Raw genomic sequence first — 115343 nt, 5'->3', positions numbered from 1 at the left:
CTACGTCCCACAGGTTGGTCGCCGGGACCGACATCTGGAAGTGGTAGACCTTCGTGCTGTTGATCTCGGTCTCTTCGAGGAACTTGGCGTCGAAGGTCTTGCGCACGTTGATATCGAAGTACGGGTAGGTCTTCTTCTCGGTGCCGATCGGGAAGCGGTACTGCAGGCCGGTGTGCTGCACCGGGTCGGCGATGCTCTGTAGGTCCTTGTTCACCGTGACGGCAATGGAGCCGTTGGGCTCCTTGGCCACCGGCTCGCCGGACTTGCGGTCGATGGTGACCCGGTCGATGGTCGCGGTCAGCAGGCCGGTGTCGCCCTGCTTATCGATGCGCCGCAGCGTCTGACCGGCCTGGACGGTCATCTCGGTGGCGTCGGAGGGGTCCTCGACGGTGAGGAACCGCTGCGAGACCAGCGGCACATTGGTGTCGACCTTGGCCGAGCCCTCGGGGGCGGTGAGCGACTTGGAGTCCAGGACCAGGCTGTCCTCGCCCGGCTGGTTCGTCGCGATTGTGGTGATCTCGAGATCGAGGGGAGTCTTCGCCAGTCTGCTGACGGTGTAGGTCGGGATCATCACCGCGGCGACGATCAACAACGCACCCAGACCCACGAGTAGGCAGGCCACCGTCTTTCTGGTTCCGGCACTCAGTGCCATGCAAACTCTCCTCGTCATAGAACACGGGTCTGTGCGGCGAGTACTGCGGGCGCGCCGCGGCACTCGTGAGCCCCGACACTAACAGTCCGTTGTCGTACTATGCGGTGCCGAGGCCGGAATCGACCCAGAAATCGCCCGAGTCTAACGCGAAATCTGAAACGTTGGGTTACCAGCTGGTAGGTGCGATTGCTTGCAGGTCGCGCGAACGGACCTGCAGACTGGAGGTCGATGACCGCCACCCTGCCCACGCCGACTGCCGCGCCCACTCGCACGCGCGGTTTCGTGCCTGCCCTGGAAGGTATGCGTGGCATGGCTGCGCTGGGTGTGCTGCTCACCCACGTCGCATTCCAGACCGGCGCCGCGAATGCGCCGGTGCTGGGCCGGATCTGGGAACGGTTCGATATGGCGGTCGCGGTGTTCTTCGCGCTATCGGGTTTCCTGCTGTGGCGTCCGCATGCCGCGAAGGCGCGCGGGCTGGGGACCGCGCCCTCGGTCGGCTACTACCTGCGGCATCGAGCGGCGCGCATTCTGCCCGCGTATTGGGTTGTGGTGGCCGCGGTACTGATCTTGGTGCCGAGTGCGGCCGACACTGCTGGCCTGCGCGTATGGGTTTCGAATCTGGCCTTGACGCAGGTATTCGTGCCGCTGACGCTGACCGATGGACTCACTCAGATGTGGAGTCTGTCCGTCGAGGTGGCCTTCTATCTGGTGTTGCCCGTGCTGGCCTTCGCGGTGGTGCGGCTGCGTGGCGATGCCGCCCGCTGGCGCATACCCGCGATCCTCGCGCTCGCGGCGATCAGCCTGAGTTGGAATTTCATTCCGGTACCGACGCCCGACGCCATTCACGCCGATAATTGGCTGCCCGGATATCTGCCGTGGTTCGCAGTGGGCATGCTGCTGGCCGAGCTGATCGACAATAGGGATCAGCTATCACCACGGCTGCGGTTGCTCGCCAATCAACCGCTCATGTGGACCATCGCACTCATCGCCTTCCTGCTCTCCGCCACCGACCTGGGCGGCCCCGCAGGACTGACCCGCGCCGAGCCGTGGCAGTACGCGGCCAAGATGGGTTTCGGTGCGATCATCGGATTCGCACTGCTCGCCCCACTGGTACTGCGCCCGCCCGGCGCCCGCCCACATCGCTGGCTGGAATCCCCGCCCGCCGCAACCATCGGCCGCTGGTCCTACGGCATCTTCCTCTGGCACCTCGCAGTTCTGTCGGTAGTCTTCCCGGTCTTCGGAATCCTCCCCTTCAGCGGCGACTTCACCGAGGTCCTGATCCTGACCATCGCCCTGACCCTCCCGATCGCCGCCGCCAGCTACGCCCTAATAGAAGAACCAGCCCGCCGCTTCACCCGCACCCGCGACCGCCCAAAAGAAGCAGCCGCAAACTCATCCACAACCGACACCACCGCCGCATAGCTGGTTAGCGCTGGTTAGCGAGCCCCCAGCACCCGCCCTCGATCCGAGACCGGCCCGGTCACCCACCCCCGGCCGAGGAAGTCGCTGGCCAAAGACCTGGACTCCGAGACAGCCAGCTGACCGGACTCCCCCCAAGCGAATTGAGTCTGCTGCGGGACCGGGAGGTCGCACCACCTCGCTCGCCAGGTCCAGCCACCGCGTGGGAGTTGGGGGCTCGAGATCGGGCGGCCGGGGGCCTAGAGGCTGCGGGGGTGGGTCAGCTCTCGAGTTGGCGGCGGATGTCGAGCAGGTGGTGGCGGAGTTCGTGCAGGGTGTGTAGGGCGAGCCAGTGGAGGGGGCGTTCCTGGCGGTCCGGGAAGTTGTAGATGACTGTGCGGTTCCAGTCCGGGGGTGTCAGGCGATCGAGGACGTTGGCGAAGAGTAGGGCCGCGTCGTCGAGTTGGCGGGCGACATCGGATGGTCGCTGGTCGTTGTAGCCGTCGTGTTCGACGCGTTCGTCGCGCCCCATCGGCTCGAGCGCTGGTGCGTCGGCGCGGCGGGCGAGCAGCACGCGTTCCCGTTGTGCGAGTAGAACATCCCGCACATGGCATGCGTACTCCAATGGTGACCACACCTCTGGTGCTGGTCGCCGCCGAAGTCGCTCTTCATCCTGACCGAGCAGTGTCGCGTACTCCGCCGCGTGCACCCTGGCCAGCGCCGACACCTCGGGAACCAACGCGGCCTCGTAGTCGAATCCGCACTCCACGCACGCCGTCACACATCCGACGCTAGCAGTGCCGGAGAGTATTCCGGCGTCCGCTAACGGTCCTTGCGCCGCGCCGGGATCGACGCCGACGGCGATCACGGCCAGCAGCTCGGGCAGTTGGACCCACAGCGAGTTGCTCATGTATCTGCGGGCAGTTGCCACGGTCCGGTGACAGTGCTGCGGAAGCGGTGCCGAGGCCAGCAACGACAGCATGGGCTTTCGACGTATCAAGGGTCTTTGCGGCGTGGCGGGAGTGCGGCGACGCCAACAGCGATTACGGCCAGTAGGGCGGGTAGTTGGACCCACAGGGAGCCGCCCATGTATCCGCCTGCGGCGCGCCATGGGCCGGTGGAGAGGGCTGCCGCGGCGGTGGCGGTGCCGAGGCCAGCAATGGTGGCGAGGACTTTCGACGTTATCCGTGTGGAGAATCGAGTCGCGGCGAGCACGATTGCGGTGAGTGCGGTGCCGACCGGTCCGGCGATAACCGTTGCGACAGCGCCGATTCCGATCGCACCGAGGATGCGATTGCCCCATGTGGTCGGGGGCGGCCCGCTGTCCGCAGTCTGGTCGGCTGTGTCCGCACTGGAGTCAGCTGCGTTTGGGGTGGGGTCGGCGAAGTTCGCGTGAGGGGCCGCTGCGTTCGCGTTGGGTTGGGCTGCGTTCGTACCGGAGTCGGCGAGGTTCGCGTTGGGATCGGTGACGTTCGCACCGGAGTCGGCGAAGTTCGCGTTGGGATCGGCGACGTTCGCACCGGAGTCGGCAACGTTCGTGTCAGGGGCGGGTGTGTTCACACTTGGGTTGGTTGCGCTCACATCGGAGTCGGCTGCGTTCGGATGGGGGTTGGCTCGATCCGCATCGGAGTCGCCAACGTCCGGGTCGGGTTCGGCAATGTTCGTGTGGGGGGCCGCTGTGTTCGCGTTCGGTTGAGGTGCCTCCGCACCGGAGTCGCCCACATTCGCACTAGCGTCGGCCGCGCTCGCGTTGGGATTCGCACTAGCCTCGGCCGCGCTCGCGTTGGGGTTGGCTGTGTCCCCATTGGGGTCGGCTGTGTTTGTACTGGCGTTGGCTGCGTTCGCGTTGGTGTCGACAACGCGCGAGTCGGCACGGCTGGTTGTGCCAGTTGGATTTCGAGTGGCGTCTGCACTCGTGCGGGAACTCGGGGCCGAGCCGATCGCCGTCGGGGTCCGGCGGCGTCGAGGGATGGCGAGCAGTATCAGCGGGATCAGAAGCAGCAGGCCGCCGAAGATGCTGAGGCGGTACCAGCGGTCGATGGGGAAGGAGACGGTGATGGGGCCGGATGGGGTCGATTCCGCATCCGGTAGCAGCCAGCCCTGCTGCCAGCCGTTGACCACGATCGGTTCGAGTGCACTGCCGTCGGCGGCGGTTGCCCGCCATCCGACATTGGTGCTGAGTGGCAGGACGAGCAGCTGTTTCGCGTGATCGGATCGCCCGATACCGGCGGGGGTGGAATCGGTGCGGTTCAGGCGAAGTCGGTCGACGAAGAAGAGTGCGGTCGGCGCTACCGTGACATCGGCTCGTCCGGCGGGCACCGCGATCTCGTCGGAGTCGGAGGCGAGATCGGGAGGTAGTTCCGAATTCGCGCACGCCCGCGCGGGAACCGGTGCACCGGAACGCAATTCATCAGCGGTCGCCGTGACGGTGGTATGGACGAACCGTCCGCCGAGAGCGATCGTCGGCCCCTGTGCGCAGGGGATGGTGATCAATCGATCCGGCCCTGCGGGGGCGGGATACTCCGGTCCGAGCACCGACACCTCGGCGAGCCCGGGCGGCTGTGTGACGGCGAAACCCAGCGCGGTGCGATCGAGTACCGGCCGCCAACTCTGGATGCTCAGTTCGATGCGATCGGTCACCGTGGGCTGCAATGAGATTCGAGTCCGCTTGCCCGGCTCGAGTTCGCGAACCTGCGGGCCATTACCCAGGTTGACCGCCACCGCGAGCGGTGCGGCGGGCAGTTCGCCGAGTGACGGTGTCAGTTCCAGGCCCGTCACCACAGCGGGCTCGGGCAGTTCCAGCTCGAGCGTCGGTTTGCCGCCTGCCAGGTTGCGCACCGAATTCTCCGGCGCCGTCCAACTCGTCCGCGGATCCCCATCGGTCGCCGCGAAGGCCGAACCGCGCAGGTCGCCGACATCGGCCTTGCCGCGTGCCACGGGACGCGCGCGGTCGGTGAGCAGCGCCTCCAGTTCGGGACCCTGTCGGGTTCGCACCGTCAACTCCGGCGTGACGGTCATCGGCTCCGGCACCGACAGTGTGCGTTCGAACGCACCGGGCTCCTCCGGCGCCAGAGCGAGTCCCTTACTGCACCGCACCCGGTCCGGTGCATCGAAACAAGCACTGCGACCAGGGAATTCCTGTCCGAGATCCCAGCCATGGACCTGCGCGCCCGCTGGGGTAGGCGGCAGCACGGTCCGATGCCGGATATCGACCCGGACCGGTGCGGTGCGGACGGTGTAATCGTCCAGGGTCAGTTCGCTGATGCCGAATTGCCCACCTCGCGTGCCGTCTTCGGTACGGATGGCGGTGATGCTGAGCCAGTCGGTCTGCCCTGCGGGCAGGGAAATCGACACCGGCGCACCGGGTTCGGGAATCCGGGCCGAGACACTGCCGTGTGCGGTGCGCACCTCGACCCATTTCACCGGGTCGCCGATGGCCGCCGCGCTGGTGCTCAATTGCAGCAGCCCGGTGCTGATCGGATGGTCGAGATCGAGCCGAAGCCATTGCCCCAGTGCGTGTTCGGCGCCATTGCTGATCCACGCGGTCGACGGATCACCATCGACGACCGCGGCGGTCGAGCTGCCCGGCGCGGATCCGCCCAACTGGGTGGCGTCGGCGGCCGAACTCGATGCGGTGATCGTCGCGCCGGACCATTCTCCGCGCACCAACTCCGCACCGGGGACGGGATAGTCGGGCACCAGATTATGGGTGCGGCGCGCATCCTCCGGTGCGCGCAGCGCCGAATTGTGGTTGTCCACCTTGCCGAAATCGGCCTCCCGCGCCATCGGCGTATCCGTGACGGTCAACGGCCCGGTCGGCATTCCGGCGGCGGCCGCATCGGAGGCGAGCAGCTTCGGCGCGGTATCGCCATCACGATGCAGCCGTTCGAGCACCTCGGGCCCGCCCTGAACCGTTCCAACCGAGGCCAGCGGCACCGTGTAGGCACCGGGGAACGACCTCGGCGCGCCGGTCCCGCTGTGTATTTCGACGGGCGTACCCGGTGACCGTGCCTCGACCCGGTATATCTCGACCGCTGGATAGGCGGGCCGCAGATCACCATCGGCGACCAGATCATCGGATATGACGGCCGTCTCGATCGGGTTGCCGAATTCGGCGACCTTGTGCAATCCGGGCGAACCGTCGATCGCCTGATGCGCCAGCATCGGCCGGGTCGACCGTGCGGTCTCCGGATCGAGATCATTGCGCAACACCAGGATTCCGATGCCCTGCTCGGTCAAGGTCGCCGCGAGACCGCTCGACGGCCTGCCGTCGGCGATCAACCGCTGCACCGAATCCATCGCGCGGATGGTGCCCGGCGGATTCAGCGGCACCGCGTCGCGGATCGCCCACGGTGTACTGGCCAGCGCCTGCAGCGGCTCATCACGAGTCAGCCCCCACACCTGGCTGCCGAAGGGCGCGCCGGGCACCACCAGGGCCCGGGTGTCGGAGGCATGGTCGGACAGCCACTGCGCGGTCTGCTTCCAATACCCGGGCACCTCGTCGTACGCACCGCGCGGCGCGAGTTTCTCGGTCCAGGCCAATGAGGTGGACAGTGCGAGCGCGGTGAGGATCAATGCGGCGACCGCGACCGACCTATCCCGTTCGGGATGGGCGAAGGCGCTGCGCCACACCGGCCTCGGAACCGACGCGGGCAATGGCACCTTGGTCAGCAGCTGGGCCAGGCCGAGCACCAGGGGAATTCGGATCAGCGGCTCCAGCTTGTGCACATTGCGCAGCGGCGCGCCGCCGGCATCCAGGAATACCCGCACCGAATCCGCGAACGGCCCACTCAGCTCACCGACATATCCGGCGCAGATCCCGACCAATCCGACCAGCAGGATCAGCGCGAGCCGCCCTCGATACGGCATGGACCGCATCGCCAATCCGGCCATACCCGCCGCCGCGAGCAGCCCGGTGGCCAGCACCGCCGCGGGTTGGGTCACCAGCACCGCGCCCGCGATGCGCTCCGGTGAGACGAACGGCGTCCAGCTGTCGGTGCCGCGCAGCACCTCGCCCAGGGACGCCCACTGCGTCGTCACCCCCGAGGATTCGATGTAGTCCAGGAACGGTGGGCTGACCTTGCCGAGCACCAGCAACGGCACCGCCCACCAGAAGGTGGCCAGCACCAGCAGCGGAATCCAGGCCCGGGTGAATCGCCACCAGCGCCGGTTCGGCCGATACGACGCCCACCACAGCAGTGCGGGCAGAAATGCCGCGACCGTCGCCACCGCATTCACCGCGCCCATGAGTGCCAGCGCCAGCGCACTGCCCGCGGGCGAGGCCGCACCGCCGCGCCTGTGCGTGCGATAGGCGGTGCCCAAGGCGGCGGGCGCGAGCAACACCCATGGCGCGAGCACCATCGGCAGCGTCTCCGAGGAGATCGACCCGAGCGTGGTCAGCACCCTCGGTGAGAGCGCGAACGCGGTCGCGGCCACCACCCGGGACCCGCGACTGCCGATGCCGAGCGCTTCACAGAGCCGGACAATGCCCCAGAATCCGGCGAGCAGCAGCAATGCCCACCAGATCCGCTGGGTCACCCAGGCGGGCAGGCCGAGCACATGCCCGGCCGAGAAGAACGCGCCGTGCGGAAAGAAGTATCCGTAGGCCTGGTTCTGCACCTGCCCCATGGGAGCCTGACTGCTCCACAGATGGGCGGCGCGTTCGAGGAAACCGAGCGGATTCTGCGCGAGATCGTATTTGGTGTCGGCGACCGTCAGGCCGGGCGCCTGCAGAAAAGTGAGCAGGAACGCCGCGACCACGGTCCCGACGAACCAGCGCCTGCCGAGCGGGGAACCGTCGAGCCGGCGCGCCGTACTACCGCCTCCGCGACGGTCGTCCGAACCGCTGTGGATCAGCGGCTGCCGTACTCAACGTTGTTGAGTAGCGAGGAGCTGGAGTCGGAGCGCTCGATATTCGGCCGCGTGTTCTGCTGCACTGCCATCGTGATGACGAACACCGCGACCGCGCCCAGAACGGCGCCAGCGACCGCACTCGCAACACCAGGGACAGCAAACTTCATCGCGGCACTCCAATACATCGATGCAGGCACATTCTGGGCCAACCTAGCAGGACCGCGCCCGATCACCTACGTTCAGCCCACTGATAGCCGAATCGAATGACCTCAGTCGCTCGGAATCGCGCAGTGCAGACTGCCCAGCAGGGTGCGCAGCTTCGCGGTGGTCTCGTCCAATTCGGCATGCGGATCCGAGGCGGCCACGATCCCGCCGCCCGCGAAGGCGCGAATCGAGCGACCGTCGGCGGATAGTTCCGCGCTTCGGATCGCGACCACCCATTGCCCGTCGCCGTGCGCGTCGCACCAGCCGACCGCGCCACCATAGAAGCCGCGCTCCTCTTCTATATGGGCGATCGTGTCGAGCGCGAGATCGGTCGGTGTGCCGCAGACCGCGGGGGTGGGGTGCAGCCGGATGGCCAGGTCGAGTGCGGTGGTCGCGGGATCGCGCAGGCGGCCGGTGATCGGGCTGGCGAGATGCCAGACCTCGTGGGTATTGATCAGCTGCGGGTCGTCCGGGATGGTCAGTTCCGCGCAGACGGGCGCGAGCACCTCTCGGATCCATTCGATGACGAAGGCATGCTCATCGCGATTCTTGGTGCTGGACAACAACTCTCGCGCCTGCGCGGCATCGGCCTCCGGATCGGCCAGGCGCGGCAGCGTGCCGGCGAGCGGATGTAGCGTGACGGTCGCGCCGTGCCGCGCGACCAACACCTCCGGGGTGGCACCGACCAGTGTCGCACCGGGCCGACCCGCGGCGGTCAGATCGACCGCGAACACATTCGCGTGTGGATGCCTGGTCAGCAGATGCCCCGCGACCAGCTCCGGGTCCAGCGCGCTATCGGCTTCGGCCAGTACCGATCTGGCGGCGACGACCTTGCGCAGCGGCTGCACCGGATCCTGCAATTGCTCGACCAGTTTCGTCACCCGTGCGACATGTTCGGCCGGACTGGGTATTTCGGTGATGACCCGAACGGCGGGCAGTTCGGGCAGCGCCGCGGGCCGCCACGGCCCGACGGTGCGTTGTGCCTGCTCGGGCACGCTCAGCGCGGCCGGATTCCGCGGATCGAACGGCAATGCCCCGACGATCAGCTCCGCGGACCCGTCCCGTAGCGCCGCCGCTGCCTGCGCCACTTCGTCGAAGGCGACCCGGGTCCCCGAGGCGCGGACCACCCCACCGGGCTGGGCGAGCAAGAATCCGTTCATGATCCCTCGACCCTAACCCCGCAAACCCCGCGCGAAGCTACCCGAGCGACCCAAATCTCAGCGGCGCGGCTCCCTACCGGGCGGCACCATGAGTACCGGACGGTGACAATGCTTGAGCACGGCGTCGGCGACGCTGCTGTGCATCAGGGCGCGAATGCCGGTGGCGCCGCGGGTGCCTGCCACGATGATGTCGACGTCCAGGTCGTCGGCGGCTTCGACAATGGTGTTCCAGATCGTGGAAGTGCATTCGGCGGTACGCGCCTCGGCATTGAGCCCGGCGAGTTTGGCGAGGCGGACGCCCTCGGTATTGATATAGCGCGCGTCGACGTAGGCGATGTCCTCGATCTCCTCATCGGGGACCCACTCCGGCTGCATCACACCCGAGAGTCCGGACAGCCGAGCGGCCTGGCGCACCATCGGTTCCCACGCGGTGAGCACCACGGCTCTATTCGCCGACAGGAACCGGCCTGCGTATTCGATGGCCCGCTTGGCATTCTCGGAGCCGTCATAGGCAATGAGCATTAGATCGCACGGCACGATGACCTCCTGATGGGAGTCACATGGCTACGCCACAACATTACTCCGGACAAGCGTGCCCCGAGGTGTTGGCGCGCGCGGATAATCTGCGCGTATGTCCAATGCGAACGAACTGGTCTTCTTCGGCAGGCATGAGATCGATCCGCGGACGCTGCTGTATTACGAATGGCGGCAACGGCTCGAATCGGGCTATCCGGTGGCCGAGTTCGAGTCGGATGTGCGTGCGCTCGCCACCGCCGATCATGCCGACCCTACGGCGTGCTGGACGCTATTCGACCGGCTCGAAAACACCGAGCGCGATCCCGGCTGGGGCTATGACGAGTCGGATCTGCCCGAACCGACTGCGCCGCAATCATTCGAGTCGATGGACTCGGACTTATCCGATGCCGAGTTGTTCGAGCGGATTCACGGCGGTTGGCTCGGGCGATGCGTGGGCTGCACGCTCGGTAAACCGCTGGAGAATGGATTCGTCTGGACGCCCGCGCGAATACGCGAGTATCTCGAACGCGCCCGCGCCTATCCGCTGACCGACTATGTGCCCGCATTATTGCCGCCGTTGACGAAGTATCCGCTGAATCCGAGCTGGCCGGTATCGGTGCAGGGGTGTATCGACGGCGCCCCGCGCGATGACGATATCGATTACACCGTGCTCGGACTGCACCTATTGGAAACGTCTGGAAAGAATTTCACCCGATCCGATGTCGCGGACGCGTGGCTCGAGCATCTGCCGTTCCTGCAGACCTATACCGCGGAGCGGGTCGCCTATCGCAATCTGATCGACGGCTTGGCCCCGCCGCGAGTGGCTCGGTACCGAAATCCTTATCGCGAATGGATCGGTGCGATGATTCGCGCCGATATCTTCGGCTACATCAATCCGGGTGATCCGGTTCGCGCTGCCGCACTCGCCGCGCGCGACGCCGGACTCTCCCATACCGGCAACGGTGTCTACGCGGCGATGTGGGCGGCCGCGCTGGTCGCCGCCGCCTTCACCGCCGACGGCATAGCGTCCGCGCTTTCCCTTGCCCAACAGTGCATTCCGGAAGGTTCGAGGTTGTCCGTCGCGGTCGCGCAGGTCATCGCGGACCGGGAAAGCGGCATGTGCTGGGAGCAGGCCGTGGCGGCCATCCACCGCCGCCACGACCACTACAACTGGGTGCACGCCATTCCGAACGCCTGCCTCGTCGCCGCCGGATTGCTCTGGGGCGCAGGCGATTTCACTCGCACCATCGGACTCACCGTACAAGGCGGTTGCGATACCGACTCCAACGGCGCCACCGCGGGCTCGGTCGCCGGAATTCTCGTCGGGACCGCGATCCCGGCCCACTGGACCGACCCGTTCCACGACCGGCTGCACAGTGCGGTCTTCGGCTACGACGGCAGCCGCATATCCGACCTGGCCCGCAGGACTCGGCGACTCGCCGCTAGCACTACCTGAGTCGGACCGATCCGGACGCGCCGATTACCGTGGACACATGCGAAAGACGCCTCTCGTCATGCTCGCAATTCTCGCCGCCGTCGCGACCGGCTGCTCCGGCGGCGACTCCAGCTCCGCGCCGTCGCCATCGGCGCCCCCCGGCGCCACGACCGGCGCTATGACCGGTGCCACCACACCCGCCACCAGCCCGGCCAAGCGCAGCTGCGATGCCGACTACCTCGCGAAACTCACATTGCGTGAGAAGTTGGGGCAGCTGCTGACGGTCGGTGTCACCGGCGCCGACGATGCCACCAATGTGGTGCGCACCTCGCAGGTCGGCGGCATTTTCGTGGGCGGCTGGACCGATAAGTCACTGCTGGGCAGTGGGCTGATCGAACAGGTCAAGGCGGCGGCGAAGGTGCCGCTGATGGTGACGATCGATGAGGAGGGCGGCCGCGTCTCCCGGGCCAAGGACCTGATCGGTCCGGCGCCATCGGCTCGGGCGACCGTCCAGAGCATGACCGCCGAGCAGTTCCACGACGCCACCGTGATCCGCGGCCGGGCGCTGAAGGACCTGGGCGTGACGGTGGACTTCGCACCCGATGTCGATGTGAGCAGCCAGCCCGACGATTCGGTGATCGGTGACCGTTCGTTCTCCGACGACCCCGCGGTGGTCACCGAATACGCCAACGCCTACATCCGCGCCATGAAAGAAGTCGGCGTCGGCACGGTCATGAAGCACTTCCCGGGGCACGGTTCCGGATCGGGCGATTCGCATACCGGCGCCGTGCGCACCCCGGCGCTGGCCGAGCTGCAGAATGTCGACCTGGTTCCGTTCCGCAATCTCATCGATTCCGGCGCTGCCGTCATGGTCGGCCACCTCGACGTACCCGGCCTGACCACCCCCGATGTGCCCGCCAGCATCAGCCCGCAGGCCATGTCGCTGCTGCGCGAGGGCACCGGCTATGGCGCCGCGCCGTTCCAGGGCCCGATCTTCACCGATGACCTCGGCGGTATGGCGGCCATCACCAGCCGGATGAGCATCGAGGACGCGGTCGAGGCTGCCCTGGTCGCCGGTGCGGACAATGCGCTCTGGATCACCACCGATGCGGTGCCTCAGGTGCTGGACCGGTTGGAGCAGGCGGTGTCGAGTGGTCGGCTGAGCGCGGCTCGGGTCGATGAGTCGGTGCTGCGGATGGCGCGCTACAAGGGTGCGTTGCAGGCCTGCTGAGCTGATCTTTAGCGCCCCTCCAAGCATGTCGCTGCTGATCCTTTCGAGTGACCTGCGAGCAGGTCGCTGGTGATCCTTTCGAGTGACCTGCGAGCAGGTCGCTGGTGATCCTTTCGAGTGACCTGCAAGCATGTCGCCGCTGACCTTTTCGAGTGACCTGCAAGCATGTCGCTGCTGCCCTTTCCAGTGACCAGCAACCAGCCGCTGCTGCCCTTCTCCAGCGACCGGCAAGCAGTCGCTGCGGCCGTCGTCGTATGTTGTACAGCTGTGTTGTCGGAGGGTGCCCGTAGTATCGCTCTGCTGGACGGTTGAACAGCTGCCTCAGCAAATCCAAGGACATCGCGGTCCGAAGGAAGGAGCTCAGCGTCGCCCAGCGTGGTGAAGTTGCAAACGCGCAATCCGACCCGCCGAACTTACCTTGGAGTAATATAAAAGCTTCACCATGGTAGGAGAGTGAATGGCGGGCGGGACGAAGCGACTTCCTCGCGCGGTTCGTGAGCAGCAGATGCTCGACGCCGCGGTCGAGGTGTTCTCGCGTAAGGGGTTCCACGACACGTCGATGGACGCGATCGCCGCCGAGGCGAAAATCTCCAAGCCGATGTTGTACCTCTACTACGGCTCCAAGGATGAATTGTTCCGTGCCTGCATCCAGCGGGAGGGACTGCGCTTCATCGAATCGGTGGCACCGGCGGGCAACCCCCAGCTGTCCCCGCACGAGCAGGTCCGCACGGCCCTCGAGGGTTTCCTCGGCTTCGTCGACCGCAACCGCCACTCCTGGCAGGTCCTCTACCGCCAGGCAATCGGTCAGCAAGCCTTCGCCTCGGAAATCGAGAACGCCCGCGAACGAGTCATCGAACTAACCGCCAAACTCCTCGAATCCAGCGCAAAGCACGCCGAACCCGGCACCAACTTCGACGTAGTCGCGGTAGCCGTGATCGGCGCAGGCGAAGCAATCGCCGACCGAGTGGCCAGCGGCCGCATCGAGGTATCCGAGGCCGTAGACCTCCTCGACGACCTGGCCTGGCGTGGTCTCGCAGGCCGCAAGAAGGCCGAGTAGCAGGGCGCCGGAGACCCCACCTCGCCAGGTCACCGACATGTCAACGCAGGCAACACCTTCCGATCTCCCCCTGAGGGCGGTTTCAGTAGGATCCCTGTGTGCGGAGCCAAGACGAAGCGGCCTTGTACCGACGACGTGCTTCAGAGGAACCTCACGATGTCGTGCGTGGCAATCTGATCAAGACACTCACAGACCGGTGGCCTGACGATCCGGAAACCCGCTCGCTGCTGCATGATCTCGTTCACGTTGACGGTTCGGCCCATAATCGCACAGGTGTGGTGAGGCTTCTGGCAAGCCGCTGGCCGGACGAGCGGACCTGTGAGACGCTGCGACAGGTTACGATCACCGACCCGGAGCGTTCCGTTGCACAGTCTGCCGGGTTGTGCCTCGACAAAATTCGGCCGGGCGAGGCAATGTCCTGGATGCTCGAGTACCTGAGGTCGCCTGTTCCGGAAGTACGGGCCCGAGCCCTGATGGCACTGCGCTCCGTCTGGGAGGACCACCCCGACACACGCACAGCACTGCACGCGGCGATTACCGCCGATGACTGCCCCGGTGTGCGGGCGGTGGCGCTGCGGGAACTCGGCGACCGGGCGATGAAAGACCCGGTCTCCCGTGCCCTGGTTCACGACTGCCTGGCCAGGGACAGTTCCCCCGAGGTACGGTGCGCGGCACTGGACATCCTGGACCCCAGCGACGATCCGGACGCGGTCGACCTCGTGCGCCGTTTCGTCATCGACCCTGATCCTGGTGTCCGTGTGGCCGCAATCGAAGTCCTACAAAAGTGGCGCCCTCGCGACAGGGCCGCGACTACGCGGGCACTGTATGAGCGGATCACCATCGATGAGGATCCGGAAGTGTGTGCGGCGGCATTTCGGGCATTGCTCAGAAACCGCGCCGGGTCCCCGGTGTGGCCCAACCACACTGCAGCGATCACGTGGCTGCGGGAGTACATCGCCGCCGATCCCTTCGCTGAGAGTCGCCGATACGCGCTGTTTCTGGCAGATGACGTTGCTGACGATCCCGACATCCGTGCACTCATGGGAAGAATCGCCGAGCACCATCCTGACGACGAGATGCGTAGTTCCTTGATCACCAGACTGACCTTGGGAGAACACAGCGACGCCGGCACGCAGGAGGTGATACGGCGACTGGCGGCAACCGACTCGTCCTGGCATGTGCGGGCCTGCGCCGTCCAGGGCCTCGGTAAGTTCAGCGATGATCTGGACGACATCGAACCGCTGCCCGATGCCAGCTTGCTGCGCGACATCGAGCTGCTGTGCGAGCGTGCTGTCGCGGACCCGGAAGGAAACGTCCGCGGGGCAGCGTGGGAGATGCTGACACTCCATGCATACCTTGACGATGTATCCGCTCTCCGGCTCCGCCGGGCCGTCGACGACCCCGACACCGAGGTCCGCAAACAATTGCTCGTTGAAATCGTCGATGACGCGAAGTACGCCGATGACCGAACCCCCACCGCCACATACCTGACCGAACGAGCCGATCACGACCCGGATCCCGACGTCAGCCAGCTCGCCGCCGATCTCCTGACGGACCTGATCAGCGGGAAGGATATTGAGAGGCCGGTTGTGGGAACGAGATACCGATGGTACTGAGATGAGCTCATCCCGGCCTGAACGGTAGCCATTGCCCGGCCACTTTCAAGACGCTGGCTAGTGGCGGCCGGTGCGGGATGGACAGGTCAGTGTGGGGTGGCTCGGCTTGCGGCTGTGTTGGCGGGCTGCGAGAGTGCGGGTGGTCAAAGGTAGGGACCGGCGCAGTGGTCGGGGAACGGGGCGGAATTGTTCGGGATGTTGCGGCCGTGTTCGCATGGGGCCGAGAAGTATGGGATTGATGCGGCACAGTGGCGCACTCATATGTGCGGGCTGTGTTTGGGGCTGCGGGATGGGCATGGGCAGTTGGCGCGGGCGGCGACCAATACCGATGCGATTGTGCTGAGTGTGCTGACCGAGGCGCAGCTGTCGGGTCCGATGGCGCGGACCACGGCGGGGCCGTGTGCGCTGCGCGGGATGCGCCGGGCGGAGGTGGCGGCGGCGGATTCGCCTGGTGTACTGCTGGCGTCCACGGCGTCACTGTTGTTGGGCTCGGCCAAGATTCGCGATCACGTCGATGACGGTGACAGCTCCGCGCTCACCCGCCGTCCGATGACGAAGGTGTCGAGCCGTTGGGCCGAGCGCGCACGATCGCAGGCGGCGCTGATCGGTCTGGATGTGGAACCGCTTGTCGCCGCGATCAATTCGCAGGCGCACCTGGAAACTCTGACTCGCGTGGTCTCTCTCGACGACCTGACCGCCCCGACGCAGATCTGCGCTGCGGAACTGTTCGCTCACACCGCGGTGTTGGCCGATCGTCCGGAGAATATCGCCGCATTGCGCGAGGCCGGTAGGCATTTCGGCCGCATCGCGCACCTCGCCGACGCTGTCGAGGACTTCGATGAGGATCGGACGCGCGGCCGCTTCAACCCACTCGCCGCCACCGGCACCACCATGCCGCAGGCCTACGACCTACTGCGGCAATCTGATTCGCACCTGCGCGAGGCGGTCGTCGAGGCGCAACTGGACCAGATCCCCACCATCCGCTGGATGCTGCTCGACCCACTGCACGCCCTGGTCCGCCGAGTCGGCCGCGGCGTCGGCGCAACCGCCCACGCCTGCAACGCGTCCCGCCACACCTCCACCGCCCAATACCCGGCCTCGCCGCCCGACTTCGAAAAGCGCCCACCGGTCCGCCGCCCCGGCCTCGGCGAGGCCCTGGCACTGGTCTTGGGTGTCTACTGCACCGGCTACGCCTGCTGCGCCGACCACACGAACCCCTGCAACGGCCAACGCAAGGACGCCTGGATCAAGAACTGCGACTGCGGCGACTGCTGCGATTGCTGCGACTGCGGATGCGACTGCGGCGACTGCTGCTGCGATTGCGGTTGCGACTGCTGATCACCCCACACGGCTAGTCGGATAGTCGATTTCGTCGATATCCGCGGCCAAGTCGGCCAGACCGAGATCCGGGTTCAGTGCGGCGACGATCTCGTCCGTCAATGGCCCGAGGCTGAAGATATGGGCGACAGCGCCGAGATCCACCGCGACTTCGTAGTAGCTTTCGGCGAACTCGCGGTACCCCTCGGGCCGACCATCAACGAGGAGACCGAACAGATTGTCGGCCCCGTCGTCACCGCCCTGCGGGATTTCGACCGCACCGCATGCCCATGCCGAGTCGGCTGGTTCGCGCCAAAAGCACACCGTCGCTGCGAGTATCGAGTCCATGTCCTGAAATGCGGGCTCCTGCGCGCTTGACTGGAAGGTCACGGGCATCGAGTCGAGCAATCCCGGCCACAGCGCCGATGGCCCGGCCCGGTACGGATTCATCGGTGACTCGTGGTCGAATCCCCGCGCGAACGCCCCCGCCGGAGAGAACACGATCGAATACTCGGCCCCGCCGCCGTCGCGCATCGAGGCCAATTCCTCAGTAGCCGACCACTTCGAATTGAATGAGTAGTACCGGAACTCCCACTCCGGGCTGAGGATCGCATCCAGCATCGCCATAGCCCGGCAGCGGTCCCGGACCGCCGAGATCGAGGGCAGCTGGCGGATCGTCTCATGCACAGACATGCCGCAATTCAAGCATCGTGAAACGCGCGGAGCCGCACCCGATCGGATGCGGCTCCGCGAGCGATCGGGTTTCAGCGCAGGGTGGCCGTCAGATGCGGGTAGCCCTTCTGCGGGTGCAGCAATGCCAGATCCCAACCACCCTCGGCCTTGTCGGCGTACACGTTCACCGTGGACGGCAGCAGAATCGGCTTGCCGAATTTGACCGCGTAGGTCGCCTTTTCCGGGATACGCCCCTCGACATTGGCGAGGACATTGGCGGCTGACCACATGCCGTGTGCGATCGCCTTCGGGAATCCGAATGCCTTGGCGCCCAGAGCCGAGGTGTGGATCGGGTTGTGGTCACCAGAGGCGGCCGCGTACCGGGTGATCGTCTTCTGATCCACCCGGATGGTCCGCATCGGCGGCGGCGGAACCTCTTCCGGCTTCGGCTCGGCCTTCGGCTCATCCGAGAGCGAGGTGCGCTGCTGGTGCAGGAAGGTGGTGACCTGACGCCACACCAGTTCCCGGCCGACGTTCACCTCGGTGATCGCGTCCACCAGCAGCCCCTTCGGGTGCTCACGCAGGTTCTCGATGTGAGTCTTGAAGTCCAGCGGCTCGCTCACCGAGATCTCGCGGGTGCGCTCGATCAGGTTCTGCGCGTGCACCGCACCCACCGCGACGAACGGAAAGTCCCGTGCCACAACCAGTTGCATCGCCAACGGGAAGCTGAGAATGAACGGGTAGGTCAGCGGCAGCGAGTCACCGAACCGCAGCCCGGTCGCCCGGCAGTACGCGGCCAGGTGATCCGGATCCACCCGCACCCCGTCCAGCCGCACGACGCGATCGGGCACGGTCGACCTGCGCGCCGAGATCAGTGGCACCGGTACCGCACCCAGCGCGGCCTTGACGAACAGGCTGCTGTTCTTGGGAGGTTCGGTGAGCGTGATCATTTCCGTCATCATGCTCCGATCAGGCTCTGCCCGCAGACCCGAACCACATTGCCGCTCACCGCATTCGACGCCGGGCTGGCGAAGTAGGCGATGGTCTCGGCGACGTCGACGGTCTGCCCGCCCTGCAGCAGCGAGCTCATCAGACGACCGGCCTCACGGGTGGCCAGCGGAATGGCCGCGGTCATGGCGGTTTCGATGAAGCCGGGCGCGACGGCGTTGATGGTGATGCCCTTCTCGGCCAGCTTCGGCGCCTCGGCGTCGACCATACCGATGACACCGGCCTTGGAGGCGCCGTAGTTGGTCTGGCCGCGGTTGCCCGCGATGCCCGCGATGGAGGAAACGTCGATCACGCGGCCGCCTTCCTTCAGCGCGCCACTGGCCACCAGCCCCTCGGTAATGCGGTGCGGTGCGGCGAGATTCACGTTGATGACCGAGTTCCAGCGGCCCTCGTCCATATTGGCGAGCAGCTTGTCGCGGGTGATACCGGCGTTGTGCACGATGATGTCGATGCCGCCGAAGCGCTCGGTGGCGAATTCGGCCAACTTCTCCGCGGCGTCCGATGCGGTCACATCGAGTGCGAGCGCGGTGCCGCCGACCTTGTTCGCGGTGGCCGAAAGGGCCTCACCGGCGGCCGGGATATCGGCGACGATCACGGTCGCGCCGTCGCGGGCGAATACCTCGGCGATGGTCGCGCCGATGCCGCGCGCGGCACCCGTGACCACGGCGACCTTGCCGTCGAGCGGCTTGTCCCAGGCGGCCGGGGCCACCGCGTCGGCCTTGCCGACCCGGATGACCTGACCGTCGACGAATGCCGACTTGGCCGAAAGCAGAAAGCGCAGTGTGGATTCCAGTCCGGACGCGGTCGCGGAGGCCTCCGGGTGCAGGTACACCAGTTGGGCGGTGGCGCCGCGCAGCAGTTCCTTGGCGACGCTGCGGGTGAAGCCCTCGAGCGCGCGCTGGGCGATCTGCTCGTCGACGCTCGCCGTCAGCTCGGGCGTGGTGCCGATGACCACGATGCGACCGGATGCGGCAACGCTGCGCATGGCGGGCTGGAAGAATTCGAACAGCTGCGACAGGTCCTCGATCGAGCCGACGCCGGTCGCGTCGAACACCAGCGCGCCGTACTTCTGCCCGGCGGCGGGCGCGTCGGCGAAGGTGTAGTCCGACAGCAGGGTGCGCACGGGTTCGGCGACCCGGCCCTTGCCGCCGAGCAGTACCGGACCGGGCAGTGGCGGCTCACCGGCCTGGTAGCGGCGCAGATTCTCCGGCTGTGGCAACCCGAGCCTGCTCGCCAGGAATTGACCCGGAGCGGAGTGTACGAACGATCCGTAGAGGTTGGGAGCACCCTTGCTCTTGCTGGCTGCCACTGTTTCTCCCTTTTCTGTGTCTCGTGTGTCGTGGTTTCGGCTCGCCGGTGGCTGCGCTGCCGAATGGTCTGCTCGCTCACTACATGCCCCGGCGCGAATTTACGCAGACTTCCGGGGTACGGTGTCGACAATAAACTTACTCCAGAGTAAGTTTAAAGTAAACCAACCGCGACGGGGCGCCGATCTGCGCGGACACTCCGCGCCGAACGGCCCACCGGGCACCCGACGAGACCTTGGAGACTCGAGTGACAACCAAAGCCCGTTCAGCGAAGAGCACGGCAAACAAGGCCCCGCGCCCGATCGCCATCGTGGGCGGCAACCGGATTCCGTTCGCCCGCTCCGATAAGGCCTATGCCCACGCCTCGAACCAGGACATGTTCACCGCCGCGCTGGACGGTCTGGTCAGCCGGTTCGGCCTGCAGGGCGAGCGCCTGGGCATGGTCGTCGGCGGCGCGGTGCTCAAGCGCGTCGGCGAGCACGGCATGGTCCGCGAGAGCGTGCTCGGCAGCAAGCTGTCCCCGTACACCCCGGCCCACGACCTCCAATTGGCTTGCGGCACCGGCCTGCAGGCGATCGTCACCGTCGGTGACGCGATCGCCGCCGGACGCATCGAAGCTGGTATCGGTGGTGGCACGGACACCACGTCCGATGCCCCCATCGGGGTCAGTGAGGGTATGCGCGAGTGGATGCTCGACGCGAACCGCGCCAAGACCACCAAGGACCGCCTCAAGCTGGTCGGCCAGCTGCGCCCCGGCATGCTCGGCATCGAAATCCCGCGCAATGCCGAACCGCGCACCGGCCTGTCCATGGGTGAGCACGCCGCCATCACCGCCAAGGAATTCGGCATTTCGCGCGAGGGCCAGGACGAACTGGCCTACCTGTCGCACAAGAATATGGCCGCCGCCTACGACCGCGGGTTCTTCGATGACCTGATCACCCCGTTCCTCGGCCTGACCCGCGACGACAACCTGCGTCCCGGCTCGACCGTCGAGAAGCTGGCCACCCTAAAGCCGGTCTTCGGCGTCAAGGCGGGCGATGCCACCATGACCGCCGGTAACTCCACCCCGCTCACCGACGGCGCCTCCGCGGTCCTGCTGTCCAGCGACGAATGGGCCGCCGAGCACAACCTGCCGGTGCTCGCGCATCTGGTCGACTCCGAGGTCGCCGCCGTCGATTACATCCACGGCCCGGACGGGCTGCTGATGGCGCCGACCTACGCGGTGCCGCGCATGCTGGCCCGAAACGGCCTGACCCTGCAGGACTTCGACTACTACGAGATCCACGAGGCCTTCGCCTCGGTCGTGCTCGCCACACTGCAGGCGTGGGAGTCGGATCAGTACTGCAAGGAGCGCCTCGGCCTGGACGGCGCGCTCGGTTCGATCGATCGCAGCAAGCTCAATGTCAACGGCTCCTCGCTCGCCGCGGGCCACCCGTTCGCCGCGACCGGCGGCCGCATCGTCGCCTCCGCGGCGAAGATGCTGGCGGAGAAGGGATCCGGTCGCGCGCTGATCTCCATCTGTGCCGCTGGCGGCCAGGGCGTCGTGGCGATCCTGGAGCGCTGACCTCGCGCCGAGCACGAAAACAATTGACAGCGGGTGGTATTCGGTCGTTCCCCTCGACCGAATGCCACCCGCGGTCTTTTCAGCGAAATGCGATCAATCGCGGGCCATTGTGGCACGCTTGTCGACCAGTCCGCGGGTGATCTCGGCGAGTTGGTCCGCGGGAACCTCCACGGCGCCATCGGAATTGATGACGACCACGGTCGGGTAGATGCCCCGGGTGAGATCAGGTCCGCCGGTGGCGGTGTCGTCCTCGGCGGCGTCGAAGAGCGATTCGACGGTGATCCGCAGCGCCTCGTCCTCATCGATACCGCGGCTGTAGGTCTTCTTCAGCGAGGACTTCGCGAACAGTGAACCGGAGCCCACCGCGGTGTAGCCGAACCGCTCCTCGCTGCGCCCGCCGACGACATCGTAGGAGAAGATCCGTCCGACCTTGTCCGGATCGGTGGCGCTCAGGTCCAAGCCGACCAGGACCGGGACCACCGCCATATCCTGCAGTGCGGCAGGCAGATTGTCGCGCACCATCTTCGACAGCTTGTTCGCCTTACCCTCGAATGTCAGACCGACACCCTCGATCTTCTCGTAGTGTTCGAGTTCGACGGCGAACAGCCGGATCATCTCGATGGCCATGCCCACCGTGCCCGCGAAACCCGCCGCCGAATAGGTGTCGGTGATGAACACCTTCTCCATATCCCGGCTGGCCAGCAGATTCCCCATGGTGCCGCGCCGATCGCCGGCGAGCAGCACACCGCCGCGGTAGGTGACCGCCACAATCGTGGTGCCGTGTGGCGCGATGTCCTGACCGTTCACCTTGGCATTGCCGAAATGGCTGCTGGGCAAGAGTTCTGGGGCATACCTGCGCAGGCTCTCGGAGAAGGAAGACGTCGCGAACTCCATATCTGCCACCGTAACGACTTCCCGCCTCGGGTGTCAGCGCACCGAAGTCCAGGGGTGGCGGCGTATGGGGCCGGTCCGGGTGCGAGCCGAGTCGGTGTTCGGGTATCGGATCGGTCCGGGTGTGGGCTGGGTCCGTGGCGGTGATCGGAGCAGCCCTGGGTGTGAGCTGTGTCCGTGGCGGCCACCGGACCAGCCCCGGGTGCGAGTCGAGTCGGTGTTCGGGCGTCGGATCGGTCCGGGTGTGAGCTGGGTCCGTGGCGGTGATCGGACCAGCCTCGGTGTGAGTCGAATCCGCATTCCGCCGACGGACCATGCCCGACATGCGCCGCCATCGAACCGGCGAAGGCCAGCTTGGTGAACAACTCCGGCCAGTGTTCTGTCTGAGACGGAGTCGCATGGTCCTCGGCGGCTACTTCGAGGGCAGCTCGTGGTGTCCGCCGAAGGCCTTGCGCATGGCCGAGAGCATTTTGTCCGCGTACAACGCCTCCCCGCGCGAGGAGAACCGCGCGAACAGGGCGGCAGCGAGCACAGGTGCGGGGACGCCGGTATCGATCGCGGCGTCGAGGGTCCAGCGTCCCTCGCCGGAGTCCGATACCCGGCCGTCGAAGGACGCGAGGGTCGGATCGGCGTAGAGCTCGCTCGCGGTCAGGTCCAGCAACCAGGAAGCGACCACCGAACCGCGCCGCCACACCTCGGTGACCTCGGGCACGTCGATGTCGTACCGGTACCACTCCGGATGTTCGAGCGGGGTCTCCTCGGCCGAGGCCACGGCGTCGTGATCCGCGCCGATATTCGCCTTGTGCAGGATGTTCAGACCCTCGGCGTAGGCGGCCATCGCGCCGTATTCGATGCCGTTGTGCACCATCTTCACGAAATGGCCCGCACCGGCCGGACCGCAGTGCAGATAGCCCTGCTCGGCGGGGGAGGGTTCGCCGGTGCGGCCCGGGGTCCGCTCGGCCGCCTCGACCCCCGGTGCGATGGACTTCAGCAGCGGATCCAGATGCGCCACCGGCTCGGCCTCGCCGCCGATCATCAGGCAGAAGCCGCGGGCCAGGCCGAATACGCCGCCAGAGGTGCCGATGTCCACATAGTGGATGCCCTTGGGTTTCAGCGCGGCGGCGCGGGCGATGTCGTCGTGGTAGCGGCTGTTGCCGCCGTCGATGATGATGTCGCCGGGTTCGAGCAGGTCAGCGACCTGGTCGATGACCTGGCCGGTCACCGCGGCCGGGATCATCACCCAGACCACCCGTGGCGTCTGCAGCCTGGATATGAAGTCCTTCAGGTCGGTGGTGCCCTGGAAGCTGTCGCCGCCCAGCTCCTCGGCGAGAGCGACGGTGGTCTTTGGTTTGCGTTCGTAGCCGACGGCGGTGTGTCCGTCCTTGACGATCCGGCGCACGATATTGGCGCCCATCCGGCCCAGGCCGATCATTCCCAGTTGCATTCCATCCATCTCCCTCGTCGTGTCGGGGCCCTGGTGGTGAGAGTTCTGCTCGATTGTCCCGCGCGGGTGTAACGCGCGCTGCGCTGCACCGATAAACGGGTTGGCTCCGCGTAGTTGCCAGACCCCCGACCCGGCAACTGCGCGGGGCCCTTCCATGTGTGGCGCGGTCCGTTACACGGGATTTGCTCGTGGACCGTGCTGTGCTGCCGACGTGGGTAGCGACCACTATCGTTGGCGGAGACTCGCACCGTGCGAGCTCCTTTCAATCGAGCGGGGAGGACGGTTCGTGACGGGCGAATCGAGCACTGGGCGACGCGACCGACACGAAAACGGCGAGGTCGGACTGAGACAGCTCCTCGACGCAGCTAGATCCGCTCCCCGCCAGCCGCTACCACCCCGCCCCGTTCCCCAGTCACCGAATCCACAGCAGGCGTCGGACGTGTACCAGACGGATCCGAGTCAGGCTGGGGATCCGAGTCAGGCGGGGGATCCGAATTGGGTGGCGGATCCGAGTCAGGCGAGGGATCCGAATCGGGTGGCGAACCCGCAGGCTGGGGAAACGAATCGGGTGGCCGCACAGCATCAGCCGCCTCTGCCGCGTACGGTCCCGCAGCAGGTACCGGGCTCGCATCCTGCGGCTACCTCGCATCAATCCTGGTCGCAGCATCAGCCGCAACCCGAGTCCCCCCAGCATCGCCCAGCGCCGCATCAGTCGGCGGAAGCGTACGAGTCAGCACCGGATTACCAGCCGGTGGCCCAACATCATTCGGCCGCGCAGCCTCAGTCGGTGGCCCAGAGTCATTCGGCGAGTGAGTATCAGCCAGCGGCCCAAGGTCATTCAGCGGCTGAGTATCAACCGGTGCCCCAGCATCAGTCGGTGGCCCAACATCATTCGGCGGCTGACCAGCAGTCGGCGGACGCGTATGCGCATCAGCACGAGTCGCCCCTGTATCGGTCGGTGTCGCATCAGTCAGCGGCGCAGTATGATTCGGCGGCCGAGCAGCAGTCTGTGGCGCGGCACCAGCCTCCACCGCCACACCCGGTTCCGCACCATGCAGCTGGCGCGCGTGAGGTGGCGGCACAGCATCAGCCAACGGCACACGATCATTCGGCAGCTGAGTATCGGCCGGGGGCCGCGTATCAGTCGCACTCCGAGTCGTTCGGGCACCAGCCGGATCCGCATCCCGAGGCCCGTCCGCACGAGGCGGGGCAGCACCAGGCTTCGCCGCAGCGTCAACCGGCGGCCCCATATCAGCCCCATTCGCCCGAGGATCAGACTGAGCCGCACCATTCGGCGGTGCAGTATGGGGCGGCCGCCGAGTACCAACCGACGGCGGAACATCAACCAGCTGCGCAACATCATTCGGTAGCTGAATATCAGTCGGGGGCTGAGTATCAGGCTCACCCCGAGTCGGCTGAGCATCAATCGGAGCGGCACCAGTCGGCGGCGCAGTTCGGGTCTGCGGTCGAGCGTCAGTCAGTGGCACAACACTATTCGGCAGCCGAGTATGGATCGGCGGCCGAGTATCAGCCTCGGCCCGAGTCGATCCCACATCGGCCTGCGTCGGATCAATCGGTGGCGGAGTATGGGGCAGCGGCCGCACAACAGTCGATGGCGCGGCATCAGCCACAGTCGTCGCGTACGGTTCTGGATCACGAGGTTGCCTCGAATGAGGTGACTGCGCGGCATCAGTCCTCGCTGCAGCATCCGACGGAACCGCGTCGGTCGGCGGCGGAGTATGGGTCGGCAGTCGAGCACCCATCGGGGGCGGAGCATTCGGCTGCGGAGCATCAGCCCGCGACGCAACATCATTCGGCGGTCGGATATGAGTCGGGGGGCGCGTATCAGGCTCCTCTCGAGTCGCAAGAGCACCGGCTGGTGCCGCATCATTCGGCGGCTGAGTATGAGTTAGCGGCCGAGCAGCAGTCGGTGGCGCGGCATCAGCCACCGCCGCCGCACATGGTTCCGCATCACGAGGTTGGCCAGCATGAGGTGGCTGCTCAGCAGCAGTCCCCGCAGCCTCAATCGGCGGCCTCGTATCAGCCTCATTCGCCCGAGCATCAGACTGGGCTGCAGTATTCGGCGGTGCAGTATGGGGCGGCCGCCGAGCAATCTGCGGCCGAACATCATTCAGCTGCGCAGCTTCAGTCGGGGGCCGAATATCAGGCGGGGGCCGAGTATCAGCCTCCGCCCGAGTCGACCCCGCATCGGCCCGCGTCGCATCAATCGATGACCGAGTACGAGTCGGCGGCCGATCAGGCAGTGGCCCAACGTCATTCGTTGGCCGAACGTCAATCGGCGGCCTCGTATCAGCCTCATTCGCCCGAGCATCAGACTGAGCCGCACCATTCGGCGGCGCGATATGGGACGGCCGCCGAGTATCAATCGGCTGCGCAGCTTCAGTCGGGGGCCGAATATCAGGCGGGGGCTGAGTATCAGGCTCACCCCGAGTCGGCTGAGCATCAATCGGAGCGACACCAGTCGGCGGCGCAGTTCCGGTCTGCAGTCGAGCATCAGTCAGTGGCACAACACTATTCGGCAGCCGAGTATGGGTCGGCGGCCGAGTATCAGCCTCAGCCCGAGGCGGCCCAGCATCGGCCTGCGTCGCATCAGTCGATGACCGAGTACGAGTCGGCGGCCGATCAGGCAGTGGCCCAGCATCATTCGTTGGCCGAACGTCAACCGGCGGCCCTGTATCAGCCTCATTCGCCTGAGCATCAGACTGAGCCGCACCATTCGGCGGCGCGATATGGGACGGCCGCCGAGTATCAATCGGCTGCGCAACATCATTCGGCAGCTGAGTATCAGGCGGCGGCCGAGTATCAGCCTCAGCCCGAGGCGGCCCAGCATCGGCCCGCGTCGCATCAATCGATGATTGAGTACGGGGCGGCGGCCGATCAGGCAGTGGCCCAGCATCATCCGCCGCATCAGTCGGTGGCGGAGTACGGGGCGGCCGCTGGTCAGGCAGTGGCCCAGCATCATTCGTTGGCCGAGCGGCAGTCGGCGGCGCTGCAACAGACCGAGGCAGGGCAGCGGGCATCGGAGTCGGTTGGTGATTCCATGCCGACTGCGCCGTTGCGGACTGCTCGGAGACCGAAGGTAAGAGCGTCCGAGGGGGACGAGGCTTCGGGGGCTGGTGCGCGTTGGCGGGGGCAGCGGGTGCCGGAGAGACCGGTGAAGTCGGGTGGGTGGAAATCGCCTCTCGTCAAGCGGATCGGCATCGGGGTCGGTGCGTTTGTGGTGGTGGCGGGGCTGGCTTATGTTGCGGACCTGGTGTTTTCGTCGGGGCATGTGCCGCGTGGGGTTGTGGTCGCCGGTATTGATATCGGCGGCAAGGACACGGCGGCGGCGGATGCGGAACTGCGCAGCGCGCTCGATCCGCGCGCTGATCGGGAGCTTCCCCTGCAGATCGGTGATGTGCAGACCAGGCTGACGCCCAAAACCGCTGGTCTGGCAATTGATTGGGATAGCACCTGGGCCAATGTCGGTACCCAGCCACTCAATCCGATCACCCGGCTGACCTCGCTGTTCACCACGCATACCGCGCCGGTCGCGAGCACTGTCGACGGCAATGCACTGGATGCCCAGCTCACTGCGCTGCGCGTGCACGACCGCGCGACGGTCGAGGGCACCATTGCCTTCGATGGCGCGCGCCCGGTCGCGGTGCCGCCGGTGCCGGGCCGCGTCCTCGATGTGCCCGCCGCGCGTACCGCGCTCATCGACAACTGGTATCTCGGTGCGCTGCTCGATCTTCCCGAGACCGCGGCGCCGATCGCCGTGCGCGCGGAGGCGGTCGAACGGGCGTTGCACGAGGTCGCCGAACCCGCGGTGCGTGCACCGATTGTCTTCGCGGGCAAGAACAATGCGACCGGCAGACTGGAACCGGAGCAGATCGCGTCCCTGCTGTCCTTCGCGCCCGATGGCCAGGGCGGGCTCGCCGCGAGCTTCAAACAGGATGTGGCGCAGGGCGTACTCGGCCCACAGCTGGCACCGTCGGAGGTCGAGGCCAAGGACGCGACCTTCGCGCTGACCGGGGCGAAACCCACCGTGGTTCCGGCCATTATCGGTGACAAGATCAATTGGGCGAAGACATTGGAGCAGTTGCCCACTCTGATGGCTGCGCCACAGGAGCGCACCGCGCAGGCCGTCTATGAAAAGGTCGACCCCAAGCTCACCACCGAGGCCGCGAACGCACTCGGCGTCAACGAGATGATGGGGCAGTTCACCACCAGCGGCTTCAGCGGCCCGTCCGGGGTGAACATCCGCGTGGTCGCCCAAAAGGTGAACGGCGCCATCGTCAAGCCGGGAGAAACCTTCTCGCTCAACGACTTCACCGGCCCCCGCGGCACTGCCGAAGGCTACGTCGAATCCGGCATTATCGACCACGGCCGCCCCAGCACCGCTGTCGGCGGCGGCATCAGCCAATTCGCCACCACCCTCTACAACGCAGCCTATTTCGCGGGCATGGAGGACGCGGGCCACACCGAGCACAGCTACTACATCTCGCGCTATCCCGCGGCACGCGAGGCCACCGTCTTCGACGGCGCCATCGACCTCAAATTCCGCAACACCGGCCAAACCGGCGTCTACATCGAGACTTCGACCACCGACTCCGAGGTCACCGTCCGCCTCTGGGGCACCAAGACCGTCAACGTCGAATCCATCACCGGCGAGAAAACCAAGCCCACCGAACCGACCACCATCAAACTCCCCAAGGGCAAGGACTGCATCGCCACCGAAGGCGCCCCCGGCTTCACCATCTCCGACACCCGAGTCATCACCGACCGCAAGACCGGCCGCGAAATCTCCCGCACCACCCGCACCGTCAAATACGACCCCATCCCAGTCGTCAAGTGCGAGTAGACCTCGCCTAGCTGTCGCATAGCGCGTGACTGCCTCGCATAGCCTGCAGAGCCTGTTGCCGAATTATCGCGGATTTTCGCCGTGACCCAGGTCACGCGGCTATGTCGGCGACTGCAGCGCAATCGTGCTCACCCGAAGGATATTTGATCCCCCGCGTGTGACGTTGATGTGACGGAACAACCGCCCGGCGGCGCATTCGGCAACAGGCTCTGCAACCTATGCGAGGCAATCAGTAGGTATGCGCCAGGACAAAGGCACCTTTGTCAGGGTCGGAATCCTTGTGGGTCCTGGGGGCCGTTCCCTCTGCGCGGCACGCCGGGCCCGCATATGGCTCAGCCTGGGGGCGAGGAGAAGGCCCGCCAAGCGTCCTGTCCTACAACCGATGTCGAGTGCGCGCTGTTTATCCCCCCTGAGCCCGACGGCGGAATGTCATGGCGAGCACGGGGCTTCGTTGCCTACAAGAGCTCTAATTCGCCGCAGCTTATGGCAGTGGTGAACGTATCCCACTCGTGCGGAGTGAGGACCAGTGCTGGTCCGGTGGGGTACTGGAGTGGACGCCGACCCCGCCGCTGTCGAGATGAGCCACCTCAACGCATTCGCTTCCGGCTGAGCTGTGGCTGCTCTCGAACCAGCGGGCATCGGGAGCGTCGGGGCTCATGATCCGTACTCCTTCGTGCTTTGCGGCCGGTCGCGTAGCCTCGTTGCCCTACGAGGGCTCGAATTCGCCGTGGTTGATTCCAGCGGTGAAGGCGGCCCACTCGTGCGGAGTGAAGACGAGTGCAGGTCCGGTGGGGTTCTTGGAGTCGCGGACGCCGACCTGACCGTTGGCGAGGTGGGCCACCTCCACGCAGTCGCTTCCGCCTGCGCTGCGGCTGCTTTTGAACCACCGGGCTGCAGATAGGTCGATGCTCACGGTGCATACTCCTTCGCTACCCGCCGCAGCAGGTGCTTGCTGTCTGCCACATTCAACGCTACCGGCTGGAGTGCTGTGTGCGCTTGCCGATAGCGGCGCACGCTGTCCGGGCGTTCCAGGTACATATCGCCTGTGTAGCTTTCGACGAAGATAACGGTCGGTTCGAACGGTTGGCCCTCTTTGTCGAGCCCGAAGTCCAGAATGGTGAACGGGCCGGTCGAGATGCCGAGAGGAAAGCCAGCGGCGGACGGCAACACCTGAACGGTGACGTTCGGCGGCATATCAGCCAAGTATCGCAACTGATCAGCCATGACTCGCGGGCTGCCGACGACCCGGCGCAGAACCGCCTCATCGAGGATGAGATGTACCAACGCAGGATCGAACCTGCGTCGAATCAAGCTCTGCCGCTTGATCCTTAGCCGGACGCGTCGTTCGATCTCGTCGGCGGTTTCGTGCACGAAATATGCGCGGTCGAGCGCGCGAGCGTAGTCGGCGGTCTGAAATAAACCCGACACCATGTCCGGCCGATAGATGGCCAACTGCTGTGCGGCTGCTTCCAGCCCGACGTACAGGTTGAAGTATGACGGAATGAGGTCGCCGTATTCGTGCCACCAACTTCGCTCGTTTCCTTGCTGGGCAAGCCCTTTCAGCGCGGGAAGCATCTTCGGCTCGTCGTACAGATGGCACAACGCCTCGATGTCGTCGAGCTCGATGCGGTTGGCCTCGCCCGTTTCGAGTCGCTGTAGCGTCCCTGACCCGCGCCCGATGGCTCGGGACGCCTGCACGATGGACAGTCCCGTCTGCTGCCGTAGATCCCGCAGATACCGCCCCAACTGGCGGCGCGGAAGGTTTCCGGTCGCCTTGCCGGAGAGGTTGCCCTTGCTCGGTATGCCCATGGCTTGCTCCAAATTTTTGGGTGGCGCGCAGTCGGGTCGGTGGGTGACGCTTCGTACTCGCTGTGGGTGATCCCCTCGGCAAACGGGAAAACTGTTGTGGACCACCCATATTCGCAGGTCAGAACGGTTCTGCGGTGGTGTGCTGATTGTGCACCCGGGACCGGGGCGGCTGCGACGAATTGCCGAAATCTCAGCATCGGACACGCGCCCGGTTCCGACCGCCGAACAGCGCCGCCGCGTGGCGATCACGCGCGCCCCGGGTCCGGGTGCACCCTGTCCGTTCCTGCCGGAGGTATCCCAAAATGGCTGCTGCTCAGCATCTTCCACCGTTCGAACATGGCGTTCCGGACGCCGAACTGACCCTCGAAGCCGCACATGAGGTGATGCGCACACACATCGATTGCTCGATCACCGCATGTCCGATCAAGCTCTACGCCAAGACGTTGCTGGTGCGACACCGGCACCTCGAACCGGCGGAGCGACCGAAGTTCGGATTCTGACGATGCCGGATGACGAAGACGCGGCGCTGATAGAGATCCACGTCATCCAGGACGTTATAGATGCCGTGGAAACCCTACTGCGCCAAACGGAACGCAGCGGCCGACAACTCACCGCCCCGCGCTCACGCATCTATGCGACCGTCCTCTACGCGGTCCTCGCCAGTGCCCGCGAGCAGCCGTTCCGCCCCACCCTCGACGCCGCCGACCTACTCGACTCCATCCTCGACGGAGCCGAATCACCCCACCCCGACAACACCCTCGCCGAACTGATCGAGACCCACATTGCGAAGGCGAACTGAAACCACCGTGACATACGGTCGATACCAATCGTCAAGTGCGCATGTATGTTACGTCGAAACCACGTGAAGATGATCTCAGCTCGATCTGCGAATAGCTGGATAATTACAGTAAGCGACCGATGCGATCGGTTTGGTCACTTCATTCCGTTTGGAATGGTGTGCAACAGGATCCGACCCTGTCTGCTGCGGATTTCGCGTTGCCGGGCCCGTCGCGCCAGGTACGCCGCAGTGGTGCGACTCGGCGGCTATGTGGCTCGGATGTCGCCGCGCTGGTACGGTTTCGGTGACTCGCTCCCATTGGAATCGTGTTCCGGGGATATCAATTCGAGTGAACCGCAATCGTTTGGCGAATCAGATTGATCCGCCCACAATCTCAGGGGCTTGTCGCCTCTCCGTGTGGTGATGAAACTTCTTTCGGCTGGTAATAATCGGTTACCGGCTGGATATTTCTCCACGGGTTCAAAGGGAAGTTCTCAATGAGCAAAGTGCGCGTGCTCGGTGTCGCCTTCGCGGCTACCGCGGGCATTCTTCTGATCGGTTCGGGTATGGCATCGGCTGCCGATCAGGGCATCGTCCTGGAGCCGATCGGAACCATCGCCCCCGGCGAGCCGAACCCGAATGGGACCGGTTCCAGCTCGGCGATCACCGATCTGGTGAAAGTGCTGTCCACCGGCTCGACAGGCGCCAAGACGCAGTAATCGGATGCTGGACGTGCCTCACCTCGAAATGAAGTGGGGCACTTCGCTTTTGCGGATCCACCGTGCCGCGTCGCGAATCGATGTGGCCCGAATCCACTCGGCGTCCTATAGCGGCGATCGCATGAGCAGCACGTTGTACTGGTTGTACACCGAAAGCAAGAAGTACAGGTCATTTCCGGTCTGGTAGGGGAAGATCATCGGCGCGTAAGCACTCGGCAGGGAGGGCCCATCGACGAGCACCTGCGGCTCGCTCCATGGCCCCTCCGGCCTGTCCGCACTGCGCATGACCACTGAATTGGTCGAATCCGTTGTGAGCATGATGAATTTGCCGAGATGCTCGTTCCACATCACCGACAGCTCGGCGACCCCGTCGACGATCGGTGCGGCGACCTTGGCGTCCGGCTTCCACTCGGTGCCGTCCCAGTACTCGTATCGATCGATATCGGCGATATCGGCTTCCCTTGCGCGTGAGACGAATCCGGGATGCTGCCGCCCTGCGGCTGTGCCGTAGCGGTAGACGTAACCGTCGTCCTTCAGGAAGGCGTTCTGCTGAAAGTTCTGATACCCGTCCACATTCGCGCGTCGGGTGGTGGTCAGCGGGGCCCAGCTGCGCCCGCCGTCGCCGGAGACGGCGAGGGTGGAGAAATTGGTTTCCCACTTGCCGTGTTCGCCCCAGCTGGCCACCGACATCAGGCTCAGGTACTGCACTCCACCCACCGAAATGCCCGCTGTCGGGATGAGACTGATCTCGATGCCGGGAATCTTCGGGCTGGGCAGCGGATTATTGCTCACGACACCGTCGAACGAAATCCCTTGTGACGGATCCTTGGTCGTGCTGCTGAACAGCACTTGGCTGCTCCAAGCCCACACACTGCCGACGAGCAGATTGGGGAACCCGAGGCCCGCACTGTCGCCGAAGGCGGTGAGCATCCGTCCACTGCCGTCATCCCACATGATGCCGAGGTCGGTGCCGAGCACATTGACGTTCTGGGTGCGATTGGGGCTGTCCATGCCGGTCATCTGGAAGACCGCCTGGGTCACTCCGGGTAAGCGTGGTAGCCCGCGCGGCTGGCCGTTGATGCCGGGGATGGGGTTGATGCCGGGAATGGGGATCACGATATTCGGGTCGGCGACGGCCGGTCCGGCCAATCCGATCGAGAGTGCGGCGGCGAGGACACCGGCTCTGGTGAGTGCGGACAGCGATCGGTTCATCCGGACGATCCCTTCTAGCGCGCGGTCTGCCCGGCCATTGTGCCCGGTTTCCGGCCCCCTTGTCGGGACGCGTCCGATGTGGAACCGGAGGCGAACCCGTAGCTACACTGAAGATCATCAGGAGGCGGGGCTCAGGGAGTGGCCGACCTGTCACCCCGGGCGACCATAGGTCGCCCGATGCAGCTTCTACGGCGGTGGGCTCGGTCGCTCGATTTGTACGGTTTGCCGCATCGCTCGCGAGGGCACAGCTGTTCCATTACATCCAGCAGGATTGGTGAACGCTAGGCGGTGGCTCATGGGTGATAGTCGCGCAACGCTTCGAAGTTGGTGGCACGATCCGGTGCATTACCGCTGGCTCGTGCGAACGTTGGAATCGCATTTCGCCCTAGGTCCGGTCAAATTCATCATCGGTGCGGGCGGCGCGGTGATGCTGCTGATCAATATGTTGATGTCGCTGTCGCCCGCCGGTCCATCGGGAACGGTCGATCGTGCGATCTTCGCATTCGCGGGATTCACCGCGGCGGTATGGACGATGCGCTGGTGGTTGTTTCCGTGGCCGGGTGCGCTCACCTCATTGGTCCTGTGTACCTGGGCGGATATCGCCATCACCGCATCGTGTCTGGTGGACCGCAATCGGGTGTACGGCGCGTTGAGCGCGATGCTACTGGTGGTGACCGGGGCCTACATCACGTTCTTCCACAGCCCGCGGGCGCTGGCCGTGCACGCCGCGTGGTCATTGCTTTCCATCGGCGTCCTCGCCGGTTATGTGGTGACCGATTCCACGGGTGGCGATGTAGCGCTGGCGGCGGCGATGGTGCTGATCATGATGGCGGCCATCGTCGTGGTGCTGCCCGGGCTGCAATTCTGCTACTGGGTACTGCGCACCGACGTGCTCTCGGATCCGCTGACCATGCTGCTGAATCGGCGCGGTCTCGACTATTACCTGTACCGCTCCCGCCATCGGCAGTGTCTATCGGTGATCGCCCTCGATCTGGACCGCTTCAAGGCGGTCAACGACACATTCGGTCATATCGTCGGCGACCAGGTGCTCGCCTCGACGGCCCAGCGATTGCGGGCGGTGGTCGAACCCGATGCCATCGTCGCCCGCACCGGCGGCGAGGAGTTCGCGGTGGTCGGCGAACTCGATCGCGATGGTGCGCTCGCCACGGCCGAGAGGTTGCGTCGCGCCGTCGAGGCGGCGGCCGGGGTGCCCGTCGCCATCACGGCCAGCATCGGCGTCGCCGTCTGCGAGGGCGGTGCGGACACCGATCGGCCCCAGCTGCTGCTGCGCTGTGCGGATTCCGCGATGTACGAGGCGAAACAGTTGGGCGGCAATGCCGTTGTGCTGGCCGAGCCCCCGATCTACATTCCGGATACCGCGCCCACCCCGCGACGAGATCTGTCGCGTCGCGGCAAATGACCGCGGCGGCCCGGATCGCTCCGGGCCGCCGCTGTTCGTATTCGATTGTGTCCGAACGCTATCGGATCAGAACGCCGCTTCGTCCAGCTCCATGATGTCGTTGTCCAGGTTCGACAGGATGGCGCGGGTCGCGGTCAGCTCGGGCAGCACGTTGCGGGCGAAGAACTGCGCGACGCCGACCTTGCCCTGGTAGAACGCCTCATCGGCACCGGTGGCGCCGTTGTCGAGGGCCTTGATGGCGACCTCGGCGCCACGCAGCAGCTGCCAGCCGATCAGCAGGTCGCCGACCGCCATCAGGAAGCGCACCGAGCCGAGACCGACCTTGTACAGCTCCGACGGGTTCTCCTGAGCGCCCATCAGGTGCCCGGTCAGGGTGGCGGCCATGGCCTGCACATCCTCGAGCGCGGTGGCCAGCAGCTTGCGCTCGCCCTTGAGGCGACCGTTGCCCGCCTCGGAGTCGATCAACTTCTGCACCTGACCGGCCACATGGGCCAGTGCGACGCCGCGGTCACGGGCGATCTTGCGGAAGAAGAAGTCCTGCGCCTGGATGGCGGTGGTGCCCTCGTAGAGCGAGTCGATCTTCGCGTCGCGGATGTACTGCTCGATCGGGTAGTCCTGCAGGAAGCCCGAGCCACCGAAGGTCTGCAGCGATTCGGTCAGGTACTGGTAGGCCCGCTCGGAACCGACACCCTTGACGATCGGCAGCAGCAGATCGTTGACCCGGAAGGCCACATCCTCGTCCGCACCGGAGACCAGCTGCGCGATATCGGCATCCTGGTGCGCGGCGGTGTAGAGGTAGATCGCGCGCAGACCCTCGGCGTAGGCCTTCTGCAGGGCCAGGCTGCGACGCACATCCGGGTGGTGGGTGATGGTGACGCGCGGGGCGGCCTTATCGGTCATCTGGGTCAGGTCCGCACCCTGGACGCGCTGCTTGGCGTAGTCCAGTGCGTTCAGGTAACCGGTCGACAGGGTCGCGATGGCCTTGGTGCCCACCATCATGCGCGCGTTCTCGATGACGTCGAACATCTGCGCGATGCCGTTGTGCACCTCGCCGACCAGCCAGCCCTTGGCGGGCACGCCGTGGCCGCCGAAGGTGACCTCACAGGTGGCCGAGACCTTGATGCCCATCTTGTGCTCGACATTGGTGACGAAGACACCGTTGCGGTCGCCCATGGTCTGGGTCTCGAAGTCGAAGTGCCACTTCGGCACGTAGAACAGCGACAGGCCCTTGGTGCCCGGACCGGCGCCCTCGGGGCGGGCCAGCACCAGGTGCATGATGTTCTCGAACAGGTCGTCGGAGTCACCCGAGGTGATGAAGCGCTTGACGCCCTCGATGTGCCAGGAGCCGTCCTCCTGCTTGATCGCCTTGGTGCGGCCGGCGCCGACGTCGGAGCCGGCATCCGGCTCGGTCAGCACCATGGTGGCGCCCCAGTTGCGGTCGGCGATGACCTGCGCCCACTTCTTCTGCTCATCGGTGCCGTTGTTGTAGAAGACCTGCGCGAAACCGGCACCCGCGGCGTACATCTGCGCGGGCGGGTTGGCGCCGAGGATCATCTCGCCGATCGCCCAGGACACGGCGCTCGGGGCACCCAGGCCGCCCAGTTCCTCGCGGACGGCGACCTTGGCCCAGCCCGCGTCTTCCAGCGCGCGGTAGGACTTCTTGAACGATTCGGGGAGAGTGACCGTGTGGGTCTCGGGATCGAAGGTCGGCGGGTTGCGGTCACCGTCGACGAACGAATCGGCCAGCGGACCCTCGGCCAGGCGACGCACCTCGTTGAGCATCTCCTTGACGGTCTCGGTGTCGAGGTCGCCGTAGGCGTCGCTGTCCAGGATGGCGCCCAGGCCGAGTACCTCGAAGAGGTTGAACTCCAGGTCGCGGACGTTGCTCTTGTAGTGGCCCATGTCAGTACTCACTCTCCGTTGAGTTGGTGCGGTCGGTTGGTTGCCGTTCCCGCCCGTTGTCGTCCACCGAGCCATGCCGGTTTTCCGCATGCTACTCGCGGGTAACTTATGAGCCATATTACCGGTCGGTAATGGGCTCGCAAAGACTCGGGCGGGCAATGTGACGCGGAAAACACCCCACGACGTTGCCGTCTGTCTACGGTTCGCGTAGTAGACGAATTGTCCGGTGGCTGGTGGGTTTTGAGTGGCCTGTGTGCTCTGAGTGGCGGGCGGGTTTCCTGGCGCCCGGTGGATTCGGCGGATCGGTGGGTGTTCAGAGTGGCTGGTGTGTGCGGGTTGCCGGTGGGTTCCGGGTGGGCGACGCGTTGCGGGTGGCTGGGGGTTCGGGGGTAGCTGGGGACTACCGTGGGATTGTGCGAATCGAGACGAGCGCCGGGCCCGCGGAGATCGAGCTCGACAAACCGCGCAAGGCGGCGTTTCTGCTGCTGCTCACGCACGGATCCGGTGGTGGTGTGGACGCGAAAGACCTGCTCGCGGTGCGGGACTGCGCCTATGAACTGGGGGGCGCGGTGGCGCGGGTGGTGCAGCCGTATCGGGTTGCCGGGCGGCGTGCGCCCGGGTCGGCGGTCAAACAGGACGAGGCCTGGTTGGAGATAGTCGCCGACCTGCGTCGCCGGGTGCGGAAGGTGCCGCTGATCCAGGGCGGCCGCAGCAACGGTGCCCGAGTCGCCTGCCGCACCGCAATCGACGCCGATGCCCGCGGGGTGCTCGCATTGTCGTTTCCGCTGCATCCGCCGGGTAAGCCGGACAAGACCCGGCGCGAGGAGCTACTCGCCCCTGGCGATATCGAGGTCGTCGTGATCAACGGTGCGAACGACCCGTTCGGCATCCCCGACCCCGCCGACGCCGCCGAGGTTCGCGTTATCCCTGGTCAGCCACACTCCTTCCGCTCCGGATTCGACATCATCGCGGAAACGGTCAAGCCCTGGTTGCAGCGCTGGAGCTAGGCCCGTTTTGCGCTGTCGGGAGCACCACTGGTCAGCTGGTCTGCGTCACCTGTCCGCTCGCTGTCGCTGAGCAGCGGGAATTGCGGAATCTGTTCGGATCAGCTGGGTGGGGCGGCAGGTTCGATGGCTTGTGGGAGTGGGGTGGGTTTGCTGGCGACGACGAGGGCGTCGATGGCGTCGCGTTCCTCGGTGGGGCGGTAGACGCGGTCGGCGATGTGGACGCGGATGCGGTCGGTGTCGGGGCCGAGATCGGCGATGATGTCGCTGGGGGTGAACAGGACCGAAGGGTCCTTCGGGCCGCCGAAGCCGTCGGTGAGATTGGTGCTGTCGTGGCCCAGGACCAGCAGGGTGCCACCTGGGGCGAGCAGGTCGGGGAGGCGGTGGACGAGCGGGCGGCGGTATTCGGCGGACAGGTGCAGGAAGACCATCAGCACCAGTTCGTAAGGTCCGGTGATGCCCGCGGCGTCCAGGTCGGTGACGTCCGCACACTGCCAGCTGATGCGGTTGCGAACCGAGCGGGACAATCGCGTCGCGATGGTGCGGCCCTTATCGATCCCCACCTGTGAATAGTCCACGGCATGCACGTGCCACCCATGCGTGGCCAGCCACAAGGCGTTGCGACCTTCGCCGCACGCGAGGTCCAGCGCCCGCGGCAGACCGGGCGCTTCGCCATCGGGCGCGTCCGGCATCACCGGAGCAACCCGCTCCAGCCCGTACACATGCTCCACCACGGTGCTGTTCGGCGGTGCGCCCCACACCAATTCACTCTGTGTATACCGCGTATCCCAATCGGTCGCGTCCATACCCGCGATTCTATTGACCCCGCACATCCCGCCACCCAGCGCTGCGCCGAGCACTCTGGCGCCCGCTCCGGCAACACCGACACCCACAACCCCCGCCGAGACCCGGCGCATTCCGCACCGTGCCACGCATCTCCGCGGACCCGGCGACTCCGCGGACCCAGCGACTCGGTGCACTTCAAGACCGCCGCGCTCCGCGACTGCTGCGGTCCGCGACTGCTGCGGTCCGCGACTGCTGCGGTCCGCGACTGCCGCGTACTCCGGACTGCCGCGCTCCGCGACTGCCGCGTACTCCGGACTGCCGTGCATGCCGCAGCCCTCCGCGCAATCATTGAGCCACCGCTTCGTACTACCGAAGCGCCACAACACCAGCGCCTATGCGCTCGCTTCCGGCAGCCAGTGCATCGGGGAGGTTTCGCGGATGTGGATGAGTACGTCGAATGCGTCGATGAGAGATCGGACCGGGGTGTGGGCGGTGGCGTCCTTGGCGGGGTCGTAGATGCCGCTGATCGTGCGTAGTTTCGCGGGGCGGTGCAGCCACTGTCGGACCGCGTCCGGGGCGGTGTTGTGCAGATCCAGGTAGAAGGCGGGCAGATCCAGTTCGCCAAGGGTGGCGTCGATGAGGTCCGGTAGTGGTTCCGGTGCTACCGCCATGCCGAGATCTCCGTGATGGAAGCCGATGGCCACCGATACGTATTGCGCACCGAAGTGTGCGCGCAAATAGCTACCGGTGCCGCGGAATTCGGAGGTTTCGGCTGGGCCATCCTCGAGGGAGAGGGCGGCGGTGTGGCCGATACCGTCCCAATAGGCGATCTTCGCGCCGGTGCTGCGCTGCCATTCGATGACCCGATCCGCCGCGGGTCGCTCATCGCGTGCGAAACCGCCCTGTCCGGCAACGCTTTTCTCGTGGAAATCGACGATAAGTCGCAAATGTGTCAGTGCTTTGTCGAATTCCGTTGTCGCCGGGAGTTTTTCGAATATTGCGAGGGCGTCACGGGCGTCATCGACGAACGGGCGGCCCGGATGAATTCCTTGATGGCGCTGCACATGTTCATCCACTCGGTGTGCGGTGCGAATCGGAGTGAGGTGAGATTCGATGGCTGCCAAGCGATCCGGCGCATGTCGGCGCAGGTAATCCAGCACCACTTCGTAGTCGGATGATTCCGCACGCGGTGGCTCCACGCCGAAGATCCGGACCGGATCGTCGGGATGCTCCTGGTTGAAAGCGTGTATCCAGGACAGCGCCGCCGCCATTTCGGCCGTCCGGTTCGGCCGCCACGCACCGGCGAGCACGGTTTCCGGATCGCCCACGCCAGCGCGCACAAACGCGTCGAGCCGCTCGCCGGAGCGCGCACTGTCCTGCACCGCGAGCGCTCGGTACCCGTATTCCTCGACCAGCACCCGGAATACGCGCTCGCGCACTCCGAAGGTCTGCCGGGAGAACCGGGTCGATTCACCTAGACCGACCACGGTCGCCGATCCGAGTCGATCGGTGAGCGGCACGAGATCGCGGCCGGTGCCGTTCGCCTCGGTATCGGAGATCGGCCGTGCATTCGCTCGCAGCCATATCCGCAGATCCGATGCGGCGGTGACGGATTCGCTGGTTGCGGCGGTGCTGCCCATGATTTCTCCTAAAAGCTCGACGATCCGACGCGATCAGCCTCATACCTGAAGTGATGTTGAGGTCAAGTCGAACTCGAAAAGATCAGCGGGGCATGGGCGCCGATACCGCGACCATGCCCCGCTGATCCGGTGAATTCAGAGCGTTGTGCGCATCAGAATCACGTTGTACTGCGAATGCACCGTCGTCAGGAAGTACAGATCACGCCCGGTCTGGAAGGGGAAGATCGACGGCGCGTACGCACTCGGCAGCTCCCGCGTATCGATCAGCACCTCGGGATCGCTCCATGGCCCCTGGGGCGAGGAAGCCCGCCGCATGACCACGGAATTGAACGGATCGGTGGTCAGCGAGATGAACTGACCAAGGTACTCGTTGTACATCACCGACAGCTCGCCGACGCCCCCCATGATGGGCGCCGCCGCATCGACATCGCCCTTCTTGCTCCAGTGCTCGCCCTCCCAGTACTCGTATTCGCCCAGGTTCGCGATATCGCCCTCGCGCACCCGCGCGATGTACGCCGCCCGATCGCGGCCGGATCTGGTGCCGTACTCGTAGACGTACCCGCCGTTCTTCAGGAACGCGTTCATCTGGAAATTGGCATTGGCGCCCTCATTCGGACGCCGCGCGTTGGTCAGATCGGCCCAGGTCTCGCCATTGTCGCCGGAGGCGGCGAGTCCGGAGAAGTTGGTGGTCCACTGGCCGATATCGTCCCAGGTCCGCACCGACATCATGCTCATGAACTGCACGCCGTTGATCGAAATGCCCGCGGTTGGAATGCGGCTGATCTCCACGAATGGGATCTTCGGACTGGGGATCAGGTCGCGCGCCTGGCCGAAGATATCGCGCACGACGCTGTCGAAGTAGATGCCATTGGCCGGATCGTGGGTGTGGCTGCGCACCAGAATATTGCTGCGCCACGCCCAAGTGCTGCCGGCCAGCAGATTCGGCAGGCCGAGCCCGGCGGTATCACCGAAGGCGGTCAGCATCTCACCGTCCCCGTTGTCCCACATGATGCCGAGGTCGGTGCCGAGCACGTTATAGCTCTGGGTGTTGTTCGGGCTGGCCAGTCCGGTCATCTGGAATACCGCCCTGGTGCGCCCGCCCAGGTTGGGCAGCCCGCTGCTGCCGTTGAGGACCGGGATCGGATTGATCGCGTTTGGGTTTGCCGAGGCAGGGGTAGTCGCTATGAGGAGCAAGGCCGATGCTCCTGCCAATGCCGAGAGCAAGGCGGATGCGGACTTGTTCAAAGTCTCTGAGCCCTCCGGTTTCTGGCCGAAGCGGCGCTTGATAGGCAGTACCTACCGTGTGTGTTGCGCCACATTTCGGCGGGCTGGCAAATCGTTCAAGATGCTAACAGCGAAACCAGTGAAATTTGTGGCTTGTGCGATTTGTAGTGAAAGTTGTGAATACTCCGGAATCTAAGTTGCCGAAGATTTGCCTCGGGTTAAGGCCGCCCGCAGTATCAATGGCAGCTGAGTCGCCCGTTCGATCGCGAAGGTGCGCCGGGGCGATGCGTGCCAGGAGCGATCGAAGAGTTGCTTGGCTCCCGCGACCGCGTGCGGGGAGCGGGTTGCGATGCGGTTGGCGAGTTGTTTCGCCGCCGCGACCGGGTCCGCGGTCACCTCGGTGATCAGACCGATGCGCGCGGCGTACGCGGCGTCGACGGTATCGGCGGTCATGGTCAGCAGCAGCGCCTGGTCGACGCCGATGAGGCGGGACAGCGTCGCCGCGCCGGTCATATCCGGGACCAGGCCGTGCTTGGCCTCCATGACCGAGAACTCCGCGTCGGGGGTCGCGAAGCGGATGTCGGCGGCCAGCGCGATCTGCAGTCCCCCGCCGTAGCAGCGGCCGTGCACCGCGGCGATCACCGGCACGGGTAGTCGACGCCATGCCCAGCACGCCTCCTGGAAGGTGTTGGTGCCGCGCCATGGCAGCGGGAGGAAGTTGCGCACGACGGTGAGTGGATCGCTGGTCGCCTTGGCGACATCGAGGCCGCAGCTGAAACTCGGGCCGTTGCCGGACAGGATGACCGCGCGGACGTCCTTGCGTCCGGCGATGGTGTGCGCGGCGGTGACGAGGTCGCGCAGCATTTCGATGGTGAGGCCGTTGTGCTTGTCCGGCCGGTTCAGCGTGACGTAGGCGCGATCGCCGTCGAACCGCAGCGCGATGTCAGAGCCCATGCTCCAGATCTTACTCACGAGTCAGTTCGTGTCGAGAGCATTGCCCGCGCACCTGCGCTCTGTTCTAATCGAACTCAAGTTACCGTCAATGTTGACGGTAAAGAGCGGAGGAATGATGCTGCCACCCGGATTGGATCCGCGAACGCCGGTGCTCGTCGGCGTCGGACAGGTCGTGCACCGCGGTGGTGAGCCGGGTCTGCCCGGACCCGTCGAACTCGCCACCGAATCCCTGCGCCGGGCGGGCGCGGATAGCGGCACCGGCGACCGGCTGTTGCGATCGGCCGATCTGATCGCCGCCGCGGCCCCGGTCAGCAGGCCGTATCCGGACCTCGGTGCGCTGGTCGCCGCGGAACTGGGGGCTGCGCCGAAGCGCACCCTGCAATCGGTGCGGTTCGGCGGTGACGCACCGCAACGCCTGGTCAATACCGTCGCGCAGGCCATTGCCGACGGACGCTGCGAGGTCGCGCTGATCACCGGGGCCGAATCGGTCGCGTCCTGGAATGCGGCCACCCGCAGCGGCGCCGCACTCGATTGGCCCGAGCAGGCCGAGGAGGTGCGACCGACCGAGATCATCGGCACCGATCGCGGACCCAATACCGAGATGGAGACCGCGGCGGGACTGTGGGGTCCGGTCTACTTCTACGCGCTGATGGAGACCGCGCTGCGCGGGCGGCTGGGTCTGAGCGAGGCCGCGCACGGGGAGCGGATCGGCGCACTGTGGTCGCGGCTCTCGGCGGTGGCGGCGCGGAATCCGTATGCGTGGCAGCCGAGCGAACAATCCGTCGACGATGTGCTGACGCCGACGCGCGCGAACCGCATGGTGTCGACGCCGTATCCGAAGCTGCTCGTCGCGAACCTATCGGTGGACCAAGGCGCGGGACTCATCCTGTGCAGTGCGGCGGCGGCCGATGCGGCGGGCGTGCCGCGCGAGCGCTGGGTCTTTCCGCATGGCGGCGCCACCGCGACCGACGAGTGGTTCGTATCCGAACGCGCGGATATGTCCACCTCACCCGCCATTGCCGCGGCCGGGCGGGCCGCGCTGTCCGGCGCGGGTATCGGCATCGACGAGGTCGCGCATATCGATCTGTACTCCTGCTTCCCGGTCGCGGTGCAGGTCGCGGCCGAGGCGCTCGGTCTGCCGACCGACGATCCGGCGCGGCCGCTGTCGGTCACCGGCGGGCTCACCTTCGCGGGCGGTCCGGGCAATAACTACGCGACGCATTCGATCGCGACGCTGGCCGATCGGCTGCGTGCCGACCCGTCGGCCTACGCCCTGGCCAGCGCACTCGGCTGGTACATCACCAAACACGGTATCGGCGTCTACTCGGCGCGCCCGCCCGCGCGACTCTTCCGCGCCGTCGAAGCGGAAGTGCCTGCGGCACGGCGTGATACGGCTGCGGATTACACCGGACCGGTCACCGTTGAGGCGTACACCGTCGCCTATCGCAAGGGCCCCGCGCCCGACCACGCCGACGAACCCGAGGCCGTGGTGATCAGCGCGCTGACCCCGGCCGGTGCCCGCATACTGGTCCGGGCGTCCGATGCCGACACCATCGCGGCGTTCACCGATGGCGACCCGATCGGCGCGAGCGCCGATGTGGCCGCCGCCGACAAGCTCACCCTGCTCACCACCGAGAGGACCGTCCAATGAGTACAGCAGCGCAAGGCGATTCCGTCAGCGGTGGGTCCGACCTGGTACTGGTCGAACGGCGCGATGCGATCACCGTGCTGACCGTCAATCGTCCGGACGCCCGCAACGCCATCAACCTCGCCACCGCGCGGGCCATCGAGGCCGCCGTCGACGAATTCGATGCCGATGCCGATGCGCGCGTGCTCGTGCTCACGGGTGCGGGCGCAACCTTCAGTGCCGGAATGGATCTCGTCGCCGCGTCGAAGGGTGAGATGCCGATGACCGCCAAGCGCGGCCCGCTCGGCATCGCCGCGAAACCACCTGCCAAGCCGATGATTTCGGCCGTCGAGGGCTTCGCGCTCGCCGGTGGTTTCGAGCTCGCCCTCGCCGGTGATCTCATCGTCGCCGCAAGCAATGCCCAGTTCGGCATTCCGGAGGTGAAGCGCGGCCTGGTCGCCGCGGGCGGCGGTGTGCTGCGGCTGACGCAACGGCTGCCGCGTCCCATCGTCGCCGAGCTGGCGCTCACCGGCGGGCGTATCGACGCCGAACGGCTCTACCAGCTCGGCCTGATCAACCGGATCACCGAACCCGGTGGCGCGCTGGCGGGTGCGTTGGCCATGGCGGCCGAAATCGTTGCGGCCGCACCGCTTGCGGTGGCCGCGAGCAAGCGCATCATCGACGAGTCACCGGATTGGTCGGTTGCCGAGGGCTTCGCGAAGCAGGGCGAAATCGCCTTGCCCGCACTGTTCTCCAAGGATGCCGCCGAGGGCGCGCTGGCCTTCGCGCAGAAGCGCGAACCCCAGTGGCAGGGACAGTAACCGACCCCACCCCTCGGGGTGGCCGGGCGACGGGCGGGCTCGAACGCGTCCGGGAGACCCAGGCGCAGCGCCGCTCGCGCATGCGCACACGGCTGCTGGACGCGGCGGTGGACAGTCTGGTCGAGGTCGGTTACGCGGGCACCACCACGCTCGAGGTGCAGAAGCGGGCCGGGGTGCCCCGCGGCACCCTCCAGCACCACTTCCCGACCAGGGCGGATCTGCTCGCCGGTGCCGTGGAACATCTCGCCGAGCGCCGATTCGCTCAGCTGACAAGGGAATTCGAGGCGATTGCGGCCGAGGCGGACCGGCTCGAAACAGCGGTCGAGCTGACCATGCGCATGTTCACCGGGCCGACGTTCTGGGCGGCACTGGAGATGTGGGTCGCCGCGCGCACCGATCCCGAACTGCTCGCGGCCTTCCTGCCGCTGGAACATCGACTGTTCGACCTGATGCACAACAGCATTCGCGACATCTTCCGTCAGGAGTTTCCCGACGACCCGCGAGTGCCGACCATTACCGAATTCACCATCGAGATCATGACCGGGCTCGCCCTGCGGGTCCTGCTGACCGGTGACCTCGACCGCAACCGAATCCTGCAGCACCGCTGGCGAAATGCGGTGCGCATCCTGCTCGGCACCGCCGATCCGGCCACCCTGACCGAGCCGCGACCGGTCAGGGATGCGGACTGATCGTGTCGAGCAGAACTTTCGCGCATCCGGCCGGATCATCGAAGAACGGGGTGTGGCCGCTGCCGTGCAGGGTGATGTGGCGGGCGTTCGGGAGCACGGTGCGTGCGCGCGTGCTCTGGGTCGCGTAGGTCAGCAGGATGTCGCGGTTGCCCCAGGCGATGGTGACGGGAATATCTGTCAGCGCGCCGATTTCGTGCAGCTTGGCATCGGTGAAGGAGGCAAGCGCGGGTTCGAAACCGGGTGCGTCGACCGCGCCGCGCGCGGTGTCGATGGCCACCTGCGTATCGATCGCCCACGGCTTGCCGAAGACCAGGGAGAGGAAGGCCGTGCGGCCCGCGGCGGTGCCGAGGACGGCCGACCAGATCGGGCGCAGCGCACGCGCGAGTTGGCGGGACTTGCCCAGTGACTGCTGGCACCACACGCGGCCCGGGGTGTTCCAGAATCCGATCGGGGAGTAGGCGGTGACCGAGCGGGCCAGCCCGCGCGCGCCGAGGTTCAGCGCGATGAGTCCACCCATCGAATTGCCCGCCAGATGCGGCCGCTCGATGCCCTGTTCGGTGAGGAAGTCGAGCAGCGCCTCGGTCAGGGTGTCGACGGTGGTGTGCGCGATCGGTGCCGAACCCGCGAAGCCGGGCAGATCGACGGCGATGACATCGAAGGATTTGGCGAGGGTGTCGATGATCGGCTCCCACACCTGCCAGCGGCTGCCGACCCCGTGCACCAGCACCAGTGGTTCCCCCGCGCCGACCCGATGGTGGTTCAACGTCGTCATATTGTGACCGTAACAGCCGTGACCGGTCATCGGACCGAGATTTCCGGCCATGACCCCGCCCGGATTTCCGCTGGCAGTCGGCAGAAACGTGGGTACGATAAATGGTATGGCAACGCGTAAGGTCACCCTTTCGCTGGACGAGGCGTCCTGGGCCTTCGCCGAACAGGCGGCGGCCCGCGCAGGGATGTCACCCTCGGCGTGGATATCCAAGGCCGCGCGTCGCGAAGCCGTGCGGACCGGCGTCGGTCCGGTGCGCGATGTGACGGCCCAGGCCGCGGCGGACGAGGCGGAGCTGACCGCCGCCGAGGAGGAGATGCGTGCGCAGGGGTGAACTGTGGATCTATCACCCACATGGTTCGCCGCGGCGCCGTACCGTCGTGCTCATCAGCAGTGATGGCATCAACGAATCACCGAGACAGTGGCTGATCGCCGCCGAGGTTGTCGACGAGGACCCGCAGGACATCCTGGCCGTGCCCGTCGAGCGGCACGGGTGGGTGCACGCCGGGAATATCGGCCGCATCTATCGCGGCTGGCTGGCCGAGCCCATCGATGAAATGGAATCGGACACGCTGGAACGGCTGGATACCGCGTTGCGTGCCGCCATGGATCTTTGACCCGCTCGATCCAGCTCTGCGCGAGTGCGCCTCCGGACTGGGAAGACGACAACTCGGCTACCGCCGGGCGCCGTACGGCATTATCGTTGCGGCGCCACGCGGTGGCCGTCACATGTGCAGACTGAACTGAGAAGAGGAATCAGGTGCGGACCTTCCTTATCGCCGCAGCGCTCGTCGCGCTGCCGGTATTGGCGGCGTGCGGTAACGACAAGGCCGCGGACCAGCCCGCGGTAACCCAGGCCGACCTCGCCAAATCGCTGCAGGACAAGGGCCTCAAGAGCAAGGCGCTGGCCGACTGTGCCGCGAAACTCTATGTGGACCAAGGCATTTCGCAAGAGGGCCTGCGCAAGATGGTCAGTGACGAATACGATGCCAAGGCCGCCGACCCGAATAACTTCGGTATGAGTCAGTCCGATGCGGACAAGGCCCGTGAGGCCAACTCCAAGATCTTCACCGAATGCCGCGCGAGTTGAGCTGATCGCCGCGCGGTCGTGTCGGTCAGTCCGTCAGTGTGATGGGCTCCCCATTGTGGCCCGGCGACCAGCAGATCTGCCAGCAGCGAGTGCAGGTCGCCGGGTACCAGCCGGTCGTCTGGTCGTGTTCAGCTCGTCCAATGTCCACCAGTAGTGGCCGGTGATCGAATCGCGTTCCTGCGGAGTGAAACCCGTTGTGTCGATATCGAAACCGTCGGCTCGGGCGAGAAAGTAGTGCTCGCGCCAGTTTCCTTGACGGTCAGGCGATAACGGTCAGGTCGACGTGTGCTGGGGAGCCTGCGGCCAGGGCTTCGGCAATTCGGATCGCCTTTTTGAGGGGGAGTACATAAGTGGCTCGAGATTTGTCGGGGAACAGCGAGGTGGACCAGCGGCTGGCGCCGATGGTCACCTCGACTTTCACCGCGCCGAAACCGGTGGCACGATGTGCGTACTTTTCCTCGATCTCATCCGCGATCGTCTCGGGTACATCTATGAAATGCCATGCGCCCTGGCCATGGTGTTCCCATACCTCCGCCGTGAAGGAGTATCGCGCGCCGGTCACCCCGTGACTGTAGCGATGGGCGCCGACATCGGTGGCGGACCTGGTCAGGCGGCTGGGCAGTGCGTGGAGGGGGCGGGGACGGTGAGGTCGATGAGGTAGCGGTCGGCGGCGGAGGTGGTGCAGGGGGTGCGGCTGTAGGTGGCATGGCCCCAGCCGTCGTAGGTGAGCAGGGTGGTGTCGGGGGTTTGGGCGGCGACCTGGGTTGCCCATTCGAGTGGGGTGGCGGGGTCGTGTCGACTGTTGAGGATCAGGATCGGTGCAGTGCCCTCGGTTCGCGGGCGGTGTGGCAGGTTCTGCGGCGGGGTCGGCCAACCGGAGCAGAGAGTGCCTGCGGCCCAGGCGAAATGGGCGCGCAGTGTGGGGGCGTTGGTGTTCTGCTCATGCCACTGCTGGGTCCAGTCGTTCTGATCGGCGATGTCGAATTTCCAGTCGGCACACACGATTGCCTCCGGCGCTGCCGTCGGCACGCCCGATCTCTGGGCTGCGGCAAGCTGGGGCGGGGCTGGTGGCTGGGCGGTGAGAGCTTGCAGATCGGTGGTCAGACCGGCCCAATCGGGGCGGTAAAGCCGCTGTGTCACTGTGGCACTCAGATCCATCGGGCCGAGTGCCCGGTCCGGTTTCGCGAGGTCGCGCAGTTCCCCGCGCCCGGCCCTGGCGAAGAGTTCGCCGTAGACCCGGTGCACATCCGTGCCGTGTAGCGCGCACGTCTGGTCGCGTTGGCACCACGCCGCGTATTCGTCGAAAGCGTCCTGTCCCGCACGTGCTTCGGAGGCGAAGAAACCGCGTCCGTCGAGGCTGTGGTCGTCCACGCTGTCCAGCAGTGACGCCCGCAACCGCCGTGGGAACAGCTCCGCGTACGCCTGAGCGGCCATGGTCCCGTACGAGCGGCTGTACAGGCTGACTTGATCCACCCCCAGCGCGACCCGCAGTGCCTCCACATCACGCGCGACACTCACGGCATCGAGATGGTCGACCAGTGGCCCGGTATGTTCCCGGCAGCTAGCCGCGAGATCTCTTGCATAGGAACGAACTTCGTCGATCCGGCCACCGAGCTCCGGCACCATGTTCGGCCGATGCGCGACCAGTCCGGCATCGCAGCGCAGCGGATGGCTGCGCTTCACCCCGCGCGGATCGAGACCGATGATGTCGAATCGCGCCCGCAGTTCGGACGAAAACCTCCCGCCCGTCAAGATGTCGTCCACGCCGGAGCCCCCCGGCCCGCCGGGCAACGAAACCAGCGTCCCCACCTTCCGCCCCGGATCATCGGCCTTGTCCCGCACCACCGCAATAGCGATCGTCGCCCCATCCGCATCGGCCCAATCGATCGGCACAGCGACTGTCGCACAGTCGAATTCGGCATTTTCCTGACAGGGTTGCCAGTCCAGGGTGGGTGTCCGACTCGATGCGGAAGTGCAGCCGACCAAGGCGGCCGGTATCAATGCGGCAGCCAAGGCAGTGCAGCAGATAGTGCGAAAAACCATGATGCGATCGTCACCTCGCTGCCCGCCCACCCACATCCCTCCAGCGAGCCATCTCCCACTAACCCCCCGGTACTGGACTGCAACCCCGCGAACGCTCGGCCATTCGCATACGGCTTACTCGGGCCGGAACGGCCGAATCTGCAGGCGGGGAACGACTTTCGAGATAGCAGCGGATGCGAGCTCCGGGTTCTAGCTGGCGTATTGTGGCCGGGTCGGCGTCCGCATTACGGGTTCGCCGCTACAACTCGAACGGATTTCGAAGCCATCAATAGGTAGGAGAAGAGATGAAAAGCCTGGTCAAAGGTGTGGGGATGGTTGCATTGGTCCTCGCGATAACTGCGCTGTTCACGCAGTCGGGCCTGCCTCGTCGGTTGATGCTGGTAACGAAAAGGAACTCGCTCAATTGACAGACGATTCCGCAACCCCGCCCGAGCAGTTCGTCGATGACAACTACGACGATGATGACTACGACGTCAGCCTGGAGGATCCCGTCATCGAGGACGACGTGCCGACGACCTGGCAGGAGTTTGCCGAAGACGCGCGGAAGACCAGCACTGCCGACAAGCCGATGATCGTCGGCCCGGAATTCGGGAGCGTTACCCTTCCGACAGCGGCCTATCTGATCGAGTAGACGAGCTTTCCGCAACGGTTCCCGAGCGGCCATGGCAGGTAGTGAAGCCGCTATCGTGTCCAAAAGTCGTGGGATGGCGGCCTGGCCGGAATCCGAAGTGCTCGACCATTGCCACAGCGTCCGGGAAGTTGTCGGCGAGCGCTGTTTCAATTCGTCGGCGGTAGTGCTGATCGTCGTCGCGATGAAAGGTCGAATCGTTCGGCGAATTCCGACATCTGGTCGTGTTGCCGCGCGGGGTCGGCACCAGCGAAGCCAACGACGATCCGATCCACACCGTGCTCGGCGAATTCCTCGACCTGTTCGGGGGACATGTCGGCTGATCCCCAGCGGGTGTACTCGATTTCGGCAGGATCGCGTCCTGCATCGGTGGCGGTCTTGCGGGTCAGTTCGATCTGCCGGTCACGTTCGTGTTCGGTGAGCATGCCGCCGGCGAAATAGCCGTTACCGCGTCGTCCGGCGCGCTGGGCTGCTGCCGCGCTGGAGCCTCCGATGTGGATGGGGAGCGCGGTCGTTTGGTGCGGTTTGGGATAGCTGCACAGGTTGTCGAAGGCGAAGAACTCGCCGTGGTGGCTGACGCCGTCCGGGCCGCCCGCCCACAGCAGGCGCAGCACATCGATGGCCTCGTCCGCGCGGCGGCCACGGCTGCGGAAATCGACGCCCATCGCGTGGGCTTCCCCGGGCAAGGCACCGAGGCCGACGGTGAGGAGCCGCATCCTGCCTCGGGACAGCACGTCGACGGTGGCCAGCCGCTTGGCCAGGTCCACCGGATGCCGGTACGGCAGCAGTAGCACACCGGTACCGAGCAGAATCCGATGTGTGGCCGCGGCGACGAAGCTCAGGCAATCCAGCGGATCGAAATACGGCAACGTGGGCGGCAGCTCGCCCGCGCCGTAGTCAGCGCCTGGATACAGCGCGATATGGTCCTGGACATACAGTGCCTCGAACCCGAGGTCTTCCGCGTGCTCGGCGAACGCTACGAGGCGATCGGGATCGGTGCCGTTGAACGCAGTGCCGTAGCTGGTCGCAAACCGCATTACGAGAATCCTTCCTGGTACGGATGGGAAGCCGGTCCTTGCCGTGCGGGCTCGACCGTAGGCAACAGTGCTAGCGGGAGAATTCACACTTCGGGGGTGGGCTGGCCACGGCGCTGATTCGCGCGCTCACGTGTCGCCGCGCAGCGGAGAGCCTGTCGATCGCGTCGTCGATCTCGGCGAGCTTGCGCCGCAAGGACTCGACCGATTCCGGGCATTCGTCGGCGGAGCGGTGGCCGTTGCGTAAGCAGGTGATGAACGGGCGGGCATCGACCAAGTCGAAACCCAACTCCAGCAATGCCCGGATTTTCCGCACGATCTCGAGCTCGTGCTCGTCGTAGACGCGGTAACCGTTGGCCGACCGCTCGGGCTGCACGAGTCCGTGCTGCTCGTAGTAGCGCACCGTGCGTGTACTCGTGCCAGCGCGCTCGGCCAGCTCTCCGATCAGCATGTGCCCGTCCTCTCGTGACTGCTGCGGCAACCGTAAACCTTGTCGCCGACGTCAAGGCAATACCGCAAACCCACACCCACCCCCACTCGGCTCCGCTCTGCCCGAACCCACACCCAGCCGTTGACAACATCCCACCTGCGGCCCGCCCGCCGACGCAGTTCGTCGATGGCCGAGCTGGACAGCAGCCCATGGCCTCCGCTCAACTGGACGCGCATCTCGGCGGCGGTGGGGCCGTCGCACCATTCCAGATGCCAACCGCCCCACGAGTCTTTGCGGTTGCCGAGCCAGTTGCCGTCGACGCGCTCCGGTGCGGTCGCAGAGCAGCTGCGCCAGCTGCCACGCGTGGCGGGAACGGTTGCCGCTCAGCGCTGGCGATGCCCGGGATCGGTAGCGCACTCGGTGCTTCGAGTGAGCATTTCCTGGATGCGCGCGTGCAGGTAGGCGAGATCGGCGACGCGTTCCGCGTTCAACATCGGCGGCGGTTGGCGGTCGCGGGTGTCGGCTTCCCATTCGGGCAGGGTGGGGGATTCGGTGGTGCTCATCGCGGCCCTCGTCCTGCCGTCACGGGTGTGCTTGTGGCAGTGGAGGGCAACTCACCGGCATTACCAAAAATGCCTGGTCCCAGCGGATTTGTACCGCAACCCCATTGAGGCGCATAGGGTACAGCTCTGGGTGCAATAGCCGATCCGGCCGATTGGGCGTTGGAAGTAAATGCCCTGGTCAGGGGCGGGTATTTCATCTGAGCCGATGACGGGAATCGAACCCGCGCTGTCTGCTTGGGAAGCAGAAGTTCTACCATTGAACTACATCGGCACTGCGCTATGCGCGTCCGCGACTCTATCAGACCAGGCACTATGTCGGTCAACTTCCGTCCCGAGGGTCGGGCCGGGCTCGGTTGGCGGATGCGGGCGGTGCCGGTCGTCCGGTGCTGGCTCTGCACGGGCATCTGGAAGAGGGGGCGACCTGGGCCGATCTCGCGGCGGAGCTGGCGCCCGACTGGCGGCTCATCGCCCCTGATCAGCGCGGACATGGTGATTCCGAGCGCGGCGGGCGAGTACTCGCTCGACGGTTACGTCGCCGACGCCGTCGCGGTACTCGAGCACCTCGACCTCGGTCCGATGCCGGTGCTCGGACATTCGGGCCGCGGCATCACGGCCATGCAATTGGCCGCGCGGCATCCGGAGCTGGTCTCGGCGCTGATCGTCGAGGAGATGGGAGCCACGCATGTGAGCACCCGGTTCGCTCGACTTCGTGCTGGGCTGGCCGCGCGAGATGCCGAGCAGGCAAGAATTACTCGATGCGCTCGGGTTCGCTGCCCCGATGTTCGCGAATGTGTTGCGGCCGAATGCGGATGGCAGCTGGCGGCTGCCGTTCGTGCCAGGGGATATGGTCGATTCCGAAGCCCAGGTGACCGGCGATCATTGGGGCGCGTGGCTCGGCAGCGCTTGCCCTGCCCTGTTGATCGCGGGCAGCCGACAGCCGTGCGTCGATCCGGGCCTCGTCACGGAGATGATCGCTCGGCGGCCGAACTCCACCCTGGTCGAGTTCGATACCGATCATTTCGTACACAAGGGCGACCCGACCGGATTCGCCAAGGCCGTTCGAGAGTTCCTGCGGCAGTACTGAACTACACCCGGCTCGAAGTTGTTCGGGTGGTGTGCGGGGCGGGCGTCTCGACCGGTCACCTCGCGGCGGCTGCGGAGCGTCATCGAGCAGGCGCTACGCTCGTCGGCGTGCTGCTTTCCGATCGTGACATCCGTGCGGAGATCGCCGCTGGGCGTCTCGGCGTCGAGCCGCTGCTGGAAAATCTGATCCAGCCGTCGAGTATCGATGTGCGCCTGGATCGATTCTTCCGGGTATTCGACAACACCCGCTACACCCATATCGATCCCGCGCAACGCCAGGACGAGCTGACCAGCCTGGTCGAGCCCGCCGACGGTGAGCCGTTCGTGCTGCATCCGGGCGAATTCGTGCTCGGCTCCACGCTCGAGGTGTGCACGCTGCCGAGTGATCTGGCCGGTCGGCTGGAGGGCAAGTCGAGCCTCGGCCGGCTCGGTCTGCTCACCCACTCGACGGCGGGTTTCATCGACCCGGGTTTCAGCGGTCACATCACGTTGGAACTGTCGAATGTGGCGAACCTGCCGATCACCCTGTGGCCCGGTATGAAGATCGGCCAGCTGTGCCTGCTGCGCCTGACCAGCCCGGCCGAGCATCCGTACGGCAGCGCCACCGCGGGCTCGAAGTACCAGGGGCAGCGCGGACCGACCCCCTCCAGGTCCTATCTCAACTTCCCGCTGCCTACCTAGCATCAGGTTCTCGCGGGTCGGAAGTGGCGGCGAGTTGCGGCCGGAATCCACAGCAGCGCCAACACGATCACCGAAAGCGTCCAGCCCGCCAGCAGCGCCGCGTGGGCTCCGCCGGTGGGGAACAAAACCCAGACCACGAACCGGCCGATGAACTGGCCTCCCAGCAGAAACGAGATCGTGACGCGCGCCCAATTCCGCCCGCGCACCACCGGCGGTATCAGCGCCGCATAGATCGGCCCGCTGATCAGGTGGAACACCGTGCCTACATGCCAACCGAACGGCGGCCACAACAGCACGATGATGTGATCGATCGCGTGAATGCCGACCCCGAGGGCGGCGATACGCACGGTTGTCGGAGTCCCGGACATGTCCGGAACGCTACGGAGCGAGCGCGGCACAGTATTGGACAAAACGGCCACGGGCGAAGGTGTCACTCGAATGACTCCCGCGTCGGGCTGCCGCAGCGGTGCTGCCTGAAGGGATCGGTCCTGCGGCGAGGCAACTTTGGACGAGTCCTCGCGGGATGCGTCGGTCCTGGTGCAGTCGCCACCGGGCCAGTCGCGGCGGTAGGAGTCCAGCCCGCTATCGCCTCACGAATCGGCGCCAGACGAATTGGCAAGGCCGAGTAGGTGTCCGGGTGTTGCGCCGGCGTAGCGTTGGAAGTCTCGGTACAGGTGGGATTGGTCGTAGTATCCGAAATTGCTGGCCAGAGTGCCTATTTCGACCGCAGGCGAAGTCGTCAGGGCGACAAACGCGCCCGAAAAACGCATCAGTGATCCATAGACCTTCGGTGGCAGCCCAACCTGTTCGGTGAATCGTCTGCGGAGATGCCTTCGACTCCAGCCGGATTCGACAGCCAGGTCGGTGAGCGGCGTTGTGCCCCCTGATCTCTGCAGTTGGCGAGCGGCCGACACGATCGCCGAGTCGGTCTCCGCGTGCGCCGACCGGTTCCGAAGATATTCGCCGACCAGCTCGAATCGCCCTGACCAGCTCGCCGTCTCCGCCAGCCGTTCGGTGAACCGTCGCGCCGAGTTGCCGAAGAACTCGCCCAAATCCACTGCGGTATTGCGTATTTCATCGAGCGGCACCCCGAGTAGCCGACGCGCCGCCCATGGCTCCAATTGCACCTGCACACTGCGCATCCGCCCGAAATGCTCGGCCGTGCCCGCCCGGTCGTGCAATCCGATCACCAGTGCGGCCGGATCCATGGCCTGCCCCGCGAACGTACCCTCCATCGCGAAGACGATTTTCACCGTGCCGCCCGGAATCTTGCGCCTGCGTACGGGTCTCGGCTCCAGCACATCGAAGCCGAAGCACCGGATCACATCGAGACCGGATAGGGCGGGGCCGTGCACGATGTGGCGGGTGTCGACCTGAAAGGTCCCACGCAAATCCGCCGCCCTTTCACTGCCCATGAGCCCACGGTAGATCGTTCGAACCTACCCGAAAACACCCGACCGAGTCCGCCCCTGTCGACTGCCAGTTGAGGGGCGGACCCGGTAGGTTCGGCGCCGAGCGGCGGCGGGGACCGACGACGCATTCAGTCCCCGCCGCCCGCCCCCACCGCGAGGGCCGTCGTGATGACGACGGATAGCGGTGGGAGCGTGTCGCCGCGACTCGGTGGGTCGACCCAGAAGCACCCTTCCCGGGTCCACCGACCGAGCCCGGTCGGCAACATCACGGCACTGCCGATCGCGGGTATGCCTATATCCAGCCGGTTCAGCACCTCCAATACCTGCGCGCCCGGCCGACTGTCCGGCTCGGCAAGGAAGCTCCAGCGGATCTGCCTGGCCAGCATGGGGCCCCTCGTCCCCTGCTGTTCCAGTGCGGCCCTGACCTTTTCGGCCCGAGCCGTCGGCAGGTGGACAACACAGACTCGGCCGGTGATGGGCAGCATCACGAATCCGCCACGTTCGGTTACCGGTAGTCCGAATTCGTGCCGGTAGAAGGCCACCCAATCGTCGACCGTCCTGAGTTTGTCCACATTCACGACCACTCCTTGCCTCCTCCTCTCCAAGGGTCCTGTGCGAGACGGCGTTTCGGCTATTGCCCACCTGCCCAACTTCTGCTGCCATTCCGCTGCCCCTGATAGCGGAATGCCTTTGGATGTGGCCGCACTCACAAACCGCTCGTACCCTGGGAAGGAGTTCGATCGGAAGGGATGACATCGTGGTCCGGCACTGGTCAGGCAGAGAGGCCCGTGCGCTTCGCGATGCCAGGCGGATGAGCATCCGGGAGTTCGCGGCACATCTGGGAGTGCACGAGCGCCTGGTATCGAAGTGGGAAGCCGGTGGCGCGCGGGTCCATCCACGGCCGATCAACCAAGCCGCCCTCGATACCTCCCTGGCCAGGTCCGACGATGTTGTGCGGGCACGGTTCGCAGCCATGATCGATCAGCCGGTAGTCGATCGACCGGCCGAGCCCGGATTCGACAGGCGGGCCGACGCATCGGCCCGCGCCAGCTATTCCAGTGACGCGGATCTTTTGGCTCTCATAGACGCCGGTGCGGTGAGAGGTGATGCGTTAGCAGCGATTTCAGAGAGGGATCTGATCATGGCGGCTGCCCACGAGGCGAGCGAGCACGCCGGGAAGGCAGAGAGTACCAATGTGGGTGCCACCACCTTGGAACAGCTCGACGCCGATGTCACGCGCATCGCGAATGATTATGTGCACATCCCACCGGTGCCGATGATGGTGGAGATGCTGCGAGTCCGACGCCGGGTGTACCGGCTGCTGGAAGGACATCAGCGCCCCGCCGACACCAGCCATCTCTACCTGCTGGCGGGCACACTGTCGGGGCTACTCGCCAACGCGAGTACCGACCTCGGATACTTCGACGCTGCAGGCGAGCAGATCAGAGCGGCCTGGGCCTACTCGGAACTGTGCGGTCACAACGGGTTGCGCGCCTGGACCCGCGGCATGCACGCGCTCGTCGAATACTGGTCGGACCGGCCGCGCCGCGGCGTACTGCTCGCGCAGAGCGGACAGGAGTTCGCCGAATCGGCCACGGCCAAGGTTCGACTATTGAATATCGAGGCCAGAATCTGGTCTCGATTGGGCAGTCATGCCGATGCCGACCGCTGCATTCGCGCCGCGGACGACGCCCGCGAGGCGTCCGAGAGCGACACCCTGCACGACGAGGTCGGCGGCGTCTTCGGCTTCAACGAGGCGAAGGCCCATTACTACGCGGGCGCGACCTATATCCACCTCGGCCAGGCCGAACCCGCACTGGCCGCAACCCAGCGGACGATCGAGTTGTATGCGAACGGCCCCTCGGAGCAGCGCTCCTACGGCGCCGAGGCGTTGGCTCGGGTGGACAATGCCGCGGCGCATCTGATCAATGGCAGTCTGGACGGCGCGGCCGCCGCCCTGGTTCCGGTGCTCGGGCTGGCCGAGGACAAGCGCATCGCGCAACTCGAAGAACGGCTCATCGGCGTACGGCGGAGGATCGCGGGACCGGCGTTCCGTGATGCGGTGGAAGCACGCTACCTCGATGAACGGATCGAAGAATTCTGCGGATCCACTGCGGCCAAAGGCATCCCACCGGGTAGCCCGTCGGCCTGATCCGGGCGCTGTTGTGCCCGTCGGATCGGTGCCGCGCATACCGGACGGTCCAACCACTGTGACGTGGATTAACTGGTTGCACGGGATGGCACCATAGGACGGGTGAGTCCAAGCCATCTCCCGCATCACCCGCCGCGCACGCTGGAGCAGTCCACCAAGCTGCAGAACGTCCTCTACGAAATTCGTGGACCGGTACACGCGCATGCGGCACGGCTGGAGGCGGAGGGGCATCGCATCCTCAAGCTCAATATCGGCAATCCCGCGCCGTTCGGATTCGAGGCGCCCGATGTGATCATGCGCGACATCATCGCCGCGCTGCCGTATGCCCAGGGTTATTCGGAATCCAAGGGCATCCTCTCGGCCCGGCGCGCCATCGTGACCCGTTACGAACTGGTCCCCGGCTTCCCCGTACTCGATGTCGACGACGTCTACCTGGGCAATGGTGTCTCCGAGCTGATCACCATCACCATGCAGGCGCTGCTCGACAATGGTGACGAGGTGCTGATCCCGGCGCCCGACTATCCGCTGTGGACCGCCATGACCAGCCTGGCCGGTGGCACCCCCGTGCACTACCTGTGTGACGAGTCCAATGGTTGGCAGCCCGATATCGCCGATATCGAATCCAAGATCACCCCCAAGACCAAGGCGCTGCTGGTCATCAATCCGAACAACCCGACCGGCGCGGTGTACTCCACCGAGGTGCTCCAGCAGCTGGTCGACCTCGCGCGCAAACATCAGCTGCTGCTGCTGGCCGATGAGATCTACGACAAGATCCTCTACGACGACGCCAAGCACATTTCGCTGGCGACGCTCGCGCCCGATCTGCTCTGCCTGACCTTCAATGGGCTGTCGAAGGCCTACCGGGTCGCGGGCTACCGCTCCGGGTGGCTGGCGATCACCGGGCCCAAGGAGCATGCGGCCGGTTTCCTCGAGGGTATCGATCTGCTCGCCTCGACCAGACTTTGCCCGAATGTTCCCGCGCAGCACGCGATTCAGGTGGCGCTCGGTGGACATCAGAGCATCGAGGATCTGATCCTGCCCGGCGGGCGCCTGCTGGAGCAGCGCGATGTCGCGTGGGAGCGGCTGAACATAATCCCGGGCGTGTCGTGCGTGAAGCCGAAGGGTGCGCTCTACGCGTTCCCGAAGTTGGATCCGAACGTCTATGAGATCCACGATGATTCGAAGCTGATCCTGGATCTGCTGCTGCAGGAGAAGATCTTGATGGTGCAGGGGACCGGATTCAATTGGCCGAATCATGACCATCTGCGGATCGTCACGCTGCCGTGGGCGCGCGACCTCGCGGTCGCGATCGAGCGCTTCGGAAACTTCCTGTCGAGCTATCGGCAGTAGGGGATAGCGACCGCTCGGTCGCTAATTGCCCCGCTTTAGCGCGTCTCGGGCAACCGTGACGCCCTGCTTCTGGGTCCAAAACATACTCTGCGTACGAATAGTTGGGAGTTTTAGTTACTAGCTAGCGCTAAACGAGACTTTTTGTGTACAGTGTCTCTTGGCACTTCGAGTGCCCGGTCAAGTTGTCTACCCCCCCTGGACAACCTGACCTCGGGTTAGGCTGCCTACCCCCCTGGGCGCCAACCTGCGGGCGGCGGAGACATCCCCCTGCTCTCCGCCGCCCCCTCCCGCTTTTTCCATTCGGAAGCTTTACCGACGCCAGGTCGTTCGATGTCCGGTCCGCGAAGCCGATCTTGAAAATGAAATCCTTTAAGCTCGCACCCGGGACGACAGACGAAAAGGTAGGAGTCCGGTGAGCCAGCGACCGACAACACCGCGCGTGTCGCGCACTGCGTGGACGAGCGCCGAGGTGGCGGCATGAGCGACCATCACCACCATCACCACGACCATTCGGGTCCCATTGCCATCGGTGCGACCGCGGCACGCGTTGTCGTCGGGCTGCTCGCCGCGATCGGTGTCGTCGTCGTCATCGCCGCCATCGTGCTGTGGCCGAGCAGCCAGCACATCGATATCCCGCTGCCGATGCAGAATGCGGGCGGCGGCGCGGTGCAGACCGAGGCCGGAACCGTGGTGCTCCAGGATGTCGGTGCGTGTGGCAGCGGTTCGCAGGGCAAGGTGTTCATCGATAAACCCGAACAGCCGCGTGCTGCTGGCTACACCTGCCAGCGCAGTCTGATCAGCATCGATTCGGGTCCGCACAAGGGCAGTCGCACCCTGTTCGAAATCGCGCCCGGCCCGGGGCAGCCCGATCTGCACGCCGGTGACCACATCCGGATCGTCCGGCAGACCGACCCGAGCGGAATGCCGCTGTATTCGTTCGAGGACTACTCACGCGGGCTGCCGCTGACGCTGATCGTGCTGGCCTTCGTGGTCGTGATCATTGTGGTGGCGCGCTGGCGCGGGTTGCGGGCGCTGCTCGGATTGGTGTTCGCCTTCGCGGTGCTGGTGCTGTTCATGCTGCCCGCACTGCTGGACGGCAAGCCCGCGATTCCGGTCGCGCTGGTCGCGGGTGCGCTGATCCTGTATGCCGTGCTCTATCTCGCACACGGTGTGAATCTGCGGACCAGTTCGGCGCTGCTCGGCACCCTGACGTCGATGATCGTGGCGGCGGTGTTGTCCTGGGTGGCCATCAAGATCACGAATCTGACCGGGCTGTCCGAAGAACAGAACACCAACGTCGCCACCTACATTCAGCACGTCAGCATTACCGGTCTGCTGCTGGCCGGCTTCATTATCGGCTCGCTCGGTGTGCTCAACGATGTCACCATCACCCAGGCGTCGGCGGCCTTCGAACTCGCCGCCATCGACGAGTCCGCCTCGCGCCGTGAGGTTTTCGCCGCCGCCATGCGCGTCGGCCGCGACCATATCGCGAGTACCGTCTACACCCTGGTCCTGGCCTACGCGGGCGGCGCGCTCCCGCTGCTGCTGCTGTTCAGCGTCGCGGGCCGCTCCATCCGCGATGTTCTGACCGGTGATGCGGTCGCCATCGAAATCGCTCGCTCCTGCGTCGGCGGCATCGCGCTGGCCCTGTCGGTCCCGCTGACCACCGCCATTGCCGTCATGCTCGCCCGTCCGTTCGGTCACAAGCCCGAACCGGTGACCCCCGCCCGCCGCCACTCCCGGCACGCGAAGTCGGAGTCGGCGGGACCGGCCCGTCGCACCGGAGGGTCGTCGCGTTCGTCCGCGGCGTCCACCTCGTCCAGCGCCGCCGTCGCCGCCGATACGAGAGATACCGGACGCCAGCGGATCGACGAGTCGGGCACCGGCTCGCACCGGCGGGTCTCCTGGGACGAGCAGCCGAATCCCCGGGCGTACGAACGCAATCGCCGCTACCGCAGCGATCCGCAAGAGTACGCACCCGATTACGACACCGACCCCCGTGGCTATCGGACCCCCGACCCTCGCGGCGACGAAGGCTACTGGGGCGACGGCAGTTCCGGTTCTCGCAGGTAACCACCACTATCGCGGTCGACGACGACTACACACGCGATCGCACATGTGCCGTGAGCACGGCAAATGTGCTCAAAGGCGTTGTGCATCAGTTCGATCGGACCACGCGGGACGCAGCCCGATACCTCCTGTGGTAACTCCACGCCCCGCCCGACTTCGCGCGCTGCCGACATCCCGATCTGCCCTGCGGCCTGGCATCGTCCACCCCTGCCGCACCGGGCTCAGTGCGGCCCGGGTGCCGGGAAGGGGAAGATCTCCGGCGGAATGGTCGGCACCACGATCGGCGGAAGACCTGGCACGACAATGGTATTCGGGCCGGGTGTGGGGGACGGCTCCGTTGTCGTCGTCGTGCGGCGCGGGGGCGGTGCGGCGAGCGATTCGCTGGTCTCGGTGGTGCTGCCCGGAGCGACGGCGATCTGCGGGTCGAGGGTGGTGGTGCGCGGCGCGCTGGTCGGGGCGACCGAGGTGGGTCGGTCGCTGCTCTGCGAATCGCGCTCGAGGACCTGCGGGCCGTAGCCGAGTCCGAGTCCGATGGCGGCGACGACGGCCAGTGCGCTGACGGTCAGGACCGCGCCATTGATCTCCCGCTTGCTGCGGCGGCCCTTGGGCGGTGCGGATAGCCAGGCGGGGGAGAGTTCGTCGTCATCGAGCGGTCGACCCGCGACCGGTGCGTGGTGCTGCGGGGTGGCGACGACGGTGCGAATCGGACGGGCCAGCATGGCGGCGCCGCGGGTGACCACGGTCTCCGGGCTGTCGGGGACGATGACCGGTACACCCATCCACCGTTCGAGCACCTTGGCGATCAGCGGAATTCGGGCGCAGCCGCCGATCGCGAGCACACCGTGCACCGGACGGTCGGAGCGCACGATGACATCGCGCGCCATGCGTGCCGACGATTCGATCGCCAGCATGATGAGGGCTTCGAAATTCTCCTGGGCCAGCAGCACCAGACCCTGTTCGCTGGGCAGCGCCACCGCGGTATTGGTCGACAACTGTTCCTTGGCCTCGCGGCACAGCGCGTCCAGGGCGGCCAGCCCCGCCGAATCCGGCGGATGCGCGATCCGGCCGGAGGCGATCTGCTGTTCGCGGATCAGCGAATCGAGGTAGTCGCCGCTGATATCGCTGGTGCGCTCGCTGTGGCGGATCTCGCGGGTCTGGGTGTCGACGACACTGACCGTCAGTCCGGAGCTGCCGAGGTCGTAGACGACCAGTGAGGAGATGCCGCGAATATCCCCGGTGGACTGGGCGAATTCGAGCGCCGCGACGATTTCGGGCACCAGTTCGTAATTGGTGAGCTGCTGACGCGCCATGGCCGCCCGCAGCGCCCTGGCATGCTGCTCACTGCGATAGGCGATCGCGGTGGCCGCGATGCCGGGCATGGACTCCAGTGTGACGCCGATCGCCTCGGCCGCCAGCTCCTCCACCTGATGTTCGACAACTGGAATGGTCTGCAGATCGAAGGAATGCGGCGCAACGGGGCCGTGGGGGTTCCCGGCGTGTGGTCGTGCCATACGAACGGCACCGGCCCCCACCGAAACACCCAGAACCGAACTCATCAGCTGCCCATCCCGTTCACACATCACGACATGCGAGCCTGCGCCGCTCGTCGGTGGATTGGCCCGCCCTCGGGACCATACCGCCGACGTCCGACAGTGCCGAAGGCAGGACCTGGTCGCTCCGGCATCGCCCCCGCGTCGCAGGCAACTCTACGGTGTGCCGAGTCCGGCGTACACCCATCCAGCGGCTCTCCAGGTGGCCCGATTGAGACAGTTACGGCCATCGATGATCGACCGATTCCGGACCACCGGGTCGAGGTCTTGCGGACGCAATGTGACGAACTCGTCCCACTCGGTCAGCACCAGCACCACATCCGCGCGATCGCAGGCCTCCCGCACCGATGTCGCGTAATTCAAAGTGGGAAAGACTCGTCGCGAATTCTCCGCGGCCTTCGGGTCGTACACCGTCACCACCGCGCCGTGCAGCTGGATCATTCCGGCCACATTCAGCGCGGGCGAGTCACGGACATCATCGGATTCGGGTTTGAACGCCGCGCCCAGCACCGCGACATTGGCGCCGAGCAGCGATCCGCCGCAGGCCCGGGTGGCCATATCGACCATCTTGGTGCGGCGGCGCATATTGATGTTGTCGACCTCGCGCAGGAATGCCACCGCGTGATCGGCACCGAGTTCACCCGAGCGCGCCATGAACGCGCGGATGTCCTTGGGTAGGCAGCCGCCGCCGAAACCCAGTCCGGCATTGAGGAATCGGCGGCCGATGCGCGCATCGTAGCCGAGTGCGTCGGCCAGCATCGTCACATCCGCACCGGTCGCCTCGCAGACCTCCGATACCGCGTTGATGAACGAAATCTTGGTCGCGAGAAAGGCATTCGCCGAGACCTTGACCAGTTCGGCGGTGGCCAGATCGGTCAACAGGAACGGCACCTCGGCCGCGATCAGGTCGGCGTAGATCTCGCGCACCAATTCCTCGACCCAGGCCGCGCTGTCGCGCTCGCCATCCACACCGAGTACCAGTCGATCCGGGCGCAGTGTGTCCTTCACCGCGAAACCCTCACGCAGGAACTCCGGATTCCACGCCACCTCGACCTCGGCATCGGTGAGCGCCCGCGCCCGCACGCCCAATGCGGCCGCGGTCCCGACCGGCACCGTCGACTTCCCGACGATCACCGACGGCCGCTCCAGCAGCGGCGCGAGCGTATCGACCACGGCGTGTACATATTTCAGGTCCGCGGCGTACTCGCCCTTCTTCTGCGGCGTCCCGACCCCGAGGAAATGCACCTGCGCGTGGGCCGCCGCCTCCGCGTACGAGGTGGTGAACCGCAGCCGACCCGCATCGAGGTTGCGCCGCAGCACCTCCTCGAGCCCGGGTTCATAGAACGGCACCACGCCATCGGACAGCTTCGCGACCTTGCCCGGATCGATATCCACGCCGATCACGTCGTGTCCGAGTTCGGCCATGCACGCAGCGTGCGTGGCCCCGAGGTACCCGGTTCCGAAGACTGTGCATCGCATGATCGATTGATAAGACCCGACGATGGCCGCCGCTGGTCAGTGAGGCAAGGGTCTCGGCAACAGCAGATGTACAGGTGGCGACGAGAATCGTCGATGGCCCGGCTGACGTGCGCGAACTGCTCTGGCGAAGTGCCAGTTACCATCGATCTTGTGCGAGGCCGCCGCAAGATCCGGGCACGCAACGTCTGGTTGGTGCTCGGCGTTGCGCTGGTGGTTCTGATCGCGGGTCTGTGGCCGGTGTACGTCCGGCCTCGGATCGACGCGCCCGCGCGGGCCGATGCGATTCTGGTGCTCGGCGGCGCGCACGACGGGCGCGAAAAGCTGGGGCTGCGGCTGGCCAGCGCGGGTTACGCACCCCGGGTGCTGTTCTCCGATCCGTATGAGGACAGCGCACTGCTGAATCGAATCTGCCACAGCCGCTACAGCTTCCAGGTCACCTGCTTCGATCCGTCACCGCGCACCACCCGCGGCGAAGGTCGTGAACTCGCCAGACTCGCCGCCGCTGAGAACTGGCACCGCGTCATCGTCATCACCTTCACCCCGCATATTTCGCGGGCCCGCTACGTCCTCGGAAAATGCTGGGACGGTGAGCTTCTCATGGTGGACCCGCAACCGCACATCTCGATTCGGCGCTGGGCCTACGACTACGTCTATCAATCCGCCGGTTACATCAAGGCCCTATACGAAGACTGCTAGCGCCGCGCCATCAGGGGTTGCGCGGCTCGTTCGAAGCGGCTCGGGCAGCAAGTGCTGTCGGGCGACTTCAGTTTGATTTCGGGGTGAGACAGTCGTACATTGTGTCTCGTGGGGCGTATGGCCGCACCGATGCGAAGACGCATATCCCTCCGGGAGGGCAGATGGATTACGACTGGTCAGCGGCCGATCTGGCCTTCCGCGACGAGGTTCGCGCATTTCTCGACGAGAAGCTGACACCGGAACTACGGCGGGCCGGGCGCTTGGCGACGAGTGTGTATCCGGACCATGAGGCCAGCATGCGGTGGCAGCACATCCTGCACGAGCGCGGCTGGGCCGCGCCCGCCTGGCCGGTGCGACACGGCGGCCGCGATTGGAGCCTGACCCAGCACTACATCTTCAACCGCGAATCGACACTTGCCGGTGCGCCGACCCTGTCGCCGATGGGGATCAGAATGGTCGCGCCCGCGATCATCGCCTTCGGCACGCCGGAGCAGCAGGACTTCTATCTGCCGCGCCTCCTGACCGGGGAAATCTTCTTCTGCCAAGGGTATTCGGAGCCGGAGGCCGGATCGGACCTGGCATCGCTGACCATGGCCGCCGTCGATGACGGCGCGGATTTCGTGTGCACTGGCAGCAAGATCTGGACAACCCATGCGACAGAGGCGAATTGGATCTTCTGTTTGGTGCGCACTTCACGCGAGGGCAAGAAGCAGCAGGGCATCACCTTCCTGCTGATCGATATGACCACGCCCGGCATCGAGATTCGCCCACTGGTGATGACCTCCGGCGAACAGGTGCAGAACCAGGTCTTCTTCGATAACGTCCGGGTGCCCAAGAGCAATGTGCTCGGTCGCATCGATGACGGTTGGACCGTCGCGAAATATCTGCTGGTCCACGAGCGCGGTGGCGCGGCCTCACCGATGCTGCAGGTCATGGCCCAGGAGGCGGCGACCGCGGCGGCCGGGCAGACCGGACCCGACGGCAATCCGCTGATCGATGACGCGGTATTCGCGGCGAAATTGGCGCAGGCCCGAATTCGCACCGAGGTGCTCGAAATCCTGGAGTACCGCACGCTTTCGGCGATGGCACGGGGCAAGAACCCCGGCCCGGCCTCCTCGATGCTGAAAATTCTGGCCACCGAGTTGAGTCAGCAGCTCACCGAATTGGCGCTGGAGGCGGCCGGTCCGCGTGGTCGGGTCTATCAGCCGCATGCCACCGAACCCGGCGGGCCGATCGCCGAATTCACCCCGCCCGCGGACGGCTATCACAGCGGTGAGGACTGGCAGGCGGTCGCACCGCTGCGCTACTTCAACGACCGCGCTGGCTCGATCTACGCGGGCAGCAATGAAATTCAGCGAAATATCCTCGCCAAGGCAGCATTGGGGCTCTGATGGACTTCACCTTCACCGATGAGCAGGAACTCCTCCGCGATGCGGTGGCCGGATTCCTCGGCGCCCGCTACGAATTGGAGAACAGTCGCAGCGCGGCGAAATCCGATATCGGCTGGCAGCCGGGGGTCTGGCGCGGATTCGCCGATGAGCTGGGCATTCTCGGGGCCACGCTGCCCGAGCGGGTCGAAGGTATGGGCGGCGGTCCGGTCGAGCTGATGATCATCACCGAGGAACTCGGCCGCGCGCTGGTCGTCGAGCCCTTTGTCGACACCGTGGTCGTCGGCGCGGGTCTGCTGAATCGCTGCGGCGGTGAACTCGCCGATTCGGTACTGCGACAGATCGTTTCCGGTGCCGCGCGGACCGCCTTCGCCGCATGGGAGCCGACCTCGGGGCAGACGCTGCACGACGTATCGACCACCGCGCGCCGCGATGGTGATTCGTGGTTGATCGACGGCGTCAAGACCGTCGTGACCAGTGCGCCGCTGGCGACCCATCTCCTGATTACCGCGCGCACCGCCGGTGCTCGGCGCGATAAGGACGGCATTTCGCTGTTCCTCACCGAATTCGACGCCACGAATCCGCCCGCCGGTGTGCAAGTGCATTCCTATCGGACGATCGATGACCGGGTCGGATCCGACATCACCTGCACCGGCCTCCGATTGCCCGCGGCCGCGCTGCTGGGCGTCGAGGGCGCGGCGTGGGACGCGATCGACGTCACCGTGGACGAGGCGATCGCGGCGATCGCCTCCGAGGCCGTCGGCTGCATGCGGAAGGTACTGGCGGACACCGTCGAATACACCAAACAGCGGCAGCAATTCGGCCAGCCGATCGGCAGTTTCCAGGTGCTCCAGCATCGGATGGTCGATATGTACATCGAACTCGAGCAGGCGATAGCCGCGGTGTACCTGGCCGTCTATTCGCTGGGGGCGGCCCCGGCGGACCGAGCGCGTGCGGTCTCGGCCGCGAAGGTCACCATCGGCCGGGCCGCGCGATTCATCGGGCAGAACGCGGTGCAATTGCACGGTGCGATGGGTATGACCGAGGAACTGGCGATCGGCCACTACTTCAAGCGGCTGACCGCTATCGAGCACGAATTCGGTTCCAGCGACCAACATCTGGCCCGCTACGCCGCGCTGACGAGGCCATAGTCGTGTCCGACGCCGCGGACTCGTCGGTGGCGCTATCGCCCAAGCCCGTGCGCGAGGACGTGATCGACCTCGCGCACCGCTGGTTCCTCGACGGCCGCCGCATCGATATGCGCCAGTTGGCCCGCGAGCTGGGCATCGGCCGTGCCACGCTGTATCGCTGGTGGGGCAGTAGGGAAGTGGTGATCGGCGAGGTGGTGTGGCGGATCATCGAGGAGGCGATCACCCGGGTCGAGGCGCGCGGATACGGTGCGCCCGCCGAACGTTTCGTCCGCAATTTCGGCAAGCTGGCCGATACCGTGCGCACCTTCGAACCACTGTCCCGATTCGTCGCCGACGATCCGGAGTACGGCCTGCGCGTGCTGACCTCCGGCTACAGCGTGGTCCAGGGCCGCATGATCGACTGGGCCGCGGCGCGTTTGGCCGGACTGCCCGATCTCGACCCGCGCATCGAGATCCGGGATCTCGCCTACGCGATCGTGCGCCTCGGCGAGGCCTTCGTCTGGAGCGATGTCATTACCGGCGATCCGCCGCGATCGGAAAAGGCCACCGCCATGGTCGAACTGCTCGTCTCCGCCGCATCCGGCAAGCACTGACCCGCCGCGCCAACCTTTCAGGGAGTCGAATTGTCCTACAACACGATCACCTACCGCGTGACGGACGCGGTCGCCACCATCACCCTCAACCGACCCGACGCCCGCAATGGCTTCACCACCGAAATGGCCGATGAACTGGGCGCCGCCTTCACCGCCGCCGATCGCGACGATGATGTGCGCGCCGTGGTATTCGCCGCGGCGGGAAAGGATTTCTGCGTCGGCATGGATCTCACGGCGGGCGGCTCCGATGAGGACGTCACCGCGCCCGGCTGGGTCGAGTGGTCCACCCGTGTGGTCCGGCCGATGACCGACCTGAATAAACCGGTGATCGTCGCCATGCAGGGCGCCGCCGTCGGCGTCGGCCTGTCCATGACGCTGGCCGCCGATTTCCGCCTCGCCGCAACGGATTCCCGCTTCGGTTTCGTCTTCGCCCGCCGCGGCCTGTTTCCGGAGGGCGGATCACTGTGGTTTCTCCCGCGCATTGTCGGCCTGGCGAAGGCCAAGGAATGGATGATCACCGGCCGCGTCTTCGGTGCCGATGAGGCGCTGGCCGCGGGCCTCGTCACCAGTCTGCACGCCCCTGACGACCTACTTCCCGCCGCGCACGCCCTCGCCGCCGAACTCGCCACCCAGGTGGCCCCGGTCTCGATAGCCGCCATCCGGCGCGGTCTGGTCGCCATGTCCGGTGACAAAACCCCCGAAGACGTCTTCACCCTCGACGCCCGCCTCATCTCCTACGCCTTCTCCAGCGCCGACCTGCGCGAAGGCATCATGTCCTTCCTGGAAAAGCGCCGCCCCGCCTTCACCGGCAAGGTAGCCACCGAACTCCCGTCCCTCGACGACTGGTTGACGTAGGACCGGGTTGTACTGAACACAAATCGGCCCGGGTGCGCAGTGCGCACCCGGGCCGATCAGGCCACCGCCGAGGTCGAACCGTTCGTCTCCGCCGCATCCGGCAGGCATGGCACCTGACTTATCGCCGACCGATATCAGAACTAGTTCTGATATCGTCAAGACATGAGCGTGACAGCAACCTGGTCGGAGTTCCTACGCGACCCCAACCGGGTCATCGAGGCGATGGAGGAGCACGGAGATGTGGTCCTCATGCGCCGTTCCGCGCCTCCGGTACGGCTGTCCGATGCTGCCGCGGCGGCAGCGGAGGAGGCGACGCTCGGGGCACTCACCCAGTTGCTCGCGATCGCGTTGGACGATGAGACGCTGGAGCGACTGGTAGGTCGACTCACGATCGCCTTCCCATGGATCGAGTTGCTTCCCGCTTCGGAGCGCCCCGAGTTCGTCGCGGACTTCCTCAACAACGCCCGCGGTGGTCTCGCGGTTGGCAGGCTCGATCGACTGACGACAACCTTGGCGGCGTGGCGGGATACCGCTACCGCTTATGCGGATCCCAGGATCCGGGCCGACGGCTCGGATCTGCAATATCTGGAAGTGCCTGTGTCGGTGCCAGCTCCCGATGGTGGCGAGTGAGCAGACGACGCGATGTGGTGCCGCGACCGCTCAAACGTACCGAGTACGAAATCGTCTTCATCACCACCGAGGCGCAGAAAGGCTGGACCGACTGTGTCGCTGCCGCGCGAAACGCCCTGGTCGAAGCCTGGGACACGCTGACTCGGGAACCAGATCTGCAGTCGCCGCGGCTCTACCCCCTCAAGGGCGAGTTGCGATATGGGACCTATCAGGGACGGACCTTCGAGCGGTATCAGTACAAGTTCACCGATGGCGGCAGACTCTGGTACTTCGTCGAGCCCGGGGAGAAGGGCGGCAAGACAGCCGGGCGGGTCTTGCTCGAACGCTGTCTGACCGGACATCCGAAGGAGACCGAATGACGGCGTCCAGCGCCTGAACAGCGATCGGCCCGGGTGCGCAGTGCGCACCCGGGCCGATTTTCAGGTTTTCCCGTCAGTTCTTACGGCCGGGGGCCTTGGCCCCGGATTTGAAGCCGAGGCCACCGGGCTTGGCGGTCGGCGGCGTGACTTCGGGGGCGCCGTTGCCGGAGGTGGCATGGGTGGGCTGTTCCGGTTCCGGGGTCGAATCCGCAAGGGCCGCAGCGGTTTCCGCGGCGGGTGTGGATTCGACCGGGGTCGACGGTGCGGCCGTGCCGGGAGCCTTCGGGCCGGGGCGCTTGAAGCCGGACTTCATGGCCAGGCCCTTGGCGGGGATGGACGGCTTGGTTTCGGTGGGGGCCGAAACCGGTTCGGCGGCGGGGGTTTCCGCGGCCGGGGCGGGAGCGGCCGACGCCTCGGCCGTTGCTGCCGCGGGTGCCGGTGCCTTGGTACCGGGAGCCTTGGCGGCGCCCTTCATCGCCAGGCCCTTACCGCCGGGTGCCTTCGCCGGGCCCTTCATGGCCAGGCCCTTGACCGGGGGCGCGGGCGTGGCCGGTGCCTCGGCGGCCGTGGTCGCTTCGTCCGCGGCAGCGGCGGGGGCCGCCTTGGCGCCGGGGGCTTTTGCGCCACCCTTCATACCGAGACCGCCGGGTGCCTTGGCTCCGGGTGCCTTGGCGGGGCCCTTCATCGCGAGGCCCTTGACCGGTGCGGCCGGAGCCGAAGTCGCCTCCGTATCCGCGGCCGGTGCCTTGGCTCCGGGTGCCTTCGCGGCGCCCTTCATCCCTAGCCCACCGCCGGGTGCCTTGGCCGCACCCTTCATGCCGAGACCGCCGGGCGCCTTGCCGCCGCCCTTCATCGCCAGGCCGCCACCGGCCGGTGCCGCCTTCGGCTCGGCCGCGGCCTCGGCGACCGGGGCCGGTTCGGGGACCGCGACCGGTTCCGGCTCGGGGGCCGTCTTCGGTTCCTGCACGACGGTCAGGTTTTCGGTCAGCGTGGCCGGATCGACGCGGTCGATGGCATCGAGCATGAGCTGGGCGACATCGACGACCTCGACGCCCTGGCCGACCTCGCCGCCGTCCTTGCGGGCGGTGACACCGTCGGTGAGCATGACGCGGCAGAACGGGCAGCCGGTCGCGATCTTGGACGGTTCATTGCCGCCGCCCAGGGTGGACAGGGCTTCATCGACGCGATCGATATTGATGCGCTTGCCGAGCTGTTCCTCCATCCACATGCGGGCGCCACCGGCACCGCAGCACATGGAGCGCTCGCCGTGGCGTGGCATTTCGACCAGGGTGGACCCGGACGCCTCCATCAACTCGCGCGGTGCGTTGTAGACCTTGTTGTGGCGGCCCAGGTAGCACGGGTCGTGGTAGGTGACGTTCTGCGATACCGACGCGACCGGGATCAGCTGCTTGTGCCGCACCAGCCGGTTCAGCAGCTGGGTGTGGTGCACCACCTCGTAGCTGCCACCGACCTGCGGGTACTCATTGTTCAACGCGTTGAAGCAGTGCGCGCAGGTGACCACGATCTTCTTGCGCGACTGTTCGACGCCTTCGAAAACCGAGTTGAGCAGTTCGATGTTCTGGGCTGCGAGCTGCTGGAACAGGAACTCGTTGCCCGCACGCCGGGCGGAGTCACCGGTGCAGGTCTCGTCGGCGCCGAGCACCATGAACTTCACCCCGGCCGTGGCGAGCAGTTCCGCGACCGCCTTGGTGGTGCGCTTGGCGCGATCCTCGTACGCACCCGCACAGCCGACCCAGAACAGGTACTCGTAGCCGTCGAAGGAGTCGGCGTCCTGACCGAAGACCGGGATCTGGAAGTCGAGTTCGTTGATCCAGTTCAACCGGTCCTTGGCGTTCTGGCCCCAGGGGTTGCCCTTGTTCTCCAGGTTCTTGAACAACCCGGCCAGCTCGGAGGGGAACTCCGATTCGATCAGCACCTGGTAGCGGCGCATATCGATGATGTGGTCGACGTGTTCGATATCGACCGGGCACTGTTCGACACACGCACCACAGGTCGTGCACGACCACAGCACTTCCGGATCGATGATGCCGTTGAGATCTTCGCCACCGACCAGGGGACGCTCCGCCTCGGCCTTGGCCGCCGCGGAAATCTTGGCCAGCTTGCGCTCATCGGGCTTGCCGTCGGCATCGACCAGACCGACCTCGTCGCCGCCCATATCCTTGCGGCCACCGGCCAGCAGGTACGGCGCCTTCGCGACGCCGTGGTCGCGCAGCGACATGATCAGCAGCTTGGGCGAGAGCGGCTTACCGGTATTCCAGGCCGGGCACTGCGACTGGCAGCGACCACATTCGGTGCAGGTGGTGAAGTCCAGCCAGCCCTTCCAGGAAAAGTCCTCGACCCGGCCGGCGCCGAAGGTGTCGACATCCGGGTCGGCGGTCTCCATATCGACCGGCTTGCCCTTGGACATCATCGGCTTGGCGGCGCCGAGCGCGACGCTGCCGTCGTCCTCACGCTTGAAGTAGATATTGAAGAAGGCCGCGAACCGGTGCCAGGCCACACCCCAGTTGATATTGCGACCGACCAGCAGCAGGAAGGTGCTGCCCGACACCATCTTGATGAACGCGAAGACGGCGACCATCGCCACACTGGACGGCAGCAGCTTGGCCACCTGCATGGTGAAGAAGTCGGTCCACACCTCGGAGTGGCCGTAGGTGGCGATCTTGCCCGCCTTCACCATGACCATGCCGATGCCCTCGAGGAAGACGATCGCCTCGATGACATAGGCCGGACCGAATTGCGAACCGCTGAATCGCGACAGCCGCGCCGGCACCCGCGGGTGGTTGAGCTGGCGAATGGCGATCAGCACGAGGATGCCGATCACGGTGCCGATGCCGAGCACCTCGTCCCACAGGTGGTAGATGCCCCAGCCGCCGATGATCGGCCAGTGGAATTCGGGATCGAAGGTCTGCCCGTACGCCTCGAAGTACAGGATGAAACCGCCGAGGAAGCCGATCATCACCAGCCAGTGCGCCCAGCCCACGGTGCGGAATTTGTTCATCCGGGTGTGGGCGAGGAATTCGACGATCATTGTCTTGAGCCGAGGGAAGATCGGCCGCCAGCGATCCGGCGCGGGTTGGCCGATCATGATCGCGCGGGTCATCTTGCCGACGCCGCCGACGAATGAAGCCCAACCCAGGAGGCTGAACGCCACACCAATCGTGCCCAGCGTCAGTGTCAGGGCATTCATGTCGCGACCTTTCTTTTGAGGCAACACGAGCGTGGGCGGCGATTGCGCCACCCGGTTGGCTCGTATCGTAACCGCAGGTAAGTTACCCACCGGTAACTTACCTGTCTATCGTACGATCGGCAGTTGGTCAGTGCCCCCTCTTCCTGGGGCTTGACCTGGATTCTGCCTGTGATGGATCTCACGAAGATCCGACAATTCGGATGTGAGTTCGGGCGACAACCACCGTAAACAGTCAGCAAAGCCGTGCTGACGCTAAGGACAGGCTTAGTCACGCGGAGATCACAGTATGAACAACGGATCTCGCATCTTCATGTCGGTTGGATTACGCTCACGACGTTCTGTCTGATGTGCCTGTCCTTCACACTGCTCGGGGAGAATCCAGAGGCCGACCACTCTGGGTTGATGAGCGCTCTCGCGTGTACGAAGGCAGCTCGCGGACAACCTGATGATGGATTGGATACTGGATGAAACTCCGCAGCACCACCGCGGCTGCCGCGATGGCCATTGGTGCGATGACCATCGGTCTCGGAACCGCGCATGCCGAACCGGTCGCACCGGCTGATCCCGGCCTCACCTACTCCGTCAAGTTGGTGGACAAGACCGTTGTGGCGGCGCTCAAGGGGGGGACCTTCTCGCTGACCGAGGAGCCCGGCGCCACCGCCGAAGACCCGAAGACCACGGTCGCCAACGTGCGGGACGGCAAGGGCAACACCGTCGTCTCCTTCCCCTTGAACGTGGACGTCGACGGCAAGCTGGTTCCGGTCAAAGCGGATATGAAGAACGACGGCACCGTTCTCGAGGTCACCCCGGAAAAGCCGGCGGATCTCGTCGTGTCCGACAAGCCGGTTGTCGCTAAGCCGGTTGTCGCCAAGGAAGTCGCGTCGCCGATCGAAAACCAGCGCGCGCAGAACGAATTCGCCAGCAACTTCGGCATCGCGACCGCGGTCGGTGGGTTCATCGGCACCGCGATCGGTGCGATCGCCGGCTGCATCATCAGTCTCCCGGTCGGCTGCCTTCCGGGTCTGGTGACCGGTGCGGGCATCGGCGGCATCCTGGGCACCATCGCCGTCGGCGGTCCGACCCTGGTCGCCGCGGGCGTCGAACTGCTCAACACCATCCAGGCTCCGGACGGGACCACGAAGTGGGCCGACAAGCCGGTGGCAGCTGCCGCGCCAGCGCCGGCTCAGACGCCGAACTGACTCGAACCGAAAACCGACCGGCCCGCTCTCCGAGGAGAGCGGGCCGGTCGCGTTCTCAGGCCTGATGCTCGCGCAAATCCAAACTGCCGCTGAAGGTTTCCTCGCCCTTACCGCGCCCGAACCGCCCGAATGACCGCTCGGCCATTTCGAAGGAGCCGTCCTCGCGCACCAGCAATACCGTGCTCGCCCTGGTGCCGTGCAGTGTGTTGGCGATGAATCTGGCCGAGAGCGTGCGCTCGCGGCGCAGCGGAACTCCGGTGTGCGGCAGGAGACCATCGGGCGCCTGGGTGCGATCGGCCAGCACCGCGAAGTAGCGGGCCAGGTTGCCCGGATCCGATTCGACCACCGTGCGCAGTTCGGTGAGGCCGGTGCGCACCTTGGGCCACATGGGTTGGGGCGCTTCCAATGCCGCCGCGGAGCCCGGTGCGGCCGATGTCACGAAGGTGCCGTTGGACACACCATGGAAGCCCGGTGTCAGCTCTTGCGGCGGAGCCGCGCTGCGGTTGGAGTGCCACCACAGCGATTCGAGGTCCGAGACCAGCACGTTGTAGCCGTTGTAGTCGTCCGGAGCGGCGGCGACGTCGAGGACGTACTTTTCCGGACCCGGGATATCGTCGCCGACATCGGTGCCGCGCAGGAAGTCCATCAGCAGCGCCCCGCGCGAACGGGCGTCACCGCGTTCGGCTTTCGGGTTGCGCACATTGGTGACCGTGGCGAATCGATTGCGCCCCTTCGCCTCCCGCGTCAGGCCGAGCCAGGTCCCCGGCGGATCGCCCGCGTGTTTGCCGATCGCCCCCAGATCGCGCCCGGCCAGCAGTCCCGGCACCTCGGACCACCATCGCATCGACTCGGTCGGGCGGGAGTAGAACTCATCGCGATTGGCCGCGACGATCAACCGAAATTCCGGATGCACCCGCCAACCGATCAACACCAAACACATGCAGTCCAGGATGCCGGAACCAGGCGGCGCCCCATAGGGCCTTTCGGGGCGTTCGGGCTGCGCAAGGTCAGCGGATCGCCCGCAGTGACAGCAAAAAGGCCGACAGCGTCGCCGCTGCCGGCCTTTTCGAGCCCTTGGCTAGTTCCGGGTACCCACCGGTCGGTTCGGGCTCAGTTGTTGACCTTGAGACCCGGGTTGTCCGAAAGCACCACGCTGACCGGCTGTGCGAACAGCTGCGGTGCATTGCCGGTAAGGGCGCCGATCAGATTCGGGATCTCGCAGATCGGGAAGTCGGCAACCGACGATGCGCTGGAGATGCCGAGCGCCATCCGGCCGGAGACGATCGCGCCGCCGCTGTCGCCGGGCAGGGCGCAGATATTGGCAGAGAAGGCCTGGGTCAGCTCCCGTTCGCCGACCTGCACGGTCTGGTCGACGGCGTTGACGATGCCGCAGCTGAAGCCGGTGCGCGCACCGGACTTGCAGACCGGAGCGCCGACCACCGGCACGGCAACGCCCTCGATGGCGACCGACGCACCCGGCTGGCGCACGAAGTTGTTCGTGAACCGATCCCTGGCCTGGTCGTTGATCCGGATGATCGAGTAGTCCTGCGCGCCCAGCACCGACTTCTGGAAGGTGCCCAGCTGCGCGCCGGGCCGGTCGCCGGCCATTTCGAAGACGCCGGAGGCATTCGCCGAGCCCGCCGACGCGATGTCGGGGTTGCAGTGGCCCGCGGTGATGTTCACGACATTGCCCGCCCGGTCGGTGCCATTGAAGCCGAACGAGCACCGCAGCGACGTCTTCCCGGCGATCGAGGCATAGGCGTCACCACCGGCCACCGGGCCGGTCCCCATCGCGCCGGCGACCGGAGTCGTCTGCAGCTGCTCACCGGCGACCGGCGGCGCCATCACGATGACCCGCGACGGATCGATGAAGTTCGGCATCGGCAGACCGGCCTGCTCGACCCGCACCGCGATGCTGTTGTTGACGGTGTCGACGACCACGCCGCGCACCAGCGCGGAAACGGCCTCGGGCTGCCCGTCCAGCCAGCGCTCGAACGCGCTCTTCTCACCGCGCAGCGCCGCCTCGCTCTTGGCGACATTGCGGACCTCGAATCCGGCCGACGCGGCGGCCTTGCGGGCCTCGTCGGTGCCGGGGCCCTGCGCGAGCGCCACCACGGCCTTGCCGCCGTCATCGAGCCACGCGCCGCCGAAGACCTGTGGGAACTGGCGCTGCGCCGTGGTGGCGAAGGCCGCGACCTGCTGGGCCAGATCGGCGCGGTGCAGGTACTCCTCGGGGGAGATCTTCAGATCACGCGCGACCGCGGCGATCAGCTCGGCGGGCAGGGCGGGCTGATCGGGTTGCGCGTTCGCTACTGCCGCCGTCGGACCGAACAGCAGAATCGCCGCCGAGGCGGCGATTACTGATTTTCGGACTCGGGTCTGTCGCGCAGCTGATCGGAACTGACCTATACGTGGCAGGAGCATGCCCATACCTTAAGGTGTCCGGCCGGTTATGCCTACTCATGTCGGAATGTTGTGCTGCCCACGGTGAATCCGGCGGACCGTGCCGCGCAGAAACAGTGTCAGGCAACGGGATTACCCGGCGTTCGGCCGGGTCCGCACCGTGATGCCATTGCCGACGCCGCCGCCGGAGGCCGCATCGATATCGGCCAGGATCGAACGGATCGGAATGCCGAGCGTCGCGGTGCCGCCGTACTGCGCGAGCGCGATATTGGCCTCATTGCAGTCGGGTGCGTCGGCGGCGTTGGAACCGCTGGTGATGCCGAGGGCGAGGGTGCCCGAGACGATCGCGCCGCCGCTGTCACCGCCGAGTGTGCAGGCCGAACTGGCGAAGCCGCGCACGGTCTTGCTCACGCCCTCGGAGGTGTAGAGCTGGGTCTCGACCCGGTCCGCCACCACGAACCCACAGGTGAAGGTGGACGACTGGCCCGATTTGCAGACCGGAGCGCCGGTGACCGGCTCGGCGGTGCCGGTGATGGTCAGCGTGGTGCCATTGGACCCGCGCACCGACGGCTGGTCCATACCCGCGTTGACCGAGCGCTCGTTCAGCTTGATGACCGAGTAGTCGAGCGCGCTCGGGCCGCCCAAGCGCGCCGCGACGAAGTTGCCGAGCTCGATGCTGTTCGGGATGTCACGGATATTGGGCAGGTAGACCGCGGCCTGCTGATCGCTCTTATCGATATTCGGATCGCAGTGGCCCGCGCTGATATTCAGCGCGTTACCCGCCGCGTCCACGCTGTTGAAGCCGAACGAGCAGACATCGACGCCGCGCAGCGAGGTGTCCTTCAGCGAGGTCGGCGCGGTGATGTAGGTGTCGCCGCCCATCGGACGGCGCTCGACGGGACCGCCGCTGTTGGGCGACAGGATGACCTTGACGTTGGCGATCAGGGTCGGCAGGTTCAGTGCGTGGCCGACCGGTGTATTGGCCACCGACATGATCAGCTGGCTGTTCAGGAAGTCGATCGCGACGGAGTTGATCGACTGGGAGATCTCCTTCGGCAGCGTGGTGATCCACTGATTGAGCTGCGCCAGTGAGTTCTCCAGGCTGTTCGCCGAGACCGGGGCGAGCCGGGTCTGATAGCCGTCGGCCGCGGCGATCTTGGCGGCATCGACCGAGGTGACCGCGACGATCGGCTTGCCGTCGGTGCCGATCCAGGCGCCCGCGTAGGTATCGGGACGTTCGCTGCGGAACGAGCGCGCGTAGTCGCTGAGCTGCTGGGCCTTGGCCGAGCGCTCCAGGTACTCCGCAGGCGTCATCTTCAGATCGCGGGAGATGGCCTGCACCAGTTCGGGCGGCAGGTTCTCCGCACTCAGCTGCCCTGGTGCTGTCGGTTCTGCCGAAGCGGCGGTGGTGACGAGTAAGGGTGCGATGAATACGGTCGCGGCGAATCCGATCGAGGCCGCCTTGACCGCGGCGCTACGCGCCACCAACTTGCGCATGAAGTCCCTTCGTCGGCACGAGGTGTGCCAGCTACGTCCGTGGGCCATGGGCTGCATCCGCTCGGCGCACAGTCTTCGTCCAGCAACAGACCTGTTGTTCGCAAATTTTCCGACAACACCGGTCAGCCGATCACTTTAAGGCACAAACCTGTGTCGGGCCCCACTAAATCATCGAGGAGATGGGAAGTCGAACGTGTACTGCGGTTCCCACGGCTGCGGACTCCAGCCAGGAGCGGTCCACATGGGGAATGGGCGTGTTGTCGTGGTTCGGCTCGGCCGCGTGGTGGTCGGCGGTGTCGTCGTGGTCGGCGGCTCGGTGGTTGTGGTGGTCGGCGGCGGTGTCGCGGTCGGCGCCTCGGTGGTCGTCTCCGGCTCGCTGCTGGTGATGACGATGGGCGGTTCGGTGGTGGTGACCGGCGCGGTCGGGAGGTTGACCGGCGGTTGCGGCGACGGGCTCACCGATACCTGATCGGATTTGGCATCACGCATCGGCGGCACCGGGGTCGCAGGGTCATGGAAGAGCACCGAGATGCCCAAGCCCCCGAGCACTAGGCCGATGACGGCGGCGACCCCGATCAGCAGTGGCGTGATGTGCGGTGCCTTGGGTTTTTCGGCGGCGGCCGCGGTCGCGGGCACCTCGACGGCGGTCGGTGCGACCGGTTCGCCGACCGGCGCGACGAGCGGTTCGCCGATCGGAATCGCCGCCGAATAGGCCTGCGGCTGGGCATCGGGTGCCGGCACCGCCGGGATCACGTCGGTGACCACGGTCGAATTCTCGGCATTGCTCGGATCCGGCGGTGTCGCGCCCGCGGGTGTCGCCAGCACCGCGGCCAAGGCCGCCCGAGCGGCGTCGTAGGCGTAGGACTGCTCCGGTGCGACAGCATCGCTGCCGGGTAGGTCGCCCTCGCTGACCAGCAATACCGAACGCAGGCCGAGGTAGTCGAGGGCTTCGCGCAGCGAGAGCACGTATTGGGACGGCCACTCGGCGGGGTAGGCCGCGTAGAACTCGGCGGCGCCGTTCAAATGTTCGGCGGTGAGATTGATCAGGCAGAACAGTGCCGTCGCGACCAGGTCCTCGGCCCGGTAGGCCTCGCCGTCGTCGACGGAGATACCGGCGGGATCGCCGACCGCGGCCGCGAAACCGGTGATCGAATGCGTATGACCGGCCGGGGCTGGACCGCCGAGGACGGTATCGCCGTCATCGGACATGTGCAGGATCGACTCACGGACGATGAACTGTGGTACGCCGCCATCGGTCACGATGGCCGCTGTGCAGTTGTCCTCGGCGATGCGCAGGCCCACCCCAGTGGCCATCCTCAAATACCTCGCTTCGGCGTCACGGATCGGCTGGCACCCCGGTCACACCAGCAGTGAGCCGTGTCCCATGGCGCGGAGCATCGACAATAGCTCCGAACGGGAACGGGCACCGATCCGGCGTCGGATACGGGCGACATGATGCTCCACGGTCTTCGCCGAAATATACAGACGAGCGCCGATCTCCCGATAGGTCAGACCGAGGAGCACGAGTTCGGCGACCTCGCGTTCGCGGTCGCTGAGGATCGCCGCGTCCGGGACGGGTTCCGGCGGCGGCGTTGGCCCGTCGCCGTTGGTCGCGGCGGGTGCGGCCGGGCGGATCGGCTGCTCCTGGGGCCGGGCGTCGGCGCGGACGGTCCTGGCCAGTTTGAGCAGTGCCGTCGCGGTGGCGGAATCGGCGGCCGCGAGTGCGGCCTCGCTCGCCAGCCGGGCGGCGTCCCAGGTCAGGCCGATCTCGCTGAGTCCGGCCACGGCCGCCTGCACCGGGGCCGCGGCGACCTGTCCGCGCAGCACGAGTACCCAGGTGCGACCCGCGTCGGCGAGGATCGCGGCGTGCCGGTCTCCGGCCTCGGCCGCGGCCTTGAGCAGCCGGGCGTGCGGGAGCAGCTCCTCCGGACTTTCGTGTGCGATCGCGGCCTGTACGCCGTACCAGTGAAAGGCATTGGCCCAGGCAGGCGGTTGGTCCAGCCGGCGCAGCAGCGCCAGGGAGGCATCGACCAGCGGCGCGATCCGGCGCTCATCGCGCAGCCGGATGCCCGCCAGCCACAACTCACCGATCGGCAGCAGGGTGAGCAGGTCGGCATCGACATCATCGAAGAGCGGATAGGCGGCCTGCCAGGCGCGGGTGAGCGCGGCATGATCGCCGCCGCGGCGGGCCAGGCCGACCGCGACGCCGTGTGCGAGCAGACGGTCGCGGATATCGAGCGAATCCGGTTGCAGCGCGGCGACGGTGGCCGCGGCGGCCTGTTCGTCGCCGCCGAGCATCGCGGCCCACGCGGTGAGCACCTGCAGTTGATGGCAGCGCAGGCCGCTGGTGCCGGCCCGGCGCAGTGCCTCACCGGCGCGGCGCGGTTCACCGGTGCTCAGGCATAGCAGCGTCGCGATGGAGACCGCGGTGCACGGCAGGAACCGATCGCTGCTCGCATCGGCCTGCGCGGCCTGGATGAGTGCGGATACCGCTGCGGCGGTGCCGGTTTCGTGTTCGACAATGGTACGGGCGAGCGCGCTGGCGATCAGGCGGGCGTGTGCGTTGGCCTCGGTTGGCGGCCACTGTGTCGAGGATTTGGACAGCTCGGCCGCCGCGGTCACGTCACCGGCGAGGTACTGCACGGTCGCGCCGACCGCCCAATCCGCGCCGACCCGATGCGCGCCGAGCCAGGAATACAGCTGGGCGGCGCGGCCGACCAGACCGCGTCGGGTGAGCACGGCCGCGCAGATCCGCACGGCCGCGGCCAATTCCGCACCCGATACACCCGGGCGAGCCAAGAGCGGTTCGGCCAGTCGCATGGCCGTATCGCCGTCGCCGGTATTCGCGGCCGCCTCCGCCCAGCGCAGCGCGATGAGGTCGGGATCGGCGCCGCTGGCCGTCGCGGCGGCGTAGTAGCGGATGGCCTCACGGCCCGCCTTTTCGGCTGCGGCGCAGAGGAATTCGGCCAGCCGCTGATCGCGGACGCCGGATTCGGCGAGCAGCAGCGCGGTGTGATCGCGCAGCAGGCCCGCGTCCAGTCGCGCGTTGAGCAAGCGACGCTGCACCGCCACGAAGCGGCGATCGCCGAGCAGGGTGCGCAGCGGCGTGACGGCTGGCTCGAGCAGCAGATCGGCATCGGTGACCAGGGCACTGGCCCTGGCCCGGTCGATAAGGTCCTGGGCGGCAGGGGAATCCACGCCGAGGACCTCGGTGAGTTCGGTGGAATCCAGGCCGGTGCCGGTCGTGGCGACCACCAGGGTCTCCAGCAGATCCGGCTCGAGATTGTCCAAAAGGGCACGGGCCCATGCGGCGACAGCGTCGTCGACGGCGCTGATCCCGGCATCGAGACGGGCCGAACAAGCGGCGGTCAACGCGGCGACCACACCGCCACGGCTGCCCGCGGTCTGGCGATGGATGTGCTGGGCGACCGGTCGCGGCACCGCCATGCCGAGTTCACGGGCGAACGGCGCGATATCCGAGACACCGAGGGCGCGCAGATCGGCCACCCGGCCGCGGCGGGCGACGGTGTCGGCGAGTGTGCGCAGGTGCGGATCGTGCGGACGCGGCTGGGTCGCGACGATGACCGTGTAGCGGCCGGATTCGATGGTCGCACAGAGGGATTCGAGATCGGCTGCGCCGAGGGTGTGCGCATTGTCGATGACCAGGGCGGGGCGCGGGGCGGCGGCGCGCGGATGGGCGCCGTTGTTGGAGCGAATGCCCGGGCCGGGCTTTTCGGCGGTTCGGACCAGATGGCCGCTGCGGTGGCCGTCGCCGCTGACATGGTCCGCGCTGTTCGCGCGGATGCGGTTGGCGTGCGCATCGGTATCGGCGTGCGGCCGGTTCGGATCGTGGCCGTCCGTTATCGCATGCCCGCCATCGACTGAGCTGACCTGCGGTGCAAGGTATTCGGTCAGCACCGGATCGTCTTGGAACGGAATGCCGTGCGCGCGCAGGCGGGCCCGGATCACCGAAAGCAGGGTGGATTTGCCGGAGCCGGAGCGGCCGCGGATGAGATAGACGACCGGTTGCCGGTCGGCGGAGTCCAATTCGCGAAAGATCTCCCGCGCGCAGGGCAGCGTGTCGAAGGCGATGTCACTCATCATCGGCCTCCGGGAATTTTCGGCAGTGCGGATACGACGCCTGGGACGGTGTCCCCCAGGGGAATGGTGTCGGTCGGCAGGGGCAGGTGCACGGTCGGGACCTGCGGTTGCGGGATGGGCTGCGGTGTCGACTGTGGCTGCGTTGTCGGCTGTGGCTGCGGTGCCGGAGCCTCCGTCGTCGGCTGTGCGGCGGGTGCCGGTTGACTCTGCGTCGGTTGGCTCTGTGCCGGTTGGCTCTGGGCGGGCTGGCCATCGGTGGTCTGGACCGGCGCGGATTGACCGTTCACCGCGGCGGCGGTGTTCGTGGCCGGGGAACTCGATTGTCCCGCAACAGGTTTCGGCTTGTCCGTGGTTCCGGCGGGCGAGTCCTTGGCGGAGGTGGTCGCGGTATCGGAGGTGTTGCCGCTATTGGTCACCGCGACGACCGCGGCACCCGGCGCGGTCGTCGGGTCGGGGCTCGTGGGTCGGTTCGGCCCCGGCTGCGCGCCGGTGCCGATGGCGACGGTACCGGTGGCGAGTGCGCCGAGTATCAGGGCCGCGCCCGCGATGATGGCGGCGCGCTGGCGGCCGGAGAGCCTGCGGCGGGACCGGTCGCGGCGTTTCGGCAAGGTCTGATTGGGCACCGTCGCGTTGTCGTCGGCCGGGGTGCGCCCGGTCATGCGGGAGTTGGGCGCGGGCGGCGGCTGCACGCGTCGCGGCACTGTCGGAAATTCGGTGGTCTTCGCGATGCCGACGGCCATGGCAGCCACGGGGGTGCGATCCACCGTCGCCGACAGCAGATCCGCGGCCAGCTCGGCGGCACCGAGTGCGCTGGTGAACTTCGGCTCGGGTGCCGCGACCACGGGGAGCCCGAATTCGGTCGAGACCAATTCGGCGACCAGTGGGATCGCGCCGCCGCCGCCGGTGAGCAGCACCCGGCCGATATCGCCGATATCGAGTCCGGCGCGATGTATCGCGTCGCGAATGAGATCGATCGAGGTCAGCAATGGCCCGCGGAGCAGATCCTCGAGTTCGCCGCGGACCAGTCGGATGTTTTCGGCATCGTGATCGGCTGGGTTCAAACGAACCGGGACGACCGTCGCGGTATTTGTGGAAAGCTCTTCTTTCGCATATCGGCAGCGATCGCGCAATGCCGACAATTCTCGTTCGACGACCGGATCGAACGGATCGAAATCATTTCCGCGCAGGGCATTAGCCAGGACGTAGCGCATGGTCAGCAGATCGAATTCGGCGCCGGCAACATCGGTGGTCCGCAGTGGTGCGCCGAGCACTGCCGCGGCAACGCCGGTACGCACCACCGAGACGGTGAGACCGGATGCGCCGAGGTCGTAGACGACCACCGCGCCGTCACCGAGCGGGCCGTGTGCGGCCTCGAGCCAGCGCGCCGCCGCGGTCGGTTCCGGAACCAAGGTCACCTCGCGCAGGCCCGCGCGATCCAACGCGGCCCGCTGCACATCGACGGTGTGCCGCGACCACCACGCCGGATGGCAGGCGACCGTGGACTGCGCTGCGTCGGCGCCGCTCTCGGCGATCAGACAATCGACCGCGGTGGCCACGAGATCCGCTGCGGAGTGGGCGGTTCCGTCCTCGGCGAGAATATCCACCGGATCGCCGACCCGCGCGAGGAAGCCCTCGAGCACAACGTCATTGGAGTGCCTGCCGGTCGGGCGGGCGCCGTCCCCGAACGCGGGCGCCGCCTCCGGGGTGAGGCGCAACACACTCGGATGGGTTATGACGGTGCCGCCGGAGTGGCCCCTGTCGAAATCGCTGCCGTCCCCCGCAGTCGCCACGGCGACCGAATTCGCCGCTCCGACATTGATGCCGAGCGCCAGACGCTCTGTCATTCGAGAACCCCGTTCGAAAACTGTGTGGCCCGGTAGTCGCTGTTGTAGTTCTGGAAGGGGCGGAGTGGACCTGCCCAACCGCAACACTTCTGTCGGTTGCTGGGCGTCCGCCGTTACCGAGGCGGGGAAGTTGCGGGGAAATTCCCCTAATGGTTCGGGTGCCCCTAACGATGACGTGCGGTGCGCAGTAGGGGTGCGCCCCGTTTCGAAGTAACGCTTGACGTCCTTAGCGTGAAATGCATTCCAACGACCGCGGATCGCGAGGGTCCGCTCATCCTGGGAGATGATTTCGATGACACCGAACGCGATTCTGGAGTTCATCCTGAACCTGCTGCGCGACCATGAGGCAGCGGTGGGTTACTGCGCCAACCCCGGGCAGGCACTGGCAGCTGCCGGTTTGCCCGCGGTGACGCCGGAGGACATTGCCGCCGTCGCCCCCATGGTCGCCGAATCGGCCCTGATCGCGGGCGGTTCGCAGCTGTCGGCAATCGTGGCGGCCGGCGGCGCTGGCGCGGCCGACGCGAATGCCGCCGCTGGCGCGAATACCGCCGCCGCGGTCGGTGTCGGCGCGGCCGCCGACGCGGGCGTCGACCTCGGCACCGATATCGATCTCGGCGCCGACCTGGGTGTCGGCACCGGCCTCGACCTGGCCACCGGCCTCAATGGCGCGATCGGCGCTGGCCTGCAGGCCGGCGCCGACCTCGGCGCGGGTGTGGCCACCGGCCTCGGCGGCATTGTCGATGCGGGTGCGGGTCTGACCGCTGGTCTCGGCGGCGTTGTGGATGCTGGTGTGCAGGCTGTGACCGGTCTCACGGCTGGACTCGGAGGCGCGCTCGGCGCCGGTGCACAGGCCGGGGCCGATCTGGCTACCGGGCTGTCCGGCGCGATTGGTGCCGGTGCGCAGGTGGGCACCGGCCTGACCGGGGCGCTCGGCGCGGGCCTCAACGGTGCCGCCGGCGCCGGTGGGCAGGTGATTTCCGGTTTGGAGACCGGTTTGTCCGGCGGTCTCGGCGCCGGCGGCCAGGTAGGCGCCGACCTCGGTGCCGGACTGAACGGGGTCATCAATGCGGGTGCCGACCTCGGCGCTGGCCTGAGCGGCGCCATCGGTGCCGGTGCCCAAGCGGGAGCCGACCTCGGCACGAGCCTTTCCACCGGCCTCAGCGGTGCCCTCGGCGGCGCGGTCGGTGCGGGCGGTCAGGCCGGCGCGGACCTCGGTGCCGCACTCGGCGGCGGCCTGTCCACCGGCCTCAACGGCGCTGTGGACGCCGGTGCGCAGGTCGGTTCGGGCCTCGAAGCGGGCCTGTCCACCGGCCTCGGCGGCGCCCTCGACGCCGGTGCCCAGGCGACAACCGGACTCTCCAGCGCCATAGGCACTGCGGCCGACGTGAACACGAACCTGACCACCGGCCTCAGCGGTGCCCTCGGCGGTGCGACACAGATCGGCGGTGATCTCGGCGCGGGCCTGTCCACTGGAATTGGTGGTGCGGTCGACGCCGGCGCCGGTCTCGGCGGTGGTTTGTCGACTGGAATTGGTGGTGCGGTCGATGCCGGTGCGCAGGTCGGTAGTGATCTCGGCGCTGGTCTGTCGACTGGAGTTGGTGGTGCCTTGGACGCCGGTGCACAGGCTGGTGCCGGGTTCGGTGGCGCTGTTGACGCTGGTGCGCAGGCGGGTGCCGGGCTCGGTGGCGCGTTGTCGACGGGACTCGGTGGCGCTGTTGATGCCGGGACTCAGGCGGGTGTCGGACTGGGTGGCAGTTTGTCCACTGGCCTCAGCGGTGCGGTCGATGCTGGTGCACAGATCGGAAGTGATCTCGGCGCAGGGCTGTCCACCGGAATCGGTGGTGCCGTGGACGCTGGCTCGCAGGCTGGTGCCGGACTTGGTGGCGGGCTGTCGACGGGCCTCGGTGGCGCTGTTGATGCCGGGACTCAGGCGGGTGTCGGACTGGGTGGCAGTTTGTCCACTGGCCTCAGCGGTGCGGTCGATGCTGGTGCACAGGCCGGAAGTGATCTCGGCGCAGGGCTGTCCACCGGAATCGGTGGTGCCGTGGACGCTGGCTCGCAGGCTGGTGCCGGGCTTGGTGGCGGGCTGTCGACGGGACTCGGTGGTGCTGTTGATGCCGGGACTCAGGCGGGTGTCGGACTGGGTGGCAGTTTGTCCGCCGGCCTTGGCGGTGCGGTCGATGCCGGGACGCAGGTTGGTGCCGGACTTGGCGGTGGGCTGTCGACGGGACTCGGCGGTGCTGTTGATGCCGGGGCTCACGCGGGTGCGGATCTGTCTACTGGAATCGGTGGTGCTGTCGGCGGCGGCGCGCAGGTCGGCAGCGATCTCGGCGCGGGGCTGTCCTCGGGTCTGAGCGGCGCGATCGATGCGGGCGGCCAAGCGACCGGTGGTTTGGAAACCGGGCTGTCGACGGGAATTGGTGGCGCTGTTGATGCTGGTGCGCAGGCGGGTGCCGGTCTTGGTGGCGGGCTGTCCACCGGAATCGGCGGAGCCGTCGATGCCGGGACGCACGCGGGTGCGGATCTGTCGACTGGAATTGGTGGTGCTGTCGGTGGTGGTGCGCAGGTCGGTAGTGACCTTGGTGCGGGGCTGTCCTCGGGGCTGAGTGGCGCGATCGACGCGGGCGGGCAGGCAGCTGGTGGTTTGGAAACCGGGCTGTCCACCGGACTCGGTGGTGCTGTTGATGCTGGTGCCGGGCTCGGTGGCGGGCTGTCCACGGGAATCGGCGGCGCGGTCGACGCTGGGGCCGGGCTCGGTGGCGGGCTGTCGACGGGAATTGGTGGTGCGGTCGACGCTGGTGCGCAGGCTGCAGGGGGTCTGGAAACCGGGCTGTCGACGGGACTTGGTGGTGCTGTCGGTGGTGGTGCGCACGCCGGGGGCGATCTCGGTGCGGGGCTGTCCGCAGGTCTCGGTGGTGCTGTCGATGCTGGTGCGCAGGCGGGGGCCGGTCTGTCCACCGGACTCGGTGGTGGTGCGCAGGCCGGGGGCGGTGTGTCCACGGGTTTGAATGGGGTTGTCGATGCTGGGGCGCAGGCGACCTCGGGGATCGAGAGTGCATTCGGTGCTGGTGCGCAGGCGGGCTCGGAGCTCGGTGGGGGGCTGGCTACCGGTGTCGGCGGTGTGGTGGATGCCGGTACGGGGCTGGGGGGCGGAGTTTCTTCTGGCGTTTCTTCTGGTGTGTCGCCCGGGGTCGGTGCGGCCGGTCAGGTGACGACCGGGCTGGAGTCGACGCTGGCCACCGGTGCCGCGCTCGGTGCGGGCGCCGATCTCGGTGGCGGATTGTCGACGAGCCTGGGCGGTGGTTTTGACGGCGGCGGACAGGTCGGGTCGGGTCTGGAGACCGGCCTGGGTGGCGCTGTCGATGCGGGTGCGCATGCGACGACCGGGGTCTCCGGCGCCGCGAACGGGGGGTTGACCACCGGCCTCGGTGGCGGTGCCCAGGCGGGTGCCGATCTCGGCGCCGGTTTGTCGTCCGGTTTGAGCGGCGCACTCAATGGCGGTGCCCATGCCGGTGCCGATCTCGGCGCGGGTTTGTCGTCCGGTTTGAATGGCGCGTTCGGTGCTGGCGCGCACGCGGGTTCAGAGCTCGGTGCGGGTCTGTCTGCCGGTGTGGGTGGTGCTGTCGATGCCGGGGGCCACGCGGTGACCGGATTGCAGTCGGGCCTGTCCACCGGTGTGGGTGGTGCTGTCGATGCCGGGGGCCACGCGGTGACCGGATTGCAGTCGGGCCTGTCCACCGGTGTGGGCGGTGCTGCCGACGCCGGGGGTCATGCGGTGACCGGATTGCAGTCGGGTCTGTCCACCGGGATCGGCGCGGCCACCGGTGTCGGCGGCAGCGCGACGTCCGGTGTGCAGGGTGCGGTCGATGCCGGAACGCATTTGGGCACCGGTCTTTCCACCGGAATCGGCGGTGCCGCCAGTGGCGGTGCGCAGGCCGGAACGGGATTGGAAACGGGGCTCGGCGGCAGTGCGCATGCGGGAACCGGTTTGGAGACCGGACTCGGCGGTGCCATCGACAGTGGCGTGCATGCCGGAACCGGGCTTGCCACGGATCTCGGTGGCTCGGCGAATGCCGGTCTCGGCGGCGGTCTTTCGTCGGGCGTCGACAGCACGGTGCACGCCGGTGCGGCAGGTTCGGCCGCGGGTTCGGCGCACGGCGCTGCCAGCGGTGCCGCCGATCTCGGCGGTCACGCCGGTTCCGCGCTGACCGGCGGCGCGTCCTCGACCGTCGGTTCCACCGCGAATACCTGGTCGTCGCTGGATGTTTCGAGTGCGTTCGGTTCCGGGCTCGACAGTTCGGCCGGTTCGCATCTGGACACCTCGGTGACCGGACACAGCGACTCCGGGCTCTTCACCGACTCGCATGCGGGCACCGACCTGAGCGGACACGCGGGCGGCGATCTCGGCGGCGACGCCTTCCTGCACTAAGAAGGTATCTGCCCCGACAGATATCCGTACGAAAGAGGTTCGATGGGGACACCCGCAGTGCATGCTCAACCGCCCGCAGTACCGCTGCTGACGGTACTGGGTGAAACCATTGCCGCGGCGCGCGCCGCGGGTCGCGATGATCTGGTCGACCGCCTGGAAGTGGCGGCCGACCGGGTCCGTGATCCGCGGCGGCGCATCGTGATCACCGGACAGCTCGGTCAGGGCAAGAGCTGTTTCGTCAATGCGCTGTTGAACCTCGAGATCTGTCCGGTCGGCGACGACGCGACCACCGATGTCCCGACCTTGCTCGCGCACGGTCCGGAACCGCGCGCCGAACTCGTGCTGGCCGGTCCGAGCGGTGCCGAGGAGGCGCGAGTTCCGTTGCCGATGGACGAGATCGGCTCGGTGCACGCACGCGCACCGCAGGCGCACGGCCGTCGCGTGCTGCGTCTCGAAATCCAGCTTCCGAACCCGCTGCTCGCCGATGGCATCGTCCTGGTCGACACCCCCGGCGTCGGCGGGCACGCGAGCTCTTATGCGGCAGGGGTTCTCGGCATGGTTGCCACCGCCGACGCGGTGCTGGTGCTCTCGGATGCCTCCACCGAACTCACCGAACCGGAACTCGCCTTCGTCCGGCAGGTCCGCGAACTGTGCCCGACCACCGCACTGCTGCTCACCAAGATCGACCTGTATCCGCATTGGCGCCAGGTACATCAGGCCGATCTGGACCATCTGGACCGAGCCCGCGTCGATGTCGCGATCATCCCGGTCTCCGCGGTCCTGCGCAGGCACGCGATGCTGCTGCAGGACCAGCAGTTGGGCATCGAATCCGGCTTCGGCGTGCTGTATCAGTTCCTGCGCGATCAGGTGGTGGCCCGCGATCAGGCCGCGACCCGGCTCGCGGTGGCCCACGATATCCAGTCCGCCGCAGAGCATTTGGCGCTCGCGCTGGGCAGTGAACTGGTCGCGCTGCGCGATCCGCGCCAGGGCGCGATGGCGGTGCGCGAGCTGCAGTCGGCCAGGACCACCGCCGAGGATCTGCACCGGCGCACCTCGGCCTGGCAGCTGACCCTGTCCGACGGCATAACCGATCTGGCCGGCGATATCGATCACGATCTACGCGAACGCCTGCGCGAGATCGCCAGAACCGGCGAGGAGTGGATCGATAACCACGATCCGGGCCGACACTGGGACCGGATCGCCGAATGGCTCACCGGCGATATCGACGCCGCGCTCGGCGACAATCTGCTCTGGACCCACACCCGGGCGATCGAACTGGCCGAGCGGGTCGCCGAGCACTTCACCGAACTCGGCGCGGTCGACCTGCCCGATGTCAGCTCGGGCCTGCACACCGAAGACAGCCGCACCGGCACCGGCACCCTCGCCGACCTGGAGCCCGATATCAGCTTCGGCAGCAAGATCCTGGTCGGCATGCGCGGCTCCTACGGCGGTGTGCTGATGGTCGGGCTCGCCACCACCTTCGCCGGGCTCGCGATGCTCAATCCGATCTCCATCGGCGCCGGTGTGCTGGTGGGCGGCAAGGCATTCCGCGATGACAAGCAGGCCAGACTGGCCCGGCGGCGCAACGAGGCCAAGGTCGCCATCCGGCGTTTCGTCGACGATGTCGCCTTCCAAGCGTCGAAAGAGTCCAAGGACCGCATGCACCGCATCCATCGGGCGCTGCGCGATCACTACACCGGCATTGCCGAACGCGCCCTGCGCTCGATCGACGATTCGCTGCGGGCCGCGCAGGAGGCGGCGAATATGGAGACGGCGCGGCGCACGGAGCGCTGCGCGGTGCTCGACCGGCAGCTGCACATGGTCGCCGAGCTGCGACGCTATGCGGATGCTATGTAACCGGCCATCGCCGCGCTCAGTGCATGGGCCGCCGGTACGGTAGCTCCGTGAGAAGAGACGTGACCCGGCAGGATGCCCGGCAGGCGCCCGGCATCGTCGCCGAGGCGCATCAGCTGGTCGCCGCAGCCAGGCAGGCATTTCCGCGCGAGCCGCGCCCGCGCGCACTGCTGGCCGACTGTGCCCGTCGCCTGGATCAACCGCTGCGGGTCGCGCTGGCCGGTTCATTGAAGGCGGGTAAGTCGACCCTGCTCAACTCCCTGGTCGGACAGGACATCGCCCCGACCGATGCGACCGAGTGCACGCGTGTCGTCACCTGGTACCGCAATGGCTCGACCCCGAGCGTCACGGCCTTCGCACCGGATGGGGCGACGGCGAATGTGGTGGTGCGCCGCGGCAGCGGCACTCACGGACTGACTTTCGATCTGGAACGACTGAACTGGAATGCGCCCGGCCCGCGTCCGGTCGACCATCTCGAGGTCGAGTGGCCCGCCGCCGCGCTGGCGAATACCACCATCATCGACACCCCGGGCACGTCATCGCTGTCGCGGGAGGTGTCCATGCGCACCGCGCGACTGCTCACCCCCGGCGATGCGGACGGCGACCGGGCGGGGGCGAGTGTTTCGGTCCCCGGCGCCGACGCGATCGTGTATCTGCTGCGTCGGCTGGACGACGCCGACATTCGGTTCCTCGAACAGGTCGGTGCCGGAGCCGCCGGGGCACAGGGTATTTCGGGACCGCTCGGGGTGATCGGGGTGGTCTCGCGCGCCGATGAGATCGGGGCGGGGCGAATCGATGCACTGCATTCCGCCCGCGACGTCGCCATGCGGTTCGCGGGGGAGCTGGAGCGAACCGGACTGTGCCAGGCCGTCATTCCCGTTGCCGGTCTGCTCGCCTTCGCCGCGGCGACCCTGCGTCAGCAGGAATTCACCGCGTTCGAGGCATTGGCCCGGGTTCCGGTGGACGAGCTGAGCGCCGCACTGCTTTCGGCGGATCGCTTCGCGCGTCCCGATATCGCGCTCCCGGTTCCGCCGGAACTACGCGCTCAGCTCGCCGAGCGCTTCGGGCTGTTCGGAATTCGCATGGCGGTCACGCTGATTCGCCTCGGTGTGCGCGATTCCGCCACGCTGGCAGCGGAATTGACCAGCCGCAGCGGGGTGGACGAGCTGCGCTCGGTGCTCGATGTGCAATTCGGCCAGCGCGCCGACCAGCTCAAGGCCCATTCGGCGCTGACCGCCCTGGCACGCGTGCTCACCGTGTACCCGGGCACTCAGGCCGACCAACTGCTGCCTCGGGTCCGCACCCTGCTCGCCGATGTTCACGGCTTCGCCGAACTTCGCCTGCTCGGCCGCCTGCGCACCGACGAATTGGCCCTGCCCGCAGCTGATCTCGCCGAACTGCACCGCCTGATCGGCGGCTCCGGCGTGGCCACCCACCTGCGGCTGGGCCTGCCCTTCGGCACCGACCCCGCCCTCCAGCGCGCCCAGGCGCTGGCCGCGGTTCGCAAATGGCGCGCCCGCGCCCGCCACCCGCTGGCCGACCAGTTCACCACCACCGCCTGCCTGACCGCTGCGCGCAGTGCCGAGGGAACCCTCAGCCTGCTGCCGGAGTGATTCCGGTGCGCGCGATCCGGTGACCCGGGAGATCGCCGCATCCGCCGATGAACACCACCGCCCCGGCGAGTGCCGTACCCGCCGTGTGGCGGGTGCGGGCCGATTCCCAGTGCGCGGTCGCCCGCGCCGCGGCGATATGCGACGGACCCGCACGACCGGTCGCCGGATCACGCGGATCGAAGCCACCCGCACGCCGCCGCAGGATGCGGAATTCGTCACCGCGACCGGGCAATTGGACGGCGGGCGTTGGCGCATCGTGTTTCGTCCGCACACCCGTACGCGGTGTGCAGTCGTGACCAAGGGCGCGCGACCTAGCTGGTGATCCGGCGCAGCGCGTCGGCGAGTTCCCTGCCCGACGGTGCGTGGTCCGGATCGATCAGAACCTGTGCGGCCAGGCCGGTCAGTAGCGCCTGGTAGAAGGAGCCGATGGCGTAGCCGCTCTCGGCATCGGATTCATCGATGCCCTCGAAGAGCCGGGCCAGGCCGCGGCGGGCCTCGTCGAGGCCGCTCGCCAGTTGTTCGCGGGTCGCCTCGTCCAGTCCGGATTGGGCGAGGATGTCGAAGGTGGCCGACCAGAGGCCGCGGTGGGCGGCGATGGAGTCGAGCACCGCGGTCCAGTTCGCTTCGAAGCGTTGCAGGGCAGTGGCATTCGGCTCGGCCACGGTGCACAAGCTGCGTTCGAGTTCGTCGCCCCACTCCCGATTCGCCTCCGCCAGCGCGGCATTGAGCAATGCCTCTTTGGAGCCGAAGTGGTACCCGATGGCGGCCATGCTGACCCCACCCGCGGCATTCGAGATATCGCGCACGGTGGTGCGCGTATAGCCCTTCTCGAACAGACACCGGCGTGCGCCTGCCAACAGATCCTCACGATTTCCCATGGTCAGCATGGTAGCGCAAGCGCCTTAGGCATTTGTCTTGCGCAAGCGCCTAAGACGTATGTACAGTTCTCGCATGAGCAGCCCGCAGAGCCTGAAGAACCGCACCGTCCTCATCTCCGGAGCGAGCATCGCCGGACCGGCACTCGCCTATTGGTTGCACCGCTACGGATTCACCCCGACGATCGTCGAGCGCGCACCGCAATTGCGTGCGGGCGGTCAGGCCATCGACGTACTCGGCACCGCGACCGAGGTCGTGCGCCGGATGGGCCTACTGGAGCGGGTGCACGAGATGAGCACCGGCAAGCGCGGCACCTCCTACGTCGACGCGGCGGGCAAGGTGAAGGCGAATATCAGCAGCGAGGTCTTCAATGGCGTCGGGGCCAACGGCGACACCGAGATTCAGCGCGGCGATCTGTCCCGGGTGCTCTACGAGGCGACCAGGGACGACGTCGAATATCTCTTCGGCGACTCGATAGCCGAACTCGCCCAGGATGATTCGGGAGTGCACGTCACGTTCGTCAAGGCCGAACCGCGCACCTTCGACCTGGTGATCGGTGCCGACGGCGTGCATTCCAACACTCGCGGGCTGGTCTTCGGTCCGGAATCGGACTTCATCCGGCATATGGGCTACTACATCTCTATCTTTACGACTCCGAACCTGCTCGAACTCGACCGCTGGGAGCTGGACTACAACACCCCGGGCACCATCGCGGGCAGCTACAGCGCGCGCAGCAATACCGAAGCCAAAGCGGTTTTCGCATTCGAATCCGAACAGCTCGACTACGACTACCGCGATGTCGAGCAGCAGAAGAAGATCCTGGCCGACCGGTTCGCGGGCCAGGGTTGGGAGGTGGCGAGGCTGCTCGCGCATCTCGACGCCGCCGAGGATTTCTACTTCGACGCCATGGCGCAGATCTATATGGACGACTGGTCGAAGGGGCGGGTGGCACTGGTCGGGGACGCGGGCTACTGTGCGTCACCGCTGTCCGGTCAGGGTGCGGACCTGTCGCTGGTCGGCGCGTACATCCTGGCCGGTGAGCTCGCCGCGGCGGGCGGCGATCACACCGTCGCCTTCGCCCGCTATCGCGCGGAAATGCGACCCATGGTCGAGGCCTGCCAGACCTTCGCCGAGGGGGTGGGCAAATGGTATGCGCCGCCGAGCAATTCGATGATCCGCATGCGCAATCTGAATGTCCGGCTGCTGCCGTACCTGCCGTGGCGCGGTCTCATCGGCGGAGCCCCGCAGAAAGTCGCCCGCACTGTCGCCGCCAAGAACTACGCGGACATCTGAGTGACGCACCTCACAGCGAAGAGGGGGCCAGTTCGGTCACAGCCGAGGCGAACCCGGTGTCGAAACGGGTGAAGCAGTTCATCGGAAAGGAACGAAGCCGCCATGACCACCACCGTCACCCTGAATCCGCAGATCCTCGGCCAGGCCGAGAACGCCCATCGGGCGATGCTCGAGCAGATCCTGCGCGGCACCACAATGACCTACCACCAGTGGGTCGGACTCACCCTCGCCGCGGTCGCGGGCGGCGAAATCCCGATCGACCAGCTCGTGTCCCGGCTGACCGGTGCGCTGAAGACCGATGGCGCCACCGCGCGCAACGCGCTGGCCGAATTGGCCGCCGCCGAATTGATCGAGCACAGCGACACCATCCGGGTCACCGACCTCGGAAAATCCCGCTTCGGCAGCATCCGAGCCGATATCGATGGCGCGATGGTGCGGGCCTACGCCGATATCGCCGCCGAGGATCTGGCGACCGCCGGGCGCGTGCTCGCTCGGGTGACCACTCAGCTCAACGCGGTGCTGGAAACTGTGTGACACCTGGCCTGTGTCGATCTGCCACCCGGGGGTACGCCTGAAATTACCGAGGCAGGGAGAACACAATGACGCAGCAGGATGTGGTGAACGCACTGATGGATCGGGCGGGCACGGGCTATGCGGCCGAGGCCGGAATCGCCTTGGCCGATAAACCCGCCCCGCTGTTCCAACTGCTCATGCTCGCCGAATTGCTCAGCACCAGGATCTCCGCCGATATCGCGGTCGCCGCGGCCAAGGAACTGGTGAGCACCGGGTACCGCACCCCGCAGCGGGTCGCCGACGCCGACTGGCAGGAACTGGTCGACGTGCTCGGCCGTGCCCACTACAAGCGCTATGACGAGAGTACGGCTTCGCGCTTGGGTGCCAATGCGTCTCGCATCCTGGATCGCTACGACGGTGATCTGCGCAAGCTGGCCGATGAAGCCGAGCATGATCCGGTCCGGGCCGCCCAACTGCTGCAGCAGTTCCAGGGCATCGGCCCCACCGGCAGCGATATCTTCCTGCGTGAGGTGCAGGACGTGTGGAGCTGGGTCCGGCCGCATTTCGACGAACGCGCACTGCGCGGCGCCGAACGCGTCCGGCTACCCACCGATCCGGACCGCCTCGCCGATCTGGCCCCGGAAGACCACACCGCCGACTTGGCCGCGGCGCTGGTCCGCGTCACCCTGGACAACGAAATCGCCGAACAGGTCCTCGCCGCGACCTGAGGCTCAGGTGATCCGCACGTGCACCCGCATACCGGCCGCGGCGACCATATTGACCAGTGCGTCCAGGCTGAACAGCTGCGACTTACCGCAGTGCAGATCGGAGATCCGGGCGGCGCTCACCCCGAGTTGCTCGGCGGCGGCCTCCAGGCTCCAGCCGCGCGTGGCGATCCAGTCGGTCAGTTCGAATATCAGCTGCGACCGCAGCCGCAGGTTCTCGTGGTCGCGCGGGGTGGCATCGATCGCATCCCACACGATGTCGAAGATCTTCTCGGCCATGCTGTGCCCACCTTCTCGAGCTGTTCGAGCAGTGACGGTGTACAAGTGGAGAGACCGTGCCCATCGTCGCAGCCGGTGATGCCGCACGCAGGGAACTCCGCCGAACACGCCGTAATTCCGGACCGAGCGCAGGAAGGTCGTGAGGTGATGCCGGACCGTGACGAGCAACAATTCGCCCAGGTGAGGCTGGCCGCAGGAGCGCTGTTCGTGCGCGATGAGGACGTGCTGCTCGTTTATTCGGCCCAAAGGTGCCGCTGGGAGATTCCGGGCGGCATTGTCGCGCCCGGCGAATCACCCGCCGCGGCCTGTCGTCGCGAGGTCCGGGCAGAACTCGGCCTCGATCGCCCGCCGCAGCGGCTGCTGGTGCACGACTGGGCACCGAACGTCGATGACGACAAGATCATCTACATCTTCGACTGCGGTGAGCTCGGCGACGCATCGGCGGTCGAGTTGTCGGGTGAACTGGACCGTTGGCAGTGGGCGCGCGTCGACACCATCGACACCTTCGCCCGCCCCAGCCTGGCCCGCCGTATCTGGCAGGCCTTTCGCGCCCGCATGGAGCGCCACGCCGTCTACCTCGAACACGGTCAACCCACGCTCGTCCATCCGGGCACCGAGGTGGCGGCTCCCTCGTGGCTGGACCGTCAGGCCGACCGCGACCGCCATCTCGGCTGACCCGTCCGGTCAGGGTGTCGTGGCGCTACTGGCCGGATCGATGAGGATCTTCGCGTGCTCCTCCGGATTCGCCAGGGCGGTGAACGCATTGTCGATGCCGTCCAGCCCGACGGTGCCGGTGATCAGCGGAGCCGGGTCTACCTTGCCGTCGGCGAGCATATGCAGCGTGTCACGGAATTCACCCGGGTCGTAGCCGAGGACGAAGCGGACTTCGATCTCCTTATTGATGGCCATCGCGGGTTGGAAGCGGTCGGTCTCCATACAGACGCCGACGACGACCACGCGCGACAGCGGCGGCGCAGCCGCGATGATCTGGTCGATAATGCCCGGCACGCCGACACATTCGAAGATGACCGGACCCGCCGGGGCGGCATTGAGCGTGTGCGCCAAGCGGAAGACGTACCACCACGGCAGATTCGGAATGCGACGCAGCCGTTCCATGGTGTCGAAACCGAGGCTGAGGATATCGGTGACACCGTTGATCCGGCCGCGTTTCGGCGCTGCGTCCCATGGGGAGTCGGCCGCGGGATCGACCACGATATCGGCGCCGCAGCCGAGGGCGAGTGCCCGGCGGCGCGGAGAGAAGTCACTGGCGACAACGGTGCGCACACCAGCCGCCTTCAGCATGCTGATGACCGCCAATCCGATGGGGCCGCAGCCGATGACGAATGCGGTCTGCCCCTTGCCGACGCGTCCCTTGCGCACCGCGTGCCAGGCGACGGCCATCGGCTCGGTGAGGGCGGCGTGCTCGGCCGAAAGTCCATTGGGGATCGGCATCGTCATGGACTCCTGGACCACCACCTGCTCGGCGTAGGCGCCGGGCGCCGCCGTCGAGAGGCCGGTCAGCTGCGGTGCGCCGGCGTGGCGCACGATCGGCAGTGCCACCACGGGTGTGCCCGGCCGCCACCGCTTGCGGCAGCCTGGTCCGTAATCGACTATCTCGCCGCTGAATTCGTGGCCGAGCACCACACTCTGATCCGAACGCATGAACTGGTCGTATCCGGTGCGTTCGGCCAGCTCCGCCATCTCGTCGGCATGGGTGCGGGCATGCAGATCGGAACCACAGATCCCGCAGCGCGACACATTGATCAGCACCTGCCCGCGTCCTGGCACCGGTGTCGGAAGTTCCTCCACCGCGAACTTGGTATTGGTGACGACGGCGGCCCTCATAAGAGAACTCCTCGGATCGGCGGGCACGAAGCTTCCCTCTGCCACCCTACTGCCGAGTTCGTGGGGCACCGCGAGAATCGCGCGTCTGGATCAGACAGTCGCGTCTTCGAGGGCTTCGGCGTCGCGGACCCGACGATCGTAAGAATTACGGGCCGTGGCGATTTCGTTCTGATGGCTCTCGGTCCAGACCACCAGCGCCTTGATGGTGGTGTGCAGACTCGCGCCGAGCGGGGTCAGGGCGTAGTCCACCCGGGGCGGCACCGTCGGATGGACCGTCCGCTCGACCAGCCCGTCGCGCTCCAGATGCCGCAGCGTGCGGGTGAGCATGCGCTGGCTCACGCCGTCGATCTTGCGTTTGAGTTCGGTGAACCGCAGGCTGCGCTGGTCGAGCAGCGCGATGACCAGCAGTGACCACTTATCGGCCACGCGGTCCAGGATCTGGCGCACCTCGCAGTCGACCCGGGTGTCCCACTGGAGAACGTCGTAGTCCGCCTCGGTATCCCCGCAGTCACCGGGTGACTTCAAAGTGCCGTCTTCCATGGTTACCGATTCTGCCGAAGACTCGACGTCGGTATCAATAGGGAACCGACCCAACCATCGGTAACCACGTCTACTGGGAGTTCATGCGATGTCGAAATCGAGACCCGCGGCGGTCTACACCGAGCTGTCCGGCCGGTCCTCGGCGGTGCTCGCGGTGCTGTGCGGTGCAATCTTCCTGGAGGGCATCGACGTCGCGATGCTGAATGTCGCGCTGCCGTCGATCCGGGCCGATCTCGGCCTGTCCACCGGCATGCTCAGCGGGGTCGTCTCCGCGTACGTGCTGGGCTATGGCGGGTTCATGCTGCTCGGCGGTCGCGCCGCCGATCTATTGGGGCGGCGGCGGATGTTCCTGCTCTGGTTGACGGTATTCCTGCTGTTCAGCGGACTGGGCGGACTGGCGAGCGCGGGCTGGATGCTATTGCTGGCCCGCTTCGTCACCGGTGTCGCCGCGGCATTCATGGCTCCGGCCGGATTGTCGTTGATCACCACCAACTTCGCCGAGGGGCCCGCGCGCAACAAGGCCCTGCTCGTCTATGCGGGCATCGCCGCGGGCGGATTCTCCCTCGGCATGGTGGTCGGCGGGTTGCTCACCGCACTCGGTTGGCGGTGGGTGTTCTTCGCGCCGGTTCTGCTCGCCGCGCTGATCCTGGTGGGTGCGTTCGCGCTGGTGCGGGATGCCGATGTGCCCGAGCGGATTTCCGGTGGGTTCGATCTGCCCGGTGCGCTCAGCGTGACGGGTTCGATGCTGCTGCTCGTCTACGGCGTTGTGCGGCTGGAACATCCGAGCGAGGGACCGGTGCTGACGGTCGCGGTCTTCGGCGCGGGCCTGCTCCTGCTCGCGGGATTCGGGTGGAACGAACGCCGCTCGGCGAACCCGCTGGTCCGGCTCGACATTCTGCGGTCGGGAACGCTGGTGCGCACCAATGTGATCGCGCTGCTGTTCGTCGGATCATTCGCGGGCTTCCAGTTCCTGGCGACCCTGTACTTCCAGGAAATGCGCGGTTGGTCGACCGTGCAGACCGGCCTGGCAATGGCGGTGATCGGCATCGACGCCGTGCTCGCACCGGTGCTCACCCCGCGCCTGGTGGACCGATTCGGCAATGCCCGAGTGGTTTTCGGCGGCGTGCTGCTCGCGGCACTCGCCTATGCGCTGTTCCTCCCGACCGATCTGGACCGAAGCTACGCCGCCATGTTCCCGGCGATGCTGCTGCTCGGCGTGGCCTTCGCACTCGTCTACGGACCGCTCACCATCGCGGGCACCGAGGTAATCGCCGAGCAGGATCAGGGCCTGGCCAGCGGCCTGCTCTACACCGCCTTCCAATTCGGATTCGCGCTGGGCATATCGGCCGTCACCGCGGTGCATGTCGCGGTGGGCGGTTCCGAAATCGACGCTCTGCAAACCGCATTGATCGTCCCCGTCATCGCCGCCGCGATCGCGGCCGCCGTCGCCGGCCTCGGCCTGCGTCGAACCGGCGCGCCCGATACAGCCGATCAGCTCGTCCGTGCCTGAGGAAGAATTCAGATGACCAGTACGACAACATTATTCGCTGATATCCAGCGCGAGTTCGATACCTACGTCGGCGCTATCAACTACGCGACCATGGTCACGGTCGACGCCAAGGGTCGTCCGCGCACCAGAGTCCTGATTCCGGTCTGGGAAGTAGTGGATGGGAATCCACTCGGCTGGCTGGCCACCTACCGGACACCCGTGAAGGCAGCGCATCTGGCGGCGAATCCGAACACATCGTTCTCCTACTGGACCCAGCGGCAGAATTCCGTGCACGCCGATGCGGTCGCGCAATGGGTTTCGCTCGATGATCTCACTACCCGGCAACATGTTTGGGAGCTGTACCAGCGCACGAGCCCGACGGGTGCGGGTTATCCGCTCGGGCAGTTCTGGCAGGGCATCCATGATCCGAAGCTGCATGTACTTCGATTGGTGCCCTGGCGGATTCAGGTGATTCGGGGTAGCGATCTGCGGAGCCGAATGTGGAAGGTGGCTGCGGACGTCGGCTGATGTGGACGAACGACGGCGGCTCCCAGGTTGATCCGGGAGCCGCCGTCTCGGTATTACTGACGTTCCAGCGTCGGGATCACCACGTCGTTCAGGTATTCCTCGATGCTTCGGCCGCCGCGTTGGGCTTCGTGTACGACGACCTGCCGTGCCGCCGCCTTTTGCTTCAGTGCCGCACGGGAATTCGGTTCCACACCGCCGCCGATGATCAGGTTGGTGATCTCGCCGGTGTCGAGGGCGCGCAACGCGTCGGCGTCGGCGATGAAGCCCTCGGTGGCAAATCCATTGGCGCGCAACAACTTGATGGCGGTGTCGACGACGGCTCGGCGTCGGCCGATGGCAAGTACTTTCATCTCAGACTCCTGTCGGTAGCAGTTCCAAAGGATCATCGATTTCAAGGTGCTCGGGCCGTGCGTCCCGGGGTAGCGCGAGGAAGCCGAGGCACATCACGGCCAGTAGGCCGATCCCGTACCACAGCGTGTATTCGAAGGTGTTGGCGAAATTCACCGCGTTGGCTCGTTCCCCCGCATCGGTGAGCACCTGTGTCACAGCATAATTGCCCGCATCCGAATTCCGGCAACTGGCCGGGATCTCGGTCGGATCGACCTGAGCGGACCGATCATGCACGCACGCAAGGAAATTCGCGACGATCCGGTCCTGCGCCGGTGCGGGCACGCCGATCGTGGTCAGCTCGCTGCGCACCTGCGGTGTGACCGCCTCGACGCCGCGCGCCGAATCATGGTCCAACTGACCGAAGAACACCACGCCGACCAGTGCGACACCGAGTGCGGTGCCGAGCTGCTGCCCGGTATTGAGCAGGCCCGACGCCGCCCCGGCCTCGCGCGCTGGCACCTGACCCAGCAGCAGATCGATGGTCGGTGCGACCACCATCCCGAATCCGGCGCCGGTGATGATCAGCGGAATCACCATCTGCCATGAGGCGATCGACGGACCGTAGTGCGCGGCCATCCACCCGTAGAGCCCGAATCCGGCGGCATTGACCACACCACCGGCGACCAGCACCGCGCGGCCGAAGCGCGGCGCGAGCACACTCACCGAGCCCCCGGCTCCGATGCCGGCGCCGACCGCGAAGAAGACGGCGGTGAGTCCGGCCCGCATTGCCGACCAGCCGAGACCCGCCTGCATGAACAGCGTCCACACCAGGAAGAACCCGCCGAGACCGATCCAGAAGAGCAACCAGCTGGTGAGGCCGACCGTGAACGGCCGGGACCGGAACAGCTCCAGGTCGATCAGCGGGGATCCGACGGTCCGCGCGCGCCGCCGCTCGAAGGCGACGAATACCCCGAAGACCACCGCCGCGGCCGCCATCATCACGAAAGTCCATGTGGGCCAGCCCAATCGGCGACCCTCGGTGAGCGGATAGGCCAGCAGCAGGATCGCGGAGATCGCCAGCACCATGCCGACCAGATCGAGCCGCGGCGCGGCCGCGGAACGCGAATCCCGCATGACGATGCTCGCCGCGATCAATGCCGCGATCCCGACGGGCACATTGACCAGGAAGATCGGCCGCCAGGCCAGATCGAACAGATCCCATTGCACCAGCAGTCCGCCCAGTGACAGACCGACCGCGGAGGCCGAACCGCCGACGCCGCTGTAGATGGCGATCGCCTTGGCGCGCTCGTCCTTCGGGAAGGTGGCCCGGATGATCGCGAGGATCTGCGGCACCATCAGCGCGGCCATCGCGCCCTGGATGAATCGGGAGGTGATCAGCATGGTCGGATCCGTGCTGAAGCCGCACGCGGCCGAGGCCAGCGTGAAACCGGTCATGCCGATCAGGAAGATGCGCTTGCGGCCGTAGCTGTCACCGAGTCGGCCGCCGGTGATCAGCACCGCGGCGAAGGCCAGGACATAGGCCGCGATGATCCATTCGACCTGCGAGTACTGCGCGTCCAGATCGGTCTGAATGCTCGGTACCGCGACATTGACGATGGTGACGTCGAGCAGGTCCATGAATCCCGCGGCCAGCACGACCGCGAAGGCGATCCAGCGGCGCGGATCGAGATGGGGTGGGGCGGTTGCGTGCGGGGCGATGTCGGTATCCACGGGAGCTCTCTTCCGTCGGTGGGATGTAGCGACTTCTCAAACTATGCACATGAAGTGATTATCAATCAAGCGTGCAATCATTAAAAGTGCGTTGATTGGGGTATGCTGGGTTGGTGACCGACGACGATCCGGCCTTCGTGCCGCTGTCCGAGCATCCGGCCTTCCTGTTCGGGCAGCTGGGCTTTCATGTCGGCTACCGGTTCACCGACCTGCTCGCGCCGCTCGGCATCAGCCCGCGCCACTACGGCACGCTGCGGATATTGCTCGCGAACGACGGCCAATCGCAGCAGCAGCTGTGCGAGGCGCAGCGGATTCATCGCAATGTGATGGTCGGGCTCGTCGATGAACTGGAGAAGCGTGGACTCGTCGAGCGCCGCAGACATCCGACCGACCGGCGGGCGCACGCGGTGTATCTGCTGCCCGCCGCACACGAGTTGCTCGCGCAGGCCGAGGGGATCGTGGCCGGATTGGATGCGGATGTGACGGCGTCGCTCGATCCCGAGGAGCGCGCGACGCTGGTGAAACTCCTACAGCGCACCGCGATGGGAAATGGCCTGATCCCGGATATTCATCCCGGCCTGTCCAGGCCGGATAGGTGCTGAGCTACGGCGTCAGATCAGGACGCCGGGATTGAGGATTCCGGCCGGATCCAGTGCGGATTTCGCCGCCCGCAACGCATTCGCGAACGGGTCGGGGCGCTGGCGGTCGTACCACGGTCGGTGATCCCGGCCGACCGCGTGATGGTGGGTAATGGTCGCGCCCGCGGCCGAGAGTGCCTCGGAGACGGCGGCTTTGATGTCGTCCCACTGTGCGAGCGTGCTGCCCCAGCGACCCGCGGCGTAGATGCCGAAATAGGGTGCCGGACCGTCCGGATACACGTGGGTGAAGCGACAGGTCACCACGCCGGTGGCGCCGACCGACCGGATGGCCGCGTTGGCGGCCTCGGTCACCGATGCCTTCAGATCGTCGAATTTATCCCAGGTGCAGGCGGTTTCGAAGGTTTCGGTGATCATCGATCGGGCCGCGAGGGCGTCGCGCTGGTAGGGCATCCGCAGGAATGACGATCGCCAGGTATCGGCCGCGCCCGAACCCGGTTGGCGCGCGGTCGATTCGGTGTAGCGCGCGGGTTCGGGCAGGATGCCGCCGTGCTCGGCGACCAACTCCAGCGCGCGTTCCATCCAGGTGCGCGTCGGGTGATCGGCGGATTCGAATCCGAGTACCAATACGCCGCCGCTGGTGGCGGCGCCGGCATTGAGGAACGCCTCGGCCGGATCGAGCAGTCGGCAATTGCTCGGGTGCAGGCCGGACTGGGCGATGGCCCTGGTGGCGGCCACTGCCTTCGCATAATCGTCGAAGTGCGCGGAAGCCGTTGCGCGCCAACGCGGCCGGTCCTGCAGGCGCATCCACGCCTCGGTGATGATGCCGAGTATCCCCTCGGAGCCGAGGAACATCCGGTCCGGCGACGGCCCCGCCCCGGATCCGGGCAGCCGCCTCGATTCGCTGATGCCCGTGGGTGTCACCACCCGCATCGACTCGACCAGGTCATCGATATGGGTGTACAGCGTGGCGAAATGCCCACCGGCCCTGGTGGCCAGCCAGCCACCGAGGGTCGAGAATTCGAACGACTGCGGAAAGTGCCGCAGCGTCAGATCCGCGCCGCGCAGCTGATCCTCCAATGCCGGACCGAAGACTCCGGCTTGTATTCGCGCGGCCCGGCTGGTCCGATCGATCTCCGATACGCGATCCAGCGTACCGAGGTCGAGGCTGATCGCCCCCTCGAATTCGCTTGCCGTCCAGCTGGAATCGCGGTGCGTCCCGGCCGAATCGGTCGACGACCGATGGGGCAATCGCGGCTCCACCCCGCCGACCACCGACGTCCCGCCGCCGAACGGGATTACCGCGACATTCGCCCCGGCCGCCCAGTCGAGCACGTCGACGATATCGTCTTCGCCGCGCGGCCGAACTACCAGATCCGGCGCATCGCGCACGTCACCGAGCAGATTGCGAATCACATCGCGAAATGCCTGACCGTGCGCGTGCGCCGCCCGATCGGCCGGATCCGCCGACGCCAGTGCGGCGAGCGAATCCGGTGCGCTCACCCGCGGTTCGGGCAGTCCGAGCGATTCGACCGATGGCGGCTCGTGTGGAGTCAGATCCGCCCCGGGCAGCACCGCCGCGACCCGCGCTGTCAGTGCGTCCAATTCCGCGCCGACGACCGCGTCCTCGACATTGCCCCAACCCCACCACGACCGCGTCTTCGTCGCCACGACCACTCCTCCCGGCGGTCCGATCGACCGCACCGCCGCCCGCCATCCTCGTGGAGCACCGATCGCCGGGCAAGCACCCGCGATATCTCCCTGTTCCGCGCCCATCCGGCTGGCGAGAATGGCGGACAGTGCCCTGTGGAGCACCGATCGCCGGGCAAGCACCCGCGATATCTCCCTGTTCCGCGCCCATCCGGCTGGCGAGAATGGCGGACAGTGCCCTGTCGAGTGGTCCGGGAATAGATCGCGCAGGACGCCGGTTGGGCTGTTCGACAATGTTGAGTGGGTCCGGCTCAAGTTTGAGTTGACTCCCGGCGGTGATCGGGTGCAGGATTGAGCCGACCACGCTCAGCGTTGCTGGGACCGTGCTCCGTGAGGTGCTCGGTGCGAGGTCTTGCGGCAGCCGATGACGGATGCCGCAGGGCGGGCAGATCGCCCGAAACCCGCGATTACCCAGCACCGACACAAGTAGTTACGTCAACTAGGAGGAACAACCATGGCTCGTGCGGTCGGAATCGACCTCGGGACCACGAACTCGGTCGTCGCCGTTCTCGAAGGCGGCGAGCCGGTCGTCGTCGCGAACTCTGAAGGATCGCGCACTACCCCATCGATCGTCGCGTTCGCCAAGAACGGAGAGGTTCTGGTCGGCCAGCCCGCCAAGAACCAGGCGGTCACCAACGTCGACCGCACCATCCGCTCGGTCAAGCGGCACATCGGCACCGACTGGTCGGTGGACATCGACGACAAGAAGTACACCGCACAGGAGATCAGCGCGCGCGTGCTGATGAAGCTCAAGCGCGACGCCGAGGCCTACCTGGGCGAAGAGATCACCGACGCGGTCATCACCGTGCCCGCGTACTTCGAGGACTCGCAGCGCCAGGCCACCAAGGAGGCCGGTCAGATCGCCGGCCTGAACGTGCTGCGCATCGTCAACGAGCCCACCGCGGCCGCGCTCGCGTACGGCCTGGACAAGGGCGATAAGGAACAGACCATCCTGGTCTTCGACCTCGGTGGCGGCACCTTCGACGTCTCGCTGCTGGAAATCGGCGAGGGCGTCGTCGAGGTCCGCGCGACCTCCGGCGACAACCACCTCGGTGGTGACGACTGGGACGAGCGCGTCGTGACCTGGCTGGTCGACAAGTTCAAGGCCAGCGCGGGCATCGACCTGACCAAGGACAAGATGGCCATGCAGCGCCTGCGTGAGGCGTCGGAGAAGGCCAAGATCGAGCTGAGCTCCTCGCAGAGCACCTCGATCAACCTGCCCTACATCACCGTCGACGCGGACAAGAACCCGCTGTTCCTCGATGAGCAGCTGACCCGCGCCGAATTCCAGAAGATCACCTCGGACCTGCTCGACCGCACCCGTGCGCCGTTCCAGTCCGTGATCAAGGACGCGGGCATCAACGTGGCCGATATCGATCACGTCGTGCTCGTCGGTGGTTCGACCCGTATGCCCGCGGTCAGCGATCTGGTCCGCGAGCTGACCGGCGGCAAGGAGCCCAACAAGGGCGTGAACCCGGACGAGGTCGTCGCCGTCGGCGCCGCCCTGCAGGCCGGTGTGCTCAAGGGTGAGGTCAAGGACGTCCTGCTGCTCGATGTCACCCCGCTGTCGCTGGGCATCGAGACCAAGGGTGGCGTGATGACCAAGCTCATCGAGCGCAACACCACCATCCCGACCAAGCGTTCGGAGACCTTCACCACCGCCGACGACAACCAGCCGTCGGTGCAGATCCAGGTGTTCCAGGGTGAGCGCGAGATCGCCTCGCACAACAAGCTGCTCGGCTCCTTCGAGCTGACCGGCATCCCGCCGGCCCCGCGCGGCGTGCCGCAGATCGAGGTCACCTTCGACATCGACGCCAACGGCATCGTGCACGTGACCGCGAAGGACAAGGGCACCGGCAAGGAGAACACGATCAAGATCCAGGACGGCTCCGGCCTGTCCAAGGAGGAGATCGACCGGATGGTCAAGGACGCCGAGGCGCACGCCGCCGAGGACAAGGCCCGCCGCGAGGAGGCCGAGACCCGCAACCAGGCCGAGTCGCTGGTGCATCAGACCGAGAAGTTCATCAAGGAGAACGAGGACAAGGTCCCCGCGGACGTCAAGACCAAGGTCGAGGCGGCCATCGCCGAGGCGAACGAGGCGCTCAAGGGCACCGATATCGCGGCCGTGAAGTCCGCGGTGGAGAAGCTCGCGACCGAGTCGCAGGCGCTGGGCCAGGCCATCTACGAGGCGTCGGCGGCCGAGTCCGCAGCCTCCGGCAACGGCGCAAGCGCCGCGGCTGGTGACGATCAGGTTGTGGACGCCGAAGTTGTGGACGAGCCGGTCGACACGGAGAAGAAGTGACCCAGGGAAACTCCGAACAGGAGCCGATCACCTTCGTCGACAATCGCAAGATTGATCCGGAGACGGGCGAGATTCGGGAACCGGCGGCGGAGCCCGCCGCCGGGCCCGGCCCGGAAGCCGGGAACGGCACCGAACCCATTATCGGTAACGATGAGGGTGCCGAGGTCCTGGCCGAGACCATCACCAAGGAGCTGGCCGAGCGCACCGCCGATCTGCAGCGGCTGACCGCCGAATACGCCAACTATCGGCGGCGGGTCGAGCGGGACCGGCAGGCGACCATCGAGGCGGCCAAGGCCGCCGTGGTCTCCGAATTGCTCGGCGTACTCGATGATCTCGATCGTGCGCGCGCGCACGGTGACCTCGAAACCGGGCCGCTCAAGTCGGTCGCGGACAAGCTCGCCGACGCGCTGCACAAGCAGGGTCTGCAGGAATTCGGTACGGAGGGTGAGCCCTTCGACCCGACCCTGCACGAGGCCGTGCAGCACGAGGGCGACGGACACGATCCGGTGATCGGTGTAGTTATGCGCAAGGGCTATCGGTTCGGTGATCGCGTGCTTCGGCACGCGCTCGTCGGGGTAACCGATGGCGTGGCCGATCTGGTCGAAGAAGAGGCATCCGATGATGCCAATGCGAACAACCAATAAGAACCCGAGAGGAGGAGATGCCCGGTGAGTCAACGGGAGTGGATCGAAAAGGACTTCTACAAGGAGCTGGGTGTCTCCTCCAGCGCCTCGCAGGACGAGATCAAGAAGGCGTATCGCAAGCTCGCTCGTGACTTGCATCCGGATGCCAACCCCGGCGATACCAAGGCCGAGGAGCGGTTCAAAACCGTCAGCGAGGCCCATGCCGTGCTGTCGGATCCGGCCAAGCGCAAGGAATACGACGACACCCGAAAGCTGTTCGCCGGTGGCGGATACGGACGCGGTGGCTTCACTCCCGGTACGGGCGGCGGCTTCTCGCAGGACTTCAATATCGGTGACATCTTCGGCCAGGCGAATGCGGGCGACGGTGGCCTCGGAGACTTGCTGGGTGGGCTGTTCAACCGGGGCGGTACGCGCACTTCGAGCCGCCCGCGCCGCGGCGCGGATGTGGAGACCGAGACGACCCTCGGGTTCCGCGAGGCCGCACAGGGCGTCACCGTTCCGCTGCGGATGACCAGTCCGTCGCCGTGTACCACCTGTCACGGCAGCGGCGCCAAGCCGGGGACCAGTCCGCGAGTCTGTCCCGTCTGCAATGGCAACGGCGTGATCAGCCGCAACCAGGGTGCGTTCGGCTTCAGCGAGCCGTGCGACGAATGCCGTGGCACCGGCTCGATCATCGATGACCCGTGCGTCGACTGCCATGGCAGCGGCATCCAGAATCGGACCCGCACCATCACGGTGCGGATTCCGCCTGGTGTCAGTGACGGGCAGAAGATCCGGCTGGCCGGCCAGGGTGAGGCCGGGCTGCGTGGTGCGCCCTCGGGTGACCTCTATGTGACCGTGCACGTCAGCCAGGACAAGGTCTTCGGCCGCAATGGCGACGACCTGACCCTGGTGCTGCCGGTCAGCTACAGTGAATTGGTGCTGGGCACAACGGTTTCCGTGCCCACGCTGGAAGGGCGCGTCGGCGTCAAGGTGCCGCCCGGCACCGCGGACGGCCGCATCCTGCGGGTGCGCGGTCGTGGCGTGCCCAAGCGCGGCCCCGCCGGTGGGGCGGGCGATCTGCTCGTCACCGTCAAGGTGGCCGTGCCGCAGAAGCTGGACGACAATGCCACCGAGGCGCTCAAGCGGTTCGCGGAGGCGGAGAAGACCAGCGGGTTCGATCCGCGTGCGGGATGGGCAGGTGCGTGATGTCCGATAATCCGAAGCAGGCATCCAGTGGGTCGTCACGGGCCGAGTTCTTCATGATCTCGGTCGCGGCCCAGCTGGCGGGTATGCATGCGCAGACGCTGCGCACGTATGACCGCTTGGGACTGGTGACGCCGCAACGGACTTCGGGTGGCGGTCGGCGCTATTCGGCACGGGACGTCGAGCTGCTGCGCGAGGTGCAGCGGCTGTCCCAGGACGAGGGCGTCAACCTGGCGGGCATCAAGCGCATCATCGAACTCACCAATCAGGTCGAGGAACTGCAGCAGCGGGTCGCCGAAATGTCGGCCGAGCTGGATCGGCTGCGCGCGGGGTATCGCCCCGATCTCGCGCCGCCGCAACGCAGTACCGCACTGGTGGTGTGGAAGCCGCGCAATCGGCGCTGAAAGCGCTACGGCAATAGCAACGGCTCCGGGATTCGGTGTTCAACCGAGCCCGGGGCCTTTGTCGTTTTCGCCGATGGGTAAATGCGTTATGCGGCAATGTCGTACCCATTGCCGCAGCGAATAACTGCTGGCAGTGCTCGGGCAAACTCCCGACTCCGGATTTCGGTATCCGGTAGGTGGTTCGCGGGCTGGGCGGCGTCGGCCCGCGGCCAGTTGGGTTGCCGATGATGTGCCGAGCTGTGAAGTTTGCTGTGGGCGGTGTTTCAGCAAACTATGCGCCGGATCGCCCGCGCGATTCCGTTGTTCGCCAGCCCGGCTGGTGCGCCGCGTTTGCCCGAGCCGGTAAGCGATTGCGGCGCGCCGATTGCCGAGGGATCGCTCTCGGAGCCGCAATGGGATGAATCTTGCAAAACGGATCTTGCGAAACCGCTGGATATGTGGCGGATTTCGCCGCCATGTTCGTTCTTTCGGTTTGTTTTCAAGGGTTTTCGTGGTGCTGACCGCCGTTTCAGCGAAATTACACGCATGATGTTTACCCGACTGATTCCGTAGCTGGCAAACCTCGCCTACACTCGTTCGCATTGGCTGCTGTCGAGTGTCCCGCAGCACCTCACTTGTCGGCCACGGATTGTGTTCGAGCGCAAAAAGGGGTTGTGACACAAATGGATTCGCGGACGGTCGCTTTGATCAGAACAACGTTCAAGGCGGTTGCTGCGGAGGAGGGCGGCCCAGCCAAGCTAGCCAGTTCGTTCTACGCGATCCTTTTCACCAACTATCCCGCCGCCAGGGACTTTTTTCCGGCAGCCATGGATTCGCAGCGTGACCGATTGGTCAAGGCCATCTCCTACGCGCTGGATCGGCTCGAGGAGCCGGACAAACTATTGCCGTTCCTCGCCCAACTCGGACGCGATCACCGCAAATACGGTGTACAAGCCGCGCAGTACACCGCCGTGGCCACCTCGTTGAAGTCCGCGATGCGGATCTTCGCCGGCACCGAGATGTGGACCGACGAGGTCGATCGGGCCTGGGACGAGGGCCTGAAGATCATCGCCGACACCATGATCGGCGCGGCCGAACAGGAATCGACGCCATCGGTCTGGACCGGAACCGTCGTCGAGCGCCGCGAGGTGCTGCGCAATCTCGCTATCGTCCGGCTGCAATTGGATCAGCCGATGCAGTACGCCGCGGGCCAGTACATCAGCGTGCAGATCCCGGCCCGGCCGCGCATGTGGCGCTATATGTCCCCGGCGGTGCCCGCGAATGCGAACGGGGAGATCGAATTCCATATCCGCGGGGTGCTCGGCGGGTGGGTCAGTCCGGCCATCGTCGGCCACACCGTCGTCGGCGACCAGTGGTTACTCGGTTCACCCCTGGGCGGACTCGGCGTACCGCGCAATGTGAAACGCAAAATGCTGATGGTCGGCTGCGGTACCGGCATCGCACCCCTGCGCGCCCAGCTCATGGCGATGGCTCAGCGGCGGATCAATCCGCGGGTGCACCTGTTCGTCGGCGGACACCATCCCTGTGATCTCTATGATCTGGAGATTCTGAGCCAACTGGCCACCGCCAATAAGTGGCTCACCGTCATCCCGGTCACCGAGAGCGATGAAAACCCTTGGTGGTACCCGGATTCCGGTGAGCGCGAACGCATCTGGCCCGGTCTGGAGGCCCGGGTGACCGGCCAGATCGGCAAGGTCGTCGCCAGTTACGGTTCCTGGGCCGACCGGGATGTGCAGATCGTCGGCTCACCCTCGATGGTGCAGACCACCAAGTTCCGCTTGATGGCCGCCGGTACCCAAACCAAGAACATCCGCCACGACCCGCTCTTCTGAATCTTTGGCCGCGGACTCGCTCCGTGGTGGCCGGTTCTGCTCGTTAAAGCCCTTCGAATTGTATTGCGGCAGCGGGAGTTCCGGTCTCCACCAGCCGATCGAGGGTCACCCGGACCATATTCGGTGAGCCACAGACCAGCACCTGATGGTTGTCGAACGCGCCGTGCGATGCGACCACATCCGCGAGTGTGCCGAAGAGCATGTCATCGAGTGGGAAACCGATATCCACTCGCGAATGCTCGTACCATTCGTCGACCCGCCCCGGGTCTTCCGGGCTCTCGACGACGGGAATCACAGTGAGCCAGGGCAATTCGTTCGCCAGCAGGAACAGCATATCGTCGGCGTACAGGTCGCGTGGGGAACGGCCGCCGGTGAACAGATAGGTGGGCGGCGGATCCTCGTGCCGGGCGAGTTCGAGGATCTGGGCGCGCATCGGGGCCAGACCGGTGCCGCCCGCGATCATCACCACCTCGTCGCCGTTCGGGTCGACATTGAAAGTGCCGAGGGGAGCGCCGATTTGCCATTCGTCGCCGGGTTTGGTGTCGGTGACGATGCTGCCGCTGCACCAGCCGCCGGGCACCGTGCGCACATGGAACTCCAACTTGCCGTCCAGCGACGGCGGCAGCGCGGGGGAGAATCTGCGGCGCATGCCGGGATGCTGCGGCACCCGGACCTCAACGGATTGCCCCGCGAGGAACGGGACGTACTCGCCGATCAAGCGGATCACCGCGAGATCGTGGCGCAGCCGATGGTGACCGACCACCGTCGCCGTCCACTCGGGCGCGGAACCATTGCCGAGCGAGCTCGGATCTATTGTCATTGCTTCTCTCACACGGGATCTGAGCTGATAGCCCACTCTGGGGTGCCGACCGCCATGAGGGCGCGGCGGGTATCGGCGATCATGCGGGCCGACCCGGCGATCTGGATCTGGCGGTCGGCCCAGGAACCGAAGCTGGCCACCACCGCGCCCAGATTTCCGATCAGGCGGCGGTGCATGCCGTACGGCTCTTCCTGCGGCGGATGCGGATACCACCACGGGTTGGTCTTCTGTTCGCACACCGGGACCACGGTCAGCCAGGGATTGCTCTGCGAGAGCTGCCACATGTTCTCGACGTCGTACAGATCGCAGGGGTAGCGCCCGCCGATGAAGAAATGCACGCGCGGGTTGATACCGCGCTGGCCCATCTCGATCAGCTGTGCGCGCAATGGGGCGATGCCGGTGCCCGCGCCGATCAGCAGCACATCGCGCCCGCTCTCGCGATCGATGTGCAGGCCGCCGAGCGGACCCGCGACCATCCACCGGTCGCCGACCCGGGTCTCATTGACAATGGCCGGGCTCACCCAGCCGCCGCGGATCTTGCGAACATGGAATTCGATCTCACCGTAGGGATTGGCGGGAATGGCGGGCGATAGGTAACGCCACATCTTCGGCCGCTGCGGCAGCGAGATCGGCACATACTGCCCGGCCTGATACGGGATCGGACTATCGGATTGCAGCCGCACGATGGCCAGATCCTCGAGCACCCGGCGATGGCCGACGACGGTCGCATCCCAATACGGCTGCGACTTGTCGGAGTTGGCGCCGATGGCCATGGAGGCCGAGATCAAGATGGTGATATCGCGCCAGCCCTCCTCGAGCGCGCGATTCCACATCGGCCCGTTGAACACGCGAAACGCCGCCAGCAGTGCCCGCCCGGCGATATCGTAGTGCGAGGCCATGACACCGAATTTGCGATGGTCGCGCGCCAACTGCTCCAGGAACTTCTGGGCCCGTCCCCAATCCTCGAGATTGTCGAGTACGTAATGGATGGCGGTCACCAGGCGCTTGGCCTGCATCTCCATCGCGGGCGGGAACAACTCCCGCAACTGTGGCTTCTCTGCGAACAGATGACCATAAAACGCACTGATCAACCGCTCGGGTCCGTTCGGCGATTCGATCACCGAGCGGAAGTTGGCGCGGACCAGCGCTGCCGAACGCGCATCCACGAGGTGGAGCTTCCTTTCCCTCTATGTGCTGCCCAGGGACATGTCCGTAACCGGCGGTCCTCCGCCGTCAAGTATCCCTGAAAATCCCGTGGTCGGGTGGGTATGGCCGATCACGCCCGCGCCAACGGTAATCCGTGGGCAAATCGGGTCTGCTGTGGGCCTGACATGCAGGATAAGCGAACAGCCTGGCAGGTGGGTTACCGCCGGGTCAACTCGCGACGTTGGCGCGCACCGCCGGGGCGACCGATTCGGCGTAGCGGTGCACCTGTTCGACGGGGTCGCCCTCGGTCGGCCAGAAGATGAACGCATCGATGCGCTGGTCGCGGTGCAGGGCGGACAGATCGTCGACCCAGCGCTCGGGCGGGCCCTCGAGGAAGCCGTGGTCGGTGCCGTCATCGGTGATGGTGCCGGAGAGGTTGTAGACCCGGCGGATGGCGCGCGGATCGCGCTGCGCCGCGGCGGCGGCATCATCGATGCGCTTACCCGCCTCGGCCAGGAACTCCGGCGGGGCCCAGGCCGCCGACGGCACCCAGCCATCGGCGCGCTGTCCGGTCAGGGTCAGCATCCGGGGTCCCTTCGCGCCGAGCCAGATGCCCGGATCGTGCTGGGGTCGCGGGCCGGGGTGGGCTCCGGCGAGCAGATGGAAGGTGCCGGGAATCCGGACCGAGCGTTGGTCGCTCCACATGGCCCGGATGACCGCGATCCCCTCGGTCAGCGCCTGTACCGATTGGGCCGGGCTCAGGTGGTAGCCGCCCATGGCGGCGATGGCGTCCGGGAACCCGCCGGCGCCGAGCCCGAGCTGGATCCGGCCGCCGGTCATGATGTCAAGGGAGGCAATGGATTTCGCGAGCACGGCGGGATTGCGCAGCGGCAGGTTGGCGACATCGGGGAAGAAGGTGAGTCGTTCGGTCCGCATGGCGAGGCCGGTGATCAGGGTCCAGGTGTCGAGGAAACGGCGCTGGTAGGGATGGTCCTGGATGCCGATCAGGTCGAGTCCGGCGGTTTCGGCGTAGGTCGTCAGCTCGGTGAGCTGCGGGAGGTTATCGGCCTCCGGAATCAGGAAGAGGCCGAATTCGGGCGGACGGGATGGCTTGTCGCGGGTGTGCACGACGACATTCCGACGTTTCAGATGGCTAGTACGGTTTTGCCGCGCGCGCCCGCGGCGCCGATGACCGCGGCGGCCTCCGACAGTGGGACGGTGGCGTCGATCGGCACCACCACATCGCCCTCCGCGACGCGATCGAGCAGGCGCCGCAATTCCGGTGCGCGGCCGGAGGATTCGATATTGCCGCCCTTGATCCCGCGGTCGCGCAGCGCCTGCTCGTCAGCGGCCCAGATGGTGGAGTAGACCGTACCGCCGTCGTGCACCAGCGCGGTCAGCTCGGCCAGCGCCTCGGGCGGGCTGACCAGGTCGAAGAGCACGTCGACCCCGCCGGGATGCGCGGCGGCGATCTGCTCGGCGATCGGGCCCCGGGTGTAGTCGACGGTCTCGGCCGCACCCAGCCGGGTCATCTGGTCGGCGGCCGCGCCGCGGGCGGTCGCGATGACGTGCGCACCCGCCATATTCGCCAACTGCACCAGGAAGGAGCCGACACCGCCGGTCGCGCCGATGATCAAAACCGTCTGATCCGGCTCGATCTTGGTGGCGTCCACGATGTCCTGTGCGGTGACACCCGCGGTCGGCAGGGCCGCGGCCGCCACGGTCGGGACCTGGTCCGGGATCCGGACCAGCGTGGCGTTCTCGGGCAGTACCGAATACTCCGCGAAACTGCCGTGGCCGACCGGCGGGACCAGGAATTTGCCGACGACACGGTCGCCGACGGCGAATCCGGTGACGCCGGGGCCGACCGAGGACACCGTGCCAGCGCCGTCTACGCCGAGGATCATCGGGAAATCGTGCGGCAGCTTGCCGTCCAGAATGCCATTGGCCATCTTCCGGTCGAAGGGGTTGACGCCCGCCGCCTCCAACTGCACCCGCACCGCGCCCGCACTCGGTTCGGGCACCGGCATATCGGCCAATTCGGGTGTTGCTCCGAAGCTTCGTACCACGATCGCGCGCATCCATCCTCCTCGAGTCGGGCTGGATTGTGGTGCATAAACCAACGGCAAAGGCCATCGTAGGCATCCTTATGCCATAGACCCCGTGATTGATGCCATTCGGCAGTGTCGCGGCGTAGCGTTCACCACGAGTCTGTTCAGGTGCCGGGCGAATCGGCGCGGTTCGTTCAAAAAACTAAAGTTGAGCGGAACAGACTCAACCTTTCGGACGTTGAACGGTGCGAAGCGGTGCGAGCCGCGCGGTGGAACCGCGTGGATTCCGGCGAGCTCGATACCGCGCATCGACTAGTAGGAAGGTGACTTGTGGACTCGTTCAATCCCACCACCAAGACCCAGGCGGCCCTGACCGCCGCCCTGCAGGCCGCCTCGGCCGCGGGCAATCCGGAGATTCGTCCGGCGCACTTGCTGGTGGCGTTGCTGGATCAAACCGATGGCATCGCCGCCCCCTTGCTCAAGGCCGTCGCGGTGGATCCGGCGGCGGTACGACGCGAGGCGCGCGACATCGTCGACCGGCTGCCGCGCGCGACCGGTGCGACCACGACACCGCAGCTCGGCCGGGAGGCATTGGCCGCGATCACCGCCGCCCAGCGCCTGGCCACCGAACTCGGCGACGAATACGTCTCGACCGAACACGTCCTGGTCGGCCTGGCCGAGGACGATTCGGATGTGACCATGCTGCTGAAGAAGTACGGCGCGACCCCCGACGCGCTGCGCGAGGCGTTCACCGCGGTGCGCGGCAGCGCGCGGGTGACCAGTCCGGATCCGGAGGGCAGCTACCAAGCGCTGGAGAAGTATTCGACCGACCTCACCGCGGCGGCCCGTTCCGGCAAGCTCGACCCGGTCATCGGCCGGGACACCGAAATCCGCCGTGTCGTACAGGTTTTGAGCCGTCGCACCAAGAACAATCCGGTGCTCATCGGCGAGCCGGGCGTCGGCAAGACCGCCATCGTCGAGGGTCTGGCCCAGCGCATCGTCGCCGGTGATGTGCCGGAGTCGTTGCGCGGCAAGTCCGTTGTCTCGCTCGACCTCGGTGCGATGGTGGCGGGCGCGAAGTACCGCGGTGAATTCGAGGAGCGGCTCAAGGCCGTACTCGAGGAGATCAAAAGCAGTGCGGGGCAGATCATTACCTTCATCGATGAGCTGCACACCATTGTCGGCGCAGGTGCGACCGGCGAATCCGCCATGGACGCCGGCAATATGATCAAACCGATGCTCGCCCGCGGTGAACTGCGCCTGGTCGGTGCCACCACGCTGGATGAGTACCGCAAGTTCATCGAGAAGGACGCCGCCCTGGAGCGCCGCTTCCAGCAGGTGCTGGTCGGCGAACCGTCGGTGGAGGACACCATCGGCATCCTGCGCGGCATCAAGGAGCGCTACGAGGTGCACCACGGTGTGCGCATCACCGATTCCGCGCTGGTGGCCGCGGCCACCCTCAGCGACCGCTACATCACCTCCCGGTTCCTACCGGATAAGGCGATCGACCTGGTCGATGAGTCGGCATCGCGGCTGCGCATGGAAATCGACTCGCGCCCAGTGGAAATCGACGAGG

At 66.4% G+C, this 115343-nt stretch carries 101 protein-coding genes, 1 tRNA gene and 2 pseudogenes (2 of these 104 only partly in view); 51 read left to right on the top strand and 53 right to left on the bottom strand.

Going from position 1 to position 115343, the window contains the following annotated elements:
- Positions 1 to 652: the 5' portion of a DUF3068 domain-containing protein gene (locus ACQP0C_RS40065; protein WP_433728845.1), read on the bottom strand. 458 nt of this gene lie to the left of the window's left edge; only the first 652 of its 1110 coding nucleotides appear in the window; its start codon is at positions 650 to 652; its stop codon lies off the left edge, out of view.
- Between the two features lie 228 nt (positions 653 to 880).
- Between ACQP0C_RS40065 and ACQP0C_RS40060 the strand changes: the two genes are divergently transcribed.
- Positions 881 to 2074 carry an acyltransferase family protein gene (locus ACQP0C_RS40060; protein WP_433728843.1) on the top strand — a complete coding sequence of 398 codons (1194 nt, stop codon included), beginning with the start codon at positions 881 to 883 and terminating at the stop codon, positions 2072 to 2074.
- Between the two features lie 256 nt (positions 2075 to 2330).
- Here the strand turns inward: ACQP0C_RS40060 and ACQP0C_RS40055 are convergent, their stop codons facing one another.
- The 5 genes from ACQP0C_RS40055 to ACQP0C_RS40035 all read right to left on the bottom strand — a co-directional run bounded on the left by ACQP0C_RS40055 (position 2331) and on the right by ACQP0C_RS40035 (position 9804).
- The gene (locus tag ACQP0C_RS40055) at positions 2331 to 2819 is read right to left on the bottom strand and encodes a DinB family protein (RefSeq protein ID WP_433734793.1); all 489 of its coding nucleotides are present in this window, start codon (positions 2817 to 2819) and stop codon (positions 2331 to 2333) included.
- Between the two features lie 227 nt (positions 2820 to 3046).
- A complete protein-coding gene (locus ACQP0C_RS40050; protein ID WP_433728840.1) occupies positions 3047 to 7810 on the bottom strand; it encodes an alpha-(1->3)-arabinofuranosyltransferase domain-containing protein in 4764 nt (1587 codons plus the stop codon).
- Between the two features lie 92 nt (positions 7811 to 7902).
- The gene (locus ACQP0C_RS40045; protein WP_420770716.1) at positions 7903 to 8070 is read right to left on the bottom strand and encodes a DUF2613 domain-containing protein; all 168 of its coding nucleotides are present in this window, start codon (positions 8068 to 8070) and stop codon (positions 7903 to 7905) included.
- A 102-nt stretch (positions 8071 to 8172) separates the two neighbouring features.
- A complete protein-coding gene (locus ACQP0C_RS40040; RefSeq protein WP_433728837.1) occupies positions 8173 to 9267 on the bottom strand; it encodes an isochorismate synthase in 1095 nt (364 codons plus the stop codon).
- 57 nt (positions 9268 to 9324) lie between these two features.
- Positions 9325 to 9804 carry a universal stress protein gene (locus ACQP0C_RS40035; RefSeq protein ID WP_433728835.1) on the bottom strand — a complete coding sequence of 160 codons (480 nt, stop codon included), beginning with the start codon at positions 9802 to 9804 and terminating at the stop codon, positions 9325 to 9327.
- Positions 9805 to 9898: 94 nt separating this feature from the next.
- Between ACQP0C_RS40035 and ACQP0C_RS40030 the strand changes: the two genes are divergently transcribed.
- From ACQP0C_RS40030 to ACQP0C_RS40010, 5 genes are all read left to right on the top strand, one after another.
- Positions 9899 to 11239 carry an ADP-ribosylglycohydrolase family protein gene (locus tag ACQP0C_RS40030; protein ID WP_433728833.1) on the top strand — a complete coding sequence of 447 codons (1341 nt, stop codon included), beginning with the start codon at positions 9899 to 9901 and terminating at the stop codon, positions 11237 to 11239.
- A gap of 37 nt (positions 11240 to 11276) precedes the next feature.
- A complete protein-coding gene (locus ACQP0C_RS40025) occupies positions 11277 to 12449 on the top strand; it encodes a glycoside hydrolase family 3 N-terminal domain-containing protein (RefSeq protein WP_433728831.1) in 1173 nt (390 codons plus the stop codon).
- Positions 12450 to 12906: 457 nt separating this feature from the next.
- Positions 12907 to 13506, top strand: coding sequence for a TetR/AcrR family transcriptional regulator (locus tag ACQP0C_RS40020; protein WP_433681439.1), 600 nt, complete (start codon positions 12907 to 12909; stop codon positions 13504 to 13506).
- A 161-nt stretch (positions 13507 to 13667) separates the two neighbouring features.
- Positions 13668 to 15122 (top strand): HEAT repeat domain-containing protein, encoded by a 1455-nt coding sequence (locus ACQP0C_RS40015; protein WP_433728829.1) that lies wholly within the window; start codon positions 13668 to 13670, stop codon positions 15120 to 15122.
- 195 nt (positions 15123 to 15317) lie between these two features.
- Entirely contained in the window at positions 15318 to 16460 is a 1143-nt protein-coding gene (locus ACQP0C_RS40010) for a DUF5685 family protein (RefSeq protein ID WP_433728827.1), read from the top strand.
- Here the strand turns inward: ACQP0C_RS40010 and ACQP0C_RS40005 are convergent, their stop codons facing one another.
- From ACQP0C_RS40005 to ACQP0C_RS39995, 3 genes are all read right to left on the bottom strand, one after another.
- The gene (locus ACQP0C_RS40005) at positions 16461 to 17132 is read right to left on the bottom strand and encodes a hypothetical protein (protein WP_433728825.1); all 672 of its coding nucleotides are present in this window, start codon (positions 17130 to 17132) and stop codon (positions 16461 to 16463) included.
- A 71-nt stretch (positions 17133 to 17203) separates the two neighbouring features.
- The gene (locus tag ACQP0C_RS40000) at positions 17204 to 18070 is read right to left on the bottom strand and encodes a MaoC/PaaZ C-terminal domain-containing protein (protein ID WP_433734792.1); all 867 of its coding nucleotides are present in this window, start codon (positions 18068 to 18070) and stop codon (positions 17204 to 17206) included.
- Entirely contained in the window at positions 18070 to 19428 is a 1359-nt protein-coding gene (locus ACQP0C_RS39995; RefSeq protein WP_433728823.1) for a 3-oxoacyl-ACP reductase, read from the bottom strand. The genes ACQP0C_RS40000 and ACQP0C_RS39995 overlap by 1 nt, the downstream gene beginning before the upstream one ends.
- Positions 19429 to 19673: 245 nt before the next feature.
- Between ACQP0C_RS39995 and ACQP0C_RS39990 the strand changes: the two genes are divergently transcribed.
- Positions 19674 to 20990 (top strand): acetyl-CoA C-acetyltransferase, encoded by a 1317-nt coding sequence (locus tag ACQP0C_RS39990; RefSeq protein WP_433728821.1) that lies wholly within the window; start codon positions 19674 to 19676, stop codon positions 20988 to 20990.
- Positions 20991 to 21083: 93 nt separating this feature from the next.
- On the opposite strand, the gene prcB is transcribed toward ACQP0C_RS39990, so the two are convergent.
- The 3 genes from prcB to ACQP0C_RS39975 form a co-directional block, all read right to left on the bottom strand.
- Positions 21084 to 21884 (bottom strand): proteasome subunit beta, encoded by an 801-nt coding sequence (prcB, locus tag ACQP0C_RS39985; RefSeq protein ID WP_433728819.1) that lies wholly within the window; start codon positions 21882 to 21884, stop codon positions 21084 to 21086.
- A gap of 409 nt (positions 21885 to 22293) precedes the next feature.
- Positions 22294 to 23325, bottom strand: coding sequence for a phosphogluconate dehydrogenase (NAD(+)-dependent, decarboxylating) (gene gnd / locus ACQP0C_RS39980; RefSeq protein WP_433728817.1), 1032 nt, complete (start codon positions 23323 to 23325; stop codon positions 22294 to 22296).
- Positions 23326 to 25234: 1909 nt separating this feature from the next.
- Positions 25235 to 25375 (bottom strand): hypothetical protein, encoded by a 141-nt coding sequence (locus ACQP0C_RS39975; RefSeq protein WP_433728815.1) that lies wholly within the window; start codon positions 25373 to 25375, stop codon positions 25235 to 25237.
- Positions 25376 to 26197: 822 nt separating this feature from the next.
- Between ACQP0C_RS39975 and ACQP0C_RS39970 the strand changes: the two genes are divergently transcribed.
- Positions 26198 to 28189: a VanW family protein gene (locus tag ACQP0C_RS39970; RefSeq protein WP_433728813.1), complete on the top strand. Its 1992-nt coding sequence runs from the start codon at positions 26198 to 26200 to the stop codon at positions 28187 to 28189.
- Positions 28190 to 28670: 481 nt separating this feature from the next.
- Here the strand turns inward: ACQP0C_RS39970 and ACQP0C_RS39965 are convergent, their stop codons facing one another.
- The 3 genes from ACQP0C_RS39965 to ACQP0C_RS39955 are packed head-to-tail and all read right to left on the bottom strand — an operon-like array spanning position 28671 to position 29998.
- Entirely contained in the window at positions 28671 to 28847 is a 177-nt protein-coding gene (locus tag ACQP0C_RS39965) for a DUF397 domain-containing protein (protein ID WP_433728811.1), read from the bottom strand.
- Positions 28848 to 28895: 48 nt separating this feature from the next.
- The gene (locus ACQP0C_RS39960; RefSeq protein ID WP_433728808.1) at positions 28896 to 29102 is read right to left on the bottom strand and encodes a DUF397 domain-containing protein; all 207 of its coding nucleotides are present in this window, start codon (positions 29100 to 29102) and stop codon (positions 28896 to 28898) included.
- Entirely contained in the window at positions 29099 to 29998 is a 900-nt protein-coding gene (locus ACQP0C_RS39955) for a helix-turn-helix domain-containing protein (protein WP_433728806.1), read from the bottom strand. The genes ACQP0C_RS39960 and ACQP0C_RS39955 overlap by 4 nt, the downstream gene beginning before the upstream one ends.
- A gap of 302 nt (positions 29999 to 30300) precedes the next feature.
- Here ACQP0C_RS39955 and ACQP0C_RS39950 point away from each other — a divergent pair, with 302 nt between their 5' ends.
- From ACQP0C_RS39950 to ACQP0C_RS39940, 3 genes are all read left to right on the top strand, one after another.
- A complete protein-coding gene (locus ACQP0C_RS39950) occupies positions 30301 to 30498 on the top strand; it encodes a hypothetical protein (RefSeq protein ID WP_433728804.1) in 198 nt (65 codons plus the stop codon).
- A gap of 2 nt (positions 30499 to 30500) precedes the next feature.
- Positions 30501 to 30797 carry a hypothetical protein gene (locus ACQP0C_RS39945; RefSeq protein WP_433728802.1) on the top strand — a complete coding sequence of 99 codons (297 nt, stop codon included), beginning with the start codon at positions 30501 to 30503 and terminating at the stop codon, positions 30795 to 30797.
- A gap of 476 nt (positions 30798 to 31273) precedes the next feature.
- Positions 31274 to 31495: a hypothetical protein gene (locus tag ACQP0C_RS39940; RefSeq protein ID WP_433728799.1), complete on the top strand. Its 222-nt coding sequence runs from the start codon at positions 31274 to 31276 to the stop codon at positions 31493 to 31495.
- 105 nt (positions 31496 to 31600) lie between these two features.
- Here the strand turns inward: ACQP0C_RS39940 and ACQP0C_RS39935 are convergent, their stop codons facing one another.
- Positions 31601 to 32707, bottom strand: coding sequence for a DUF4185 domain-containing protein (locus tag ACQP0C_RS39935; protein WP_433728797.1), 1107 nt, complete (start codon positions 32705 to 32707; stop codon positions 31601 to 31603).
- Between the two features lie 358 nt (positions 32708 to 33065).
- On the opposite strand from ACQP0C_RS39935, the gene ACQP0C_RS39930 reads away from it, so the two are divergent.
- A complete protein-coding gene (locus ACQP0C_RS39930; protein ID WP_433728795.1) occupies positions 33066 to 34127 on the top strand; it encodes a GGDEF domain-containing protein in 1062 nt (353 codons plus the stop codon).
- 66 nt (positions 34128 to 34193) lie between these two features.
- Here the strand turns inward: ACQP0C_RS39930 and ACQP0C_RS39925 are convergent, their stop codons facing one another.
- Positions 34194 to 36029 (bottom strand): acyl-CoA dehydrogenase, encoded by a 1836-nt coding sequence (locus ACQP0C_RS39925; RefSeq protein ID WP_433734791.1) that lies wholly within the window; start codon positions 36027 to 36029, stop codon positions 34194 to 34196.
- Between the two features lie 413 nt (positions 36030 to 36442).
- On the opposite strand from ACQP0C_RS39925, the gene ACQP0C_RS39920 reads away from it, so the two are divergent.
- Complete coding sequence (locus ACQP0C_RS39920; RefSeq protein WP_433728793.1) at positions 36443 to 37036, top strand: alpha/beta hydrolase family protein; 594 nt, start codon at positions 36443 to 36445, stop codon at positions 37034 to 37036.
- A 98-nt stretch (positions 37037 to 37134) separates the two neighbouring features.
- On the opposite strand, the gene ACQP0C_RS39915 is transcribed toward ACQP0C_RS39920, so the two are convergent.
- The 4 genes from ACQP0C_RS39915 to ACQP0C_RS39900 all read right to left on the bottom strand — a co-directional run bounded on the left by ACQP0C_RS39915 (position 37135) and on the right by ACQP0C_RS39900 (position 41637).
- Positions 37135 to 37839: a class I SAM-dependent methyltransferase gene (locus ACQP0C_RS39915; protein ID WP_433728791.1), complete on the bottom strand. Its 705-nt coding sequence runs from the start codon at positions 37837 to 37839 to the stop codon at positions 37135 to 37137.
- 372 nt (positions 37840 to 38211) lie between these two features.
- A complete protein-coding gene (locus tag ACQP0C_RS39910; protein WP_433728789.1) occupies positions 38212 to 39459 on the bottom strand; it encodes an erythromycin esterase family protein in 1248 nt (415 codons plus the stop codon).
- 135 nt (positions 39460 to 39594) lie between these two features.
- The gene (locus tag ACQP0C_RS39905) at positions 39595 to 40704 is read right to left on the bottom strand and encodes a DUF4185 domain-containing protein (protein WP_433728786.1); all 1110 of its coding nucleotides are present in this window, start codon (positions 40702 to 40704) and stop codon (positions 39595 to 39597) included.
- A gap of 171 nt (positions 40705 to 40875) precedes the next feature.
- Positions 40876 to 41637, bottom strand: coding sequence for a crotonase/enoyl-CoA hydratase family protein (locus tag ACQP0C_RS39900; RefSeq protein ID WP_433728784.1), 762 nt, complete (start codon positions 41635 to 41637; stop codon positions 40876 to 40878).
- Positions 41638 to 41749: 112 nt separating this feature from the next.
- On the opposite strand from ACQP0C_RS39900, the gene ACQP0C_RS39895 reads away from it, so the two are divergent.
- From ACQP0C_RS39895 to ACQP0C_RS39885, 3 genes are read left to right on the top strand one after another with little or no spacing between them, the layout of a single operon-like run.
- The gene (locus ACQP0C_RS39895; protein ID WP_433728782.1) at positions 41750 to 43288 is read left to right on the top strand and encodes an acetyl-CoA acetyltransferase; all 1539 of its coding nucleotides are present in this window, start codon (positions 41750 to 41752) and stop codon (positions 43286 to 43288) included.
- Entirely contained in the window at positions 43285 to 44085 is an 801-nt protein-coding gene (locus ACQP0C_RS39890; protein ID WP_433728779.1) for a crotonase/enoyl-CoA hydratase family protein, read from the top strand. The genes ACQP0C_RS39895 and ACQP0C_RS39890 overlap by 4 nt, the downstream gene beginning before the upstream one ends.
- Positions 44070 to 44774 carry a TetR/AcrR family transcriptional regulator gene (locus ACQP0C_RS39885; RefSeq protein WP_433728777.1) on the top strand — a complete coding sequence of 235 codons (705 nt, stop codon included), beginning with the start codon at positions 44070 to 44072 and terminating at the stop codon, positions 44772 to 44774. Before ACQP0C_RS39890 ends, ACQP0C_RS39885 begins: the two co-directional genes overlap by 16 nt.
- Here ACQP0C_RS39885 and ACQP0C_RS39880 read toward each other — a convergent pair.
- The gene (locus ACQP0C_RS39880) at positions 44758 to 45546 is read right to left on the bottom strand and encodes an alpha/beta fold hydrolase (protein ID WP_433728775.1); all 789 of its coding nucleotides are present in this window, start codon (positions 45544 to 45546) and stop codon (positions 44758 to 44760) included. The two genes, ACQP0C_RS39885 and ACQP0C_RS39880, sit on opposite strands and share 17 nt — an antisense overlap.
- Positions 45547 to 45652: 106 nt before the next feature.
- Between ACQP0C_RS39880 and ACQP0C_RS39875 the strand changes: the two genes are divergently transcribed.
- From ACQP0C_RS39875 to ACQP0C_RS39865, 3 genes are all read left to right on the top strand, one after another.
- A complete protein-coding gene (locus tag ACQP0C_RS39875; protein WP_354954856.1) occupies positions 45653 to 45877 on the top strand; it encodes a hypothetical protein in 225 nt (74 codons plus the stop codon).
- Positions 45864 to 46160 (top strand): hypothetical protein, encoded by a 297-nt coding sequence (locus ACQP0C_RS39870; protein WP_433728773.1) that lies wholly within the window; start codon positions 45864 to 45866, stop codon positions 46158 to 46160. The genes ACQP0C_RS39875 and ACQP0C_RS39870 overlap by 14 nt, the downstream gene beginning before the upstream one ends.
- 143 nt (positions 46161 to 46303) lie before the next feature.
- Complete coding sequence (locus tag ACQP0C_RS39865; protein ID WP_433728771.1) at positions 46304 to 46633, top strand: hypothetical protein; 330 nt, start codon at positions 46304 to 46306, stop codon at positions 46631 to 46633.
- 259 nt (positions 46634 to 46892) lie between these two features.
- Here ACQP0C_RS39865 and ACQP0C_RS39860 read toward each other — a convergent pair whose 3' ends face one another.
- Together ACQP0C_RS39860 and ACQP0C_RS39855 are read right to left on the bottom strand one after the other, a co-directional pair.
- A complete protein-coding gene (locus tag ACQP0C_RS39860) occupies positions 46893 to 47195 on the bottom strand; it encodes a DUF1905 domain-containing protein (RefSeq protein ID WP_433728768.1) in 303 nt (100 codons plus the stop codon).
- Between the two features lie 44 nt (positions 47196 to 47239).
- Complete coding sequence (locus ACQP0C_RS39855) at positions 47240 to 48676, bottom strand: alpha/beta hydrolase (RefSeq protein ID WP_433728765.1); 1437 nt, start codon at positions 48674 to 48676, stop codon at positions 47240 to 47242.
- 403 nt (positions 48677 to 49079) lie between these two features.
- Between ACQP0C_RS39855 and ACQP0C_RS39850 the strand changes: the two genes are divergently transcribed.
- Positions 49080 to 49307 carry a hypothetical protein gene (locus tag ACQP0C_RS39850; protein ID WP_433728763.1) on the top strand — a complete coding sequence of 76 codons (228 nt, stop codon included), beginning with the start codon at positions 49080 to 49082 and terminating at the stop codon, positions 49305 to 49307.
- 146 nt (positions 49308 to 49453) lie between these two features.
- On the opposite strand, the gene ACQP0C_RS39845 is transcribed toward ACQP0C_RS39850, so the two are convergent.
- From ACQP0C_RS39845 to ACQP0C_RS39830, 4 genes are all read right to left on the bottom strand, one after another.
- On the bottom strand, positions 49454 to 50341 hold the full coding sequence (locus ACQP0C_RS39845) for a TIGR03619 family F420-dependent LLM class oxidoreductase (RefSeq protein ID WP_433728761.1): 888 nt from the start codon (positions 50339 to 50341) through the stop codon (positions 49454 to 49456).
- 70 nt (positions 50342 to 50411) lie between these two features.
- Positions 50412 to 50789, bottom strand: a complete 378-nt coding sequence (locus tag ACQP0C_RS39840) for a MerR family transcriptional regulator (RefSeq protein WP_433728759.1) — start codon at positions 50787 to 50789, stop codon at positions 50412 to 50414.
- A 362-nt stretch (positions 50790 to 51151) separates the two neighbouring features.
- On the bottom strand, positions 51152 to 51331 hold the full coding sequence (locus ACQP0C_RS39835) for a hypothetical protein (RefSeq protein ID WP_433728757.1): 180 nt from the start codon (positions 51329 to 51331) through the stop codon (positions 51152 to 51154).
- Positions 51332 to 51531: 200 nt separating this feature from the next.
- Positions 51532 to 51602: transfer RNA gene (locus ACQP0C_RS39830), tRNA-Gly, on the bottom strand.
- Between the two features lie 112 nt (positions 51603 to 51714).
- On the opposite strand from ACQP0C_RS39830, the pseudogene ACQP0C_RS39825 reads away from it, so the two are divergent.
- Positions 51715 to 51780, top strand: a pseudogene (locus tag ACQP0C_RS39825) (hypothetical protein); the annotation flags it as partial.
- A 13-nt stretch (positions 51781 to 51793) separates the two neighbouring features.
- On the opposite strand, the gene ACQP0C_RS39820 reads toward ACQP0C_RS39825, so the two are convergent.
- The gene (locus ACQP0C_RS39820) at positions 51794 to 52015 is read right to left on the bottom strand and encodes a hypothetical protein (RefSeq protein ID WP_433734839.1); all 222 of its coding nucleotides are present in this window, start codon (positions 52013 to 52015) and stop codon (positions 51794 to 51796) included.
- Between the two features lie 25 nt (positions 52016 to 52040).
- Here ACQP0C_RS39820 and ACQP0C_RS39815 point away from each other — a divergent pair, with 25 nt between their 5' ends.
- A complete protein-coding gene (locus tag ACQP0C_RS39815; protein WP_433734838.1) occupies positions 52041 to 52415 on the top strand; it encodes an alpha/beta fold hydrolase in 375 nt (124 codons plus the stop codon).
- Between the two features lie 107 nt (positions 52416 to 52522).
- Positions 52523 to 53095, top strand: a complete 573-nt coding sequence (gene dcd, locus ACQP0C_RS39810; protein ID WP_433728755.1) for a dCTP deaminase — start codon at positions 52523 to 52525, stop codon at positions 53093 to 53095.
- Between the two features lie 2 nt (positions 53096 to 53097).
- Here the strand turns inward: dcd and ACQP0C_RS39805 are convergent, their stop codons facing one another.
- From ACQP0C_RS39805 to ACQP0C_RS39795, 3 genes are all read right to left on the bottom strand, one after another.
- Positions 53098 to 53463 carry a hypothetical protein gene (locus ACQP0C_RS39805; protein ID WP_433728753.1) on the bottom strand — a complete coding sequence of 122 codons (366 nt, stop codon included), beginning with the start codon at positions 53461 to 53463 and terminating at the stop codon, positions 53098 to 53100.
- Between the two features lie 222 nt (positions 53464 to 53685).
- Entirely contained in the window at positions 53686 to 54510 is an 825-nt protein-coding gene (locus ACQP0C_RS39800; RefSeq protein ID WP_433728751.1) for a helix-turn-helix domain-containing protein, read from the bottom strand.
- 125 nt (positions 54511 to 54635) lie between these two features.
- Entirely contained in the window at positions 54636 to 55085 is a 450-nt protein-coding gene (locus ACQP0C_RS39795; RefSeq protein ID WP_433728749.1) for a hypothetical protein, read from the bottom strand.
- Between the two features lie 233 nt (positions 55086 to 55318).
- Here ACQP0C_RS39795 and ACQP0C_RS39790 point away from each other — a divergent pair, with 233 nt between their 5' ends.
- The 3 genes and pseudogenes from ACQP0C_RS39790 to ACQP0C_RS39780 all read left to right on the top strand — a co-directional run.
- Positions 55319 to 56659: a helix-turn-helix domain-containing protein gene (locus tag ACQP0C_RS39790; protein ID WP_433728747.1), complete on the top strand. Its 1341-nt coding sequence runs from the start codon at positions 55319 to 55321 to the stop codon at positions 56657 to 56659.
- Positions 56660 to 56752: 93 nt separating this feature from the next.
- Positions 56753 to 58009 carry a pyridoxal phosphate-dependent aminotransferase gene (locus tag ACQP0C_RS39785; protein ID WP_433734790.1) on the top strand — a complete coding sequence of 419 codons (1257 nt, stop codon included), beginning with the start codon at positions 56753 to 56755 and terminating at the stop codon, positions 58007 to 58009.
- 477 nt (positions 58010 to 58486) lie between these two features.
- A pseudogene (locus ACQP0C_RS39780) lies at positions 58487 to 59752 on the top strand (YibE/F family protein); the annotation flags it as partial.
- Between the two features lie 548 nt (positions 59753 to 60300).
- On the opposite strand, the gene ACQP0C_RS39775 reads toward ACQP0C_RS39780, so the two are convergent.
- The gene (locus tag ACQP0C_RS39775; RefSeq protein WP_433728745.1) at positions 60301 to 61590 is read right to left on the bottom strand and encodes an Hsp70 family protein; all 1290 of its coding nucleotides are present in this window, start codon (positions 61588 to 61590) and stop codon (positions 60301 to 60303) included.
- Between the two features lie 195 nt (positions 61591 to 61785).
- Complete coding sequence (locus ACQP0C_RS39770; RefSeq protein ID WP_433728743.1) at positions 61786 to 63108, bottom strand: UDP-glucose dehydrogenase family protein; 1323 nt, start codon at positions 63106 to 63108, stop codon at positions 61786 to 61788.
- A gap of 150 nt (positions 63109 to 63258) precedes the next feature.
- On the opposite strand from ACQP0C_RS39770, the gene ACQP0C_RS39765 reads away from it, so the two are divergent.
- The 7 genes from ACQP0C_RS39765 (at position 63259) to ACQP0C_RS39735 (ending at position 68780) form a co-directional block, all read left to right on the top strand.
- Complete coding sequence (locus tag ACQP0C_RS39765) at positions 63259 to 63804, top strand: YdcF family protein (protein ID WP_433728741.1); 546 nt, start codon at positions 63259 to 63261, stop codon at positions 63802 to 63804.
- A 161-nt stretch (positions 63805 to 63965) separates the two neighbouring features.
- Positions 63966 to 65195 (top strand): acyl-CoA dehydrogenase family protein, encoded by a 1230-nt coding sequence (locus tag ACQP0C_RS39760; protein ID WP_433728739.1) that lies wholly within the window; start codon positions 63966 to 63968, stop codon positions 65193 to 65195.
- Positions 65195 to 66343: an acyl-CoA dehydrogenase family protein gene (locus ACQP0C_RS39755; RefSeq protein WP_433728737.1), complete on the top strand. Its 1149-nt coding sequence runs from the start codon at positions 65195 to 65197 to the stop codon at positions 66341 to 66343. Before ACQP0C_RS39760 ends, ACQP0C_RS39755 begins: the two co-directional genes overlap by 1 nt.
- A 2-nt stretch (positions 66344 to 66345) precedes the next feature.
- The gene (locus tag ACQP0C_RS39750) at positions 66346 to 66936 is read left to right on the top strand and encodes a QsdR family transcriptional regulator (protein WP_433728734.1); all 591 of its coding nucleotides are present in this window, start codon (positions 66346 to 66348) and stop codon (positions 66934 to 66936) included.
- Between the two features lie 30 nt (positions 66937 to 66966).
- The gene (locus ACQP0C_RS39745) at positions 66967 to 67791 is read left to right on the top strand and encodes an enoyl-CoA hydratase-related protein (RefSeq protein ID WP_433728732.1); all 825 of its coding nucleotides are present in this window, start codon (positions 66967 to 66969) and stop codon (positions 67789 to 67791) included.
- A 162-nt stretch (positions 67792 to 67953) separates the two neighbouring features.
- Complete coding sequence (locus ACQP0C_RS39740; protein ID WP_433728730.1) at positions 67954 to 68421, top strand: hypothetical protein; 468 nt, start codon at positions 67954 to 67956, stop codon at positions 68419 to 68421.
- Complete coding sequence (locus ACQP0C_RS39735; protein ID WP_433728728.1) at positions 68418 to 68780, top strand: hypothetical protein; 363 nt, start codon at positions 68418 to 68420, stop codon at positions 68778 to 68780. The genes ACQP0C_RS39740 and ACQP0C_RS39735 overlap by 4 nt, the downstream gene beginning before the upstream one ends.
- Positions 68781 to 68853: 73 nt before the next feature.
- Here the strand turns inward: ACQP0C_RS39735 and ACQP0C_RS39730 are convergent, their stop codons facing one another.
- A complete protein-coding gene (locus tag ACQP0C_RS39730) occupies positions 68854 to 71988 on the bottom strand; it encodes a (Fe-S)-binding protein (RefSeq protein ID WP_433728725.1) in 3135 nt (1044 codons plus the stop codon).
- 464 nt (positions 71989 to 72452) lie between these two features.
- On the opposite strand from ACQP0C_RS39730, the gene ACQP0C_RS39725 reads away from it, so the two are divergent.
- Positions 72453 to 73187: a hypothetical protein gene (locus tag ACQP0C_RS39725; RefSeq protein WP_433728722.1), complete on the top strand. Its 735-nt coding sequence runs from the start codon at positions 72453 to 72455 to the stop codon at positions 73185 to 73187.
- Positions 73188 to 73242: 55 nt separating this feature from the next.
- On the opposite strand, the gene ACQP0C_RS39720 is transcribed toward ACQP0C_RS39725, so the two are convergent.
- The 6 genes from ACQP0C_RS39720 to ACQP0C_RS39695 form a co-directional block, all read right to left on the bottom strand.
- Complete coding sequence (locus tag ACQP0C_RS39720) at positions 73243 to 74127, bottom strand: NRDE family protein (RefSeq protein WP_433728720.1); 885 nt, start codon at positions 74125 to 74127, stop codon at positions 73243 to 73245.
- 170 nt (positions 74128 to 74297) lie between these two features.
- Complete coding sequence (locus ACQP0C_RS39715) at positions 74298 to 75611, bottom strand: S1 family peptidase (protein ID WP_433728718.1); 1314 nt, start codon at positions 75609 to 75611, stop codon at positions 74298 to 74300.
- Between the two features lie 111 nt (positions 75612 to 75722).
- On the bottom strand, positions 75723 to 77087 hold the full coding sequence (locus ACQP0C_RS39710; RefSeq protein WP_433728716.1) for a S1 family peptidase: 1365 nt from the start codon (positions 77085 to 77087) through the stop codon (positions 75723 to 75725).
- 168 nt (positions 77088 to 77255) lie between these two features.
- On the bottom strand, positions 77256 to 78401 hold the full coding sequence (locus ACQP0C_RS39705) for a hypothetical protein (protein ID WP_433728714.1): 1146 nt from the start codon (positions 78399 to 78401) through the stop codon (positions 77256 to 77258).
- Between the two features lie 45 nt (positions 78402 to 78446).
- Positions 78447 to 81188: a LuxR C-terminal-related transcriptional regulator gene (locus tag ACQP0C_RS39700; protein WP_433728712.1), complete on the bottom strand. Its 2742-nt coding sequence runs from the start codon at positions 81186 to 81188 to the stop codon at positions 78447 to 78449.
- Positions 81188 to 83032, bottom strand: coding sequence for an Hsp70 family protein (locus tag ACQP0C_RS39695; RefSeq protein WP_433728710.1), 1845 nt, complete (start codon positions 83030 to 83032; stop codon positions 81188 to 81190). The genes ACQP0C_RS39700 and ACQP0C_RS39695 overlap by 1 nt, the downstream gene beginning before the upstream one ends.
- Positions 83033 to 83324: 292 nt before the next feature.
- Here ACQP0C_RS39695 and ACQP0C_RS39690 point away from each other — a divergent pair, with 292 nt between their 5' ends.
- Genes ACQP0C_RS39690 through ACQP0C_RS39680 form a run of 3 tightly spaced genes read left to right on the top strand, consistent with a single transcriptional unit; the run spans position 83325 to position 90928 of the window.
- Positions 83325 to 87461, top strand: a complete 4137-nt coding sequence (locus tag ACQP0C_RS39690; RefSeq protein ID WP_433728708.1) for a beta strand repeat-containing protein — start codon at positions 83325 to 83327, stop codon at positions 87459 to 87461.
- 42 nt (positions 87462 to 87503) lie between these two features.
- On the top strand, positions 87504 to 89318 hold the full coding sequence (locus ACQP0C_RS39685) for a dynamin family protein (protein ID WP_433728706.1): 1815 nt from the start codon (positions 87504 to 87506) through the stop codon (positions 89316 to 89318).
- A 47-nt stretch (positions 89319 to 89365) separates the two neighbouring features.
- Complete coding sequence (locus ACQP0C_RS39680) at positions 89366 to 90928, top strand: dynamin family protein (RefSeq protein ID WP_433728704.1); 1563 nt, start codon at positions 89366 to 89368, stop codon at positions 90926 to 90928.
- Here the strand turns inward: ACQP0C_RS39680 and ACQP0C_RS39675 are convergent.
- The gene (locus ACQP0C_RS39675; RefSeq protein WP_433728702.1) at positions 90909 to 91199 is read right to left on the bottom strand and encodes a hypothetical protein; all 291 of its coding nucleotides are present in this window, start codon (positions 91197 to 91199) and stop codon (positions 90909 to 90911) included. The genes ACQP0C_RS39680 and ACQP0C_RS39675 overlap by 20 nt on opposite strands.
- 40 nt (positions 91200 to 91239) lie before the next feature.
- Positions 91240 to 91806, bottom strand: coding sequence for a TetR/AcrR family transcriptional regulator (locus tag ACQP0C_RS39670; protein ID WP_433728700.1), 567 nt, complete (start codon positions 91804 to 91806; stop codon positions 91240 to 91242).
- Between the two features lie 73 nt (positions 91807 to 91879).
- Here ACQP0C_RS39670 and ACQP0C_RS39665 point away from each other — a divergent pair, with 73 nt between their 5' ends.
- The 3 genes from ACQP0C_RS39665 to ACQP0C_RS39655 all read left to right on the top strand — a co-directional run bounded on the left by ACQP0C_RS39665 (position 91880) and on the right by ACQP0C_RS39655 (position 94338).
- Positions 91880 to 93097: an FAD-dependent monooxygenase gene (locus tag ACQP0C_RS39665; protein ID WP_433728698.1), complete on the top strand. Its 1218-nt coding sequence runs from the start codon at positions 91880 to 91882 to the stop codon at positions 93095 to 93097.
- A gap of 102 nt (positions 93098 to 93199) precedes the next feature.
- A complete protein-coding gene (locus ACQP0C_RS39660) occupies positions 93200 to 93631 on the top strand; it encodes a hypothetical protein (RefSeq protein ID WP_433728696.1) in 432 nt (143 codons plus the stop codon).
- 65 nt (positions 93632 to 93696) lie between these two features.
- Positions 93697 to 94338, top strand: coding sequence for an endonuclease (locus ACQP0C_RS39655; RefSeq protein ID WP_433728693.1), 642 nt, complete (start codon positions 93697 to 93699; stop codon positions 94336 to 94338).
- A gap of 3 nt (positions 94339 to 94341) precedes the next feature.
- On the opposite strand, the gene ACQP0C_RS39650 is transcribed toward ACQP0C_RS39655, so the two are convergent.
- Positions 94342 to 94614 (bottom strand): helix-turn-helix domain-containing protein, encoded by a 273-nt coding sequence (locus ACQP0C_RS39650; RefSeq protein WP_433728691.1) that lies wholly within the window; start codon positions 94612 to 94614, stop codon positions 94342 to 94344.
- Between the two features lie 78 nt (positions 94615 to 94692).
- Between ACQP0C_RS39650 and ACQP0C_RS39645 the strand changes: the two genes are divergently transcribed.
- Entirely contained in the window at positions 94693 to 95289 is a 597-nt protein-coding gene (locus ACQP0C_RS39645; RefSeq protein WP_433734789.1) for an NUDIX domain-containing protein, read from the top strand.
- 9 nt (positions 95290 to 95298) lie between these two features.
- Here ACQP0C_RS39645 and ACQP0C_RS39640 read toward each other — a convergent pair whose 3' ends face one another.
- Both ACQP0C_RS39640 and ACQP0C_RS39635 read right to left on the bottom strand, forming a co-directional pair.
- A complete protein-coding gene (locus tag ACQP0C_RS39640) occupies positions 95299 to 96459 on the bottom strand; it encodes a zinc-binding dehydrogenase (RefSeq protein ID WP_433728689.1) in 1161 nt (386 codons plus the stop codon).
- 90 nt (positions 96460 to 96549) lie between these two features.
- On the bottom strand, positions 96550 to 96999 hold the full coding sequence (locus ACQP0C_RS39635) for a winged helix-turn-helix transcriptional regulator (protein ID WP_433728687.1): 450 nt from the start codon (positions 96997 to 96999) through the stop codon (positions 96550 to 96552).
- 88 nt (positions 97000 to 97087) lie between these two features.
- Between ACQP0C_RS39635 and ACQP0C_RS39630 the strand changes: the two genes are divergently transcribed.
- Both ACQP0C_RS39630 and ACQP0C_RS39625 read left to right on the top strand, forming a co-directional pair.
- Positions 97088 to 98509, top strand: a complete 1422-nt coding sequence (locus ACQP0C_RS39630) for an MFS transporter (protein WP_433728685.1) — start codon at positions 97088 to 97090, stop codon at positions 98507 to 98509.
- Positions 98510 to 98521: 12 nt separating this feature from the next.
- Entirely contained in the window at positions 98522 to 99016 is a 495-nt protein-coding gene (locus ACQP0C_RS39625; protein WP_433728683.1) for a pyridoxamine 5'-phosphate oxidase family protein, read from the top strand.
- A gap of 53 nt (positions 99017 to 99069) precedes the next feature.
- Here ACQP0C_RS39625 and ACQP0C_RS39620 read toward each other — a convergent pair whose 3' ends face one another.
- On the bottom strand, positions 99070 to 99366 hold the full coding sequence (locus tag ACQP0C_RS39620; protein ID WP_433728681.1) for a hypothetical protein: 297 nt from the start codon (positions 99364 to 99366) through the stop codon (positions 99070 to 99072).
- 1 nt (position 99367) lies between these two features.
- Positions 99368 to 101077 (bottom strand): MFS transporter, encoded by a 1710-nt coding sequence (locus ACQP0C_RS39615; RefSeq protein ID WP_433728678.1) that lies wholly within the window; start codon positions 101075 to 101077, stop codon positions 99368 to 99370.
- A 113-nt stretch (positions 101078 to 101190) separates the two neighbouring features.
- Here ACQP0C_RS39615 and ACQP0C_RS39610 point away from each other — a divergent pair, with 113 nt between their 5' ends.
- Positions 101191 to 101679: a MarR family winged helix-turn-helix transcriptional regulator gene (locus ACQP0C_RS39610; protein ID WP_433728676.1), complete on the top strand. Its 489-nt coding sequence runs from the start codon at positions 101191 to 101193 to the stop codon at positions 101677 to 101679.
- Between the two features lie 9 nt (positions 101680 to 101688).
- On the opposite strand, the gene ACQP0C_RS39605 is transcribed toward ACQP0C_RS39610, so the two are convergent.
- On the bottom strand, positions 101689 to 103344 hold the full coding sequence (locus ACQP0C_RS39605; protein ID WP_433728674.1) for an FAD-binding oxidoreductase: 1656 nt from the start codon (positions 103342 to 103344) through the stop codon (positions 101689 to 101691).
- A 493-nt stretch (positions 103345 to 103837) separates the two neighbouring features.
- Here ACQP0C_RS39605 and dnaK point away from each other — a divergent pair, with 493 nt between their 5' ends.
- The 6 genes from dnaK to ACQP0C_RS39575 all read left to right on the top strand — a co-directional run bounded on the left by dnaK (position 103838) and on the right by ACQP0C_RS39575 (position 109750).
- Positions 103838 to 105685 carry a molecular chaperone DnaK gene (dnaK, locus tag ACQP0C_RS39600; protein WP_433728672.1) on the top strand — a complete coding sequence of 616 codons (1848 nt, stop codon included), beginning with the start codon at positions 103838 to 103840 and terminating at the stop codon, positions 105683 to 105685.
- Positions 105682 to 106329 (top strand): nucleotide exchange factor GrpE, encoded by a 648-nt coding sequence (gene grpE, locus ACQP0C_RS39595; RefSeq protein WP_433728670.1) that lies wholly within the window; start codon positions 105682 to 105684, stop codon positions 106327 to 106329. The genes dnaK and grpE overlap by 4 nt, the downstream gene beginning before the upstream one ends.
- A 24-nt stretch (positions 106330 to 106353) precedes the next feature.
- Positions 106354 to 107517 (top strand): molecular chaperone DnaJ, encoded by a 1164-nt coding sequence (dnaJ, locus tag ACQP0C_RS39590; protein WP_354954772.1) that lies wholly within the window; start codon positions 106354 to 106356, stop codon positions 107515 to 107517.
- Positions 107517 to 107918, top strand: a complete 402-nt coding sequence (locus ACQP0C_RS39585; RefSeq protein ID WP_433681370.1) for a heat shock protein transcriptional repressor HspR — start codon at positions 107517 to 107519, stop codon at positions 107916 to 107918. The genes dnaJ and ACQP0C_RS39585 overlap by 1 nt, the downstream gene beginning before the upstream one ends.
- Before the next feature lie 246 nt (positions 107919 to 108164).
- Entirely contained in the window at positions 108165 to 108470 is a 306-nt protein-coding gene (locus tag ACQP0C_RS39580; protein ID WP_433728668.1) for a hypothetical protein, read from the top strand.
- A 110-nt stretch (positions 108471 to 108580) separates the two neighbouring features.
- Positions 108581 to 109750 carry a globin domain-containing protein gene (locus tag ACQP0C_RS39575; protein WP_433728666.1) on the top strand — a complete coding sequence of 390 codons (1170 nt, stop codon included), beginning with the start codon at positions 108581 to 108583 and terminating at the stop codon, positions 109748 to 109750.
- 43 nt (positions 109751 to 109793) lie between these two features.
- Here the strand turns inward: ACQP0C_RS39575 and ACQP0C_RS39570 are convergent, their stop codons facing one another.
- From ACQP0C_RS39570 to ACQP0C_RS39555, 4 genes are all read right to left on the bottom strand, one after another.
- Positions 109794 to 110570, bottom strand: a complete 777-nt coding sequence (locus ACQP0C_RS39570) for an FAD-binding oxidoreductase (protein ID WP_433728664.1) — start codon at positions 110568 to 110570, stop codon at positions 109794 to 109796.
- Positions 110571 to 110578: 8 nt separating this feature from the next.
- The gene (locus ACQP0C_RS39565; protein WP_433728662.1) at positions 110579 to 111736 is read right to left on the bottom strand and encodes an FAD-binding oxidoreductase; all 1158 of its coding nucleotides are present in this window, start codon (positions 111734 to 111736) and stop codon (positions 110579 to 110581) included.
- Between the two features lie 208 nt (positions 111737 to 111944).
- Positions 111945 to 112844 (bottom strand): LLM class flavin-dependent oxidoreductase, encoded by a 900-nt coding sequence (locus ACQP0C_RS39560; RefSeq protein WP_433728660.1) that lies wholly within the window; start codon positions 112842 to 112844, stop codon positions 111945 to 111947.
- 17 nt (positions 112845 to 112861) lie between these two features.
- The gene (locus ACQP0C_RS39555; RefSeq protein ID WP_433728658.1) at positions 112862 to 113797 is read right to left on the bottom strand and encodes an NADP-dependent oxidoreductase; all 936 of its coding nucleotides are present in this window, start codon (positions 113795 to 113797) and stop codon (positions 112862 to 112864) included.
- 300 nt (positions 113798 to 114097) lie between these two features.
- On the opposite strand from ACQP0C_RS39555, the gene clpB reads away from it, so the two are divergent.
- A protein-coding gene (gene clpB / locus ACQP0C_RS39550) for an ATP-dependent chaperone ClpB (RefSeq protein ID WP_433728656.1) crosses the window boundary here: on the top strand, positions 114098 to 115343 show its start. Its footprint extends 1313 nt past the window's final position; only the first 1246 of its 2559 coding nucleotides appear in the window; its start codon is at positions 114098 to 114100; the stop codon falls past the right edge of the window.

Source organism: Nocardia sp. CA-129566, from assembly GCF_050956075.1.
Taxonomy (GTDB): Bacteria; Actinomycetota; Actinomycetes; order Mycobacteriales; family Mycobacteriaceae; genus Nocardia.
This window is presented reverse-complemented; position numbering and strand designations above follow the sequence as displayed.

Coding starts and splice junctions, on each gene's coding strand:
- ACQP0C_RS40060 (WP_433728843.1), top strand. CDS start 881: ATGACCGCCACCCTGCCCACGCCGACTGCCGCGCCCACTCGCACGCGC.
- ACQP0C_RS40045 (WP_420770716.1), bottom strand. CDS start 8,070: ATGAAGTTTGCTGTCCCTGGTGTTGCGAGTGCGGTCGCTGGCGCCGTT.
- ACQP0C_RS40040 (WP_433728837.1), bottom strand. CDS start 9,267: ATGAACGGATTCTTGCTCGCCCAGCCCGGTGGGGTGGTCCGCGCCTCG.
- ACQP0C_RS40030 (WP_433728833.1), top strand. CDS start 9,899: ATGTCCAATGCGAACGAACTGGTCTTCTTCGGCAGGCATGAGATCGAT.
- ACQP0C_RS40025 (WP_433728831.1), top strand. CDS start 11,277: ATGCGAAAGACGCCTCTCGTCATGCTCGCAATTCTCGCCGCCGTCGCG.
- ACQP0C_RS40020 (WP_433681439.1), top strand. CDS start 12,907: ATGGCGGGCGGGACGAAGCGACTTCCTCGCGCGGTTCGTGAGCAGCAG.
- ACQP0C_RS40010 (WP_433728827.1), top strand. CDS start 15,318: ATGTTGCGGCCGTGTTCGCATGGGGCCGAGAAGTATGGGATTGATGCG.
- ACQP0C_RS40005 (WP_433728825.1), bottom strand. CDS start 17,132: ATGTCTGTGCATGAGACGATCCGCCAGCTGCCCTCGATCTCGGCGGTC.
- ACQP0C_RS40000 (WP_433734792.1), bottom strand. CDS start 18,070: ATGACGGAAATGATCACGCTCACCGAACCTCCCAAGAACAGCAGCCTG.
- prcB (WP_433728819.1), bottom strand. CDS start 21,884: ATGGAGTTCGCGACGTCTTCCTTCTCCGAGAGCCTGCGCAGGTATGCC.
- gnd (WP_433728817.1), bottom strand. CDS start 23,325: ATGCAACTGGGAATGATCGGCCTGGGCCGGATGGGCGCCAATATCGTG.
- ACQP0C_RS39975 (WP_433728815.1), bottom strand. CDS start 25,375: ATGAGGCTGATACGAGGCCGCCGATTGAGGCTGCGGGGACTGCTGCTG.
- ACQP0C_RS39970 (WP_433728813.1), top strand. CDS start 26,198: ATGATTGAGTACGGGGCGGCGGCCGATCAGGCAGTGGCCCAGCATCAT.
- ACQP0C_RS39965 (WP_433728811.1), bottom strand. CDS start 28,847: ATGAGCCCCGACGCTCCCGATGCCCGCTGGTTCGAGAGCAGCCACAGC.
- ACQP0C_RS39955 (WP_433728806.1), bottom strand. CDS start 29,998: ATGGGCATACCGAGCAAGGGCAACCTCTCCGGCAAGGCGACCGGAAAC.
- ACQP0C_RS39950 (WP_433728804.1), top strand. CDS start 30,301: ATGGCTGCTGCTCAGCATCTTCCACCGTTCGAACATGGCGTTCCGGAC.
- ACQP0C_RS39945 (WP_433728802.1), top strand. CDS start 30,501: ATGCCGGATGACGAAGACGCGGCGCTGATAGAGATCCACGTCATCCAG.
- ACQP0C_RS39940 (WP_433728799.1), top strand. CDS start 31,274: ATGAGCAAAGTGCGCGTGCTCGGTGTCGCCTTCGCGGCTACCGCGGGC.
- ACQP0C_RS39935 (WP_433728797.1), bottom strand. CDS start 32,707: ATGAACCGATCGCTGTCCGCACTCACCAGAGCCGGTGTCCTCGCCGCC.
- ACQP0C_RS39925 (WP_433734791.1), bottom strand. CDS start 36,029: ATGGGCCACTACAAGAGCAACGTCCGCGACCTGGAGTTCAACCTCTTC.
- ACQP0C_RS39915 (WP_433728791.1), bottom strand. CDS start 37,839: ATGGACGCGACCGATTGGGATACGCGGTATACACAGAGTGAATTGGTG.
- ACQP0C_RS39910 (WP_433728789.1), bottom strand. CDS start 39,459: ATGGGCAGCACCGCCGCAACCAGCGAATCCGTCACCGCCGCATCGGAT.
- ACQP0C_RS39900 (WP_433728784.1), bottom strand. CDS start 41,637: ATGGGCTCTGACATCGCGCTGCGGTTCGACGGCGATCGCGCCTACGTC.
- ACQP0C_RS39895 (WP_433728782.1), top strand. CDS start 41,750: ATGATGCTGCCACCCGGATTGGATCCGCGAACGCCGGTGCTCGTCGGC.
- ACQP0C_RS39890 (WP_433728779.1), top strand. CDS start 43,285: ATGAGTACAGCAGCGCAAGGCGATTCCGTCAGCGGTGGGTCCGACCTG.
- ACQP0C_RS39880 (WP_433728775.1), bottom strand. CDS start 45,546: ATGACGACGTTGAACCACCATCGGGTCGGCGCGGGGGAACCACTGGTG.
- ACQP0C_RS39875 (WP_354954856.1), top strand. CDS start 45,653: ATGGCAACGCGTAAGGTCACCCTTTCGCTGGACGAGGCGTCCTGGGCC.
- ACQP0C_RS39855 (WP_433728765.1), bottom strand. CDS start 48,676: ATGGTTTTTCGCACTATCTGCTGCACTGCCTTGGCTGCCGCATTGATA.
- ACQP0C_RS39845 (WP_433728761.1), bottom strand. CDS start 50,341: ATGCGGTTTGCGACCAGCTACGGCACTGCGTTCAACGGCACCGATCCC.
- ACQP0C_RS39840 (WP_433728759.1), bottom strand. CDS start 50,789: ATGCTGATCGGAGAGCTGGCCGAGCGCGCTGGCACGAGTACACGCACG.
- ACQP0C_RS39835 (WP_433728757.1), bottom strand. CDS start 51,331: ATGAGCACCACCGAATCCCCCACCCTGCCCGAATGGGAAGCCGACACC.
- ACQP0C_RS39820 (WP_433734839.1), bottom strand. CDS start 52,015: ATGCGTGGCTCCCATCTCCTCGACGATCAGCGCCGAGACCAGCTCCGG.
- ACQP0C_RS39805 (WP_433728753.1), bottom strand. CDS start 53,463: ATGTCCGGGACTCCGACAACCGTGCGTATCGCCGCCCTCGGGGTCGGC.
- ACQP0C_RS39800 (WP_433728751.1), bottom strand. CDS start 54,510: ATGGGCAGTGAAAGGGCGGCGGATTTGCGTGGGACCTTTCAGGTCGAC.
- ACQP0C_RS39790 (WP_433728747.1), top strand. CDS start 55,319: ATGAGCATCCGGGAGTTCGCGGCACATCTGGGAGTGCACGAGCGCCTG.
- ACQP0C_RS39775 (WP_433728745.1), bottom strand. CDS start 61,590: ATGGCACGACCACACGCCGGGAACCCCCACGGCCCCGTTGCGCCGCAT.
- ACQP0C_RS39770 (WP_433728743.1), bottom strand. CDS start 63,108: ATGCGATGCACAGTCTTCGGAACCGGGTACCTCGGGGCCACGCACGCT.
- ACQP0C_RS39760 (WP_433728739.1), top strand. CDS start 63,966: ATGGATTACGACTGGTCAGCGGCCGATCTGGCCTTCCGCGACGAGGTT.
- ACQP0C_RS39755 (WP_433728737.1), top strand. CDS start 65,195: ATGGACTTCACCTTCACCGATGAGCAGGAACTCCTCCGCGATGCGGTG.
- ACQP0C_RS39740 (WP_433728730.1), top strand. CDS start 67,954: ATGAGCGTGACAGCAACCTGGTCGGAGTTCCTACGCGACCCCAACCGG.
- ACQP0C_RS39730 (WP_433728725.1), bottom strand. CDS start 71,988: ATGAATGCCCTGACACTGACGCTGGGCACGATTGGTGTGGCGTTCAGC.
- ACQP0C_RS39725 (WP_433728722.1), top strand. CDS start 72,453: ATGAAACTCCGCAGCACCACCGCGGCTGCCGCGATGGCCATTGGTGCG.
- ACQP0C_RS39720 (WP_433728720.1), bottom strand. CDS start 74,127: ATGTGTTTGGTGTTGATCGGTTGGCGGGTGCATCCGGAATTTCGGTTG.
- ACQP0C_RS39715 (WP_433728718.1), bottom strand. CDS start 75,611: ATGCTCCTGCCACGTATAGGTCAGTTCCGATCAGCTGCGCGACAGACC.
- ACQP0C_RS39710 (WP_433728716.1), bottom strand. CDS start 77,087: ATGCGCAAGTTGGTGGCGCGTAGCGCCGCGGTCAAGGCGGCCTCGATC.
- ACQP0C_RS39705 (WP_433728714.1), bottom strand. CDS start 78,401: ATGGCCACTGGGGTGGGCCTGCGCATCGCCGAGGACAACTGCACAGCG.
- ACQP0C_RS39700 (WP_433728712.1), bottom strand. CDS start 81,188: ATGAGTGACATCGCCTTCGACACGCTGCCCTGCGCGCGGGAGATCTTT.
- ACQP0C_RS39695 (WP_433728710.1), bottom strand. CDS start 83,032: ATGACAGAGCGTCTGGCGCTCGGCATCAATGTCGGAGCGGCGAATTCG.
- ACQP0C_RS39690 (WP_433728708.1), top strand. CDS start 83,325: ATGACACCGAACGCGATTCTGGAGTTCATCCTGAACCTGCTGCGCGAC.
- ACQP0C_RS39685 (WP_433728706.1), top strand. CDS start 87,504: ATGGGGACACCCGCAGTGCATGCTCAACCGCCCGCAGTACCGCTGCTG.
- ACQP0C_RS39670 (WP_433728700.1), bottom strand. CDS start 91,806: ATGGGAAATCGTGAGGATCTGTTGGCAGGCGCACGCCGGTGTCTGTTC.
- ACQP0C_RS39665 (WP_433728698.1), top strand. CDS start 91,880: ATGAGCAGCCCGCAGAGCCTGAAGAACCGCACCGTCCTCATCTCCGGA.
- ACQP0C_RS39660 (WP_433728696.1), top strand. CDS start 93,200: ATGACCACCACCGTCACCCTGAATCCGCAGATCCTCGGCCAGGCCGAG.
- ACQP0C_RS39655 (WP_433728693.1), top strand. CDS start 93,697: ATGACGCAGCAGGATGTGGTGAACGCACTGATGGATCGGGCGGGCACG.
- ACQP0C_RS39650 (WP_433728691.1), bottom strand. CDS start 94,614: ATGGCCGAGAAGATCTTCGACATCGTGTGGGATGCGATCGATGCCACC.
- ACQP0C_RS39645 (WP_433734789.1), top strand. CDS start 94,693: ATGCCGCACGCAGGGAACTCCGCCGAACACGCCGTAATTCCGGACCGA.
- ACQP0C_RS39640 (WP_433728689.1), bottom strand. CDS start 96,459: ATGAGGGCCGCCGTCGTCACCAATACCAAGTTCGCGGTGGAGGAACTT.
- ACQP0C_RS39635 (WP_433728687.1), bottom strand. CDS start 96,999: ATGGAAGACGGCACTTTGAAGTCACCCGGTGACTGCGGGGATACCGAG.
- ACQP0C_RS39630 (WP_433728685.1), top strand. CDS start 97,088: ATGTCGAAATCGAGACCCGCGGCGGTCTACACCGAGCTGTCCGGCCGG.
- ACQP0C_RS39625 (WP_433728683.1), top strand. CDS start 98,522: ATGACCAGTACGACAACATTATTCGCTGATATCCAGCGCGAGTTCGAT.
- ACQP0C_RS39620 (WP_433728681.1), bottom strand. CDS start 99,366: ATGAAAGTACTTGCCATCGGCCGACGCCGAGCCGTCGTCGACACCGCC.
- dnaK (WP_433728672.1), top strand. CDS start 103,838: ATGGCTCGTGCGGTCGGAATCGACCTCGGGACCACGAACTCGGTCGTC.
- ACQP0C_RS39585 (WP_433681370.1), top strand. CDS start 107,517: ATGTCCGATAATCCGAAGCAGGCATCCAGTGGGTCGTCACGGGCCGAG.
- ACQP0C_RS39575 (WP_433728666.1), top strand. CDS start 108,581: ATGGATTCGCGGACGGTCGCTTTGATCAGAACAACGTTCAAGGCGGTT.
- ACQP0C_RS39570 (WP_433728664.1), bottom strand. CDS start 110,570: ATGACAATAGATCCGAGCTCGCTCGGCAATGGTTCCGCGCCCGAGTGG.
- ACQP0C_RS39555 (WP_433728658.1), bottom strand. CDS start 113,797: ATGCGCGCGATCGTGGTACGAAGCTTCGGAGCAACACCCGAATTGGCC.